This window comes from Pseudomonas sp. Z8(2022) (genome assembly GCF_025837155.1).
Lineage (GTDB): Bacteria > Pseudomonadota > Gammaproteobacteria > Pseudomonadales > Pseudomonadaceae > Aquipseudomonas.
Genome location: NZ_CP107549.1, coordinates 2,876,208 through 2,989,511 on the forward strand (window position 1 = coordinate 2,876,208; position 113,304 = coordinate 2,989,511).

Here is a 113,304-nt window from a genome sequence, read left to right on the forward strand (position 1 = left end):
CGGGGCGGGGGTAACTAATCGCAGAAGGTGCACTGGTTCCAAGAGCAGCCGTTGGTGACCGGCAGAATCAGCGACTGGGCTTCGCTCGGCGGGCGAAACACCGGCTCGATATAGTCGATGGGGAAACGGGCAGACATTCACAACACTCGCAAAGTGAAAGCCCGCACAGTCTATCCGGAGGTGGCGTGACTGCCGAGCCACGCTGCAGCGACTCAGCCACCGATGATCTTCATCACCGTCACGCCACCGGAGAAGGCCAGATCCTGCTTGTCGCCCAATGCCCTGACCAGCAGGCGCTGCAGCGCCGGCAAGGCCTCATGGCGGGGCTTGTCCAGCAGGTCACCGACGAAATGGCGGTTGCTCGACGACAGGCAGCCATGCAACCAGCCCGTGGAGGACAGGCGCAGGCGCGAGCAGGTACGGCAGAACGGCACGCTTTCATTGGCGATCACACCGAAATGCCCCACTCCCGGGATGGCGTAGCGCAGCGCGGTAGCGTCCACCGGAGCATCTGCCTGTACGTACTGATAGCGGCTGGCGATCAGCTCCAGCAACTCGGGCATGCCGATGAACTGCTGTTTGAAGGCACTGGGGTCACGGGCCAGATGCCCCATGCGCATCAGCTCGATGAAGCGCAGTTCGAAACCGCGCTCCAGGCAGTAGTCCAGCAGCGGCAACACCTGATCGAGGTTCTGCCCGCGCAACGGCACCATGTTGACCTTGATCTTCATCCCGGCTTCGCGCGCAGCATCCAGGGCGGGCAGCACGGTAGCCAGATCGCCGCCACGGGCAATCGAGCGAAAGGCCGCGGCATCGAGGGTATCGAGGGAAACGTTGAGGCGGCGGATGCCGCATTCGGCCAGCAGCGGCAACTTGCGCCCGAGCAACTGGCCGTTGGTGGTCAGGCTGATGTCATTGAGACCGAGCTGGCTGACCTGGCGCAGGAAGGACTCCAGGCGCGGACTGACCAACGGTTCACCGCCGGTGATACGCAGGCGCTCGATACCGGCAGCCTCGATCAGATAGGCCACACCGCGCGCCATGGCGTCGGCGGACAACTCATCCTGAGCAGCGACCAGACGCTTGCCGTTCGGCACACAGTAGGTGCAGGCGTAATTGCAGGCGGCGGTCAGACTGACGCGAAGGTTGCGAAAGCGTCTGCCCTGGCGATCAACGATCATGGCGTACTCCGTGAGGGATACCGGGAGTATATCGCCGTATCCGGCCGTGACACATGAATCATCGGCCGGCTGAATGAGCGGGGTCGCATTTGCCGCAAGTCGATGTCGCTGCGGCAACGAACCCGCCCTGGCTCAGTCGCGCTTGCGCTTGTTACCCATGCGCACGCCGATGTCCATGAGGAACTGGAAGAAGCCTTCCTGATCCTCGAGCACATTGCTCCAGAACGGCGAGTGATACAGCGCCACAGCACCGTGCACCAGCGCCCAGGCAGCGCAGTAATGGAAGTACGGCGGCACGTCTTCCAGCTTGCCTTCTGCGATGCGGCCTTTGATCAGCTGGGTCAGGCGCTCGAAGTTGGAAGCACGGATCTTGTGCAGTTGCTCGACCAACTCCGGCACCTGATTGCCCTTGACCACCTTTTCTTCCAGGCGGTCGAACAGGCGGTAGCGCTGCGGGTCGCGCATGCGGAATTCGAAGTAGGCACGTGACAGCGCCTCCTTGTCCCGGTCCACATCGGCCGAATGCAGCAGCTCGTTGAGATCGCGCTCGTAGTCGAGCATCAGGCGCAGATAGATCTCCGCCTTGGACTTGAAGTGTTTGTAGATGGTGCCTTTGCCGATGCCGACGGCATCAGCGATCATCTCGACAGTGACGCTGTCTTCTCCCTGTTCGAGGAAGAGTTTCAGCGCGGTATCGAGAATTTCTTGCTCGCGGCGACGGAATTCGCGGACCTTACGGGGTTCTTTCTGCATAAAGGGACTGCGGGGTCAAAAATCGAAGCCGTCTATTATGCCCAAATGACGCCAAATTGCACGGATCATCCGACCATGTACGTATTTCATGACGAGTTCCCCCTGGAAAAAGGACTGCGCTATCTGAACCATGCGGCAGTCGCCCCCTGGCCAAAACGCAGTGCTGAAGCGGTTCGACGGTTCTCGGAAACGAACGTGACCAGCGGAGCGCGTGACTATCCGGACTGGTTGAAGCTGGAGCGTAGCCTGCGTGAACGCCTGATGCACCTGCTGAACGCACCGAGCACCGGCGATATCGCACTGGTCAAGAACACCTCCGAGGCACTTTCCTTCGTGGCCTTCGGCCTGGACTGGCGTCCGGGCGACCAGGTCATCATCAGCGATGAGGAATTTCCCTCCAATCGTATCGTCTGGCTGGCGCTGGCCGCCCAGGGGGTCGAGGTGGTCGAAGTCAGCCTCAAGGGCGAGGACCCGGAGGCGACGCTACTCGCCGCCTTCACACCACGCACGCGCCTGCTGTCGGTCAGTGCCGTGCAGTTCGCCAGCGGCCTGCGCCTGGATCTGCCGCGCCTCGGTCGCGGTTGCCGTCAGCATGGCGTGCTGTTCTGCATCGACGCCATCCAGCAGCTCGGCGCCCTGCCCTTTGACGTCCAGGCATATGACTGCGACTTCGCCATGGCCGACGGTCACAAGTGGATGCTCGGCCCGGAAGGCCTGGGCGTGTTCTACTGCCGCGCGGGTGTGCGTGATCTGTTGAAGCTGCATGAGTACGGCTGGCACATGCTGGAGCATGCCGGCGACTACACCCGCCAGGACTGGCAACCGGCACGCAGCGCCCGGCGTTTCGAGTGCGGCAGCCCGAACATGCTCGGTGCCTTCGCTCTGGAGGCGAGCCTGTCACTGCTGGAAGAAGTCGGTATGGAAAAAGTCGGCGCACGGGTGGAAGAACGCGTACAGCGTCTGACCGATGGCATTGGCGCCCTGCCCGGCGCGGTGCTCCACAGTCCACTCGATCCGGCACGCCGCGCGGGCATCCTCAACTTCAGCCTGACCGGCTGGGACAACACGGCGCTGTACCAACGCCTGCACGAGGAACAGGTGATCTGCGTGCAGCGCGGGGCAGGTGTTCGCCTGTCGCCTCACTTCTACACCAGCGAACAGGTGATCGAAGAAACCCTGGGACTGCTGACCCAGCTGGCAAAGGGGTGAGGTTCTGGGCTCGACCTGCCGCGAGTCGCGCCCTACCGCCTGGCGACAAGCATGGATGGCCGATTTACAGCGCGCCGTCCTCGCTTGTTTGCCTTGCAGGACAGCTACCCGCAGTACCGGGAGCAGATTCGGCGGACTCAGCAGCGGCCGCGGTATTCCAAATCTGTTTAAAAAACACCCAATTTGGCCTGGACGCTCAGTCAGCATGGCCAATACTGGAACTTACTGGTGCGCGGCATCTCCCCCCAAGTGCCCCGCCAGCCAAGGTACCGTGGACCGCGTACCTTGATTTACTCCTAATGGTCTTGACCCGGATTCATCCCCCAGAATCCGGGTTTTTTTTGCCCGGCAGACCGGCGCTTTCGTGGAGTGGGTTTAGGCCCGTCATGGTCGTGGACTGCTTCTCTGGATCTGGGTGCGACATAACCCACCATGACTGCAACACCTCACATCGCCTGGTGCGCGCGGCGCACCTTACCGCCCACCACGCGTCAGACCACGTAGCCCGGAAGCAATCCGGGAAAGAGTGTCAATGAGGCCCCGGATTGCATCCGGGCTACGTTTTATCGTCAGGCGACGCTGGCCAGCGGGAACAGGCGCTTGAAGTTGTCCGAGGTCTGCTCGGCCAGCGTCTCGTAACTGACGCCGCGCAGCACCGCCAGGTACTCGGCCACCTCCCGCACGTACTGCGGCAGGTTGGGCTTGCCGCGGTGTGGCACGGGGGCCAGGTAAGGCGAATCGGTCTCCACCAGCAGGCGGTCGGCCGGTACCTGGCGGGCAACCTCGCGCAGCGCCTCGGCGTTGCGGAAGGTGACGATGCCGGACAGTGAGATATAGAAGCCGATATCCAGCGCGGCCTTGGCCATCTCCCAGTCCTCGGTGAAGCAGTGCAGAACACCAGCCTGCGGCAATGCCGCTTCGCGCAGCAGCGCAAGGGTATCGGCGCGGGCTTCACGGGTATGCACGATCACCGGTTTGCCGGTAATACGCGCCGCCTCCAGATGCAGACGGAAGGACGCCTGCTGCAGCGCAGCAGACTCCGGCTCGTAGTGGTAATCCAGACCGGTTTCACCAATGGCGACCACCTTCGGATGCTCCAACTCGCCCAGCAGCCAGTCCAGCGCCGGTTCAGCGCCTGGCTCGAGATCCAGCGGATGCACGCCCACCGAACAGTCGACATCCGCGTAGCGCTCAGCCAGGCCCTTGACCGTAGCAGCGTTGTCGGCGCTTACGCCGATACACAGGAAGTGGCCGACGCCGGCGGTACGCGCTGCATCCAAGGCAGCATCCAGCGAACCGCCATGGGCAGCGAGGTCAAGACGATCAAGGTGGCAATGGGAGTCGATCAGCACAGCGGGAGAACTCGGGCAAAGGGAAAGCCCGAATTGTAATCGAAAGCGGCAGCTGCCTGGACGTTGCGAGGGATGAGCAGACCGCGAGAAGAATTGACTCGCGGCCAGGGCATTACATGGTGTGCGTCGGGCGGTCGGACTTCAGCGCGCCGGCCAGATAGGTTTCGATCTTGTTGCGCGCGGTGTTGTCACCGTCGTTGAACTGCACGCCAACGCCAGCCGCGCGGTTGCCCTGGGCACCTTTCGGCGTGATCCACACCACCTTGCCGGCTACCGGAATCTTCTCCGGCTCGTCCATCAGATTGAGCAGCATGAACACTTCATCGCCGAGCTTGTAGCTCTTGTTGGTGGGAATGAAAAGCCCGCCGTTCTTGATGAAAGGCATGTAGGCCGCGTACAGCACGGACTTGTCCTTGATGGTCAGGGACAGAATTCCATTACGGGGGCCCAGATTGGGTGGCAGGCTCATCGGCACATTCCTGGCAGTTATTGCGTAATGCCGGATTCTAGGGCCTGTGCCGGCTCGCGTGCAAACCGCTGGCCAGCATACTGCTAGCAGAATGTGACGCTCTGCCGAATCCGCCGGCGTCCATCAACGGCGATCACTACCGGGCAATGCCGCCCACTGCACCAATAGCGCCTCGAGCAGCAGCACGCGGTTGAGATTGGCCTTGCCGATCACTTTCTGCCGCTGCGCAAGCAGCCATTCCTGAATGGCCAGAACCTTGGCCTGCGCGGTCTTGTCCGCCAGGTACTGCACTACCTTGCGCATATCGGCCTGCCCCAGACCCGCCTCGTCTCTGGTCAGCTGGTAACGCAGCATCAGTTGCGCCCAGTCGCAGAACCAGTCGAACAGCAGATTCAGCGGCAGCGCGTTCCAGCTTTCCGCCAACTGGCTCGGCGAGATCTGCTGCTTGAGCAGCTTCTTCACCCCTTCCACGGCCTGCGCACGCTGCTCACGTACGCCCTGAGCCTGCAAGCGCACGGCGGCCAGTGGCGAGCCTGCGGCGAGCGTCAGCAGATCGCTGCGCTCTTCATCTCCCAGCTCGGGCAGCGCCCGGGCCAGCCAGGCCAGGCTCATCGCCTCGCTCGGCAGCGGACAGGCCTGCTGCACGCACCGGCTCTTGATGGTCGGCAACAAACGACTGGGCTGGTGGCTGATGAGCAACAGCACGGTATTGCCGGACGGCTCTTCCAGACTTTTCAGCAGCGCGTTGGCAGCATTGAGGTTCATCGCCTCGGCCGGTTCCAGCAGCACGACCTTGCGCCCACCGAGCTGAGCGGTCTGCACCACGAAGTCGACCAGCTCGCGCACCTGATCGACCTTGATCGGCTTGTCCGCCTCCTCGGGTTCCAGGACGAAGTTGTCCGGATGAGTACCGGCGGCCAGCAGATGGCAGGATTTGCAGCTACCACAGGCATCCAGTCCGCTCGGACTGAGGCACAACAGGCGCGCCATCAGACGCTCGGCCAGGGCGCGCTTGCCGATCCCCGCCGGGCCGTGCAACAGGTAGGCATGGGCGTGCTGGCTGCGTCCGGCCAGTTGCTGCCAGAGCGATTGCTGCCAGGGATAGACATCAGCCACGGCAGGCCTCCAGCAGGCTCGGCAGCAAGGCATCGATATCGGTCTGAACCTGAGCCAGGGTCTGCCCGGCATCCAGCACGCGGTAGCGTTGCGGTGCCTGCTCGGCACGCTGCAGGTAAGCCTGACGCACCGCGTCGAAGAAGCTGCGGCCTTCCTGCTCGAATCGATCCAGACGCCCGCGAGCAGCGGCGCGCGCCAGGCCCGTCTCAATCGGCAGATCGAAGATCAGCGTCAGGTCGGGGCGCAGCTCACCCTGAACGAACTGCTCCAGCTGCGCGATGCGCTCGATGGGCAGCCCCCGCCCGCCGCCCTGATAGGCGTAGGTGGCATCGGTGAAGCGGTCGCACAGCACCACGCAGCCCCTGGCCAGCGCCGGGCGAATGACCTGCTGCAGATGCTGGGCACGGGCGGCGAAGACCAGAAGCAATTCGGTATCGGCCGCCATCGGCTCGTCACTGGGGTCGAGCAGCAGTTCGCGAATGCGCTCGGCCAGCGGCGTACCTCCGGGCTCTCGGGTCAGCAGCACATCCACGCCATGCTCGCGCAGGCGGTCAGCGAGATACTCGCGGTTGGTGCTTTTGCCGGCGCCTTCGGGGCCTTCCAGGGTAATAAACAGACCGGTCACGGATTGCCCTTATTCGGTTTCGGCCGCCGCGCTTGGCGCGGGGCTGGAGCGGTAGTCGGCACGACGCTTGAGCTGATATTCGCGCACAGCGCGATTGTGCTCGGGCAGGCTTCTGGAGAACACGTGGCTGCCATCGCCTCGCGCGACGAAATACAGAGTGGAGCCATCGAGCGGATTGAGCGCCGCATGAATCGCCTCACGGCCGACCATGGCGATCGGCGTCGGCGGCATGCCGTCGATGGTGTAGGTGTTATAGGGCGTCGGCGTGCGCAGGTCGGCCCGGGTGATTCGGCCGTTGTAGCGCTCACCCATGCCATAGATCACGGTGGGGTCGGTCTGCAGGCGCATGCCCATGCGCAGCCGACGGACGAACACCCCGGCGATCTCGCCGCGCTCCTCGGGCACGCCGGTTTCCTTCTCGATCATCGAGGCCATGATCAGCGCATCGTAGGGTTCGCGATAGGGCAAGCCCTCCGCACGTTTCTGCCACTCTTCGGCCAACACGCTTTCCAGACGCGCATTGGCCTGCTTGAGCAGATCCTCGTCGCTCATGCCACGCACATAACGGTAGGTATCGGGAAAGAAGCGGCCTTCCGGATTCTGCCCGGCCAGCCCCAGACGCTCCATCAACTGGGCATCGGTGAGATCGGCCAGACGCTGCTCCAGGCGCTCCTGACGCGCCAGGGCGGCGCGCACCTGGCGGAAGTTCCAGCCTTCGACCAGCGTCAGGCTGTACTGCACCACTTCGCCGCGCTGCCACAGAGCCAGCATGTCGCGTGCGCTGTGCTCGGGCAGCAGGCGGTACTCACCACTGTGCAGGGCCGGTGCGCGCAGGTTGAAGCGCCAGTAAAGGCGCAACCAGAAGGCATTGTCGATCACGCCCTCCGCTTCGAGGCGATTGAGCAGGCCGCTCGGCGTGGCACCGGACGGCACATCGAGAAGCATTTCTTCAGTGAGATGCAGAGGCTGTTCCAGCGCTCTCTGCTGCTGCCAGGCGGCCCCGACCACCAACAGCGCAGCCAGCAGCACGCCGTACTCGAGCAGCACCAAGATCTTGCGTAGCACCAGTTATTTACTCAGTAGGTCGCAGACGATGGCCTGCAGTTTACGGGTGAGCGGCCCGACCGACCAGTGTCGCTCTTGCAGCGCCCGTACAGGCCAGATGCCGTAAAGGCTGTTGCAGAGAAAGACTTCATCGGCGCCAAGCAGTTCTTCGAAGGAAATATCGCGTAACTCGATGACCAGTCCGAGGCTCCGTGCCTGCTGCAGGATCTCGGCACGCATCACCCCGGCCACGCCGCAGCGCGAGAGATCGGCCGTCACCAGAACGCCTCCGATGACCAGAAACAGGTTGCTGTACACACCCTCGATGACCCGACCACTGCTGTCGCGCATCAGTCCCTCGGCGCACTCGGCGTCCTGCCACTCGGCGCGCGCCAGCACCTGTTCCAGGCGATTGAGATGCTTGAGCCCGGCCAGCAATGGCTGCTCGGCCAGCCGCGTCACGCAGGGGAACAGACGCACCCCCCGCTCGGCATGTGCAACGGGATACTGCGGCAGAGGGGCCGACTGCAGGATACGCAGCGGCTGACAGGGTTGTGGCGGCGCATAACCGCGCTGGCCCTCACCACGGGTGACGATGAGCTTGGCCACGCCCGCGCCCAGTTGCCCGGCAAAGGCCTGCAACTCGCTTTCCATCAGCACAAGATCGAGGGGTATGGACAAGCGCCGGCAGCCTTCAGCCAGGCGCGCCATATGCCGAGCCAGCAGCGGGATACGTCCGCCGCGCACGGCGATGGTCTCAAACAGGCCATCGCCGTATGCCAGGCCACGGTCGCGAACCGACAACTGCTCGCCGGGCGCGCCGTTGACCCAGCTCGGCATCAGCCGTGGTACCGACGGAACAGCAGCGAACCGTTTGTGCCGCCAAAGCCGAAGGAGTTCGACAGGGCGATTTCGATCGGCATGGCCTTGGCCTGATGCGCAACGAAGTCCAGGTCGCAGCCTTCGTCCGGCTCATCCAGGTTGATGGTCGGCGGAGCGACCTGGTCGCGGATCGCCAGCACGGTAAAGATCGCCTCCACGGCACCGGCGGCACCGAGCAGGTGACCGGTCATCGACTTGGTCGAGCTGACTGCGAGCTTGTAGGCGTGATCGCCGAACACGCTCTTTACCGCTGCGGCCTCGGCCAGATCGCCTGCCGGCGTCGAAGTGCCGTGAGCGTTGATGTACTGCACCTGATCGGCGTTGATACCGGCATCGCGCAGGGTCGCCGCCATGCAGCGCGCAGCACCGGCGCCATCCTCGGGTGGCGAAGTCATGTGGAAGGCATCGCCGCTCATGCCGAAGCCAATCAGCTCGGCATAGATGGTGGCACCACGTGCCTTGGCGTGCTCCAGCTCTTCCAGCACCAGGGCGCCGGAGCCATCGGAGAGCACGAAGCCGTCACGGCCCTTGTCCCACGGACGGCTGGCCTTGGTCGGCTCGTCGTTGCGGGTCGACAGCGCGCGCGCCGCACCGAAACCGCCCATGCCCAGACCGCAGGCCGCCATCTCGGCGCCGCCAGCGACCATCACGTCAGCTTCACCATAGGCGATGTTGCGTGCGGCCATGCCGATGCAGTGGGTGCCGGTGGTGCACGCCGTGGCGATGGCGTAGTTCGGTCCCTGCAGCCCCAGATGGATCGACAGGAAGCCGGAAATCATGTTGATGATCGAGCCCGGCACGAAGAACGGCGAAATACGCCGCGGCCCCTGCTCGTGCAGCGATTTGCAGTTGTTCTCGATATTGGTCAGGCCGCCGATGCCGGAGCCCATGGCCACACCGATGCGCTCACGATTGGCATCGGTGATCTCCAACCCGGAATCACGCACGGCCTGGAAGCAGGCGGCGAGACCGTACTGGATGAACAGGTCGAGCTTGCGCGCCTCCTTGGCGGAGAGATATTCCTCGACATTGAAGCCCTTGAGCGACCCGCCAAAACGGGTGGAGTAGGCCGACAGGTCCATATGCTCGATCAGACCGATGCCACTGCGCCCGGCCAAAATGCCCTGCCAGCTGCTCGGCACATCGTTACCCAGCGGCGACAACATGCCCATACCGGTAACCACGACGCGTCTACGCGACACAGCAATCTCCTCTTGTTCTACTCAGGCGCCACATGCGCCTTGCACGTAAAGAAAAGCCGCACGCCTGATGAGGGCAGTGCGGCTTTTCTCGGTCAGAAAGCTGACTGTGACTTATTGCGCGTGGGCAGTCACGTAGTCGATGGCTTCCTGAACGGTGGTGATCTTCTCAGCTTGCTCGTCCGGGATCTCGGTCTCGAATTCTTCCTCGAGAGCCATCACCAGCTCAACGGTGTCAAGAGAGTCGGCACCCAGGTCTTCAACGAAGGAAGCGCTGTTGGTCACTTCCTCTTCCTTGACGCCAAGTTGCTCGGCAACGATTTTCTTGACGCGTTCTTCGATGGTGCTCATACCTTGTTTTCACTCCTATTGGACAAATCCAGGCAGCTGGTAGCGGCCAAGTGTATAGAAAGGGTTTTTAGCATTTCAAGCTGAATGCCGGGGAGCCCCCAGGAACACTTCAACGATCTGTCTATAAACCTGTTGCAGCTTTATAACGGATTTTAGACAGCCACTATGACAGTTTTCTGATGGCTCGCGTCACATTCGAGAGCCTCCGGACCTTCGGAGGCGCCCTTTTTAGCTCATGTACATACCGCCGTTCACCGGAATAGTAGCCCCTGTGACGTAACCTGCGCCATCGGAAGCCAGGAAACCGACGACCTTGGCAATCTCTTCTGCCTGGCCCAGGCGGCCCAGCGGAATCTGCGTCAGCAGCGCCTCGCGCTGCGCTTCCGGCAGCTCGCGGGTCATGTCGGTATCGATGAAACCGGGGGCAACCGAGTTGACAGTGATACCACGGGAACCGACTTCACGCGCCAGCGCGCGGCTGAACCCTTCCAGGCCGGCCTTGGCGGCGGCGTAGTTGGCCTGCCCGGCGTTGCCCATGGCACCGACCACGGAACCGATGTTGATGATCCGACCAAAGCGCGCCTTGGTCATGCCGCGCAGCACACCCTTGGACAGGCGATAGAGGCTGTTCAGGTTGGTGTCGATGACGTCGAACCACTCGTCGTCCTTCATGCGCAGCATGAGGTTGTCACGGGTGATACCGGCGTTGTTGACCAGAATGGCCGGCGCACCGAACTGCTCGGCAATCGCGCCCAGCACGGCCTCGACGGATTCGGCGCTGGTCACGTTCAGCTCCATGCCGGTACCACTGATGCCATGTTCCTTCAGTGTGGCGGCAATACGCTCGGCACCGGATGCCGACGTGGCGGTACCAATGACGGTGGCGCCCTGACGACCCAGCTCCAGAGCGATTGCCTGACCGATACCACGACTGGCGCCGGTGACCAGCGCGACTTTACCTTGCAGACTCATGTTCGTTCTCCTGTCTCAAGCCAACGCAGCACGAGCAGCGGCGAAAGCATCGGGGGTATCCAGATTGTGGGTATTGATGCCTTTGACGCAGCGCTTGTTCAGGGCGCTGAGCACCTTGCCCGGACCGCACTCGACCAGATCGGTCACGCCCTGTTCGGACAGACGCACCATCGACTCGACCCAGCGTACCGGGCTGTACAGCTGCGCCAGCAGATCGGCTTTCAGCGTAGCCAAGTCAGACACCACGGCAGCACTGACGTTCTGCACCAGCGGAATCTGCGGTGCCTGCCAACTCAACGCCTCGACCGACTCGGCAAAACGCTCGGCTGCCGGCTTCATCAGGGCACAGTGCGACGGCACGCTGACCGGCAGTGCCATGGCACGCTTGGCACCACGCGCCTTGCAGGCTTCGATGGCGCGCTCTACGGCTGCAGCGCTACCGGCGATCACCACCTGACCCGGCGCATTGAAGTTCACCGCGCTGACCACGTCACCCTGGGCGGCTTCGGCACAGGCGGCCAGCACATCGGCATCTTCCAGGCCGAGAATGGCAGCCATGCCGCCCTGCCCGGCCGGCACGGCCTGCTGCATCAACTGACCGCGACGCTCCACCAGTTTCACCGCATCGGCAAAGGCGATGCTGCCGGCAGCGACCAGCGCGGAATACTCACCCAGGCTGTGACCGGCAACGAATGCCGGCTTGGCGCCGCCTTCGGCCTGCCACAGACGCCACAGGGCAATGGAGGCAGTGAGGATGGCCGGCTGAGTCTTGTCGGTCTGGTTCAGTTGCTCTTCCGGACCTTGCTGGGTCAGCGCCCAGAGGTCGTAGCCGAGCGCCTGGGAAGCCTCAGCGAAGGTATCGAGCACCAGCTTCTGCTGGGCGCCGTGATCGGCGAGCATGGCCAGGGCTTGCGAGCCCTGACCGGGGAAGACGAATGCGAGGGATGCAGGCATGGATAAGTCCCTTGAGTCGAAAAACCAGCGCCAGGCGAGCCTGGCGCAGCAAACTGACAGTTGGATGACAGGCTGCGTGACGCGGTCACATTCCACCGCAGCCCATACCCTGAAGGGTGCCTCTATAAACGTAGGCGAGGCAGCCAGCGCAAGGCAAAAACAGGCGAAAAAGCGCGGTTTACGCGCTGTAAATGAGCATCTTGAGCCTGTTATTAACGCCGCGATGGCAACGCAGGTAGTTTTTAGTGGCGCCCGGAAACGCGACGAGTCTACAGCAACAGGTCCTCAAGTCGACCATGCAGTCGCTGCGGCAGATTTTCCTGCACCTCGCGCAACGCACAGCGAATGGCGCTCTGAAAACTCTCCTGCCCCGCCGCGCCATGGCTCTTGACCACGATGCCCTGCAGCCCGAGGAAACTCGCACCGTTATGCCGGGCTGGGGCCAGGTCGGCCTTGAGGCGGCGCAGCAGCGGCATCGCCAGGGCGCCAATCGCCTGGGCGAGCAGCCCTTCATTGAACAGCGTCTCGACCCGCCCGGTGATCATCTTCGCCAGGCCTTCGCTGGACTTGAGCAGGATGTTGCCAACGAAGCCGTCACAAACCACCACATCAGCCTCACCGCGATACATCCCGTCGCCCTCTATATAGCCGACGTAATTCAGCCCATGAGCCTGCTGAAGCATATTGGCCGCCAACTTGACCTGCTGGTTACCCTTGATGTCCTCGGTACCGACATTGAGCAAGGCAACTCGGGGCCGGCTGATGCCCAGTGTTTCCGCTGCGACGGCACCCATGATCGCGAACTGATAGAGGTGCTCGGCGCTGCAGTCGACGTTGGCCCCCAGATCCAGCAGATAGCAGTGGCCACGCTCGGTAGGAATCGGACTGACCATGGCCGGCCGGTCGATGCCCGGCAGCGTTTTGAGCAAATAACGCGACAGCGCCATCAACGCACCGGTATTGCCGGCACTGACACAGGCATGCGCCTGCCGCTGACGCACCAGCTCCAGCGCCACGCGCATCGAGGCATCCGGCTTGCCGCGCAGCGCCTGAGCCGGACGTTCGTCCATGGCGATCACTTCACTGGCGTGATGAACCTGCAGGCGCGAGCGATCGACGCCGGGCTGGCGAGCGAGCTGCTCTTCGATAAGGGGAGCTTGGCCGACGAGAGCCAGGTGTAGCGAGGGGAATTCGGCCAGCGCAGAAATGCAGGCCGGAACAATGCAGCGGGGACCGAAGTCCCCACCCATTGCATCAATCGCGATGATCGAGGCGGACAAGGATTACTCGTCAGCGCCCTTGTCGATCACTTTGCGACCGCGGTACACGCCTTCCGGAGAAACGTGGTGGCGCAGGTGAACTTCACCGGTGCTCTTCTCTACGGACAGGGTGCTGGCCTCGAGAGCATCGTGCGAACGACGCATGTCGCGGGCGGAACGGGATTTTTTGTTCTGCTGAACAGCCATAACTCATTAACTCCTAAACGTTTGGGTCACGCTTTAACTGCGCCAATACACTGAACGGGTTGGACCGCGATACCTCGTCCTCGCCCGGCTCGGGCTCATCGAGACCGTCCGGCTGCTGGCAATCACCTGGGGCATGAGCAGGAACGATCGGCAGAGCGAGAAGCAATTCATCCTCGACCAGACCGAGCAGCTCCAATGGCTCCTCACCCACTTCCAGCACGTCGTAGCCCTTCGGCAAGGACTGAGTGTTCGCTCCAACCCGAACCACCGCGTATTCACATTCGCTGCGGATGGGTAGCGCGACCAGCTCCAGACAACGCTGGCAGACCATTTTGACCTCAACCTCGAGCTCACTGCGGATAACCACAGTTTTCTGCTCGTCACGCCCGAAATGAAACTTCGCCTGCACCGTGCCGGCCGTATCGGCAAGCGGGTCGCAGAGACGCAGCAGGCCTGCCAGTTCGAGCTGCCCTTCGAGGGTAGCTTCGCGGTCGGCGAGCTTGCGCGGATCAACGTGAGGTGGAATCGGCCCATTCAACATAGGCGCAGCATTCTAGGGATGCACCCTGCCGCTGTCAAAGGAAATTGAGCCTGTCTTCGCATGACGGCGATCAGTAGAATTTCCCGTCCACCTATATAAAGGAAGAGAAGATGCCAGCCCTGCTGCTCGCCTCCAGCTCCCCCTACCGCCGCGAGCTGCTCGAACGCCTGCAACTGCCCTTTAGCTGGCAGTCGCCCAGCATCGATGAAAGCCGCCGCGAAGGCGAAGCTGCCATCGACTTGGTCAAACGCCTGGCCGAAGAAAAGGCCCGAGCCCTCGCCGCCAGCCATCCCGAACACCTGATCATCGGCTCGGACCAGGTCGCGGTCCTAGGCAACGGCCAGATACTCGGCAAGCCACACGACCTGCCAAGAGCCCAGCAACAACTGCGCGCTGCCAGTGACAGCAGCGTCACCTTCCTGACCGGCCTGGCACTGCTCAACTCCAGCAGCGGCAATTGCCAGGTCGACTGCGTACCTTTCACCGTACACTTCCGCCCGCTGAGCGACGAGCAGATCCTGCGCTATCTGCAGCGCGAACAGCCTTTCGATTGTGCCGGCAGCTTCAAGTCAGAAGGCCTGGGCATCAGCCTGTTCCGCAGCACCGAGGGTGAAGATGCAACCAGCCTGATCGGCCTGCCGCTTATTCGCCTGGTGGACATGCTGCTTAACGAAGGCGTCGAAACTCCTTGAGCCACGACCTATAAAGAAGAAGACCCGCTGAGCGGGCCTTCTTCTTGCAACTCAGCGCAACGCCGGCCCCTGAAAGCCCATCCACAGCGCAATACGATCCGCAACACTGGTACCCAGGCGCTTGGCAAAACGGTCAAACGGCGTGTCACGCTGGGTGAAATCGACCATTTCCTTCTCGCCGATTACCTCTCGCGCCACGTAACTGGTGCTACCCAGCGCATCGACCAACCCAAGCTGCAGCGCCTGTTCGCCGGACCAGACCAGCCCGGAGAACAGCTCGGGATGCTCGTCTGCCTTGAGACGATCACCACGCCCCTTCTTCACACTGTCGATGAACTGACGATGAGTGGTATCGAGCACGGTTTTCCAGAAGCGGGTTTCCTCTTCCTTCTGCGGCTGGAACGGATCGAGGAATGCCTTGTGCTCACCCGAGGTGTAGACGCGACGCTCGACCCCCAGCTTCTCCATGGTCTCGACGAAACCGAAGCTGGCCGCAGTGACTCCGATGGAACCGACCAGACTGGCCTTGTCGGCATATATTTCATCGGCCGCACTGGCAATGTAGTAGGCACCGGAAGCACCCAGATCACTGATCACCGCGTAGACCTTGGTCTGCGGATGCTCGCCGCGCAGGCGACGAATCTCGTCATAGATATAACCGGACTGCACCGGGCTGCCGCCCGGACTGTTGATGCGCAGGATCACACCCTTGGTATTGGCATCTTCAAAAGCCGCACGCAGGCTACCCACCACCTTGTCGGCACTGGCCTCCTCGCGATCAGCGATCATGCCGCGAATTTCGATCAGCGCCGTATGCGCGGTGGTGGTCGAGGCCGACTTCAGGTCGAGCGCCGGCAACACCAGCGCCAGCGCGCCGAACAGATAGATAAACGTCAGCAGCTTGAAAAAAATGCCCCAGCGACGCGAACGACGCTGCTCCTGAACGCTGGACAACAGTGCCTTCTCCAGCAGCTTCCAGCTCTTGGCATCCTCACCCGACGAAGACGATGACTTCCACTCATCCGACATGTTCACTCACCTCTGCAGAACGCCGCGCATGATGACCATCCAGCCATGTGCGCAGCTCATTGAATTGGTTGATCGCCAGGCGCGGCGAGCACTCGCGCAACAGAGACAGAGGCTGCGCACCAAAACCCACCGCCACCGCATCCATCCCGGCATTGCGGGCCATCAGCAGATCGAAGGTCGAATCGCCGACCATCAACGCACGCTCAGGCTGTACCCGGCAATGCGCAAGAATCTCGTGCAACATCAGCGGATCCGGCTTGCTCGCCGTCTCGTCAGCGCAGCGGGTGATATCGAAGTAATCCAGCCATCCCTTGTCGGCCAGTACCCGATGCAGCCCCTTGCGTCCCTTGCCGGTAGCGACAGCCAATTGATAACCCTGCTCGCGGAAGGCTTCGAGCGACTCGCGCACACCCTCGAACAACGGCGACGGCTCGGTTTCCAGCGCAAGATATTGCTCACTGTAGGCACGCCGGATGGCTTCGATACGCGATGACTCGGCGAGTTCCGGATAGAGCGCGCGAATCGCCACCCCCAGCTCCAGCCCGATGATGCCCCGCACCGCAACATCGGTGCAGCGCGGCACGCCCACCACATCAGCGGCGCGATGCATGGCTTCGACGATGCGACCAATGGAGTCCACCAGCGTGCCATCCCAATCGAAGATCAGCAGCTGATAGTCAGGCACTCAGCCGCTCCAGGGTTCTGGCCCACATCTCGTCCACTGGCGCCTCGAGTTTCAGCATCCCGCCATCAGGCAGCGGCACATGCAATTCGTAGGCATGCAGAAACAGACGCTTGCCACCCAGGTCGCGGATTTCCCGGGTGAAGTCGTCATCACCATACTTGGAGTCGCCAGCAATGGAGTGCCCGGCATGCTTGGCGTGCACGCGAATCTGATGGGTACGCCCGGTCACCGGCTTGGCCTCGACCAGAGTGGCGAAATCACCAAAGCGGCGCAGCACGCGGAACAGCGTCAGCGCCTCCTTGCCCTCGCCATCGACCTCGACCATCCGCTCACCGGAACGCAGGTTGCTCTTCTGCAGTGGCGCATTGACCCGCTTCTTGGCTGTCGCCCAGTGGCCGCGCACCAGCGCCATATAGCGCTTGTCGACTCCGTCACCCCGCAGTTGCTCATGCAGATGACGCAGCATGCTGCGCTTCTTGGCGATCATCAGAAGACCGGAAGTATCACGATCCAGGCGATGCACCAGTTCCAGATCCTTGGCGTCGGGGCGCAACTGACGAAAGGCCTCGATCACGCCGTAATTCAGACCACTGCCACCATGCACGGCAATGCCGGCCGGCTTGTTCAGCACGATCAGCGCCTTGTCCTCGTAGACGATGGCAGCTTCCAGCCGCTCGAGCAGCCCCTGCGCCAGCGGCTCGGGCTCATCTCGCTCGGCCAGGCGCAATGGCGGCACACGCACGACATCACCGGCCTGGAGCTTGTATTCGGGCTTGATCCGCCCCTTGTTCACACGCACTTCGCCCTTGCGCAGGATGCGATAGATCAGGGTCTTGGGCACGCCTTTGAGCTGCGCCCGGAGGAAGTTGTCGATGCGTTGGCCGGCGAGTTCCGGTGCAACCTCGATCAGCTGGACGCCGGAGGTTGGAGAGGCAGGAGTAGTCATCGCGCAATCATAACAATTTTTTATGGAATTGAAGCACTTAATCATTGCTGCTATAGTCGCGAACGCCGCCAAAAGCGGCCTGGCTTGCGGATGTTCGCCAAACTTGCCATCCCCTGCCCGCGCAAACCTTTCTGGACGTGAGGCCGTCCGACGGATTCTTCAGGTTAAAGGCCGCAAAGGGTCACGAAGACTTCGGAAATAAAGCCTTGAGTATGATGCGCGATTCGCCCGCCGGGCGGTCGCGGTAACTGACAACCGCTGCGGAATCTGCGCGCGGCACCCGATTTTCAGCGATACGTGTAGGGTGGAGATGTACAACTGTCGGACTGCGTAGCACATCGCTTGATCAAAGACGCCTCATCTCGTCCGCTACCGCCAGTTGATTCCTCTTCCTGACTGAGTGCTTCTGTCACCACAGCAAGCAGGAGACGTCCGTCGCGACCGCAGCCTGATATGGCTGGCCGTCGCTAGACAGTGGAACGATTTACGACCGTTTCTGACGCGCCTGACACCGACCCTGAGAGTCGTGTGTGCCTGACGTGGCTTCCGGTAGCCCCGGAACCCATTGGTACCACATGAAAAGAATGCTAATTAACGCAACTCAGCCCGAAGAGTTGCGTGTTGCCCTGGTAGACGGCCAAAAACTCTACGACCTGGACATCGAGTCCGGCGCCCGCGAACAGAAGAAGGCCAATATCTACAAAGGCCGCATCACCCGCGTTGAACCCAGCCTTGAAGCCGCTTTCGTCGATTTCGGTTCCGAACGCCACGGTTTCCTCCCCCTCAAAGAAATCTCCCGCGAATACTTCTCCAAAGCCCCTGAAGGCGGCCGCATCAACATCAAGGATGTACTCAAGGAAGGCCAGGAAGTCATCGTCCAGGTCGAGAAGGAAGAGCGCGGCAACAAGGGCGCAGCCCTGACCACCTTCATCAGCCTCGCCGGCCGCTACCTTGTTCTGATGCCGAACAACCCGCGTGCAGGTGGCATCTCCCGCCGCATCGAAGGTGAAGAGCGCAACGAACTGCGCGAGGCCCTGAACGGTCTCGACGCTCCGGCCGACATGGGCCTGATCGTGCGCACCGCCGGCCTGGGTCGCTCCAGCGAAGAAATGCAGTGGGACCTCGACTACCTGCTGCAACTGTGGACCGCCATCAAGGAAGCCTCCACCAGCCGCCCTGCCCCCTTCCTGATCTATCAGGAATCCAACGTCATCATCCGCGCCATCCGCGACTACCTGCGCCAGGACATCGGCGAAGTACTGGTCGACAGCGTCGAAGCCCAGGAAGAAGCACTCGCCTTCATTCAGCAGGTGATGCCGCAGTACGCCAGCAAGATCAAGCTGTACGAAGACAGCGTCCCGCTGTTCAACCGCTTCCAGATCGAAAGCCAGATCGAAACCGCCTTCCAGCGTGAAGTGAAACTGCCGTCCGGCGGCTCCATCGTCATCGACCCGACCGAAGCACTGGTTTCCATCGACATCAACTCGGCACGCGCCACCAAGGGCAGCGACATCGAGGAAACCGCCCTGCAGACCAATCTGGAAGCGGCGGAAGAGATCGCCCGCCAGCTGCGTCTGCGTGATATCGGCGGTCTGATCGTCATCGACTTCATCGACATGACTCCGGTCAAGAACCAGCGCGCCGTCGAAGACAAGGTGCGCGAAGCCCTGGCTGCCGACCGTGCCCGTGTACAGGTTGGCCGCATCAGCCGCTTCGGCCTGCTGGAGATGTCCCGTCAGCGCCTGCGCCCGTCCCTGGGCGAGACCAGCGGCATCGTCTGCCCGCGCTGCAACGGCCAGGGCATCATTCGCGACGTCGAATCACTGTCGCTGGCGATCCTGCGCCTGATCGAAGAGGAAGCCCTGAAGGACCGCACCGCCGAAGTACGCGCCCAGGTGCCGATCCCGGTCGCGGCCTTCCTGCTCAACGAAAAACGCAACTCGATCACCAAGATCGAACTGCGCACCCGTGCACGCATCGTGATCCTGCCGAACGATCACCTGGAAACGCCGCATTTCGAAGTGCAGCGTCTGCGTGACGACAGCCCGGAAGCGCTGAGCGGCCAGACCAGCTACGAAATCGCTGCCACCGCCGAAGTCGAAGAAGCCACCGCTCACCCTGCCGCTGCTACGCGCACCCTGGTTCGCCAGGAAGCTGCGATCAAGGCAGCCCCGCGCAGCAGCGCGCCGGTAGCCGCCGAGCCGCAGGCACCGCTGGCCCCGACCAAGGCGCCTGAGCCGAGCCTGTTCAAGGGTCTGGTGAAGTCTCTGGTCAGCCTGTTCGCCGGCAAGGAAGAAGAAGCCCAGCCGGCTGTGCCCGAGAAAAAGAAGAACGAGCGTCAGCCGCGTGAAGAGCGCCGCAATGGTCGTCAGCAAAGCCGTAACCGTGGCGGTCGCCGCGATGACGAGCGCAAGTCCCGCGAAGAGCGTGCCCCGCGTGAAGAGCGCCAGGGTCGTGAACCGCGCGAGGAGCGTCAACCTCGTGAAGAGCGTCAGCCGCGTGAAGAACGTGCCCCGCGCGAAGGTCCGGAAAATCGCCGTGAGCGCAAGCCACGCGAAGAACGCACCCCACGTGAAGAACGTGTGCGCGAGCTGCGCGAGCCGCTGGATGCTGCCGGCAATGAACAGCGCGAAGAGCGCACCGAGCGCCAGCCCCGTGGCGAGCGTCAGGAGCGTCAGCGTCCGCCGCGCGAAGAGCGCCAGCCGCGTGCCGAGCAGGCCGAGGCTCTGCAGGACGAAGCGCTGCCGAACGAAGAGCAGCTGCAGGATGACGAGCAGGACAGCAACGACGGTGAACGTCCGCGCCGCCGCTCCCGTGGTCAGCGTCGTCGCAGCAATCGTCGCGAGCGTCAGCGTGATGCCGACGGCAACCTGATCGAAAGCGCCGAAAACAGCGAAGCCGCGACTAACGAAGCCCAGGCCGCCACCCCGGCTGCCGTAGCAGTTGCAGCCGCAGCAGTTGCCGAAAGCGTCGACAGCAGCGAGACAGTCGCCGGCGAGGCTCCGACTGTCGCAGCGCCGGTCGCTCAGGCTGAAGAGGCCCCTGCCGCCCAGCAGGCCGAGACGCAAACCGAAGCTGCCGCAAGCGAAGTGGTAGAAAGCACTCCGGTCGTGGAGAGCGTGGAGCAAGCACAACCAGCCGTTGTCGCCGAAGCTCCTGTTGCCGTGGAAGCAGCGGCCGCCGAGCCTGCAGTTCAGGCCGAGCCGGTTGCCGAAGCCGTTCAGCAACCTGCCCCGGCAGTGGCCGAGGAAACGCCTGCTCCGGCACCGGTCCCGGCCAACGCTACCGGCCGTGCGCCGAACGACCCACGCGAAGTACGCCGTCGTCAGCGTGAAGCCGAGCGTCTGGCCCGCGAAGCTGCCCAGGCCGCTGCTGCCCCGGTTGCAGAAGCCACTCCGGTGGTGGAAGCAAGCGCTCCGGTAGAGGCCGAAGTCAGCACGGTCGAAACCGCGCCTGCAGCCGAGCCGGTCGTCGAAGCGACTCCGGTGGTCAGCGAGCCAAACGCAAGCGAAGCGGAAGAGCAAGCGCAGCCGGAAGAAGAAGCGCAAGCCGACCAGGAAGAGATCAAACCTCAGGCTTGATCCTTCCGGTGGTACTAAAAAAGGGGATGCCTAGGCATCCCCTTTTTCATGTCCGCGCGGCGTAATCCGCACGCCTCACACCGGATTGCATCCGGCATAGATCAAAGCACGTTGGGTTCGATTTCCAGCGCTACACCAAAGCGCTGCAGGATATCGCTCTGAATACGCTGCGCCAGTTGCAGCAGCTGCGCCCCCGAGGCATTGCCGTAGTTGACCAACACCAGCGCCTGCAGGCGGTGCACGCCGGCATCACCCTCACGCACGCCCTTCCAGCCTGCCCGCTCGATCAGCCAGCCGGCCGCCAGCTTGACCAGACCATCGCCAGCCGGATAACTGACCAGATCGGCATGCTCGGCACGAATGCGCTCGGCCAGTTCGAACGACACCACCGGGTTCTTGAAGAAACTGCCGGCATTACCCAGCTCTGCAGGATTGGGCAGTTTTTCGCTGCGAATGGCGCATATCGCCTGGCTGACATCGCCGGCAGTCGGTACTTCAACGCCCATTTGTGCCAGACGCTGACGTACCGGACCGTAGTCCAGGCGCAGCGAAGCCCGGCGACTCAGGCGAAAACGTACACGCAAGATCAGCCAGCGCCCGGCTTCACGTTTGAACAGGCTGTCACGGTAGGCGAAGGCGCACTCGTCAAGGACGAAGTCACGCAGCTCCCCGGTGTGCCGGTCCAGCGCGGTCAGCCCGGCGAACAGGTCCTTGATCTCCACACCGTAGGCACCGATGTTCTGCATCGGCGCAGCGCCGACGGTACCAGGAATCAGGCTGAGGTTTTCCAGACCATTGAGCCCCTGCGCAAGGCTCCACTGCACGAACGGGTGCCAGGGCTCGCCGGCTTCGGCCTCCACCAGCACCTGACCGCCATCTTCTTCGAGGACGCGAATGCCACGACTGGCCATGCGCAGCACCAGCGCCTCGACATCCCGCGTCAGCAGCAGGTTGCTGCCACCACCAATGACCAGCGGCGGCAAGCCCAGTTGCGCGGCAAGGCTCAATGCCTCGCGCACCTCATCATCGTTATGGGCCTCGACAAAGCGACGGGCGCGCACATCGACGCCGAAGCTGTTGAAGGCCTTGAGCGACACATCGCTCTGCAGATTCAGGCTCACAGGCGCCCCTTGATTTCCAAGAGAAGCGCATCGCTGGCCTGCTCGATCAGATCCAGAACCTGCTCGAAGCCATCTTCGCCGCCGTAGTAAGGATCCGGCACTTCATCCAGCGCCAGACCAAAGCGACGCAGGTACAGATCGAGATCAGCATGCGCATCGGCCGGACGCAACGCCTTGAGGTTGCGCAGGTTGCTCTGATCCATGGCCAGGATCAGGTCGAAACGCCGGAAGTCTGCGACCTCGACCTGGCGCGCGCGCTGCGCGGACAGGTCATAGCCACGGCGCAGGGCGGCCTGACGGGTGCGGCCGTCCGGTGCCTTGCCCACATGCCAGTCGCCGGTGCCGGCGGAATCCACCTGCACGCGATCCTCCAGGCCGGCGGCGCGCAGCTTGTGACGCAGCACGCCTTCGGCGGTGGGCGAACGGCAGATATTGCCCAGGCAAACGAACAGGACCTTCATCATCCCCCCAGCAGGCGGCGCACCCGCTCCAGGTCTTCGGCGGTGTCTACCCCGGCGGCCGGAGCTTCCAGAGCATCAGCGACATGAATGCGTACACCGTTGTACAACGCACGCAGTTGTTCCAGGCATTCGGTGTCTTCCAGCCAGCACGGCCCCCAGGCCACGAAGTCATGCAGAAAGCCGGCGCGGTAAGCGTAGATGCCGATATGCCGGCGGTACGGCACACCCTGCGGCAACACATCTCGGCTCTTGGCAAAGGCATCGCGCGCCCAGGCAAGCGGCGCACGGCTGAATGCCAGGGCCAGACCGTTCTTGTCGGCGACCACCTTGACCACATTGGGATTGAACAGCGCGGTGACGTCCTCGATGGGCTCGGCCAGGGTGGCGATACCCGCCTGCGGATTGGCTGCCAGGTTGGCTGCCACCTGATCGATGATCACCGGCGGGATCAGCGGTTCGTCGCCCTGCACGTTGACCACGATGGCATCGGCCGGCAGGCCGAGCTGGGTGGCCACTTCGGCCAGGCGGTCAGTACCGGAATTGTGATCCTCACGGGTCAGCAGCACCTCGGCGCCGAAGGCCTGGCAGGCATCGACGATGCGCGCATCGTCGGTGGCGATGACTACGCGATCAGCCGAGCTTTTTTGCGCCTGTTCCCAGACGTGCTGCACCATAGGCTTGCCGGCAATGTCCTGCAAAGGCTTGCCCGGCAGGCGGGTGGAGGCGTAGCGGGCGGGGATTACAACGGTAAAGGCTGCACTCATTTACTTGTCCAGACGCTCGTCGGTATTCAGGGTGCGGGCTTCGCTTTCCAGCATCACCGGAATGCCGTCGCGGATCGGGTAGGCCACGCCGGCGCCCTTGCTGATCAGTTCGGTCTTGTCTTCGGAGAGCTGCAGCGGGCCCTTGCAGATCGGGCAGGCGAGAATGTCGAGCAGTTTAAGGTCCATGGCGCAGTCCTTGATGGGGTCCTCAAGACCCCGGTATGAGGCGAGCCAGCTCCTTGTCCAGCCAGTCGACGAAGGCCGGCGCAGGCACGGCTTCGACGGCCAGGTACCACCAGTCGGCGGCGGCGAAGGCCCGGCATTTCACCGCATCCTTTTCCGTCATCAGCAGCGGCAGCGACGGCTCGAAACTGAGCTGGGCGGCATCGTACTGCGCGTGGTCGGCAAAGGGGTGCGGAACCGGTCGCCAGTTTAGCGCTTCGAGGGTATTGAAGAAACGTTGCGGGTTGCCGATCCCGGCGACTGCATGCATGTGCTGGCCAGGAGGAAAATGATCCAGCCCGACGCGCTCGCCACTGGCCAGATTGACCAGCGCGCTCGGCTGCAGGCCAAAGGCATAGCCATCGCTGCGGTCGGCTTCGGCACCGTTGAACAGCACCGCATCCACCTCATTCAGGCGTTCGGCCGGCTCGCGCAGCGGCCCGGCCGGGAGACAGCGACGATTGCCCAGGCCGCGGGCGGCATCAATCAGTACCAGCTCCAGATCGCGCGCCAGACGGTAGTGCTGCAGGCCATCGTCGCAGAGGATCAGGTCCAGAGCCTCTTCAGCCAGCAGCGCACGTACGGCGCGGCTGCGGTCCGGGTCAATCATCAGCGGCACACCCGTGCGCTGCGCGATCAGCAGCGGCTCGTCACCGGCCTGACTTGCGGGCTGATCGGCACGCACGCGCCATGGCAGGCTCGGCGGCGCGGCGCCATAACCGCGGCTGACCACGCCCACCTTGAGCCCACGGGCTCGGCAATGCTCGATCAGAAAGAGGATCAGCGGCGTCTTGCCGGTGCCGCCGACGGTGATGTTGCCCACTACCAGCACCGGCACCGGCGCGCGGTAGATTTCGCTCTGGCCGGCCAGGAAACGCGCACGCTTGCCCTGTACCACGCGGCGATACAACCACTCCAGCGGGCGCAATAGAACCAGCGCCGGATGACCGCGGTACCAGGCCTCGAGCAAGCGATCCGCAGCGCTCACTTAGGGACTTTCCTGTGCTTCCACCGTGGTGATGCGCAGGTGCGAGAAACCCAGCTTGCCGGCAGCGTCCATGGCGGTGATCACCGCCTGGTGTGGCGTCTTGCCGTCGGCGCTGATGATCAGCGGCAAACTGTTGTCGCCGGCGGATTCCTTCTGCAACGCCGCCATCAGATTGCTCAGGTTGCTCTCCAGCAGCGCCTTGCCATTGACCGAGTAGGCGCCATCGACACCGATCAGCACCTCGACCTGCTTCAGCTCGGTCTGCTCCGGCGGCGTGCCGCTGGCTGCCTCGGGCAGATCGACCTTGAGCTGGGTCTCGCGGGTGAAGGTGGTGGTGACCACGAAGAACAGCAACAGGATGAATACCACGTCGATCAACGAGGCCAGGTTGATCTCGACGTTCTCCCGCGGTTTGCGCCGGAATTTCACGCCTTGCCCTCACCCAGGTCGACGTCGCGATCACCCTGGACCATTTCAACCAGTTTGATCGCTTCCTGCTCCATGCCCACCACCAGCTCGTCGACACGGCGCTGCAGGTAGCGATGGAAGAACAGTGCCGGGATCGCCACCATCAGGCCGGCTGCGGTGGTGATCAGGGCCTTGGAGATACCGCCGGCGAGCATCGGCGCATTGGCCATGCCTGCGCCCATGAAGGAGCTGAAGATCTCGATCATGCCCAGCACCGTACCGAGCAGACCAAGCAGCGGCGCGATGCCGGCGATGGTGCCAAGGGCGTTGAGGTAACGCTCCAGATCATGGATCACGCGCGCGGCGGCCTCCTCGATGCACTCCTTCATGATCTCGCGACCATGCTTGGAGTTGGCCAGACCGGCAGCGAGAATCTGCCCCAGCGGCGAATCCTCACGCAGCTCCTTGAGCTTCTGGTTGTTGAGTTTCTTGTCCTTGATCCAGCGCCACACCTGGGCCAGCAGATTGGCCGGGGTGACGCGGGCGGGCCGCAGGGTCCAAAGACGCTCGGCAACGATACCGGCAGCAGCGATGGAACAGAGAATGATCGGCAGCATTATCCAGCCGCCAGCTTTGACCAGTTCCCACACGGTAGAGAATCCCCCTCGAAAAAGTGGCGCCACTCTAGCATAGGGTTAAGCCCTCGCCGACCGCCGCCGTTCTCATTTTTCCCGCCAGAAACGTGGTTCGTGTCGCAACGCCCGCGCTGCGCCATGCTCACCCAGGCGCAGATGCAGGGCACCGTCGCGCGCGGTGTCGTGTACCTCGACACCCGCAGCCCGATAACGCGCCAGCACCTGTGGATGAGGATGGCCGAAGGCATTGTGGCGACTGCGGGTGATCAGCACATTCTGCGCTCCGACTGCATCGATGAACGACTGGCTGGACGAGGTACGACTGCCGTGATGGGGCGCCAGCAGCCACTGCGACGCCAGAGGAAAGTCGGACTGAATCAGGGCCCGCTCGGCCTGTACGTCGATATCGCCGGTCAACAGCAGACGCTCGCCCGCAGCCTCGACCTGCAGAACGCAGGACAGCTGGTTGCCGCTACCGGCGCTCTCCCACTGCCACAACCGGAAGTCCACCTCGTTCCATTGCCAGACCAGCCCCGACTCGCAGGAGTCGGCGCCAAGCTCATCGGCCAGTCGTTGCGGCTCACCGCTGATCACCCTTGAGACAGGCATCCCGGCCTTGATGGCCGCAGCGCCGCCAGCATGATCGTTGTCCGCATGGCTGAGCAGCATCAGGTCGAGCTGCCGCAGGTTAAGCGCCCGCAACGAAGGCAGGACGATACGCTCACCGGTATCGAAGTCACCGAAGCGCGGCCCAGCGTCGTACAACAGGGCGTGCTCCCGGGTGCGTACCAGCACTGCCAGCCCCTGGCCTACATCCAGCACCCAGACATCGGCGCGCCCCTCCTCCATATGCGGTGCAGGCAACAGCAAGGCGGGCAGCATCAGCGCAATACCGGGCAGACGCAGGGGTACCTCGGCTGGCAACAGAAGCAGCTGCGCCCCCAGCGCAGCCAGTAGCCAGGCCCATAGCGGCAGGACGCTCGGCAACCAGGCGGGCAGCCAGTCGGCGATGATGCCGAGCAATTCGAACAGCAGGTGCAATGCCCCACCGGCCAGCCACAACAGCCCCTCACCCAGCACGGGAACAGGCAGCAGCAATGTGCCCAGCAAGGCCAGGGGCACCACAACCAAGCCGACCCAGGGTACGGCGATCAGGTTGGCCAGCGGGCCGCTGCTGCTGACTGGCAGGCCAAGGATCAACATCATCGGCAACAGGCCGATGGCCATGGTCCACTGCGCACGCGTCAGACCGCGCCACCAACCCCAGACGCCGAGCCGACCGCCAAACACCAGAGCCAGAATCGCCACCGCCGAAAACGACAGCCAGAAGCCCGGCTGCAATGACGCCAGCGGCTCCAGCAGCAGAACCACGATCAAGGCCAGCAACAATGGCCACCACGCGCCCAGGTGACGAAAGCGCAGGCGCCACAGCAGGACCAGCGCGACCATCACGCAAGCTCTGCGCACCGGCACCTCGAAGCCTGCCAGCAAGCCGTAGACCAAGGCTCCGCCCAGGGCCAGGACGCAGGCACAAGGCAACCATGGCCAACGCGCCGGCCATGCACCGAGCTTTGCCAGCAATGCCACCAGACCGTAGAGAAAACCGGCCAGCAACCCGATGTGCTGTCCCGAGATGACCATCAGATGCACCGTGCCGGTGTGCTGCAGCAGGCGCCAGTCACGGGTACTCAAACCCGAACCGTCTCCCAGTACCAGCGCGGCGATAGCGCCCTCTCTGTGAAAAGCCGGCACGGCCAGCAACTGCTGGCGCAGACTGTCGCGCCAACTGCCCAGGCCCGTGGCTGGCGCCAGGCGCTTTCCGGATTTGACCGTGCCCGTGGCGCCGATTCGCTGCGCCAGCAGCCAGGCTTCGTAGTCGAAGCTCTGCGGATTGACCAGGCCGTGCGGACGTTTCAGGTTGACCGCCAGACGCCAGCGCTCGCCGCCCTGCACCGCCGGCCCGCCATACCAGGCCACGAGTAACCTTCTCGGCAACTCTGCGCGACGCGAGTGCGCCTCCTCCAGCAGGAAGCGCACCACGCCATCGGATACCTCGGGCAAGCCGACCACCCGCCCCTCCAGCCACAACGTGCGGCCATCGAGCCGAGAATCGAGGCGATCATCCAGCGCCCACTGCGCCGAGTTGCAGGCCCAGGCCAGTCCCAGCAAGAAGAACCCCAGTGGATAGAGGCGCGAGAGCAGCAACGCCAGGCCGGTAAAAGCTGCGATCAGCAACAGCCAGCCTGGCGGCAGGCTGGGTAGAAAGCGCAAAGTGAGCAGGCCCAAGGCCAGAGCCAACATCCCTGTACGCATCGCTCCTCCCTGCTCATCGAGCTCTTGAGCGCCTCCGGCGCTCACCTTCGGTCACAATATGAAAACGCTGGCCAGGCCGAATCCGTGCATAATATCGGCGCTTTTGCATGCCTAGAGACTCTTCATGCCGCGTCGTTTATTCAAGCGCTACATGCCCACCCCCGATAGCATCAAGGGTAACAAGTCCCTGCGCTTTCTCGGCAAGCTGATTCATGATCCCAATCTCTGGCACCTCAACCGCCATTCGGTAGCGCGCAGCATGGCAATCGGCCTGTTCTGGGCGATGATCCCCATGCCGATGCAGATGCTGGCCGCCGCCGCCGTGGCGATTCCGTTGCGCGCCAACCTGCCGATCTCCATTGGCCTGGTCTGGCTGACCAACCCCATCACCATGCCGCCAGTGTTCTACTGCACCTACAAACTGGGAGCATGGATCATGCAGGCGCCGCCGGTGCGCATGCCGCACACCCTGAGCCTGGAATGGATCACGGCAGAGGTTGCGGTACTGTGGAAGCCGCTTTATCTGGGCTCCTTCGTTGCGGGGCTGATCCTCTCCGTACTGGGCTATGTCCTGACCATGCTCTACTGGCGCTGGTGGGTCCAGCGTAGCTGGCGCAAACGTCAGGAAAAGCGCCGTCAGCAGCGGCCCTGATAAGAAAAAGCCGTCGAATACGACGGCTTTTTAATGCTCACTCGTAGCGTAGCGCTTCGGCTGGTTGTACCTGCGCCGCCCGCCAGGATGGGTAGAGCGTGGCGAGGAAACTCAGAATCAATGCCGCCGAACAGATCAGCGCGACATCCAGCCACTGCAGATCCGATGGCAGGCTGCTGATGAAGTACACGTCCGAGCTCAATACCTGCTGCCCGGCGAAGGACTCCAGCCAGGCCACCAGCGCACTGACATTCAGCGCCGCCAGTACGCCGAGCGCCGTGCCGATCAGAGTACCCACCATGCCGATTACCGCCCCCTGAACCATGAAGATGGCCATGATCTGCCGCGGCGTGGCGCCCAGGGTACGCAGGATGGCGATATCGCCGCCCTTGTCGGCGACCACCATGATCAGGGTGGCGATGATGTTGAATGCCGCGACTGCGACGATCAGCAACAGGAGCAGACCGATCATGGTCTTTTCCATCTTCATCGCGCTGAACAGGCTGCCCTGGGTGTGGGTCCAGTCATCGGCGCGGTAATCGGCACCCAGCTCCGCCAACAGGGCCTTGGATACCTGCGGCGCCTGGTACAGGTCCTTGAGCGCCAGACGGATACCCGGCACCGTGCCCTCCGGCAGGCGCTGCATGGTTGCGGCGTCGGCGACGTTGATCAGTGCCAGCGAGCTGTCCAACTCGGCGCCGACCTTGAACACCGCCGCGACGTTCAGGCGCTGCATGCGCGGCGTGACGCCACCCGGAGCGCTGCTCAGCTCGGGAATGATCAGCGTCAGCTTGTCGCCGACCTGCAGACCGAAGCGTCGCGCAGTGATGTCGCCGATGACCACGCCGAACTCACCAGGCTGCAGATCGTTCAGGCTGCCCTGGCGGATGTGCTCGGGCAGGATCGACACCTTGCCCTCCTGCGCCGGATCGATGCCGTGGATCTGGATCGGCTGCATCAGCCCGCGATGCGACAACATGCCTTCCAGTTCGGCGTAGGGCGCAGCCGCCTGCACCTGCGGATTGGCCATGGCCCTGTCTGCCAGAGCACGCCAGTCGGCAACCGGTTCGGCGCCATAGAGCATTGCGTGCGGCACCATGCCGAGAATCCGCGAGCTCATTTCCTTCTGGAAACCGTTCATGACCGACAGCACCACGATCATCGCCAGCACGCCGAGCGCCAGGCCGATCATCGAAGTCAGCGAAATGAAGGAAATGAAGTGATTACGGCGCTTGGCCCGCGTGTAGCGGGCGCCGATGAATATACTCAGCGGACGAAACATCAGATGGCCACCAGCTTGCCGTCCTGCAGGCTGAGCACGCGGTGCATCTGCCGTGCCAGCTGCATGTCGTGGGTCACCACCAGGAACGCGGTATTGGAGTCGCGGCTGAGCTCACGCATCAGTTCCTGAATGCCTTCGGCGGTGTGCTGATCGAGGTTGCCGGTTGGCTCGTCGAGCAGCACCAGGCCCGGGCGGTTGACTAGGGCGCGGGCGATGGCCACACGCTGACGCTCGCCACCGGACAGCTCTGAGGGTTTGTGATTGAGGCGATGACCAAGGCCCACACGCTCGAGCAATGCAGTCGCGCGCTGGCGTGCCTCGGCAATCGGGGTTTTGCCGATCAGCAGCGGCATGCAGGCGTTCTCCAGCGCGGTGAACTCGGCCAGCAGGTGGTGAAACTGATAGACGAAACCCAGCGCCCGGTTACGCAGCAGACCACGGGCGGTCTCGCTAAGTGCCGAGAGCTGCTCGCCAGCCAGCCAGACGCTGCCCTCGCTGGGCGTGTCCAGGCCGCCAAGCATGTTCAGCAGGGTGCTCTTGCCGGAACCGGAGCTGCCGACAATGGCCACGCGCTCGCCGGGGAAGAGCTCCAGCTCGAGGCCGTCGAGCACCACCACCGACTCGGGGCCCTCGTCGTAACGCTTGCTCAGGTTGCGGCAGCTGAGCACGGCATTGTGCTGTTTCATGGCGTTCTGATTCATGGACTCACTCATAGCGCAGGGCCTCGGCGGGCTGGGTGCGGGCGGCGCGCCAGGCCGGATACAGGGTAGCGAAGAAGCTCAGCAGCAACGCCGCGGTACAGACCATGACCACGTCGGCGCTCTGCAGTTGCGAAGGCAGGTAATCGATGAAATAGACATCGGCATTGAGAAACTTGATGCCCAGCAGGCGCTCGATGCCGGCAATCAGGCTGCTGACGTTGAGCGCAGCGAGAATCCCCAGCACGGCACCGATGAAGGTACCGACCACGCCGATCACGGTGCCCTGCACCATGAAGATGGCCATGATCTGCCGCGGCGTGGCGCCGAGGGTGCGCAGAATGGCGATGTCGCCCTTCTTGTCGGTCACCACCATCACCAGAGTGGAGATGATGTTGAATGCCGCCACCGCGACGATCAGCAGCAGCAGCAGGCCGATCATGGTCTTCTCCATGCGGATGGCCTGATACAGGTTGCCGTGGCTGCGGGTCCAGTCGCGGGCAAAGAAGTCGCCGTCGAGCGTCTGGGCGATCTCCCAGGCACTGCGCGGCGCCTGGAACAGATCATCGAATTTCAGGCGCAGCCCCTGAACCTGATCCGGTTTCCAGCGCTGCAGGCGTGCCAGGTCACTGATATTGGCCAGTGCCAGTGCGCCATCGATCTCGCCGGCACCGACATGAAAGATACCGGTCACGGTAAAACGCTTCAGGCGCGGGAACATGCCGGCCGGCGTGACGGTGACCTCGGGGGCGACGAAGGTGACCTTGTCACCGAGTTCCAGGCCGAGCTTGGCCGCCGCCTTGTCGCCGATGACCATGGCGAAATCACCCGACTGCAGGCTGTCGAGGCTGCCCTGCCGGAAGAAGTCATCGATGATCGAGACCTTGCGCTCCTGCTCGGGATCGATGGCATTGATCAGCACCTTCTGCACCTTGCCGTCGTGCGTCAGCAGGCCCTGCATCTGGGTAAAGGGAGCCAGCGCCTCCACCCGCGGATGGCGCTCGACCTGACGCGCCAGTGCCGGCCAGTCACTGACCGGAGTCGGCGACTCGACCGTGGCATGAGGAATCATCCCCAGCACACGGGTGCGCATCTCGTGGTCGAAACCGTTCATGACCGACAGCACCAGGATCATCACCATCACCCCCAGGGTGAGGCCGAGCATGGACGTCAGGGAAATGAATGAAACGAAATGGTTGCGGCGCTTGGCTCGCGTGTAGCGCGTACCGATGAATACGAACAGAGGTCTGAACATGTCGGGGAAGGGTCAGGGGAAAAGGAACGTCCTTGTGGCAGGCACTGGATAGCGGCCTTACACTCAGAACCAGTTCGGCTAGGTGCCGGATCGTCAACGAGTTCTCTGACCACCACTGCAGTCATGGGTTCGCCATGTCGACATACGATGTAGATGATCGCCGGGAATACTATCGTATCGAGGATACGATAGCACTGGAATTCACCCCGTTGTCGGGTGCCGCAGCCCAGTCCGGTGAAGCGCTTCACGATGCGTCGCCGCTGTTCAACCTGCTCAGCGACCTGCACCTGATGGACTTCGAGTCGCAGCATCTGTTGCGTCACATCGGCGAGCGCGACCGGACCCTGGCCAGTTACCTGAAGGTGATCAACAAGCGCATCGATCTGCTGGGTCAGGCGGTGGCGCAGAGTCTGCTGCAGGGCATCGGCGCGCCGCGCCAGGTATCGCTGTCCGAAGGCGGTATCAGCTTCGGCCACACCCAGGCCGTGGCTCCCGGCAGCCACCTGGCGATCAGAATGGTATTGATGCCTCAGGCCCTCGGCCTGCTACTGCGTGCCAAGGTGGTGCACTGCGACGCACGCAACGATGGCCAGTACGAGATCGGTGCCGAGTTCGAAGCGTTGACCGACGCACAGCGCCAACTGCTTGCGCGGCATATCCTGCAGAAACAGGCCCTGGAACGTCGCCAGGCCCGCGAATGAACACTGCCAAGGAATCGCCATGCATCGCCTCGCCCTGCTACTTGCACTACTCGCCCCTGCCCCCCTGTTCGCCGACACCCTGACTATCCCTCTGGGCAGTCAGGGTGCTGATATCGATACTCGCAACCTTCCCCAGAAGGGCCAGTCCAAACGCTCGGTGCTGGAGCGCTTCGGCCTGGCCGATGTGGAACACAAGCCTGTCGGCCAGCCGCCCATCACCCGCTGGGACTACCGCGAGTTCAGCGTCTATTTCGAGTACGATCACGTGGTCAACAGCGTGCGCCACCACCGCCCGCATCACCCCGACACCGCCAAGGAGCAACAGTGACTCTCATCTACGGCCATCGCGGCGCCAAGGGCGAAGCCCCGGAAAACACTCTTGCCAGCTTCCAGCGCTGCCTGGAGCATGGCGTCAATCGTTGCGAGCTGGACTTGCATCTGTCACGCGACGGCGAACTGATGGTGATTCACGACCCGACCCTGAAACGTACCACTAGCATGCGCGGCAAGGTGGTCGAGCACGACGCCGCCGAACTGAACAAGTACGACGCGCGCAAGGGCGGCCCGGGCTGGGTGCACCCCTGCCCCATTCCACGCCTGGAAGAGCTGTTCGAACAGTGTCAATTCGAGCACTGGCAACTGGAAGTGAAAAGCGCCTCGAAGGTGCGTGCTTCACGAACCGTACTGGCCATCGCCGAACTGGCCGAACGTTTCGGCCTGCGTGAGCAGATCACCATCACCTCCAGCTCGCGCGAAGTGCTCAAGGCCGCCCGCGAGCTGACTCCGCAGCTGCAACTGGGCCTGGTCGCCGAGTACGCCTGGCTCGATCCGCTGAAAGTGGCAGCCCACTATGGCTGCCATCTACTGGCGCTGAACTGGACTCTGTGCACCCCGGAACGCCTGCTCAAGGCGCAGAAGCAGGGGCTGCACGTGTCGGTATGGACAGTCAACGAAGCAGCGCTGATGCGCCGTCTGGCCGACTTCGGCGTCGACAGCATCATCACCGACTTCCCCGGCCTGGCGGTGCAGACGCTGCGCGCTTGAGACTCATCGCCCTCTCCCCCTGGCCCCTCTCCCGCAAGCGGGAGAGGGGAGCAAGCCAGAGCAGCTCGCGCCTCGTCCGGATGCAATTCGGGGGATGCAGAAAGAGCCTCCCCGGATTGCATCCGGGCTACGAACACAACGCCCAATAACGAAAAACCGGCCAATGGCCGGTTTTTTCGTTGCTGCCGCCTGAGACGCTAGAAACTCTCCCGATTCGGCCAGCGCCACTCGGAAGCCGCTATCCAGCCTGTCTCCCCGACCGGCTCAGGCCGCCGGCCGGAGCCGCTCAAAAAAGCCGGTTGAGGCCGTCGAACGCCGCCACCCGATAGGCCTCGGCCATGGTCGGGTAGTTGAAGGTGGTGTTGATGAAGTACTTGATGCTGTTGGCTTCGCCCTTCTGGCTCATGATCGCCTGACCGATGTGGACGATCTCCGAAGCCTGATAGCCGAAGCAGTGCACACCCAGCACTTCCAGGGTTTCACGATGGAACAGGATCTTCAGCATGCCCACCGGTTCAACCGAGATCTGCGCGCGGGCCATGCCCTTGAAGAAGGCCTTGCCGACTTCGTAAGGCACCTTGGCCTGGGTCAGCTCGCGCTCGTTCTTGCCGATCGAACTGATCTCCGGAATGGTGTAGATGCCGGTCGGCACGTCATCGACGAAACGCCAGCTGCCGTTGTCGACGATGCTGCCGGCAGCGGAACGGCCCTGGTCGGCCGCGGCACTGGCCAGGCTCGGCCAGCCGATCACGTCACCGGCAGCGTAGATGTTGCTGACCTCGGTGCGGTAGTACTCATCGACCTGAATCTGGCCACGGCTGTTGACCGCGATGCCGATGTTCTCCAGGCCCAGCTGATCGGTATTGCCGGTACGACCGTTACACCACAGCAGCGCATCGGCCTTGATCTTCTTGCCCGACTTCAGGTGCAGAATCACACCGTTTTCCACACCCTCGATGCGCTCGTACTCTTCGTTGTGACGAATCAGCACGTTGTTGTTGCGCAGGTGATAGGACAGCGCATCGGAAATTTCCGAATCGAGGAAACTGAGCAGTTGATCGCGGTTGTCGATCAGATCGACCAGCACGCCCAGACCACTGAAGATCGAGGCATATTCGCAGCCGATGACCCCGGCTCCGTAAATGATCAGACGACGCGGCGTGTGGCCCAGGCTGAGGATGGTGTCGCTATCGTAGATACGCGGATGGCGGAAATCGATATCGGCCGGGCGGTAGGGGCGCGAACCGGTGGCGATGACGATCTGCTTGGCCACCAGCTTTTCCACCACACCATTGAGGCATACCACTTCGACCGTCTGATCGTCCGCGAAGCTGGCGGTACCGAAATAGGTGTCGATGCGGTTGCGCGCGTAGTAGCCGGTGCGTGAGGTGACCTGCTTGGCGATCACCTTCTCCGCGCTTTTCAGCACGTCCGGGAAGGAGAACCAGCGCGGTTCGCCGATCTGGCGAAACATCGGGTTGGTATTGAACTGCATGATCTGCCGCACCGAGTGGCGCAGCGCCTTGGAGGGGATTGTTCCCAGGTGGGTGCAGTTGCCGCCGACCAGCGGACGGTTGTCCACCACGGCCACCTTGCGCCCGGCCTTGGCCGCGTTCATCGCCGCGCCCTCGCCCGCCGGGCCGGAGCCCAGCACCACCACATCGTAGTTGTAGACCGCCATGTTTACTCCTTCAGATCAGGCCGGAGCGCTTGTGGCGCACCCTCGGCAGGGCCGGCAGTGGATTACAGCTGCCGGCTGTCAAAGCTACCACCAGGCTTAGCGCTTGCTCGCGTCGTAGGCCAGGTCGGTGTTCGGCGCTTCGCTCTTGTCGCGATTGACCTCTTCGCACTTCTCACGGCTACCGCCACAGATCGAGCATTCCTTCTCGATGCCCAGGTTGGCGATGCCACCGCAGGAACCGGCGATGGGTTTGCGCCCCATGATCACGCCGACGGCCATCATGCCGACGACCAGGATCATGGACAGAAATACAACCAGAAAAATCATTGCTCATCTCCTGCAGCGAATAGCTGCTCGAATGCGGCCGTGCCCCGTGTGACGAAGCCCTCGCCTTCACGCGTCACGAAAAACGCCGCGATACCGTTGCGCTCGGCGAAGGCCATGCCGGCATCCGGCCCAAGCACCATCAATAGGGTAGACAAGCCATCGGCACGCAAGGTCGATGGATCGGCCACCGTGACAGCTGCCAGTTTGTGATTGACCGGTTTGCCGGTCAGCGGATCAAGCGTGTGCGAGTAGCGCTGGCCGTTCTCTTCGAAGTAGTTGCGGTAGTCGCCAGAGGTGGAAATACCGTAACCATCGAGTTGCAGGATACGCTGAGCCACGCGCTGATCGTCGCGCGGAGCCTCCAGGCCGATGCGCCAGTGGCTGCCATCGGGCTTGAGGCCGGCTGCCTTGAGCTCGCCGGTGGCTTCGACCAGATAACTGCTGACCCCCAGCTCGGCCAGGCGCTCCACGATCCGATCGACAGCGTAGCCGGCAGCGATGCTGTTGAAGTCGACTTCCACGTCGACATCCTTACACAACTGCTCGCCTTCGATCTTCAGGTGCTGCTGACCGACGCGCTGACGCACTTCGGCCAGACGCTCGGCATCCGGCACCGCCTCACCCTGCCCTTTGGGTCCGAAGCCCCAGAGGTCGAGCAACGGCTCCAGCGTCAGGTCGAAATGACCCTCGCTCTCCCGATGCAGGCGATCACCGGCACGCACCAGGTCCAACACGCCCCGGGGCATGGTCTGGCAGGTACCGGCCGGCGCACGGTTGAACTGCTCGATCAGCGAATCATCGCGATAGGTGGACATCTGCAGGTCGATCTCGGCGAGGATCGCCTCGGTCGCGGCCTTGAGTTCGGCTTGCGGCGCGACGCCTTCACTGCGGACGTACTTGATCGAATAGGTGCTGCCCATGGTCGGGCCACCGAACTCTTCGATCCGTTCAGAATGCAAGCAGCCCGTTAGGGCTGCCGCCAGGGCGACAGCGATAACGGGCTGGAGTACAGCAGACCTCATGCGTCAGCCGCCGAAGTCGTCGAGAAGGATGTTCTCCGGCTCGACCCCCAGGTCGGTCAGCATCTTGATCACTGCGGCGTTCATCATGGGTGGGCCGCACATGTAGAACTCGCAATCTTCCGGAGCCGGGTGGTCCTTCAGATAGTTCTCGTACAGCACGTTGTGGATGAAGCCGGTGAGGCCGGTCCAGTTGTCTTCCGGCTGCGGATCGGACAGCGCCAGGTGCCATTCGAAGTTCGGGTTTTCCGCGGCCAGCTGATCGTACTCTTCGTTGTAGAACGACTCGCGCATGGAGCGCGCACCGTACCAGAAGCTGATCTTGCGCTTGGACTTCAGGCGCTTGAGCTGGTCGAAGATATGCGAACGCATCGGCGCCATGCCGGCACCACCACCGATGAAGACCATCTCCGCATCGGTATCCTTGGCGAAGAATTCACCGAAAGGTCCGTACACGGTGATCTTGTCACCCGGCTTGAGGCTGAACACGTAGGAAGACATCTTGCCCGGCGGCAGATCGTCCTTGCCGGGGGGCGGCGAGGCGATACGGATGTTGAACTTCACCAGACCGCGCTCTTCCGGGTAGTTGGCCATGGAATAGGCACGGATCACGGTCTCATCGACCTTGGACACGTACTTCCACTGGTTGAACTTGTCCCAGTCGCCGCGATACTCCTCCTGAATGTCGAAGTCCTTGTAGTACACGGTATGCGGCGGGCATTCCAGCTGGACGTAACCGCCGGCGCGGAAGTCAACGTTCTCGCCTTCCGGCAGCTTGAGGGTCAGCTCCTTGATGAAGGTGGCCACGTTCGGGTTGGACTCGACCGTGCATTCCCACTTCTTCACACCAAAGACTTCTTCCGGCACCTTGATCTTCATGTCCTGCTTGACCGGGGTCTGGCAGGACAGACGCCAACCCTCACGGGCTTCGCGTCGATTGAAGTGGGCTTCTTCAGTAGCCAGCATTTCGCCGCCACCGCTCTGGACGATGCACTTGCACTGCGCGCAAGTGCCACCGCCACCGCAAGCGGAAGACAGGAAGATGTCGTTGGCCGCCAGGGTCTGCAGCAGCTTGCCGCCAGCGGGGACCGTGATGGTCTTCTCGCCGTTGATTTCAATGTTCACGTCACCGGAGGACACCAGCCGGGAGCGCGCCGCCAGGATGACAACGACCAGCGCCAGCACGATGCCGGTGAACATGGCGATGGGCAGAATCAGATCAAAACTCATCGTGTCCCATTCCTTACAGTTGCACGCCGGAGAAGGACATGAAGCCCAGCGACATCAGACCGACGGTGATGAAGGTGATGCCCAGGCCCCGCAGGCCTTCGGGGACATCGCTGTACTTGAGCTTTTCGCGGATGGCAGCCAGCAGCACGATAGCCAGCGCCCAGGAAAAACCCGAACCCACGCCGTAGACCAGACTTTCCGAGAAGTTGTAGTCACGCTCGACCATGAACAGGGTGCCGCCCATGATGGCGCAGTGCACAGTGATCAGCGGCAGGAAGATACCCAGCGCGTTGTAGAGCTTCGGCAGGTACTTGTCCAAGGTCATTTCCATGATCTGCACCACAGCGGCGATCAGGCCGATGTAGGACAGCAGGCCGAGGAACGACAGGTCGACATCCGGCAATCCGGCCCAAGCCAGCGCACCGTCCTTGAGCAGATAGGTGTACAACAGGTTGTTCAGCGGCAGGGTAACCGTCTGCACAACGATCACGGTCAGACCCAGCATCAGCGAGGTTTCGACCTTCTTGGAGATTGCCAGGAAGGTACACATGCCGAGGAAGAACGCCAGCGCCATGTTCTCGACGAACACGGCCCTGACGAACAGGCTGATGTAGTGCTCCATTAGTAGGCCTCCTTATTGGATACCTGTGGTGCCATGCGGTATTCGGGCTTCTCCACCTGCTCCTTCTTGTAGGAACGCAGGGCCCAGATGAACAGGCCGATCAGGAAGAACGCCGACGGAGGCAGCAACAGCAGGCCGTTGGGAACGTAGAAACCGCCATCGTTGACCACCGGAATGATGGTCTGGCCGAACAGCTTGCCGGCACCGAACAGCTCGCGAACGAAGCCCAGGGCGATCAGCATGGCGCTGTAGCCCAGGCCGTTACCGATACCGTCGAGGAACGACATCATCGGCGGATTCTGCATGGCGAACGCTTCGGCACGGCCCATCACGATGCAGTTGGTGATGATCAGGCCGACGAATACCGACAGCTGCTTGGACAGCGAGTAGGCAAAGGCCTTGAGCACCTGATCCACCACGATCACCAGCGAGGCGATGATTACCACCTGCACGATCATGCGGATCGCGCTGGGGATCTGGGTACGGATCATGGAGATGAACAGGTTGGAGAAGCCGGTCACCAGGGTCAGGGCGATGGACATCACCAGCGCGGTGTTCAGGTTCGAGGTCACCGCCAGAGCCGAGCAGATCCCGAGGATCTGCAGGCCGATGGGGTTGTTGTTCAGGATTGGTCCGAACAGGACGCCTTTTACGGTCAGTTTAGACATGGATCAAGCCTCCCCGTCACGCAGCTTGGCCAGGAACGGGCCGAAGCCGTTCTCGCCCAGCCAGAAATGCAGCAGGTTGTTTACACCGTTGCTGGTCAGGGTCGCGCCCGCCAGGGCATCGACCTGATGCACAGCCTTGTCGCTCTGCGGATCGACACCGCCCTTGACAATCTGAACAACCAGCTCGCCGTTGTCGTTGAACACCTGTTTGCCAGGCCACAGGCCAATCCACTTGGGATTGTCGATTTCGCCACCCAGACCCGGCGTCTCACCGTGTTGGTAGAAGCCGAAGCCCTGGACAGTCTTCAGGTCGCTCTTCAGCGCCAAGAAACCATGCATGGTCGACCACAGACCGTAGCCGCGTACCGGCAGCACCACGGTTTCCGGACGGCCACCGCTTTCCACCATGAACACGGTGGAGAAGCGCTCGCGACGCTTGATCGAGGCGATGTCGTCCCGGCCGCTGAGGGTGTCGGACAGCGCCGGATCCTGCGCGGCCGCAGCCGGATCGAAGGTATCGGCATCGTAGGCATCGGTGAAGGTGCCGTTCTGCAGATCCACGACTCGGGCGACGATGCGCTCCTCATAAACGGCGCGCACCTGGTCGCCGGACATGCCCGGCTCCAGCAGGCCCGCAATTCGCAGGATGCTGCGCTGCTTGTCGAGCATGCGGTTTTCCACCTGAGCCGGCTTCAGTGCCACCGCAGCACCGGCCACGAAGACCGAGCAGACCAGGCAGACAAGAACGGCGACCGTCAGGATACGGGCGGTAGATTCGGTTGGTTTAGACATTGCGTGCCTGCCTCCGCTTGATATTGGCCTGAACGACGAAATGGTCGATCAGCGGTGCGCACAGGTTGGCGAACAGGATCGCCAGCATCATCCCTTCGGGGAAGGCGGGGTTGACCACGCGAATCATCACCACCATCAGCCCGATGAGGATACCGAACACCCATTTGCCGGTATTGGTCATGGATGCCGACACCGGATCGGTGGCCATGAAGATCAGGCCGAAGGCGAAGCCGCCGGTGACCATATGCCAGTACCAGGGCATACCGAACATGGCGTTGGTTTCGGAACCGATGACGTTAAACAGCGTGCTCAACGCGATCATGCCAATCATCACGCCAGCGACGATGCGCCACGAAGCTATCTTGGTCAGCAGCAGCAGCGCGCCGCCGATCAGGATGGCCAGGGTACTGGTTTCGCCGATCGAACCGGGCATGAAGCCGAGGAAAGCATCCATCCAGGTCAGGCCACTGGCGACTACGCCATCGATGCCTTGAGCCGCGGCGACACTCAGCGCGGTAGCGCCGGCGTAGCCATCGACAGCAGTCCACACGGCGTCACCCGAGATCTGCGCCGGATAAGCGAAGAACAGGAATGCACGGCCGGTCAGTGCCGGGTTGAGGAAGTTCTTGCCGGTACCGCCGAATACTTCCTTGCCGATAACCACACCGAAACTGATGCCCAGCGCCACCTGCCAGAGCGGAATGCTCGGCGGCAGAATCAGGGCGAACAGCACGGAGGTGACGAAGAAACCTTCGTTGACCTCATGTTTGCGGACGGAGGCGAACAATACCTCCCAGAAACCGCCAACGATGAAGGCCGTCAGGTAGATCGGCAGGAAATAGGCCGCGCCCTGGATGAAGTTGTCCCACAGGCTGCTCGGATCGAAACCTGCCAGCGCACCGATCAGACCAAAGCGCCAGCCGTCCTGAGCCGCCAACAGTTCCGGATTCTGAACAAAGACCTGGTTGGCCTGATAACCAATGTTCCACATACCGAAGAACATCGCCGGGAAGGTGCACAGCCAGACGGTGATCATCATGCGCTTGAGGTCGATGCCATCACGCACGTGAGCGGTGGTCTTGGTCACGCTGCCAGGACGATAGAAGAAGGTGTCCACGGCTTCGTACAAGGCATACCACTTCTCGTACTTGCCGCCCTTCTCGAAGTTGTGCTCGATCTTGTCGAGGAATTCACGCACGCCCATGCTCAACCCTCCTTCTCAATGCTGGTTAGGTTGTCACGCAGGATCGGGCCGTATTCGTACTTGCCCGCGCATACGTAGCTGCACAGCGCCAGATCTTCTTCGTCCAGCTCCAGGCAACCCAGTTGCTGTGCCATGTTGGTGTCGCCGACGATGAGTGAACGCAGCAGTTGCGTGGCCAGGATGTCCAGCGGCATCACTTCTTCGTAGTTGCCGACCGGCACCATCGCGCGCGGGCTGCCATTGGTGGTGGTGGTGAAGTTGAACAGCTTGGTGCGAGCGAGCTTGGAGACAAAGATGTTCAGAACCGAGTGTTTGTTAACGCCGGCACGCAGGTAATGCAGCATTTCGCGCTCGTTGCCCTCGCTCAGGCAGGACACCTGATTGTGATAACGGCCGAGGAAGGCGAAAGCGCCCTGCGCGGTACGACCGCCGAACACCGAGCCGGAAATCACCCGATTGAAGCCGGGCTTGAGTTCGCCGGCGGTGAGTTCCTCCAGGTTGGCGCCCAGACGGGTACGCAGCAGACGCGGCTGCTCGACGACAGGCCCGCCCAACGCGACCACGCGCTCAACGGACAACTGGCCAGTGGTGAACAACTTGCCTACGGCAACTACGTCCTGATAGCCGATCTGCCATACGCTCTTGCTGGCGCTGACCGGATCGAGGAAGTGAATATGAGTGCCTGGCAGACCGGCCGGGTGCGGACCGGCGAAGGCTTCACTCTGCACCTTGGCCAGCTTCTCGCCAGGCAGGTTGGCGCCATCGGCCTTGCACAAAAACACCTTGGCCAGGTTGCCGAGCACCTTCAGACCATTTTCAAAAGCAGCAGCATTTTCACCGATGATCACCGTAGGATCGGCGGCAAGCGGGTGCGTATCGATGGCAGTCACGAAGATCGAATTGGGCACGGCATCGAGCGCCGGAACTTTGCTGAACGGACGCGTCCGCAGAGCGGTCCAAAGACCCGACTGCTGCAGGTTTTCGCGAACCTGCTCGCCACTCAGTGTTTCGAGCTGATCGACGGCGTACTGGGCGAAGGTTTCCTGCTCGTCGCCATCGACATCGATGACCACGGACTGCAGGACACGCTTCTCGCCGCGGTGAATGGCGCTGATCACGCCAGCAGCGGGGGCGGTGTAGCGCACACCGGGTGTCTTCTTGTCGGTAAACAGCACTTGACCGAGCTTGACCCGATCACCGACCTGCACCTCCATCGTCGGCTTCATCCCGTGATAGTCGAAGCCGATGACGGCGACACTACGTACGGGCCTGGCGGCCTCGATACGCTGTGTCGGCGCACCCGTTATGGGCAAGTCGAGCCCATGCTTTAGTTTGATCATAGGTTTGCCTAACCACTGATTTAGAAAGCTTTTTTATAGGACAGGCAGCGCAATCGAAAGTCTAATAGACCTAACCACGCCGATGCGATATGGGCGTGGATGAATGCGCCAAACCTGGGTAAAAAATCTGCTCGATTATAAAGACGCCCCCCGGCACTGACCACCCAAGCACTTGCTTTTTTTGGCTTTTCGGTAACAGGGCGCAACATTCTCGACGCTGATCCGCATCAATGTCTGCGCATAAAAAACGGGAGCCGAGGCTCCCGTTTTTTCACACTACCCGGCTATCAACGCGGAAAAGCCGGCGGGTTGACCCCGGCCATGTCTTCCATCACGCGCACAACCTGGCAGCTGTAGCCGAACTCGTTGTCGTACCAGACGTACAGCACGACACGGTTATCGTTGCAGATAGTGGCTTCGGCATCGACTACGCCAGCATGGCGCGAACCGACGAAGTCGGTGGACACCACCTCCTGCGAGCTGACGAAGTCGATCTGCTTCTGCAGGTCCGAGTGCATGGCCATCTGGCGCAGATACTCGTTGATCTCGTCGCGGCTGGTGGCCTTCTCGAGGTTCAGGTTGAGGATCGCCATCGACACGTTCGGCGTCGGTACGCGAATCGCGTTGCCGGTCAGCTTGCCTTTCAGAACCGGCAGCGCCTTGGCAGCAGCAGTGGCAGCGCCGGTCTCGGTGATGACCATGTTCAGCGCGGCGCTACGACCACGACGACTGCCCTTGTGGAAGTTGTCGATCAGGTTCTGGTCGTTGGTGTAGGAGTGAACGGTCTCGACATGACCGTTGACGATGCCGAACTTGTCATTGACCGCCTTGAGCACCGGCACGATGGCGTTGGTGGTGCAGGAAGCAGCGGAAATGATCTTGTCTTCAGCGGTGATTTCGCTGTGGTTGATGCCATGCACGATGTTCTTCAGCGCGCCCTTGCCGGGAGCGGTGAGCACCACACGATCGACGCCCGGGCACTTGAGATGCTGGCCGAGGCCTTCGGCATCACGCCATTTACCGGTATTGTCGACCAGCAACGCATCCTTGATGCCGTACTGGGTGTAGTCGATCGACGCAGGATCGTTGGAGTAGATGACCTGAATCAGATTGCCGTTGGCAGTGATGGTGTTGTTGGCCTCATCAATGGTGATGGTGCCATTGAACTTGCCATGCACCGAGTCACGACGCAGCAGGCTCGCACGCTTGACCAGATCGTTCTCCGCACCCTTGCGCACGACGATGGCACGCAGGCGCAGGCCGTCGCCACCACCGGTCTTCTCGATCAGGATGCGCGCCAGCAGGCGACCGATGCGGCCGAAGCCATAGAGCACCACGTCAGTGCCTTCACGCGCCGAGCCGTTCTGCTTGCCGACCACATCGGCCAGCTCGTCCTTGACGAACTGCTCGATGCTGCGGCCAGCGCCTTCGGCCTTGAACTTGGCAACCAGCTTGCCCAGATCCACGGAAGCGGCGCCCAGCTTGAGCTCGCTCATGGCCTTGAGCATGGGGAAGGTGTCGTGCACCGACAGCTCGGCATCGCCAACCAGACGGTGACGGGCAAAACGGTGAGCCTTGAGGATGTCAATGACCGAACGGTTGATCAGGCCACGGCCGTAGACCGAGGTCACCACATTGTTGTTGCGATAGAGCTGACCAATCAGCGGAATCATCGCTTCCGCGAGAGCTTCACGATCGATCCATTCACCGAGACACTGGTCGGGCTTCTGAGTCACGGGCAGTACCTTCCACATGTAGGGGCTGAAAAAAGGGGCTACATTATGACGGCGCTCGCGAGCGGGAGCAATGCGTGCCTGTCGTGACTGACATTGACCACCAAGCCCCGCTACAATTCCCGGCCCTTCGTAATGATCGTGAGCCGCCCGTGTCCGTACTGCGTCTTCCGTCTCTGCCGGCCAGCGCCGGCAAACAGCAATGGGGCAATCTGCCCGGCGCCGCCCTCTCCCTGGCGATCGCCGAAGCGGCCAGCAGTGCCGGGCGTTTCACCCTGGTATTGACCGAGGGCAGCCAGAGCGCCGAACGCCTGCAGGAAGAACTGGCCTTCTTCGCCCCGGACCTTCCGGTGCTGCATTTCCCCGACTGGGAAACCCTGCCCTACGACGTGTTCTCACCGCATCAGGACATCATTTCCCAGCGTATCGCCGCGCTATACCGGCTGCCGCAACTGAGCCGCGGCATTCTCGTAGTGCCGATTGCCACCGCCCTACACCGCCTGGCGCCGAAACGTTTCCTGCTGGGCAGCAGCCTGGTACTGGATGTCGGCCAGAAGCTGGACGTCGAGCAGATGCGCACACGCCTGGAGGCCGCCGGCTACCGCTGCGTCGATACGGTGTACGAACACGGCGAGTTCGCCGTACGTGGCGCACTGATCGATCTGTTCCCGATGGGCAGCGAAGTCCCCTACCGCATTGATCTGTTCGACGACGAAATCGAGACCCTGCGTACCTTCGACCCGGAAAACCAGCGCTCGGTGGACAAGGTCGAGTCGATCCGCCTGCTGCCGGCGCGTGAGTTTCCGCTGGAAAAAAAGACCGTTACCGACTTCCGCGGGCGCTTTCGCGAGCGCTTCGACGTGGATTTCCGCCGCTGCCCCATCTATCAGGACCTCTCCTCGGGCATTACGCCGGCCGGCATAGAGTACTACCTGCCGTTGTTCTTCGAGGAAACCGACACCCTGTTCGACTACCTGCCAGGCGACACCCAGGTGTTCTCCCTGCCCGGTATCGAGAAAGCCGCTGAACAGTTCTGGCAGGATGCACGCAACCGCTACGAGGATCGCCGCGTCGACCCCGAGCGGCCACTGCTGCCTCCGGCCGATATCTTCTTGCCGGTAGAGGACTGCTTCGCCCGCCTGAAGAACTGGCCGCGAGTGATGGTCAACCAGGACGACATCGAACCCGGCGTCGGCCAGACCCGCTTCGACGCCCGCGCCCTGCCCGACCTGGCGATCCAGGCCAAGGCTGGCGAGCCACTGGCGGCGCTGCGCCGCTTCATCGAGGAATATCAGGGCCGCGTGCTGTTCTGCGCCGAATCGGCCGGCCGCCGCGAAGTACTGCTGGAACTGCTCGCCCGCCTCAAGCTCAAGCCCAGGGAAGTCGAAGGCTGGCCGGGATTCGTCGCCAGCAGCGAGCGGCTGAACATCTGCATAGCACCGCTGGACGAAGGCCTGCTGCTCGACGACCTCGCGCTGATCCCGGAAAACCCGCTGTTCGGCCAACGCGTGATGCAGCGTCGTCGTCGCGAGAAAGGACGCGACGGCGGCGACAACGTGATCAAGAACCTCACCGAGCTGCGCGAAGGCTCGCCGGTGGTGCACATCGATCACGGCGTCGGCCGCTACCTGGGCCTGGTGACCATGGAATTCGACGGCCAGGCCGCCGAGTTCCTTGCCCTGCAGTACGCCGACGACGCCAAACTCTATGTACCGGTGGCCAGCCTGCACCTGATTGCCCGCTACAGCGGCAGCGACGATGCCCTGGCACCACTGCACCGGCTCGGCTCGGAAGTCTGGCAGAAGGCCAAGCGCAAGGCCGCCGAACAGGTGCGCGACGTCGCTGCCGAGCTGCTCGACATCTATGCCCGCCGCGCCGCCCGCGAAGGCTTCGCCTTCCGTGACCCGGCCGTCGACTACGCCACCTTCAGCGCCGGCTTCCCCTTCGAGGAAACCCCGGATCAGCAGGCAGCCATCGATGCCGTGCGCGCCGACATGCTCGCCGGCAAGCCGATGGATCGCCTGGTCTGCGGCGACGTCGGCTTCGGCAAGACCGAGGTGGCGATGCGCGCGGCCTTCATCGCCGTGCATAGCGGCAAGCAGGTGGCCGTGCTGGTACCCACCACCCTGCTCGCCCAACAGCACTACAACAGCTTCCGCGACCGCTTCGCCGACTGGCCGGTGAAGGTCGAGGTAATGAGCCGCTTCAAGAGCGCCAAGGAAGTCGAAGGTGCGGTGCAGCAGCTGGCCGAAGGCAAGGTGGATATCGTCATCGGTACTCACAAGCTGCTGCAGGAGGATGTGAAGTTCCACAACCTCGGCCTGGTGATCATCGACGAGGAACACCGTTTCGGCGTACGCCAGAAGGAGCAGCTCAAGGCCCTGCGCAGCGAGGTGGACATCCTCACCCTCACCGCGACACCGATCCCGCGCACCCTGAACATGGCCGTGGCCGGCATGCGCGACCTGTCGATCATCGCCACACCACCGGCGCGGCGCCTGTCGGTGCGCACCTTCGTCATGGAGGAGAACAAGCCGACCATCAAGGAGGCGCTGCTGCGCGAGCTGCTGCGCGGCGGCCAGGTGTACTACCTGCACAACGATGTGAAGACCATCGACAAATGCGCCGCCGACCTCGCCGAGCTGGTGCCGGAAGCCCGTATCGGCATCGGCCACGGGCAGATGCGCGAGCGCGAGCTGGAACAGGTGATGAGCGACTTCTACCACAAGCGCTTCAACGTGCTGGTGGCCTCGACCATCATCGAGACCGGCATCGACGTGCCCAGCGCCAACACCATCATCATCGAGCGCGCCGACAAGTTCGGCCTGGCCCAGCTGCACCAGTTGCGCGGCCGCGTCGGCCGCAGTCACCACCAGGCCTACGCCTACCTGCTAACGCCTCCGCGCAAGAGCATGACCGAGGACGCGCAGAAGCGCCTGGAGGCCATCGCCGGCGCGCAGGATCTCGGCGCCGGCTTCATCCTGGCGACGCACGATCTGGAGATCCGCGGCGCCGGCGAACTGCTCGGCGACGGCCAGAGCGGACAGATCCAGGCCGTCGGCTTCACCCTGTACATGGAAATGCTCGAGCGCGCGGTAAAGGCCATCCAGAAAGGCGAGCAACCCAACCTCGACCAGCCGCTGGGCGGCGGCCCGGAGATCAATCTGCGCGTACCGGCGCTGATTCCCGAGGACTACCTGCCCGACGTGCATGCCCGCCTGATCCTCTACAAGCGCATCGCCTCGGCTACCGACGAGGATGGCCTGAAGGAACTGCAGGTGGAGATGATCGACCGCTTCGGTCTGCTGCCGGAGCCGACCAAGCACCTGATGCGCCTGACCCTGCTCAAGTTGCAGGCAGATAAGCTCGGCATCACCAAGGTCGACGTCGGCCCGCAGGGCGGCCGTATCGAATTTGCCGCGGAAACCTGCGTCGACCCGCTGACGCTGATCAAACTGATCCAGGCCCAACCGAAACGCTACAAGTTCGAAGGCGCTACCGCCTTCAAGATCCAGGTTCCCATGGAGCGTGCGGAAGAACGTTTCAACACCCTGGAAGCCCTGTTCGAGCGCCTCGCGCCCACCACATGAAGGACTCTCACATGACGCGCCCATTGCACCTGATCGCCCTGCTGCTCTGCCTGCTCGCCCCAAGCGCCTTCGCCGAACGTCTGTATCAGGTGGAACTGCTGGTATTCCGCCAGGCGGGTGAACCGGTCATCGCGCCGAAGATCGCGCCGGACGACTGGGCAGGCACCGCACTGCCGATTGCCGGCAGCGAGCGCCCTACCCGCCTCGACAATGAAGCCGCCAAGCTCAATCCGGGCAACGGCTATCAGGTTCTACTGCACAAGGCCTGGAGCCAGACGCTGAGCAGCACGCCGAGCCGCGTTGCGATCAGCAGTGGTGATGCCCATCTCGGCCACCATCCGGTCGAAGGCACCCTCGCCTTCACCCAGGATCGTTTTGCCGATCTGGATCTGGAACTGTGGATCAATCACTTCAGCGCCGACGGCCTGCTGGAAAGCAGCGAGCACATGAAGGTCGCCCAGCGCCTCAAGGACAACAGCCTGACCTATCTGGACCATGGCAGCCTGGGAGCACTGGTACGCATCAGCCCGCTTTAAGCAAGCGGGCCCGGGTGAAGGTCTTTCGTCTCAGTCAATCAGCTGTGCAGCCCTGAGCGCAGCTACGGCCGCCGACCAGCGCGGCGCCTGGCGGTAATCGGTACAGGCATGTCCACGTCCGCGCATGCGCTGCAGACGCTCGGCAGACCTGACCTGCAGGCGCTGCAACGCGCTGAGGGCCAGTTCGGCAGAACCACGGTCATTACAAACCAGACCCATGTCGCAGCCGGCCGCGAGCGCCGCTTCAATGCGCTTGCCGGCATCGCCGACCACATGCGCGCCAGCCATGGACAGGTCATCACTGAATATCACCCCGTCGAAACCCAGTTCGCCACGCAGGATGTCCTGCAGCCAGCGACGAGAAAACCCTGCCGGCTGCTCATCGATCTGCGGATAGATGACGTGCGCCGGCATCACCGCATCCAGCTCGCCCGCCAGACGTTTGAATGGCTGCATGTCGCAGGCGCGGATCTCATCAAGGCTGCGCTCGTCAACCGGAATGGCAACGTGGGAGTCCGCCTCTGCCCAGCCGTGACCGGGAAAGTGCTTGCCGGTGGCAGCCATACCGGCCAGATGCATGCCACGGATGAAGGCGCCAGCGAGCATGGCGGCGCGTTGCGGGTCGCCGTCGAAGGCACGACTGCCGACCACGGCACTGCGCTGATGGTCGAGGTCCAGCACCGGAGCGAAGCTCAGATCCAGCCCGACCGCCAGCACTTCGGTCGCCATCAGCCAGCCACAGTGCTCGGCCAGTTCTTCGGCATTGTGGTTATCGGCGATAGCACGCATCGCCGGCAGCCGCAGGAACCCCTGACGCAGGCGCTGCACCCGGCCGCCCTCCTGATCCACCGCCAGCAACAGATCCGGCCGCACCGCACGAATGCTCTGACACAGCTCTCGCACCTGACGCGGCGATTCGATATTGCGGGCAAAAATGATCAGACCGCCCACCTCGGGCTGGCGCAGCATCTGGCGATCCTCGGCGGTCAGCCAGGTACCGGCGATGTCCATCATCAAAGAGCCTTGCATGAACCTGTTCCTTATTTGAAATCCTGATTTGCAGCCGGGTACGGTGCTTCATCGATACGCACCTTGCAGTGAGGCGGCACAAGGTCGAAGAGCGCCAGCATGTCGGCATTGCGCAAGCGAATGCAGCCATGGGACAACGGCTCGCCCATGGGTTCCGTATCCGGCGTGCCGTGCAGATAGATGTAGCGACGGAAGGTGTCGACCTCGCCCATGCGATTGCGCCCCGGCTCGAGACCGCTTAACCAGAGAATGCGGGTGAGAATCCAGTCACGACCGGGAAACTGCGCGTGCAACTGCGGCGACCACACCTCGCCAGTCCAGCGGCGGCCACGCAGCACGGCAGCCAGAGGCAAACCGCCACCAATCTTCGCACGCACCTGATGCAGGCCACACGGCGTGCAACCCGAACCGTTGCGCTCACCCGGCCCGTTGAGCGCGGTGGAGACAGACAGGCTGAGCACCGGCTGCCCGGCACAAAAGCCGTAAAGCCTCTGATCGGCAATGGAGATATGGAGTAGATCGAGATCGGGCATGGGCCGCTAGCTTAGCCGAAGGGAGAAGCCAAGCCCACCTGCGACCAAGTCAAACCTTGGACGCAGTGCTCGGCGTCTTGCTTCGCGGCTTGAGTTGCGCCTCGGCCAAGGCCGGGTCGCTGATGCCGGTTTCCGAACGCATGCCTGCGGCCAGAAACGGCACCATCATGCGCATCACCTGCTCGATCGAGGTATTGACGCCGAAATCGGTCTCGGACATCGCACGCAAGGCCTTGATACCGGACATGCTGAACGCTGCGGCGCCAAGCATGAAGTGCACACGCCAGAACAGTTCCAGCGGCGGAATGCGCGGCGCGGCGTCGTGCACCAGCAGCATGTAGCGACGGAACACCTTGCCGTAGACCTCTTCCAGGTATTTGCGCAGGTGCCCCTGACTCTGGCTGAAAGCCAGGCCCAGCAGACGCATGAAGATGGAAAGGTCGTTACCACTACGCGGTTTCACCGCCAGCGCCTGCTCGACCAGCAGTTCGAGCAGCTCTTCCAGGGAAGCCTGGGTTTCGGACTTGGCCTGACGGCGATCCAGTTCCTTTTCCAGACTGGCGCAGAATGGCCCGAGGAAGCGCGAGAAGACCGCCTGAATAAGCGCCTTCTTGGAACCGAAGTGGTAGTTGACGGCCGCCAGGTTGACCCCTGCCTTGCTGGTAATCAGCCGCAGCGAGGTCTCGGCGAAGCCTTTCTCCGCGAACAGCTGTTCCGCAGCATCGAGAATGCGTTCAACGGTTTCCGACTGAGCCATGAGCTATCACCTGACAAACACTTGTTTGAAACATACGTTTCAGGCAGTCAGATTGTCAAGTCGCGTAAGGCGTCTTTTGGCCGGCGGGTCACAGCTTACAACAAGCAGAGACGCAGACTCACCAGCACGGGTAACAAGCCGGGCGACAGCGCACTACGAAATTGAGCGTTGCCAAGCCCGCCTTACTGTATATAATCCCAGTCACTGTATAAAAAGACAGAGCCCAGCCATGCTGAAACTGACGCCACGCCAAGCCGAGATTCTCGCCTTCATCAAGCGCTGCCTGGAAGACAACGGCTACCCCCCTACCCGCGCGGAAATCGCCCAGGAGCTGGGGTTCAAATCACCCAACGCAGCCGAAGAGCACCTCAAGGCCCTCGCGCGCAAGGGTGCCATCGAGATGACTCCTGGCGCTTCTCGCGGTATCCGCATACCCGGTTTCGAGGCAGGCGCCGCGAACGAGGATGAAGGCCTGCCGGTAATCGGCCGTGTCGCTGCAGGCGCGCCGATCCTCGCCCAGCAGCATGTCGAAGAATCCTGCCAGATCAACCCTTCCTTCTTTCAGCCCAAGGCCGACTACTTGCTACGCGTACGCGGCATGAGCATGAAGGACATCGGCATTTTCGATGGCGACCTGCTCGCCGTACACACCACTCGAGAGGCACGCAACGGCCAGATCGTCGTCGCCCGTATCGATGACGAAGTAACGGTCAAGCGTTTCAAGCGCGAGGGCAACAAGGTCTGGCTGATTGCAGAGAACCCTGAGTTCGCCCCGATCGAAGTGGACCTGGAACACCAGGACCTAGTCATCGAAGGTTTGAGTGTCGGTGTAATCCGCCGCTGAGGAAACGCCATGCAGATGCAGCAGTCGCTCGAGCGTCCACAACTTCCCCTTTTCGACGCCTTTCTTGCCGGTGTCGCAGGCGAGCCCCAGGTTACCGATGACATTGCCCGCCGCGAGGATGATCAGGCATTCAGCGAACTGGCTCTGCGCGGCGCCGCCGGCCATTGCCTGCACCTGCTGGCGCCGATTCTGCGCGAACTGAGCCAGAACCAGGACGCACGCTGGCTGACCCTAGTGGCGCCGCCCGCCAGCCTCACACAAAGCTGGTTGCGTGAAGCCGGACTCAATCGCGAACGCATCCTCCTGCTGCAACCACGGCAAGGGCAAAGCGCTCTGGAGCTCGCCGAGGATGCACTCAAGCTGGGCCGCAGCCATACCGTGATCAGCTGGCTGCACCCGGTCGAGCGCAGCACTCGCCAACGTCTGGCACAGGCTGCCCAGACCGGCGGCGCGCAAAGCCTGAACATCAGCCTGGGCTGAACCATTCCCGCAAATGAAAACGGAGCTCCACTGGAGCCCCGTTTACGTTGTGTGGCAGCGTTTTCAGTGCAGGACGCGCGGCCCTTCTTCCTCGCTGCTGAAATCACCCTCGGCCATACGACCGGCCATCTGCACTCCGACATTGAGCATGGCCTTGGCCACCTCGATGTGCTGCCCCTGCAGAAAAGCCTTGGCATCAGCGGAGAAGTCCAGAGTCACGAGCGCCTCTTCATCCTCTGCACGACGCAGGGCAATACGCCCATCGGGCAGTTCGACGATTTCCAGAAAGGATGTTGGCATGGCTCAGTCTCTGTGCAAAAACACGACATTGTAACAGTCAGCCGGGGTCATCCCCAGCCCACTGGTCCAGTTAAACGCAATCAGCACTCGCTGAGACCTTCACGGAAACGCAGCACCAGAGCCTTGAGTTGCTGGCGCCAGGACTCGATATCGTCGAGGCTCAGCTCGACCGGCTCCGGGCCAATGCTGACGGCCGTGATCAACGGCATCGACGGGTCGACCTTGGCCTTGCGTTCCTCGCGCGGCGGCTGGAACAGCTCAGCATAGGCAGCCAGCAATTGCGCCAGCCAGGTTTCCCGCTGCTGAGCGAGCTCGACCAGTTCAGCCAGCTCCGGGCTGGGCGAACCTTCGAGTACAGCCTGCTGAACGAATGCCTCGACACGCGAAGGCGCAAGGTCGCTCATGCGGTAATAGCCGGCAATCTCGTGGCACAACCCAAGCAGCCCGCCATACAGGTGGAACAGCGCAGCCTCACGCTCGGCTTGCACCAGTGCCTGCACGTTGAACGCGGAGGAGTCTTCTGCCTTGCGCCAGTTCTCCAGAGCAATACCGGCGAAGAAGATTTTCTGATTGGTGCGGGTGTAGATTTCTTTGGCCATTATGGCGACCTCCACAGCAGATCAGGTCATGATACGCGCCTCAGCCAGTAGCCAGAGGCGCATCTCGTCAGCCTTTCAGGGTCTTTCCCGCGAGCTGGAGCCAAGCCTGCAACGAGGCCAGGCCGGGCGCAGCAGATGATGAACAGGCTCTAGCGCTTGTCCTCGACCTTCCATTTACCGCCATCGTAGAACGCACGCCAGCCGGTCGGCTTGCCGTCGACCTCGGACTGCACGTACTGCTCCTTGGTCTTGCGGCTGTAGCGAATCACCGCCGGACGACCGTCCGGATCCTTCTGCGGGGCCTCGCAGAGGAAGTGGTACTTCGGATCGATCTCGTGCTTGTGCGGGACGATTTCCAGCACCAGTGGAGCGCGAGTCTCGCGGTTCTTGGGGAACTGGCTGGCTGCGAGGAACAGCCCGGATGCACCGTCACGCAGTACGTAGGTGTCGTCCACCTTCTCGCACTTGAGCTCGGGCATCTCCACCTTGTCCATCTTCGGTGGCGCCGCCTCACCATTCTTCAGCAGCTTGCGGGTGTTCTTGCAGCTGGGATTCGTACAACCGAAGAACTTGCCGAAACGACCGGTCTTGAGCTGCATCTCGCTGCCGCACTTGTCGCATTCCAGGCTCGGGCCTTCGTAGCCCTTGATACGGTACTGCCCCTGTTCGATCTCGTAGCCCGTACAGTCCGGGTTGTTGCCACAGATGTGCAGTTTGCGGGTTTCATCCAGCAGATAGGCATCCATCGCGGTGGAACAGATCGGACAGCGGTGCTTGCCGAGCAACACGCGGGATTCGGACTCGCCCTCGTCGTCCGCAGCGATCTCGTCGCCCGGTACCAGGTTGATGGTGGCCTTGCAGCGCTCCTTCGGCGGCAGCGCATAGCCGGAGCAACCGAGGAACACGCCGGTGGAGGCGGTACGAATCATCATCGGCCGGCCGCACTCGCGGCACGGAATGTCAGTCAGGGTCGGCTGGTTGGCACGCATGCCGCCCTCGCCTGCTTCGGCAGCTTCGAGCTTCTTCTTGAAGTCGCCATAGAACTCGTCGAGCAGGTTCTTCCACTCGCGCTCACCCTGGGCCACATCGTCGAGATGCTCCTCCATGGTGGCGGTGAAGCTGTAATCCATCAGGTTGGCGAAGCTCTCGTCGAGACGCTCGGTGACGATGTCGCCCATCTTCTCGGCATAGAAGCGGCGGTTGTGCACCGTCACGTAGCCGCGATCCTGAATGGTGGAAATGATCGCAGCGTAGGTCGACGGACGGCCGATGCCGCGTTTTTCCAGCTCCTTGACCAGGCTGGCTTCGGAATAGCGCGCCGGCGGCTTGGTGAAGTGCTGGCTGGGGTCGAGCTGAATCAGCTTGAGGCCCTCGCCTTCCTTCATTTCCGGCAACACGTCGTCCTCACCCGGCTTGCTCTGCTGCGGCAGAACACGGGTATAACCGTCGAACTTGAGGATACGGCCCTTGGCACGCAGTTCGAAATCACCAGCGGCCACGGTGACGCTGGTGGACAGGTACTCGGCTGGCGGCATCTGACAGGCGACGAACTGGCGCCAGATCAGGTCATACAGGCGTTCGGCGTCACGCTCCATCCCCGACAGCTGAGTCGGGCGCAGGTTGACGTCGGACGGACGAATCGCTTCGTGCGCCTCCTGGGCGCCTTCCTTGCTCGAATACAGGTTGGGCTTGCCCGGCAGGTACTTGTCACCGTACTCGCTGCCGATGAAGCCGCGCACCATCTCCACAGCGTCATTGGACAGGTTGGTCGAGTCGGTACGCATATAGGTGATGTAGCCGGCCTCGTAGAGACGCTGGGCCATCATCATGGTCTTCTTCACCCCGAAGCCCAGGCGGTTGCTTGCCGCCTGCTGCAGGGTGGAGGTGATGAAGGGAGCCGACGGCTTGCTGCTGGTCGGACGGTCTTCACGCTTGACCACGCTGTAGCTGGAAGCCTTGAGCTTCTCCAGCGCGGCCATGGCCTGGGCTTCGTTGACCGGCTTGAAGGCAGCACCACCTTCACGCACCACCTCGAAACGCACCTTGGCGTTCTTCGCAGTACCGAGGTCGGCATGCACTTCCCAGTATTCTTCCGGGACGAAGGCACGAATTTCCTTTTCGCGCTCGACCACCAGCTTCACCGCCACCGACTGCACGCGACCGGCAGACAGGCCGCGGGCGATCTTGGCCCACAGCAGCGGCGAGACCATGTAGCCCACCACGCGATCGAGGAAGCGACGCGCCTGCTGGGCATTGACGCGGTTGATGTCCAGCTCGCCGGGCTTGGAGAAGGCTTCCTGAATGGCCTTCTTGGTGATCTCGTTGAACACCACGCGCTTGTAGCGGCTGTCATCGCCGCCGATGGACTCGCGCAGGTGCCAGGCGATGGCTTCCCCTTCGCGGTCCAAGTCGGTTGCGAGATAGATGGTGTCGGCATCCTTGGCCAGGCGACGCAGTTCCTCGATCACCTTTTCCTTGCCGGGCAGGATCTCGTACTTGGCCTTCCAGCCGTGCTCGGGATCGACGCCCATGCGGGCGAACAGCTGACGTTTGGCCTTTTCCTTGGGCGACAGTGCCGGCGCCTCGGCGGCAGCCTTGCCGCGCTTGGCCGGCTCCTTGGTGGCGCTTGCCGAGCCGCTGGTAGGCAGGTCACGGATATGGCCGATGCTCGACTTCACCACGTACTGGCTGCCCAGGTACTTGTTGATGGTCTTGGCCTTGGCCGGGGATTCCACGATGACCAGCGATTTGCCCATGGATCAGAGAATTCCTAAAAATGCGAAATATAGAAGGCAGGGAGCCTTGAGGCCCCGCTATATATAGTGGTGACCAAGCGAAGGTCAAGCGCAGGGGCTGCGCTCTCAGACTTCCGAACCTCCGATAGGGCTGACTTCAGCCTGTATCAAAGCAAAGCGTGGAACCCGCTTGCCGTCCACCTCGATCTCTTCGCAGAACATGCTCAGCGGCCGCACCCACAGGCCAAACTCGCCGTACAGCGCCTGATAGACGACTACGTCTTCCTCGCTCTCGGAATGGCGTGCCACACCGAATACGCGGTACTGCGGGCCTTTGTAATGGCGATAGAGTCCTGGCTGCAACTGCATGAGCGATTCCCGAAATAAAAAGCCGTAAAAAGCAAAACCGGGGCACTGGGCCCCGGTTTCTGTCCATTGACGCTTAAACGCGTTCGAAGACGGTGGTGATGCCTTGGCCAAGGCCCACGCACATGGTGGAGACACCGAAGGTGCCGCCGTTCTGCTTCATGACGTTGAGCAGGGTACCGGAGATACGGGCACCGGAACAACCGAAGGGGTGACCCAGGGCGATCGCGCCGCCGTGCAGGTTGACCTTCTCTTCCATCTTGTCGAGCAGCTTCAGGTCCTTCAGCACAGGCAGGGCCTGGGCCGCGAAGGCTTCGTTGAGCTCGACGAAATCGATGTCGGCCATGGTCAGACCGGCACGCTTGAGCGCCTTCTGAGTGGACGGCACCGGGCCGTAACCCATGATCGCCGGATCCACACCGGCAACGGCCATGGCGCGAACCACGGCCATCGGCTGGATGCCCAGGTCCTGAGCACGCTGGGCGCTCATGACGATCATGCAGGAAGCGCCGTCGGTGATCTGCGAGGAAGTACCTGCAGTCACGGTGCCACCTTTCGGGTTGAATGCCGGCTTCAGCGCAGCCAGGCTCTCGATGGTGGTTTCCGGACGAATGGTTTCGTCGTAGTCGAACATCTTCAGGAAACCGTTCTCGTCGTAGCCCTGCATCGGGATGATCTCATCCTTGAACTTGCCTTCGACGGTAGCCTTGTGCGCCAGACGGTGCGAACGCTCACCGAAGGCGTCCTGCTGCTCACGGCTGATGCCGTGCATCTTGCCCAGCATCTCCGCGGTCAGCCCCATCATGCCGGAAGCCTTGGCGGCGTACAGCGACAGGTGCGGGTTCGGGTCGACGCCGTGCATCATACCGACGTGGCCCATGTGCTCCACACCGCCGACGACGAACACGTCGCCGTTGCCGGTCTGGATTGCCTGCACGGCGGTGTGCAGGGCGCTCATGGACGAACCGCACAGACGGCTGACGGTCTGGCCGGCGCTGGTGTGCGGGATCTGGGTCATCAGCGACGCCATGCGCGCGATGTTCCAGCCCTGCTCCAGGGTCTGGTTGACGCAGCCCCAGATCACGTCCTCGACTTCAGCCGGGTCGATCTTGCTGTTGCGCTCCAGCAGTTTGCTGATCAGGTGCGCGGACATGGTCTCGGCGCGGGTGTTGCGGTGCATGCCGCCCTTGGAACGACCCATCGGGGTACGACCGAAGTCGACGATCACTGCATCTCTAGGATTCAGGCTCATATTTCTACTCTCGCTCTGTTCGCTGCGCGATTAACCGAAGAACTTCTGGCCCTTGGCGGCCATTTCACGAAGCTTGGCGGTCGGGTGGTACAGCGCGCCCAGGTCGGCATATTTGTCAGCCAGGGCGACGAATTCGGCTACACCGATCGAATCGATGTAACGCAGCGCACCACCGCGGAAGGGCGGGAAGCCGATACCGTAGATCAGGCCCATATCGGCCTCGGCTGCAGTGTCGACGATGCCGTCTTCCAGGCAACGAACGGTTTCCAGGCACAGCGGGATCATCAGGGCATTGATGATGTCTTCATCGGTGACTTCACGCTGCTCGTACACGACCGGCGCCAGCACTTCCTGGATAGCGGCATCGGCCACTTTCTTCGGCTTGCCACGCTTGTCGGTCTCGTAGGCATAGAAGCCCCTGCCGTTCTTCTGACCCAGACGATTGGCTTCGTACAGCGCGTCGACAGCGGTCTTGCGCTCTTCCTTCATGCGTTCCGGGAAGCCTTCGGCCATCACGTCGCGGGCATGGTGGGCGGTGTCGATGCCGACAACGTCCATCAGGTAGGCCGGGCCCATGGGCCAGCCGAACTTCTCCATGATCTTGTCGATGCGGACGAAGTCGACACCGGCGCTGACCAGCTTGGCGAAGCCGCCGAAGTACGGGAACAGCACGCGGTTGACCAGGAAGCCGGGGCAGTCGTTGACCACGATCGGGTTCTTGCCCATCTTCTTGGCGTAGGCAACGGTAGTAGCCACAGCCACTTCGCTGGACTTCTCGCCACGGATCACCTCGACCAGCGGCATCATGTGCACCGGGTTGAAGAAGTGCATGCCGACGAAGTTTTCCGGACGCTTCAGCGCCTGGGCCAGGTAGGTGATGGAGATGGTGGACGTGTTGGAAGCGATCACCGCATCTTCACGCACATAACCTTCCACCTCGGCCAGCACGGCGTGCTTGACCTTCGGGTTCTCGACCACGGCTTCGACCACGATGTCGACGTTGCCGAAGTCACCGTAGGACATGGTCGGGCGAATGGCATTCAGCGCCTCGGCCATCTTCGCCGGAGTCATGCGGCCTTTCTCGACGCGCTTGCCAAGCAGCTTGGAGGCCTCGTTCAGCCCCATCTGGATACCCTCTTCGCGGATATCCTTCATCAGGATCGGAGTGCCCTTGGAGGCCGACTGGTAGGCGATACCGCCGCCCATGATGCCGGCGCCGAGCACGGCTGCCAGTTTCACGTCGCGAGCGATTTCGTCGTGGTGCTTGGCCTTCTTCTTCAACTCCTGATCGTTCAGGAACAGGCCGATCAGGCTCTCGGCGACCGAGGTCTTGGCCAGCTTGACGAAGCCGGCGGCCTCGACTTCCAGCGCCTTGTCACGACCGAAGTTGGCAGCCTTCTGAATGGTCTTGATGGCCTCGACCGGAGCCGGGTAGTTCGGACCCGCCTGACCGGCGACGAAACCCTTGGCGGTCTCGAAGCACATCATCTGTTCGATGGCGTTGAGCTTGATCTTTTCCAGCTTGGGCTGGCGCTTGGCCTTGTAATCCAGCTCGCCGGAGATGGCGCGCTTGACCAGATCCAGCGCGGCGTCCTTGAGCTTGGCAGGAGCGACCACGGCATCGACGGCACCGACCTTGAGGGCATCGGCTGCCTTGTTTTCCTTGCCGGAAGCGATCCACTCTACAGCGTTGTCGGTGCCGATCACGCGCGGCAGGCGCACAGTACCGCCGAAGCCCGGGTAGATACCCAGCTTGACTTCCGGCAGACCGATCTTGGCGGTCTCGCTCATTACACGGTAGTCACCGGCCAGGCACATTTCGAAACCGCCGCCCAGGGCGATGCCGTTGATGGCAACCACGGTCGGCACGGCGAGGTCTTCGAAATCACTGAAAATCTTGTTGGCTTCCAGATTGCCGGCCACCAGCTCTTCGTCGGGCAGTTTGAAGTTATCGACGAACTCGGTGATGTCGGCACCGACGATGAACACGTCCTTGCCACTGGTGACAATCACGCCCTTGATCGAACCGTCAGCCTTGATCGCGTCCACGGAGGCGCGCAGCTCGTTGAGGGTAAGACGGTTGAATTTGTTGACGGACTCACCCTTGAGGTCGAAATTCAATTCGACGATGCCGCTCTCAAGAGCCTTAACCGTGATGGCTTTACCTTCGTAAATCATCAACTGATCTCCACGGTATGGAAGCTGAACAGTACACATCGGAGCCAACCGGCAGGCCAGCCCGCGGCACAGCCGTCGAGCATAGCTCCAATCGGTAAGACACACCCACCGACGCGATATTCGGGCTGTAATGGCGCGCCTAACCAGGCAAACGCTCAATTCATACGCCCGTTTGATTTGGGTGTGCACACCTTCAGGGAAAAGCCCGCGCTTGTCAATTGGCCTCTTTTCGTCGTTTTCCCGACGTTTTCCGCAGGCCTGGTCATTCGCGGGCTCCAGCGCTTATCGATAAACCGCATCAATATCACGCCATTGCGCGCCTTTTCCCCGCCCGTTGGCGACATATCCAAGCGCCTAGCCAAACGGTGAAGCTCGGGGTACAGTCGTCTCACCTTCAGGTGGCACAGGGCCATCCGGGAGCAATACAACAACAAATCGAGCCCCATGATGGGCCACACGGAGTCGCCAATGTCGAGCCGCCGTTCGCTTGAATTCCCCCTGAGCGCTCTGCTCGTTTTTCTCTTTACGCTTTTCTTCCCGCCCCTGCTCAGCGCAGCCCCGACCGATGATCTGCTCCGCCTGCACCAGCTGCGCCTGGCTACCCAGAAGAGCCTGGGCGACTTCTATATGTACAACGGCATGGAAGGCGATCAGCGCTACGCCCGCATGATTGGCGAGTCGCTGCAGGAGGGCCAGGCGTACCTGGACGGCCTGGGCGAAATGCCCGGCGAGGCGAGCAAGGCGCTGCGCGGCCAGCTGCAAGCCAACTGGCAGAGTTATCGCAGCGCACTACAGGCGCTGATGGAAGCCATGCGCAGCCAGGGCTATACCGACCTGCAACCGGTTGCCGACCTGGCCGACAACAATCAGCGCCTCATGGCCATCAGCGACGAGCTTTACCAGAAGATTCAGCAGGAAAGCGGTTTCAGCGTGCCGCCGCTGACCCAGAAGAGCCGCGACCAGAGCCTGCTGATGCAGAATATCGCGGTGGACTATGCCTCGCGCAGTGCCTCGGTCGGCACCAGCTTCTTCGGCGGCGGCGAAGAGCGCGGAATCGATGAGCTGGTCGGCGAGTTCGCCAACCAGCTCGGCAGCCTCAGCAGCGCCCAGCAGAACACCCCGCAGATCAGCGCCGCACTGAACTCCATCGAGACCAAATGGCGTTACATCGAGAAATCCCTGCGCAACTACAATGAGAACACCGTACCGTTCCTGATCAGCAAGTATTCCGACAGCATCATCGAGGGTCTGGAAGGCGTTTCCGCACAGTACGCCGCCAATCAACTGTAATTACCCCCTGTTTTCCGGCCTGCCTGGCCAGCCATCGCCCGGTGCTCGCATCGGGCTTTTCTTTGCCCGTTCAGACCAGTCGCCCTATCGCGCACAATGGGGCCATACTTGGGACAGAGCCATTTGCTTCCTTAAGGAGGAGTTCACCATGCCTTACCAGCACATTCTGGTCGCCGTCGATCTGACAGAGGAATGCGACCCCGTAGTGGTTCGCGCGCAGAAGCTGGCCCAGGCCAGCGGTGCCAAGATGTCCCTGGTGCATATCGTCGAGCCGATGGCCATGGCCTTTGGTGGTGACGTGCCGATGGACCTGTCGATGCTGCAGCAACAGCAGTTCGAGCAGGCCCGCGAGCGCCTGGACAGCTTCACCGGCAAGTACCCGGAACTCACCGCCGATCAGCGCCACCTGGCTTATGGCCAACCCCGCCAGGAAATCCACCGCCTGGCCGCAGAGCAGGGTTGCGATCTGATCGTGGTTGGCAGCCATGGCCGCCACGGCCTGGCGCTGCTGCTCGGCTCCACCGCCAATGACGTGCTGCACGGAGCGCCCTGCGATGTGCTCGCCGTGCGTCTGAAGAAGGTGGAAAAAAGCGCCTGATGTGCCAGAGGCCGACAAGGCCTGACGCACCAGAAGACCGCTGACGGGCAAGGGGCGCGCGCGGCGCCCCTGCCATCACTCGAACGAATCGCCCGCGCTCATCACCAGCGGGCGGATCTTCTGCAACTGGGTTTCCAGGGACACCGTCATGCTTGACGACATCGAGAAGAAGGTCAGGAAGGCCTTCAGATTGGAGTCGCCTTCGCAGGTGTCGTGAATACGCTGCCAGAAGGCCTGGTTGACCAGCTTGAGTTGCTGGAAGAGGCGCACCAGCCCCTTAAGTTCCCAGTCAGCCAGACGCCCCTCGCGCATATTGAAATACTGCCGCGCCAGGTACAGCGACACCGCACGCAGGATGAACTCCTGGTTGTTGGCAAACGGCAGATGCTGCTGCGCCATCGGCCTCAGGCGCGCCAGCACCGGGCAGGCGCTGGTGGCCATGATCACCCCAAGCAGCGCACGCAACCCCTCCTCCAAACCGACCTGCTTGGTGTATTCGCGATCAGGCGTGCGCACCCAGACACTGGCCTTCTTGAAAGCCGGCAGGCCACGGAAGTCCTCGATCACCCGATGCAGATCGACTGCAGCCGGGCAATGGCTGAACTGCTCGCGGCTGAGCGGGCAATTGCTGCACTGCTGATGCGCGAGACGGGTCCAGGCAGGCGCCTGTTGCGCTTCGGCGGGGTCGTATTCGCGACTCAGTTCGATCCGATAGCTGAACTGATGATTATCGTCGAGGGTAATGCGGTACTCGATGGCCATTGCCCGTTCGTTCCTTCGTCAGCCTTCCAGCTCTGCCCAGCGCTCGAGCAACTCGTCCATTTCCTTCTGCAGGCTGTCGAGACGCGCCAATACCTCCGTGGTGACCTGCACCGGCTGCTGATAGAAGGCAGGGTCGGATACCTGCTCCTGCACCGCCGCCATTTCCTGCTCCAGGGCGTCGATCTGCCCGGGAATCGCTTCCAGCTCGCGCTGCAGCTTGTAGCTTAATTTCTTCTTCGCCGGCTCGGCGCTCACCTGCGCGGGGGCCGCTGGCGCCGGGGTCGGCGCTTCGACGATGGCCGTGGCCAGCTCGGCCTTGCCGGACTTGCTTTCGCCCACGCCGAGCAGGCGCGGCGAACCGCCCTGGCGCAGCCAGTCCTGATAGCCACCCACGTATTCGCGCACCCTGCCCTCCCCCTCGAACACCAGGGTGCTGGTCACGACGTTATCGAGGAAGGCACGGTCGTGGCTGACCATCAGCACGGTTCCGGGGAAGTTGAGGAGTACTTCTTCGAGCAGTTCCAGGGTTTCTACATCCAGATCGTTGGTCGGTTCGTCCAGCACCAGGAGGTTGGCCGGCTTGCTGAACAACTTGGCGAGCAACAGTCGTGCCCGTTCGCCCCCCGACAGTGCCTTGACCGGTGTGCGGGCCCGTTGTGGGCTGAACAGGAAGTCGCCCAGGTAGCTCAGCACATGGCGGCTCTGGCCATCGATGGTGATGAAGTCGCGACCTTCGGCGACGTTGTCGATCACAGTCTTTTCCGGCTCGAGCTGGTGACGCAATTGGTCGAAATACGCCACTTCCAGTTTGGTGCCGACCTCGATGCTACCGCTGGACGGCTGCAGATCACCGAGCAGGAGCTTGAGCAGCGTGGTCTTGCCGGTACCGTTGGCGCCGAGCAGACCGATGCGGTCGCCGCGCTGCAGGACCATGGAGAAATCCTTGACCAGGAACGGGCCGCCGCCATGCGCGAAACTGACGTTCTCCGCCACCATCACCTGCTTGCCGGACTTGTCCGCGGTCTCCAGCTGGATATTCGCCTTGCCCTGACGTTCGCGGCGCTCGGCACGCTCGGCGCGCATCGCCTTGAGCGCACGCACACGGCCTTCGTTACGGGTACGGCGGGCCTTGATGCCCTGACGAATCCACACCTCCTCCTGGGCCAGGCGCTTGTCGAACAGCGCGTTGGCGGTCTCTTCGGCGGCTAGCTGCTGCTCCTTGTGCACCAGGAAGCTGGCGTAGTCACCGTTCCAGTCGATCAGGCCACCGCGATCCAGCTCGAGGATGCGTGTAGCCAGATTCTGCAGGAAGGAGCGGTCGTGGGTGATGAACAGCACGGCGCCGCCGAAATCCTTGAGGGCCTCTTCCAGCCAGGCGATGGCACCGATATCCAGGTGGTTGGTGGGCTCGTCGAGCAGCAGCAGATCCGGCTCGGACACCAGCGCCTGCGCCAGCAGCACACGACGGCGCCAGCCACCGGAAAGCTCGGCCAGGGTCTTGTCGGCCGGCAACTGCAGGCGGCTGAGGGTGCTGTCGACCAGTTGCTGCAGGCGCCAGCCATCTTTGGCTTCCAGCTCCTGCTGCACATGCATCAGTTGCTCGAGGTCGTCATCGCCGTTGATGTTCTGCGCCAGGTGGTGATAGCGCGCCAGCAGCTCGCCAACCCCGGCCAGCCCCTCGGCGACCACGTCGAACACGGTACGCTCGTCGGCGCGTGGCAGCTCCTGCGGCAACTCGCCGATCTTCAGTCCCGGGGCGCGCCAGATCTCGCCGTCATCCGGCATCTGGTCGCCCTTGACCAGGCGCAGCATGCTCGATTTGCCGGTGCCGTTGCGGCCGATGATGCACACGCGCTCACCCCGCGCGATCTGCCAGGACACTCCGTCGAGCAGGGGCATGGCGCCATAGGCGAGGGATACGTCGGCAAACTTGAGCAGGGTCATGAGCATCTCCAGAAACAGGCGGCGCATTCTACCCGAGTTGCCAGTCGGCTGTTGCCGTTTCCACCGAGCGGGCAGGCGGCGCATCGTCACGCCAGCAGGCGCAGGCGCGCGCTTTTTTGCCGCATGTGTCCGACCCGCCAGGCGGCATTCACCGCGCCCCGCCGAAACGCTAAGCTAGAGGTATGCAACGACACGGATCGTGTTGCCCCATACCTCTGCTTGCCCCCGGAAATGCCATGCGCAGTCGCTTTTTCTCCGTTGTTTCCTGTCTGATCCTTGCCACCACCGGCATCGCCAGCGTCGAAGCCGCCAGCCTCACCCAGCAGCGTCAGTACTACGATGAAGCCAAGCGCGCCCTGGCAAAGGGGGACAGCGGCCCTTACCGCCAGTACGCCAGTGCCCTGCGCGACTACCCGCTGACGCCTTATCTGGCCTATGACGAGCTGACCAATCGCCTCAAATCGGCAAGCAACGCCGAGATCGAGAAATTCCTCGCCGACCATGGCGACCTGCCCCAGGCCAACTGGATGAAGCTGCGCTGGTTGCGCTGGCTGGCCGAACGAGGCGAATGGAAGCCCTTCCTCGACCATTACGACCCGGCACTCAATTTCACCGAACTGGACTGTCTGTACGGCCAATACCTGTTGAGCCATGGCCAGACCGCCGAAGGCAATGCCACTGCCGAGAAGCTCTGGCTGGTCGGCAAATCCCAGCCCAATGCCTGCGACCCGCTTTTCGAGCGCTGGGCCGCCAGCGGCCAACTCACCGAGCAGCGTCGCTGGCAGCGCACCAAGCTGGCCGTGGAAAGCGGCAACTACGGCCTGGCGAACTTCCTGATCAAGGGCATGCCAACGCTCGGCGAGCGCGGCAAGCTGATGGTCGAAGTCGCACAGAAACCGCAACTGCTGAAGAACACAGCGCGCTTCGCTCCCGCCGACGAGGCCATGAGCGATGTGGTCGGCATTGGTCTGCGTCGTCTGGCCCGGCAGGAGCCCGAAGAAGCCCTGGCCCTGCTCGACGGTTACGCCCAACGCATGAAATTTTCCGCCGATGAACAGGTCGCCATCGCCCGCCAGGTCGGTCTGCGCCTGGCACAACGCTTCGACCTGCGCGGCCTGCAGGTCATGGCCAAGTACGATCCGCAACTGCGTGACAACACCGTCAGCGAGTGGCGCGCCCGCCTGCTGCTGCGCCATGGCCGCTGGGAAGAGGCCTATCAGCTGACCCAGAAGATGCCGGCCGAACTGGCCAGTAGCAACCGCTGGCGTTACTGGAACGCGCGCAGCCTGCAACTGGCGCAGCCCAACAGCCAGCAACCGGCAGTGCTGTACCAGGCATTGGCCAAGGAGCGCGATTTCTACGGGTTCATGGCCGCCGATCAGGTCAAGGCGCCCTACTCCCTGAACAACCAGCCACTGGTGCTCGATCCCAAGGTGGTGCAGAAAGTGCGCAACACCGCCGGCATCAAGCGAGCCATGGAGTTTCATGCGCGCGGCCAGATCGTCGACGGCCGTCGCGAGTGGTATCACGTCAGCCGTCTGTTCAGCCGTGACGAACTGGTGGCGCAGGCGCGCCTGGCCTACGAAATGGAATGGTATTTCCCGGCCATCCGCACCATCAGCCAGGCCCAGTACTGGGACGATCTGGACGTGCGCTTCCCCATGGCCCATCGCGACGAACTGGTCCGCGAAGCCAGACGCCGCGACCTGCACTCGAGCTGGGTGTTCGCCATCACCCGCCAGGAAAGCGCCTTCATGGCCGACGCCCGCTCTCACGTCGGTGCCATGGGCCTGATGCAACTGATGCCGGCAACGGCCAAGGAAACCGCGCGCAAGTTCGGCATCCCCCTGGCCTCACCGCAGCAGGCGCTCAACCCGGACCTCAACATCCAGCTCGGCGCTGCCTACCTGAGCCAGGTGTATGGCCAGTTCAACGGCAACCGCATTCTCGCCTCGGCTGCCTACAACGCAGGCCCCGGCCGGGTACGCCAGTGGTTGCGCGGCGCCAACCACCTCAGTTACGACGTCTGGGTGGAGAACATCCCGTTCGACGAAACCCGCCAGTACGTGCAGAACGTGCTGTCCTACTCGGTGATCTACGGCCAGAAGCTGGGCGCGCCGCACCCGCTAGTGGCGTGGAACGAGCGCTTCTTCGACGATCAGTAATGCAAAAGCCCCGGTCAGACAATATCTGACCGGGGCTTTTCATGACGCCCGCCTGCTATTCCAGCACCTGCACCGTCATACCCAGCTGCAATTCGCCGACACCGCGCGGCAGCAGGTTCTGCCCGAAGAACACATCACCGCCGCGCTCACGATAGGTCTTGAGCGTGGCCAGCGGTTCGCGCCGTGCATCGCGCTCACCGGTCTGCGGATCGACGGTGGTAAGGATGCAACGGGCGCAGCCCTTGGCCACTTCGAACTCCAGCTCTCCGATGCGGATGCGCTTCCAGCTGTCTTCGGCGTAAGGCTCGCTGCCGGTGACCACCAGATTGGGGCGGAAACGCAGCATCGAGAGCGGCTGACCGACACGTTGGGACAGATCGTCCAGCGAGGCCTGGCCGATCAGCAGCAGCGGGAAACCATCGGCGAAGGCCACACGGTCACCCGGCTGGGCATAGCCGGTATCGACCTGACGAGCGCGTCCTTCGGGCACCTGCACCAGACGGCAGGCCTTGCCCAGCAGGGCGCTGAGCCATTCGGCAGCCTCGTCGCCGGCATCCGGCACCCGCAGGCTGTCGCGCCAGATGATGACGCCGCGCAGGTCCTGGTCGGGGTCGGGAAGTGCCACGGAAAGATCGTCCTGACCGGGTGCACTCAGGATGAGGCCTCCGCGCGCATCATATACGGCGCTCAACTGACTCATCTGCGGTAGCAGGCGTTGGGTGATGAAACGGCCGTTGTCGGCGTCGACCAGCATCCAGCGCCGATCACCATGCAGCCCGAGGGCGTCGACCGCGCTGCGCTGCAAGGCCTCGCCACGACCGGACTTGAGCGGATAACGGTACAGCCCCGAGAGACTCGGCATGGTTCAGCTTCCTGTCGGCAAAAACGCCGTTATACGAGTTGACGGCGTTGCTCACAAGCTCTGCGGGGCGTAGAGGACTCAGCGAGGTTCGTCCAGCTCAAGGCGCTGACGGATCACATCCACCAGTTTGTCCGGCTGAAATTTGGAGAGGAAGTTGTCGCAGCCGACCTTCTTCACCATGGCCTCGTTGAAGCTGCCGGACAGCGAGGTATGCAGCACCACGTAGAGGTCCTTGAGACGCGGGTCGTGGCGGATTTCACTGGTGAGGCGATAACCATCCATCTCCGGCATCTCGGCATCGGTGAAGACCATCAGCAGCTTGTCGGTCATCACCTCGCCGGTATCGGCCCATTTCTTCAGCAGATTGAGCGCCTTCAGACCGTCACTGGCCATGTGCATACGGATGCCCAGCTGCGACAGGGTATCGCGCAACTGGCTGAGCGCGACGCTGGAGTCGTCCACCAGCAGCACTTCACGACCGCGCGCCTTTTCCAGCAGAGGGTCGGCGAGTTTTTCCGCGGACACTCTGGTACTCATCGGTACGATCTCGGCCAGCACTTTTTCCACGTCGATGACCTCGACGATCTGCTCATCAACCTTGGTGATCGCAGTCAGGTAATGCTGGCGGCCGGCACCGCCGGGCGGTGGCTGGATCGACTCCCAGTTGAGGTTGAGGATGCGATCCACGCTGCCAACCAGAAAGGCCTGCACAGAGCGGTTGTACTCGGTAACGATGATGGTGCTGCGCTCATCCGGCACCAGCGGGCGCATGCCGATGGCCTGTGACAGGTCGATCACCGGCAGGGTCTGGCCACGCAGGTTGACCACGCCACAGACGAAGCGATGACGTTGCGGCATCAGCGTCAGCTTGGGCATCTGCAGGACTTCCTGCACCTTGAACACGTTGATGGCGAACAACTGCCGGCCGGCCAGGCGGAACATGAGAATTTCCAGACGGTTCTCGCCGACCAGTTGCGTGCGTTGATCCACTGAATCGAGAATGCCGGCCATCATGGGCTCCAGGGTATATGGGGGTGAGTCTAGTCTGCCTTATGGGTTATCGGCCGACTGCCGGCAGACTGAAGCACTGCTGGCGTACAGCCATCATGCCTCAGCCCCAGGCGCCTGACCAGTGAGCAACGGCGAATGGTCGGGCAGATGCAGACGCAAGGCGCCGGGTTGTGCGCTGAAGCGCAGACGCTTGCTTTCCATGGGCTCACCGTCGAGGTTCAAATCCAGTCCCTCCAGTGCCTCGACCTCCAGCCAGGGCAGCCGTGCACTGATGGCCACACTCTGCAGGCCGCGCATGCCGCCCGTAAGCAGCGTGCCGAGGGTACTCACCACATCCTGCGCCGCCGGCACGATGCAGACATCCAGCAAGCCATCATCGATGGTCGCATCCGGACAGAGCAGATGCCCGCCGCCGGCCTGACGGCCATTACCAATACCCAGGGCTAGAAATTCGCCCTGCCACTCAAAGTCTGGCCCGTGAAAACGCCCCGCAGCGGCACGCACTTCAGAGAAGCGACTGAGCCCGGTCAACAGATAGGCGGCGCCACCCAGGACTTTCTTGAGATCTTCCGAGGTATTGGCCGTGACATTGGAACCGAAGCCGCCGGTGGCCATATTGAGGAAGGCGCGCTCACCCGCCATGCCCACGTCCACCGCTACCGGCTCCACATCGAGCAGCGTCAGCGCCGCAGCCGGCGTCAGTGGCACACCGGCTGCGTTGGCGAAGTCGTTGGCCGTACCCAGTGGCAACAAGGCCAGGCTGGCCGCCCCCCGCACCTTGATCAACGCCTCGACCACATCGCGCAGGGTACCGTCACCGCCACCGGCGATCAGGGTCGGATAACCCGCCGCCAGCCCTTCACGCACCAGACGTTCGGCATCGCCGCCTTCCCAAGTCAGGCGAACCGCCAGATCCCAGCCACGCTCACGCAGGCCGTTCACGGCCGCCCTCACTTCCTCATTCAACGCCTGCTTGCCATGCAGGATCAGCCATGCCTTGCGTTCGCGCATTGTCGTCTCCTTGAAAATCAACGAATGCCTAATGCGAGGCTTTCGCTCAATAAATCGAATAAACAGATAATTAAACCGCACAAAATGCGCTTTTAAATCGATCCACCCAAATAGATCATGCGCCCATCGCATCTGCACGGGGCTGAACCCGTGCACGACAGGAGGATTGACCATGATCGATGTACGTCCGTTCGAACAACTCGGTGGCGCCAACCACGGCTGGCTGAATGCCCGCCATCACTTTTCCTTCGCCGAATACTACGACGCCGAGCGAATGAACTGGGGGCGCCTGCGCGTCTGGAATGACGACGAGATCGCCCCGCACTCGGGCTTTCCGCCGCATCCGCATCGCGACATGGAGATCATCACCTACGTACGCGAAGGGGCCATCAGCCATGAGGACAACCTGGGCAACAAGGGCCGTACCGAGGCCGGCGACGTGCAGGTGATGAGCGCCGGTACCGGTATCGCTCACAGCGAGTACAACCTGGAGGACGAAACCACCAAGATCTTCCAGATCTGGATTCAGCCGAACCAGGCCGGCCTGCCGCCTTCCTGGGGAGCCAAACCGTTTCCCAAAGGCGACCGTTCGGGTTCCTTCGTCACCCTGGCCAGCGGCTTCGAAGAAGATATTGACGCCCTGCGCATCCGCACCGATGCCAGGCTGGTGGCTGCCACCATCAACGCGGGAGAGAGCGCCGAATACCGCCTACAGCCGGGTCGCAAGGCCTATCTGGTCGGCGCGACCGGGGTATTCAGCGTCAACGGTGTGGCCGCCAAAGCACGTGACGGCGTGGCCGTTGCGGATGTCGAGGTGATCCGCGTCGAAGCACAGGAAGACAGCGAGATCGTACTGGTGGATGTCGCCTGAGGCCAAAGACGTCGCCCTCCGTCTGGAGGGCGATTTTTTGTCGGAGCGTTTTACGCCGGATAACCGGTGATCTTGCGAATGCGCTGGTACAGCGGCTTGAGCTGGCGATACATGCGCTGGTAGACCTGTCCGTAGAGTTGCTCGTAAGTACGCTGTGCAGCCGGGTTGGGCAGGAACACCTGGCCGACCCGGGTCATGGCGGCGATGGCGCTCGGGTAATCGGCATGCAACCCCAGGCCCACCGCGCAGTTGATCGCCGCGCCCAGGCCGCTGGTTTCGTACAGATGCGGTCGCTCGGCGGGCAGGCCGAAGATGTCGGCCGTCAGTTGCATCGCCGCATCGCTCTGCGCGCCCCCGCCAGATACACGCAGGCGCTTGATACGTGTGCCGGAGCGTTTTTCGATACGTTCCCTGCCCTGACACAGGGCGTAGGCCAGGCCTTCGAGAATGGCGCGGTAGAGATGCGCGCGGGTGTGCACATCACCAAAACCGATGATCGAGCCCTTGGCCTCCAGTCCCGGTTCGCGGATGCCCGGCGTCCAGTATGGCTGCAACATCAGCCCCATTGAGCCGGGCGGCACGGCGTTGACCAGTTCGTCGAACAGCGCCTCGGGCGACACACCCAGCGCCTCGGCACGCTGCATCTCACGCAGGCCGAACTCGCGCTTGAACCAGCTGACCATCCAGAAGCCGCGGTAGATCATCACCTCGGTATTGAAGTGATCCGGCAGGGCCGCCGGATAGGGTGGAATCAGGCGAACGGTTTCCAGATAACGACTGCGTGTGGTGTTGATGGTCGCGGTGGTGCCGTACGAAAGGCAGGCAGTGCCGGGCTCCATAGCACCGGAACCCAGCACCTCGCAGGCCTTGTCGGCACCGGCGGCAATCAGCGGCAGGCCCTCGGGAATGCCGGTATGACGGCTGGCCTCGGCGCTGATCTGGCCCAGTCTCTCTCCCGGCCTGAACAGCTCCGGCAGTTGCTCGGGGCGTACGGAAAGTGCCTGCCACTTCCAGTCGCCGGGCGCAGCCCAGCGCAGGCGCTTGTAGTCGAACGGCAGGTAGGCCACGCAACTGCTGGTCGAATCGACGAAGCGACCACACAGACGATGGGTGAGAAACCCCGAAAGCAACAGCACCTTGTGCGTGCGCGCAGCGATGTCCGGCTGATGCTGGGCAACCCAGTTGACCTCGGCCTGACCACGGAAGTGATTCACTGCCTCCTCGGCCCGCGCCAGCTTGAACAGCCAGCCCCACAGGCCCTTGATGCGCCCCTTTACCTCGGCACGACGCTGATCGAGCCAGAGAATCGCCGGACGCAACGGCGCGCCCTGCTCGTCGACATGGATGATGCTGCCGCGCTGGGTTGTCACGGCGACGCCCTTGATCTGACTGCGATCGATGTCCACCTGCTGCCACAGCAACCGGCAGGCCTCGCCGAGGCTGGCCCAGTAGTACTCCGGGTCCTGCTCGGCCCACCCCGGCTCGCTGGAGAAATAGGGGTCGAGTTCGACCTTGCCCTTGGCGAGCAGATTGCCCTTGGTATCGAACAGCAGCGCACGCACGCTCTGGGTGCCGTTGTCGATGCTCAGCAGGTAGCTTGGTTCGCTCAAGGTACGGTCCTTCTTACTTGAAATGGAGCATCCTCCACTCTCCCGCTTGCGGGAGAGGGAGCCGATCGGAGCTGCCGCAAGCTAGTCATCCCCCCTGCGGCAGGCTGTAACAGCGCTGCCACAGCGCCAGGTAATCACCCTCTTCCTGCTGCCAGCGCGCATCACTCCAGCCCAGGCGCGGCTGGCACAGTGCGCGGATACGTGGCAGTTCTGCACGACCGCCTTCAGCCAGCAGCAGGCCGAGGCGCGTGCGGCGTAGCAGCAGATCGTCCAGGTGCAGCACCAGTTCGCCTTCGGCAGCCCAGGCCAGTTCGGTCCACAGGGTATCGGTGCCGGCGACGCAGTCGCCGCCAATCTCCGTAATCAGGCGCAGCACCTCCTTCAGTTGCCGGCCATGGCGGCCAAGCAGGCGGCGTTGCTGCGCCTGGCTCAGGTGCGGCATGGCCGGCGGCGTACCGTCACGAAATACGGCGCAACCACGATCATCCACCGCTTTGCCGACGAATCCCGCACAGGCCCGCAGCACCTCCAGCGCCAGCAAGCGGAAGGTGGTCAGCTTGCCGCCAGCCAGGGTCACGCTACCCGGTTCGATCCACAGCGCATGCTCGCGCTTTTCATCCGAGGGTTTCAGTGCGCTGTCGTCATCGCTCACCACCGGCCTTACGCCCGCCCAGGTCGACAGCACATCGCCACGCCCCACCTGAGCAGCGGGGAACTGCTGGGAACAGGCGGCCAGCAGGTAATCGACTTCTTCGTTGCCGATCGCTGCCTCGGCATCCAGGTCAGCGGTGTGATCCAGATCGGTGGTGCCGATCACCGTTGCCCCCTCCCAGGGGAAAACGAATACCGGCCGGCCATCGCTTGCATGCATGAAGCTGAAGGCATGTGCTACCGGCAGGCGCCAGCCTGGCAGCAGCAGATGACTGCCACGCAGCGGACGGACACGACCATTGCCTGACTGGCGCAGACGGTCGGCCCAGGCACCGGTGGCCTGCGCCACGGCGCGGCTGCGCAGGCGATACTGCCTGCCCGTTTCCACATCCTCGGCGAGCACACCGACCACCCTGCCCGCCTCGCGCAGCAGCTCGACCACGCGCATGCCATTGAGCGCCTCGCCGCCTTCGGCGCGCGCCTCGCCGAGCACGCGCTGCACCAGACGCGCATCGTCGGTCACCGCATCGAAGAAACGCGTTCCCCCCAGCAGGCCATCTTCACGTATGCCCGGTGCCAGGTAACGCAGCTGCTGCAGCGGGTAGAACAGATGATTGCGCTTGCCGGCCAGAGCGTCATACAGACTGAGCAGGCCGCCGAACACCTTCGGCCCGGGAAAACCGCCGCGATAATGCGGCATGACGAAGCTCAACGGCTCCACCAGCCCCGGCGCCTCGCCGAGCAGACGCTGGCGCTCGCGCACCGAGTCGCGAGTCAGCCGTAGCTGGCCCTTGGCGACGTAGCGCAAGCCGCCGTGCACCATCTTCGAGGAGCGGCTGGAGGTGCCCCAGGCGAAGTCGCGCTGTTCCAGCAGCAGGCAGCGCCAGCCACGCCGCGCCGCCTCACGGAGGATACCGGCGCCGCAGATGCCGCCGCCGATTACCAGCAGATCCCAGTCGCGAGCAGCCAGCTCAGGCAGCGCGCGCGTGCGCCAGGCGGCGTTCCAGGGCTCCATGCTCAGTCCTGCAGCAACACGCCGGGAGCCAGGCGCTGATCAGGGTCGAAATGCATGGCAAGACTGCGCAGCGTGGCCATGCCCAGCTCCCCCTTCTCCGCCGCCAGATACGGAGCGTGGTCGCGACCGACACCATGCTGGTGGCTGATGGTGCCGCGGTTTTCTGCGATGGCGCGGCTGGCCGCGGCCTTGAGCCGCCGCCAGCGCAGCATGGCCTCGGTGTAGTCGTTACCGGGACGGAACACGTAGGTGGTGTAGATGCTCGACCCTTCACCATAAACGTGCGACAGGTGAGTGAATACGTGCACTCGCTCGTCATCGCCGGCCAGCTCTTCACGCAGGCTGGCCTCGACCCTGTTCAACAGGTTGTCGACATTCGACCAGTCGGTGGCGGTTTCCAGGGTGTCCACCAGGTAGCCGCGCTCCCACAGGCCATGGCGCAGATAAGGGAAACGGAAACGGTTCTGCTCCCACTTCTTGCCCAGCAGAGTGCCGGTGAACACGCCGCCAAAGCCTTTCAGCAGGCGCCGCGCCTGTTTCAGCGAGGCGGTGTTCTGCGTCCGGCTGCCAGTGACGCCGAAAGTCAGCATGCACTTGCTGTCACGGGCGCCGCGCAGGGCCAGGTATTTCTCCAGCAGGGCGATCTGTTGCGGGTGACCAGCCAGGGCCAGCTGGGTACGGGTTTCGATGGCGTTGGACAGGCGCAGCATGGACAGCGGCACACGCGCCTGGGCCAGGCTGCGAATGGCGCTCAGCGCCTGCTGCCAGTCGGGCAGGAACACCGCATAGAAACGCTCCTGCTCAGCCAGGCGACTGATGCGTACGCGTACTTCGGAGATCACCCCGAAGCGCCCTTCCGAGCCCATTACCAGCTCGCGCAGGTCGGGTCCGGCGGCCGAAGCCGGGAATGTGGGTATGTTCAGAGTTCCTGCGAAGGTTTCCAGCTTGCCGCCGGCAAACAGCTGCTCGATGCGTCCATAGCGCAACGACTGCTGACCACTGGAACGACTGGCGACCCAGCCGCCAAGGGTCGACAACTCCCAGGACTGCGGAAAATGTCCCAGGGTATAGCCGCGCGCGCGCAGCTGGCTTTCCACTTGCGGGCCGTTGGCGCCGGGGCCGAAGGTGGCGATCAGGCTGTCCTCGTCGACTTCCAGCAGGCGCGTCATGCGCTCCAGCGACAGGGTCAGCACCGGGCGCTGACCGGCCTGCGGGTTGATATGGCCGGCCACCGAGGTGCCGCCGCCGTAGGGAATCAGGGTCACGTCATGCTGCTGCGCCCAGGCCAGCAGATCACGAATCTGCTCGGCGCTTTCAGGGCAGGCGACACCATCGGGAAACTGGCCAAAATCGCCCGAGCGCATGGCCAGCCAGTCCGGCAGGCTCTGACCACGGGCGTGACGCACACGCACTTCGGCATCAACGCTGATCAGCGGATGCGGCGACAGGCGCGAGGCCGGCACACGCGCCAGCACAGCCTCCAGGCTGGCATCGGCCAGACGCTGACCAGGCCCTACCAGGTCGGCGAGAAACGCCTCACCATGGGCCGGCAGTTCCACTTCGGTCGCCTCGTCACCCCATCCGTTCCAGCGTCGCATCGCATCCCCCATTCCGATCAGCACTTATGGCTGCCTATACTAGCCAGCCGCCGATTTCCGTCACTGTCGAATCGGGACAGGCACTATCGCCAATCAAGACAGGCATCCCAGAACAAGAATCCATGGATAACCTCGGCTATACCTCCGTTCCCGCCCTGCTCAAGTATCTGCGCCAGGCCGAACAGCTCGGCCTGGACACCGACCGCGCCCTGGCCGCCGCGGGCATCGACGCTCAGGACCTGGCCGACAATGGCAAGCGCATGCCCAGCGAGGTGCATGAGCGCCTGCTGGCGCATCTGATCGAGGTTTCCGGTGATCCCTTATTCGGCCTGCACTCAGCGCGTTTCGTGCAGCCCGGCTCGTGGAGCGTGCTCGGTTACATCGCAATGAACTGCGCCACCCTGGGTGAGGCCATGGGCCGCATCGTGCCGTACGAGAAACTGGTGGGCGACATGGGCACCAGCCGTCTCGAAGCCGCCGAGGATCACGTGCGGCTGATCTGGAGTTGCCGTCATCAGGCGCCGGACGTACGCCGCCATATGGTCGAGAACGTGCTCGCCTCCTGGCTGCTGTACGCCCGCTGGATCGCCGACTCCGAGCATTCGCCGCGCGAAGTGTGGTTCGAGCATGCGCAACCGGCCGACACCGACCTGGCCGAATACCAGCAGCTGTTCGGCTGCCCGGTGCTGTTCGAACAGCCCTGCAACGCCCTGCTGGTGCCGCTGGATTACCTCGGCGTGCCGCTGCGCCAGGCCGATGCCAACCTGCTGCGCACGCTGGAAGAACATGCCCTGACCCTGATGGCCGGGCTGGACGATAACGAGCCACTGCCGCGCCGGGTGAAGAACTCCCTGCGCCTGCTGCTCAAGGACGGCCTGCCACGCAAGGAACGAGTGGCGGAGAAGTTCGACATGACCGTGCGCACCCTGCAGCGCCACCTGCAGCAGGCCGGCACCAGCTATCAGCAGATACTCGACGAACTGCGCCAGGAGCTGGCCGAGCATTACCTGCTGCGCAGCGACCTGGCGATCCAGGACATCGCCTGTTACCTGGGTTTCACCGAATCACGCTCATTCCACCGCAGCTTCAAAAGCTGGACCGGGCAAACGCCGGGCGAGTTTCGCGAAAGCAGGCGCCGGGACAATCCGCTGGGTTAGCGTTCCGGCGAGCGGCGCACTCTGTTACCGGTACGCCTTGGGAGAAGGGGCGGAAACGTCGGCGGCCTGCGCCTCCGGGCAGGCCGCCGATAACGTTCTCAACGCTTGCGCAGAATCACACTGCCGATCGAATAACCGGCACCGAAGGAACTCAGGACACCCAGGCTGCCCGCCGGCAGGTCGTCCTGATACTTGTGCAGGGCGATCACCGAGCCGGCCGAGCTGGTGTTGGCGTATGTGTCGAGAATCACCGGCGCCTCGTGCGGCTCGGCATCGCGCCCCAGCAGCTTGCGGGTGATCAGCAGGTTCATGTTGAGGTTGGCCTGGTGCAGCCAGAAGCGCCGAACCTGAGAAGGCTCCAGCTGGTTTTCCGCCAGATGGGCAGCGATCAGCTCGGCAACCATCGGGCAGACTTCCTTGAACACCTTGCGCCCTTCCTGCACGAACAGCTTGTCGCGGGTGCCGATACCTTCCTCGGCCGCCCGGTTGAGGAAACCGAAGTTGTTGCGGATGTTATTGGAGAACTGCGTCAGCAGCTTGGTACTGACCACATCGAACTGATGGGCAGAGGTGGCCTGATCGGCGCGTTCGAGAATCACCGCGGTGGCGGCGTCACCGAAGATGAAGTGGCTGTCGCGGTCACGGAAGTTGAGGTGGCCGGTGCAGATTTCCGGGTTGACCATGAGAATCGCACGGGCCTGGCCGGTCTGAATCGCAGTAGCTGCAGCCTGAATGCCGAATGTGGCCGAGGAACAGGCCACGTTCATGTCGTAACCCCAGCCCTGAATGCCGAGCGCCGCCTGCACTTCGATGGCCACCGCCGGGTAGGCACGCTGCAGATTCGAGCAGGCGACGATCACCCCGTCGATATCGGCGACGGTCTTGCCGGCACGCTCCAGCGCCTCTTTGGCAGCGCCGACGGCCATCTCGCAGAGGATGCCCCACTCGTCGTTGGAGCGCTCGGGAATGCGCGGCACCATGCGCTGCGGATCGAGGATCCCGTCCTTGTCGATGACGAAGCGGCTCTTGATGCCGGAAGCCTTCTCGATGAAGGCGCTGCTGGACTCGTTCAGCGCCTCGACCTCGCCACGGGCGATGGCGTCGGCATTGTCGGCATTGAACTGCTGCACGTAGGCATTGAAGGATGCCACCAGCTCGTCGTTGGAAATGCTGTTGGCCGGGGTATAGAGGCCGGTACCACTGATCACGACGTTATGCACGCTCATTCCTCTTCTCGGCCACTGGCGGCCTAGGCAGTAGGCCGGCGACGATGGCGCAGGCCAAAAAATCGGGATATGGGCCAAACTCTGACGATGGTTGGCTCCGGGCCACTGAGTGTGCCACAGGGCAATGGGGTTCGTCCTCAGCCCGTGCATGTGTCCAGGCGGACAGAACATGACCCGATATAGCCGCTTGGTCTAAAGTCCTATCTCGACCCACTCATCTGGAGCTTGAATGAACTTTTCCCTGCTCAGCCGCTATGCATTTTTCGTGTTCTGCGTGCTGTTCACCCTGGCCAGCCTGCCCTTCCTCGCTCATGAATGGATATGGCCGGTCACCCTGCTCACCGGTGTGCTCAGCCTGATTGGTATCGGCGACCTGTTGCAGACCCGCCATGCAGTACGCCGCAACTACCCGATCCTGGGCAATATCCGCTATCTGGTCGAAGGCATCCGTCCGGAAATCCGTCAGTACCTGCTCGAAGGCGATGCCGAACAGCTGCCCTTCTCCCGCGCCCAGCGCTCACTGGTCTACGCCCGCGCCAAGAATGAAGGTTCGGACAAACCCTTCGGCACCCTGAGCGATGTCTACCAGAACGGTTTCGAGTTCGTCAGCCACTCGATGCGCCCAGCGCCGCTGACTGATCCATGCAGCTTTCGTGTGGAGATCGGCGGGCCGCAATGTCGCCAGCCGTACTCGGCATCCCTGTTCAACATCTCGGCGATGAGCTTCGGCTCACTCAGTGCCAACGCCATTCGCGCCCTCAACGAAGGGGCGAAACTCGGTGAGTTCTACCATGACACCGGCGAAGGCAGCATCAGCCCCTACCACCGTGAACACGGTGGCGATCTGGTCTGGGAGCTGGGCAGCGGCTACTTCGGCTGCCGCACTTCGGACGGCCGCTTCGACCCCGAGCGGTTCGCAGCTCAGGCAGCCAGCCCGCAGGTGAAGATGATCGAGATCAAGCTCAGCCAGGGCGCCAAGCCGGGCCACGGCGGCATCCTGCCCAAGCACAAGGTCACCGAGGAAATCGCCAACACCCGTGGCGTGCCGATGGGCGAGGACTGCATCTCGCCGTCGCGCCATAGCGCCTTCTCCACACCAACCGAGCTGCTGCAGTTCATTGCCCAATTGCGCGAGCTCTCTGATGGCAAACCGGTGGGCTTCAAGTTCTGCCTGGGCCACCCGTGGGAATTCATGGGCATCGTCAAGGCCATGCTGGAGACCGGCATCCTGCCCGACTTCATCGTCGTCGACGGCAAGGAAGGCGGCACCGGCGCCGCACCACTGGAGTTCACCGATCACCTCGGAGTGCCGCTGCGTGAAGGCCTGCTGTTTGTACACAACACCCTGGTCGGCAGCAACCTGCGCGACAAGATCAAGCTCGGCGCCAGTGGCAAGATCGTCAGTGCCTTCGATATAGCCCGGGTTCTGGCCATCGGCGCCGACTGGGCCAACTCGGCGCGCGGCTTCATGTTCGCCATCGGCTGCATCCAGTCGCAGTCCTGCCACACCAACAAGTGCCCCACCGGCGTCGCTACCCAGGACCCGCTGCGCCAGCGCGCGCTGGTGGTCGAGGACAAGGCCCAGCGCGTCTACAACTTCCATCGCAACACGCTCAAGGCACTGGCCGAGATGCTTGCCGCCGCCGGCCTCGACCACCCGTCGCAAATCGATGCCAAGCATCTGGTGCAGCGCCTGTCGGCCACCGAGATCAAGCTGTTCTCCCAGCAGCATGTGTTCCTCGCGCCGGGGGAGCTGCTCGGTGGCCAGATCGATGGCGAGTTCTATGACCGCATGTGGCGCATGGCCCGCGCCGACAGCTTCGAGCCGGCACCGGCTTGAGTCCGGCGACTCGCCAGATAACTCAGCGCCTGGTCGACTCGCTGCTGCAGCGAACCGGTCAGGCGTGTGAAGCCCAGGCCCCGACACTGCAGCTGCTGCTCGTACCACTGGTTCTGCCGGCGGCGAAAGGTCTCGTCCTGGCGCGTGCCGTCCTGTACGAAAGGAAAGTCATCGGCGCACAAAAACAGATGGTGGTAGTGCCGCTCGGCCAGTTGCTCCAGCTCAACCTCGGCACGGCCGAACAGCTCGCGGCAGTAGAACAAGGTGGTCAGGGGTGTAGTGTCGCAGACCAGATAGCGCCTGCACTGCCCGGCCAGCGCCTGCTCGCGTGCGACCTGGGTGCGGCCGATGCGCAGCAGATCGTCATAGGTGAGTACGCCGCCCTGCTCTTCCCACAGTTCGCGGCCGTATTCCGCGGCATACCGAGTGCCCAATGCCTCGCCCAGCGCCAGGGCGAGGCTGCTCTTGCCCGTGGACTCGCCGCCTAGCAAGGCAATGCGCTCGACGAAATCGCCATAGACCTGCGGCGCCAGGTAGTGATGCAGACCATGGATATCGGCGCGCAGGCGCGTGGCACAGATCGGTACGTGCTGACGCGCCCGATCCACTTCGACATGCGCCACCGGCCGCTGGAAGCGCTCCGCCAGATGCGCGGCGAAACCATCACCATAGGCCTCGCTGGTAAACACCGCATCCACTGGCTGCCCCAGCACGGCGAGGCAGAACGCCGCGACGAATTCGCGCTGCATGGCATCCGCCTCGGACTCGTGCGGCAGATCCGGCAGCCTCAGCCCCGCCAGCTGTTGGGCAGCCACCCATTCGGGCGTCACCACCCAGCTGCGCTGCTCGGGAAAACGCATCCGCAACCAGTTCGTCCGGCGTTCGGGTTCGCAACCCGCCACTTCGGGGTATGACCAACTGAGCAGCACCAGCTGCTCGCACTGGGCCTGAGCCTGCTGGATCAGCCATTCATGACCCAGATGCAACGGCGCGAACTTGCCCACCACCAGGCCGACCGCGAATCGCTTGCTCATATCAGACCATCCGAACCTTCAGTTCGCTGCGCCAGCGGTACAGGCCATACCAGGCATTGCACCAGAACAGCAGGTAGATGAAGGCGGTCAGGTACAGCTCACGCGATGCGAACAGCGGCACCGCGAGGGTGTTGACCAGCAGCCAGCCGTACCAGGTTTCCAGCCTGCGGCGCATCAGCAGTAGCTGCGCCAGTACGCTGAAGGTCAGCACCAGCGAGTCGATGAAGGGCGCGTAGGCATCGGTGAAATGATGCAGCAACGCGCCATAGGCCAGCGCCACCAGCACCGCCACACCAAGCGCGAGGGAAAGTCCCGGCCAGGCTGTGCGGCTGATCGCCATGGGTTCGCCGCCGCGTCCACGCAACCAGCTCCACCAGCCGATCAGACTGGTCAGAATGAAGAAGCCCTGCAGGGTGACGTCCGCATACAACTGCACGCTGAAGAACAGCCAGCCGAACAGCACGCAACCGACCAGCCCGACCGCCCAGGTATGCACTGAGTTGCGCGCCGCCAGCAGCACCGAAACCAGATAGAAAAGGTTGGCGAAGATCTCCAGCGACGACGGCATGCACGCATCCTTATGAACATGGAATCAGCCGCGCAGCCTATCACGTGACGCATGCCACAGCCGTGCATGGCTCACCTGACAAGCGGGCCGAAGCATGCTTTGATAGCCACCTCTAGCATTCCAAAGGACTGGATCGCACCATGCCTCTGCTCGCCGTTCTCGTCATCGCCTGCCAAGTCACCTGCGGCTTGCATGTGGTTCGCAGCGGCCAGGATCGCTACTGGCTGTATCTGATCATCGCCCTGCCAGGTCTCGGCTGCCTGATCTACTTTCTCGGCATCATGCTGCCGGAGCTGCTCGGCAGTCGTCGCGGCCGCCGCACGCTCAACCGCCTGCACGACAGCATCGACCCGCAGCGTCATCTGCGCACCCTGCGTGACGAGCTGGAGATTCGCGACACCCGCGATACCCGCGTCAACCTGGCCGACGAGCTGCTGCGCATGGGGCAGGCCGAAGAAGCGGCTCAGCACTATCAGGCGGCTCTGCGGGGTATCCACAGCGACGCCCCGGACATCCTCCTCGGCCTGGCCAGAGCCCGTTTCGCCCTGGGCGATTTCGCCGGTTGCCAGGCAAGCCTCGACCAACTGATCGCCCAAAATCCCGACTTCCGCTCCACCGACGGTCACCTGCTTTACGCCCGGGCGCTGGAAGGCCAGGGCAACGACCTCAAGGCCGAGGAGGAGTACCGCGCGCTTGGCAGCTACAGCACCAGCCCGGAAGCCAACTACCGCTATGCCCTGCTGCTGCGCCGGCTGGGGCGCCAGCGCGAAGCCATCGAACTGTTGCAGCAGATCCACACCCACGCCCGACGCTCCGCCAGGCATTACCGGGTTCTGCACAAGGAGTGGCTGGACCTGAGTCAGAAGGCGCTGCTCGACCTGCAGCGCAACTGAGCGGCGAACGCCACTATTTGCGTGCATCGCTCACAAAACAGAAACGCCGCGTGCCACTGCGCAAGACTTTGCTCATGGGTCATTGGTTAGCATCGGACGCTGACGAAGGAACTTGCCGGCATCCGCCGGCTGCAGCAGGGATGCAACAAGATGAGCGGCTACGTCCCCAACAACCGCAACGACCGCCCGGCTCCAACGCCGGAACCCTATAACGGCGATTTCCACCGCCAGCCCCCCAGGCCACTGGAAGGTGGCAGCACCCAGACTTCCAGTTGCCTGATCGGGCTGCGTTTCGTCTGGGACAACGGCGAGTGCCTCGGCGCCAATCTGCCCTACAGCCTCTCGCCGGCCGGCGGCAACCCCGTGCGCGGCAGCCTGGACGCCCGAAGCAGTCTGATTCAGACCATTCCCAGCGGCGAGTACGAAGCACAGTTGCTCGCCGACGCTGATATCGATACCGACATCAGCAGTGCCCACGCCGAGCTGCAGACCGTACTGGACGAAATTCTCGCCGCCGAACGCGCAGAGGCGGCACGGTTACAGTCCATTCAGGATCAGCGCAGCGCCTTCTCCAACTACATGCACCGCCGACTCGCGGTGGGCAAAGGTTTCTTCCTCGGCGCCTGGGGGCTGCTCAAGACCGCCAAGGAATTCTCCGACCTGGTCAATCCCTCCACCGCCTTCTCCAATGCCCTACGCAGTGCCTGGCAGGCGCGCGCCAGCGAGGGAGAAACCTGGCTGGCCGCATACAATCGCCAGTTCAGCGCTGAACAGCATCGAGAGCTGGTGGAGGCACTGGGTTTCGACCCGAGCAGCATCACCCGCGAGCAACTGGCCGAAGCCTACGAACTGGCCTGTTTCATCTACGAAGACGCGCCCAGCAAGATCATGCTCGGCCGCTTCGCCATCGACTACGCCAAGGCACAGAACGTCGAGGAGGTCGCCGAGTTCAGCGGCGGCGCACTGTTCGAAATCGTGCTTGCAGCCCTGCTGATCGTCTTCACCGGCGGCGTCGGCCTGGCCGCTCGCGGAGCGGCCTCGGTAAGCTATCTGGACAAGCTTGCACGTCTGGGCAATGCCTTCAGACGACTGGGCGCGGCCTTGAAGCGCGCAAGGATCAGGCGTGGAGGCAGGGCGAGAGGGAGCGGGACTGGGGCACGGACGGTAGAGGTGGAAAGGCCAAAGGCAGTCGAACCGTCAAGAGTCCACCCCGTACCCCCGCCTTATAAAGTAGAAAACTTTATTGCTCCAACGACAGGCAAACAGGTTGTCGCTGCAGTGGATCGCAACGCGATCGTGCCCTTGGACAAAGTTAATATTTATGCACGGGGCAAAGTACCTGACGTAAGGGCAGAACTGCGAGACCTACAACGTCTAAAACAAAGCGATAGAAAGCTATTTGATTCATCGCCCGACAATGCAAAACGCCTGGAACAGCTAAAAAGCCAAAAGCACAATCTAGAGCGGTCACAGGACATGAGCAGGCACTTGGACAATATTGGACTTCCGGACACTCCGGCGAACAATGAAACACTGATAAAACACCTTCTGGATGTCGGAAACAAAGTCACCCCTGAACAGCGCATATGGGTACCCAGCACCCTACAGGGTCCTGACGGAACCTTGAAAGTGGAAAGCACATGGAAAATACTCGACGATCAACGAGCCTATCTCACGACCTTGAAGCTTATCCCAACCTCTCCATGACGAAACCGATGACAACCACCGAGCAAGCCTTGGAAAAAGAGATTACCGAGCTCAGCGACTACGACGCGGCGGCGGAAGCACTGCGCCAACTGAGTCACCTAAACAAGCCCATCGCAGAAGATCTGGCAGCAAATATCCTGTGCAATAACAAGGGTGACGAATACTTCCAGGCATCAGTTTTCGAGACGCTTTACTCAGTCAATCGGCATAAAGGCATCGAATTAATAAAAAAACCACCCATGCCCCTGAACACAGCGACACTGAGCGCCATGATCGAATGCGTCACCGAAGACTCCGGCATTGTGATGGATCACCCTGAAATATTTGAAGCGATAGAATCGTTAAAAGAGAGAATCAGGAACCTGAATTCACAGGATAGCCACCGAATCCAGGACACCATCGAATGGTTTCTGGAAACCTACCCGAATACCTTACCCCCTTTGATTCAATGAATAGGGACGCTCGATTCGCGAAACCTCTTCCCACGCCTCCCGCTCGCCCTTCCAGGCATGCAGCTCGCGCTTCTGCGTTCCCGACCACAGCCAGCCATTGCGCGCGCCGAGCTGCAGACCGTACTGGACGAAATTCTCGCCGCCGAACGCGCAGAGGCGGCGCGGTTACAGTTCATTCAGGATCAGCGCAGCGCCTTCTCCAACTACATGCACCGCCGACTCGCGGTGGGCAAAGGTTTCTTCCTCGGCGCCTGGGGGCTGCTCAAGACCGCCAAGGAATTCTCCGACCTGGTCAATCCCTCCACCGCCTTCTCCAATGCCCTACGCAGTGCCTGGCAGGCGCGCGCCAGCGAGGGAGAAACCTGGCTGGCCGCATACAATCGCCAGTTCAGCGCCGAGCAACATCGCGAACTGGTCGAAGCACTGGGCTTCGACCCGAGCAGCATCACCCGCGAACAATTGGCCGAAGCCTACGAACTGGCCTGCTTCATCTACGAAGACGCGCCCAGCAAGGCCATGCTCGGCCGTTTCGCCGTCGACTACGCCAAGGCGCAGAACATCGAGGAGGTCGCCGAGTTCAGCGGCGGCGCACTGTTCGAAATCGTACTTGCAGCCCTGCTAATCGTCTTCACCGGCGGCGTCGGCCTGGCCGCTCGTGGTGCAGCATCGGTAAGCTATCTGGACAAGCTTGCACGTCTGGGCAATGCCTTCAGACGCCTGGGCGCGGCGCTGAAACGGGCAAGGATCAGACGAGGTGGCAGGGCGAGAGGGAGCGGGACTGGGGCGCGGACGGTTGAGGTGCAACGCCCGAAGAGCATCACTCCATTGACCGTGGATACCCCACCCACAACGCCAAGAAAACCTGTAATCGTAGAGAATGAGATTCTTGGAAAAGAACGGACTGGCAGTGCCAACAAAACAGACCCGACACATAGCTTCAACGACCTGATCGACAACTACGCAGGCGATGCTCAAAAATTTGAGATACCGACCAAGGGCCCTGGTGGCATCACGGCGAGAACGTCAGAACTCTATCAAATAGAAGGCAGCCTGAATGGTAAAGACGGTGTTTTCGAGTGGATCGTCGATCAAGACCGGGTTACTCATAGACGCTTCATTCCCGGTGGAAAAATAACCGGTTTCCCCAATCAGGTCCCCAGATAGCAAGGGATAATCATGAACAAATATCTCGCCGAACTCGCCAAGCTCAACCTGATTGACTGGCCTACCCTTGTAACCGGAATAAACAACAGCTGGATCGATAAAGACGCGATATCGAGTTACGCCTTCGAGCTCCTCCATAGCGGCGAAACCGACGAAGACATAGCGCTTCTGGCCGGGAGCGACTCTCTCAGCGAAGACGAAGTTTCCGAGCTACTGGCAAAATTATGCAAAAAAAACAGTATTAGCGCCCAAGCAACAAAGCCACTTGCCCTCGAAAAATGGCGACTGGCAATACTTTCAGAACTCCAGAACTCCTCACTCACCCCTGACGAAAAACTCGAACGGTTACAGGAGCTCTACGCAGACTTCGGTTACCCAGAGGACATGGCATCTTGCAGCATCTACGCACAAGATGGAACCGACCCCATGGCCGCACTACAAAAGACCATCAACTCTCTTGAGGAGCGACTCACCTCCAATAATAAATGAATTCATTACGCCAAGGACTCCGTCCTTTTCGCCACAACGGCCAACAAACTTCCCGATAGTGAATAAGGGCACAGCAAGAAACCCGTAAATTCATCATGATAGGAATTAAATGGATGGCAGAACACTCTGCGACGAATACGCGAGTACGATTGACGAAAGTGAATGCGGAGCACCAGAAAGACATCATCATCGTCGCCCCGAAGAACCTAATCGTGGTCCAAGATCAGTCCATCTCCTTGCTATACACAGGCCAATGACATGTCGATCTGTAGTGGTCTACTAACCCCAGACACCCATTTAGGGCGAGAATGCTCGCCATACAGAGGTGTTCGATGAGCAGACAACGACGTACCTTCACCCCGACTTTCAAGCGAGAGGCTGCCAGCCTGGTGCTCGACCAAGGCTACAGCTGTCCCGAGGCCGCCAGATCTCTCGATGTAGGTGAGAGCTTATTGCGCCGCTGGGTTACCCAGTTGCAGCTGGAGCGCGGGGGCGTTACGCCCACTGCCAAGGCGCTCACACCGGAGCAGCAGACCATTCAGGAGCTTCAGGCCCGTATCAACCGGCTGGAGCTTGAGAAGAAAATATTAAAGGAGGCCACTGCGCTCTTGATGGCCGAGGAACACGGGCGCAGACGTTGAAGTCGATTCGGCAGTTGGTAAAGCACTACCCTGTTCAACTGTTGTGTTCAGTCTTCGAGCTACCCCGGTCTTGTTATTACGCCCACTTGGCCCGGCGGCGTCATATCGATGTCCGCCGAGTGAACCTACGCAGTCGTGTCAACGAGCTGTTCAACCAAAGTCGTGGCTCAGCGGGCAGTCGCAGTCTGGTTGCCATGCTGCGGGATGAAGGCGTTAACGTCGGGCGTTTCAGAGTCAGAAGATTGATGAAGGAACAAGGACTGATCAGCAAACAGCCCGGTTCTCATGCGTACAAGAAGGCCACGGTCGAGCGCCCCGACATTCCCAATGTGCTTGATCGCAAGTTCACCGTGGCTGCGCCAAACAAGGTCTGGTGTGGCGACATCACGTATATCTGGGCAGAGGGTCGATGGAGCTATCTGGCGGCGGTCTTGGACTTGTACAGCCGCAGAGTGGTGGGTTGGGCGATGTCCGCCAAGCCTGATGCGGAACTGGTCGTCAAAGCGCTCGACAGGGCTTACGAGATGCGTGGCAGACCACAAGGCGTGCTGTTTCACAGCGACCAGGGCAGCCAATATGGCAGCCGGGGTTTCCGCCAACGGCTCTGGCGCTATCGGATGATTCAGAGCATGAGCCGAAGGGGAAATTGTTACGACAATTCGCCCATGGAGCGGCTGTTTCGTAGCCTGAAAACGGAGTGGGTGCCGACAGTGGGTTACATGACGACAGCGTTGGCCGAGCAGGACATCGGCCGCTACCTCATGCAGCGGTACAACTGGATAAGGCCGCATCAGCACAACGGCTTCGTACCGCCGGCGGTTGCGGAAGAAAAACTCAATTCTGTGTCCGGGAATTGTTGACCACTACAATCGACTACCAGTTCTATCTAGTCCCCCTACCGTATACGTCCGTCATGACATCAATTGATTTCAGGACACTGAAGATAGGGAACATGTCGTTCAGGGCGAGATTAGCAACAGCGGCCTGACGGCATGTCTGGTGAAAAACCCAACGCCCGATGAGTTCCGCAGGGATGAATTACAGTTCAGCCCCACCTGCCAGCACATTCTGTCTCCCGACCGGAGCAACTACGAGCAGAGCATGAGCGCTCTGATAGCGACCATCAACCAGTTGGTGCCCGCGGGAAAAGCCTCGGCGCTGTACATGAACAACGAGTTGCTGCCACTCGACAAGCTGGATAACCGGTCGGCATCAGCCCGAACAGTTCCCGACAACCGCGATACCACTGGCGCAGCTCACCACAGCCGGCGTTCGCCGACGTCGGCAACATGCTCCACAGGGCGCCCCTGGGATAAGGCTTCAACCACTGACGTACCTGCATCCCTCGCCATTATCGTCCTGCCGCAGCAGTCGGATATGGCCCCCGGCCTGCTCGAAACGACTGATAGTGACACCGGTTTCCACCTGCATGCCGGCACGTTGCGCAGCATGCAGCAATGCCGTCATCAGTAGGCCCCGGGGATGCCAAGGCCAAAGCTGCCCGACTGCCAGTCGTGATAACACGTGTCGAGGATCGTCCGCCCCTGGCAACTGGTGCCGTGCAGCCGGCTGACCGGAGCGCCCAGTGCGTGCACTCAGCCGGCAGGCCAAGGCGCTGCAATACCGCCAGATCGCACGGCTGCAGCAGGATGCCCGCACCCACTGGCTGCAACTGCCCTACCCGCTCTAGCAGGCGTACCGCGTAGCCCTGGCGGGCCAGAAAAACTGCACTGGCCAGTGCCGGCCGTACCTGCCCCCACTATCGCTATCGGCAATCCGTTCACCCTCAGGCGCCGTGGAATACTAACCGTGTGGCATCACTCTCGGCATGAACCTTCGCACAGCGACACCCTCGTGCTGGAGGGTCAGGGATTGTCCGGGCGGATATCGAAGCCACCCTTGTTCTCACTGACGATGCGCAGGTAATGAACCTCTCCACTTTTTACCGGCACCGCCACTTCACGCAGCAGTCGGCCCATGCCGCACAGGGTGTCGTCCATTCGATCCGGCGTGATACCGACCACGCGGGTGCCCGCCGGCACCTGGAAGGTGGCGACCTCCCCTATGCCGATGCGTGCAGCGACCTTGCGGTCTACTTCGATGGCCACGTAGCAGCCGCCCCCCATCAAGCCGAAGTCGCGATTGACGACGATCTGCGCGCCGTTCTCCTGTGCTTCCTGAAACGCCAGCAGGCGATCTTCCGGTACCGGTTTGACGTGCTCGGGATCACCTCGAAACGACGAACAGCCAGCCAGCAGCATCAGAGGTAGAGCGATGAGGATCGAACGCATGTAGCCCTCCATGGGCAGATGAGTGCCGGCTGAGTATTGGGCCTGGCGCGTCTGCGGGCAAGGTATCAATGGCAGCGATGTTTGCTAGCACAAACATCGATTTCTGTAATGAAAGGCGCGATGTTTTCATCTCTCCCGAACCCAAGCCGCTCACACCGGCGCAACTGATCGGAGACAATCACCATGAAACTCGCAGCAATCACCACCACCCTCATCGCCGCTTTCGCCCCCATGGCTTTCGCCAGCGAAAAAGCACCTGACATCAGCAAGCTGCAAGTGCAGCAATACCAGTACGGTATGCAGCTGGATATCGACCAGGTTCTGAAACGCACCGACAACAGTCACAAGAGCGGCGTAGTACCCAGCGTGCTGGTCTACCGCGACAGCCAGGGTGAAGTGCATGCCGTGCGTTTCATGGAATGGGGTGGGCTGAACAACCAGAACGGTTGAAAGCACACCAATGAAGATGCCCCGACCGATTAAGCAGGCTGGGGCATTGTCGTTTCAGCCCTGCAGACGCTTGGCCAGACGCGCCTGCAGCGCCTCCAGCTCGGCCGGATCGGCCTTGTTGGCCGCGTGAATGCCCAGGCCTTCACCCTCGAAGCGCGGAATCACGTGCATGTGGATATGAAACACCGTCTGACCGGCAGGCGCGCCGTTGAATTGCGCGATCTGCACGCCAGCCGGCTGCAGTTCGTCGACGACAGCCTGGGTAACCTTCTTCACCACAGCCATGACCTTGGCCAGACTGGCATCGTCGATCTCCAGGATATTGCGTGCCGCAGCGCGCTTGGGAATGACCAGGCTGTGGCCCTTGGACTGCGGGAACAGATCGAGGAACGCCAGCACGTCGTCGTCCTCGTAGAGTTTGTAGCAAGGCAGGTCGCCGCGAATGATCTGGGCGAATATGTTCTGGGTATCGTAGGTACCGTGCAGGCTCATGCCGATGGGCTCCGTGCCGGGTGGATGAAAACTCGCACCATACCGCCTGGCTCGCGTACAGGGAACCGGGCAGGATCGCCCGAGTCGATGACTACTAGCAGCCGGATCGATTTCCTGCACATCCGCCACCGTGTTCTGATCACACCTTCTTCGGCCCCATTCGACCTGGAACCCACATGACCGACCTCAGCGCCTTCCCAATCACCCGCAAATGGCCCGCTCAGCATCCCGAACGCCTGCAGCTCTATTCGCTGCCCACGCCCAATGGCGTCAAGGTCTCGATCATGCTGGAGGAAATCGGCCTGCCCTACGAGCCTCATCTGGTCAGCTTCGACAGCAACGACCAGTTCAGCCCCGAGTTCCTCTCGCTGGCGCCGAACAACAAGATTCCCGCCATCCTCGATCCCGACGGGCCGAATGGCCATCCGCTGCCGCTGTTCGAATCCGGGGCGATTCTGATCTATCTGGCAGAGAAGACCGGCCGGCTGCTGTCCAGCGATCCGGCCCGCCGCTACGAAACCCTGCAGTGGCTGATGTGGCAGATGGGCGGCCTGGGGCCGATGTTCGGCCAGCTCGGTTTCTTCCACAAATTCGCCGGAGCCCAGTACGAAGACAAGCGCCCGCGTGATCGCTACGTCGCCGAGTCCGCGCGCCTGCTCGGCGTGCTCGACCAGCACCTGCAGGGACGTGACTGGATCGCCGGCGAGTACAGCATCGCCGACATCGCCGTATTCCCCTGGATTCGCAACCTGATAGGTTTCTACGAGGCCGGCGAGCTGGTGCAGTTCGAGCGTTTCACCAACGTGCGCCGTGTACTCGATGCCTTCCTCGCCCGTCCAGCCGTACAGCGTGGTCTGACCATTCCGTCTCGCGGCTGACGAAACTGGCAGGAGCCGTGCTTGCGGCTCCTGCATGGCCCGACCTATGTCACCCGCTCCTGCTGCTCGGCCGCCTTGCGATCCGCCTGGGTTCCCAGGTACCAGCCGAGCAGGCCCCATAACGCCGCGCTGACAGCGCCCACCAGGGCAACCAGCCAGGCGCCCTGGGCGAGCATGTCCAGCAGGCTCTTGAGCCAGCCACTGACGGCATCACCGGCGCGATAGACCACGGTGTCGATAAAGTTCTTCGCCTTGTATTTGCTCTCGGCATCCAGCGGTGCGAAGAGCATCTCCCGCCCAGGCCGCACGAAGGCGTATTCACCGATACGACGCACGATCATCAATGCAGCCAGCATCGCGAAAGTCGGCATCAACGCCAGGCCGAGGAAACCGACGCATACCAGCAGCGGCACACAGGCCAGCAGCACACGCACGCCCAGACGCCGCGCGATGCGCCCGGTGATGAACACCTGGGCAACCAGCGCCCCGGCCTGCACTACGAAATCGATCACCCCGAACACCCGCACCTGCGCGGCGCGATCCGGGAACAGCTCGGCCACCAGACGGGCCTGCTCGAAGTAGAGAAAGGTGCTGGCCGTGGCCAGGAGGATCACGAAACCGGCGATGCCCAGCAGGTAAGGCGAAGTCAGTACACGCATCAGACCACTGAACGGGTTGCCCGGCACCGGACGCCGCGGGCTTTCCGCCCGCACGGCACCGGCACGCCCCGCACCGCCCTGCTCACGCCAGCGCATCAACACCTGCTTGAGCGACAGCGCCACCGCCAGCAGCACCGCAGCCAGCAGGATCAACCCGCTCTGTCCGAGCACGCCCACCAGCAACGCACTCAGCGCCGGCCCGACCAGACCGCCGACACTGGCGCCGGCGGCGATGAAGGCGAACAGACGCTTGGCCTGTTCACTGTCGAACACGTCGGCCATGAGGCTCCACGCCACCGAAACGACGAACAGGTTGTAGACCGAAATCCACACGTAGAAGCTGCGCGCCAGCCACACGCTTTCATCTGCGCGAAAGAAAAGCAGGGCGAACAGCGCAAGATTCAGGGTGAAGAAGCCGTACACCCAGTCGATGAAATGGATTCGCGGCACGTGCGAGCTCAGCCAGGCGAACAGCGGCACCGCAATCAGCATCACCACGAAGGTGGCGGTGAACAGCCACTGCAGATTCTCCACGCCCGAGACGATGCCCATGGCCTCGCGGATCGGCCGCAGCATGAAGTAGCCCGAGAACAGGCAGAAGAACAAAGCAAAACCGGCCAAAGCCGGCCACAGCTCGTTGCGCTGCGCATTGATGGCCACGGCCACGCGCTGCGCCATCGTTGACGATGACATGGGAGACTCCTTGAAATGGCGCGCCAGCACGGCGCGCCGGTACTCAGCCGTATCTGACACCCGTCAGGCGTTCGGCCACCGACCACAAGCGCTTCGCATCATCGGCGTCCATCGCAGCCTCGGGCACCTTGGCCAGACCCAGTGGGCCGCGCTTCTCCTCTTCGCCGGTAGGGCCATAGTAGCGGCCGCCCTCGGCCTCGGCAGCCGTCGCCGCGAACAGTGAGGACAACGCCCCCTGCGCGGCCGAGTGATAGACCTCGCGATCCTTCGCCCACTGGCGGGCGAACTCGCTTTCAAGCCCTGGCCCGCGCTCGACCAGCTCGGTAACGGCCACGCCAGGATGCGCGGCGACGCTGCGCACGCCCCAGTTGTTGGCCAGGCTGCGTCGCTGCAGCTCGAAGGCCATCATCAGACAGGCCAGCTTCGACTGGGCGTAGGCCGCATAGGGGTCGTAGCTGCGCTCGGACTGCAGGTCGTCGAAATTGATCCGACCACGATTGACCGCGATGCTCGCCAGCGTCACCACGCGCGGATCGGATGACTTGCGCAGCGACGACAGGAGCAAACCGGTCAGGGCGAAATGGCCGAGAAAATTGGTCGCCAGCTGCATCTCGAAACCGTCGCGAGACACGCCGCGCTGCGGCGGCGCCATGATCGCGGCATTGTTGATCAGCACGTCCAACACCTCGCCCTCGGCATTCAGGCGCTGAGCCAGGCTGCGCACCGAGGCCAGATCGGCCAGGTCCAATTGTTCGAAACGCACCTGCGCATCCGGCACCTGGGCACGAATACGTTCGATGCTTTCGGCGCCACGCTGCGCATTACGCGCGGCGATGATCACCCGTGCGCCGGCCCGACTCAGGGCCAGGGCGTCCTCGAAGCCCATACCGCTGGTGCCACCGGTGATCAACATGCGCTTGCCAGCCAGCGAGGGCATGTCGCTCACCTGCCAACCCGACGCGCTGCTGGCCCAGGCGAATGTAGGCACACCGCCCAGCACGCCTTGCAAAGCAAGGCTGCCGCCCACCATGCCAAACAGTTTCAGGGCATCACGACGCGTATGGCCTTGCCCCACAGCATGCTTCTTGTCCATCGGCTAATTCCTCGTGTCCGTTGACTCGATGCGCCAGAGCAGGCGCAGTTACAGGACATAGGGTGCGGGCAGAGAGCGCGTACGATAAGCCGTCCAAAGCCGAACAGCGCATACGCTCAGGCGGACAGTTACCTGGTGTTTCAAAGACGCGAAGCGTAGCCCGGATGAAATCCGGGACCGTTGGTATGCCCTCCCGGATTTCATCCGGGCTACATCGCGGAAGGCGCCCCTTCAGGATTGGCAAACCCGCCACGGCACCGCATTATCGGACGCTTCGCCATTAGCCGGTCGCCGCCATGCGCCAACCGAATCTGTCCGATATCGCCCTGTTCGCTGCCGTGGTCGAAGCGGGTGGCTTTCGTGCGGCAGCGCAACGTCGCGGCATATCGGCCTCATCACTGAGCGATTGCGTACGCCGACTGGAAAGGGAGCTGGGCGTACGCCTGCTCAACCGCACCACGCGCGGCCTGACGCCGACGGAAATCGGCGCGCGCCTGTTGCAGCGCTTGCGCCCGGCGCTGGAGGAAATCAACGCCGCACTCAACGACCTGCAGGAAGATCCGCAGAACCCCGTGGGCTCGCTGCGTCTGCATGTGCCCGGGGTGATCGCCCGCCATATCCTGCCGCCATTGCTCGACGGCTTCCTCGCCCGTTACCCCGGCATCGCGCTGGAGGTGAACATGGACAACGCCTTCATCGACGTCATCGGTGCCGGTTACGACGCCGGTATCCGTTACGAGGAAAGCCTGGCCAAGGACATGATCGCCATCCCCATCGGGCCGCGCCGACAGCGTTTCATGGCAGTCGCCGCACCCGACTATCTGCAGCGCCATGGCACGCCGCAGCATCCCGGCGAGCTGAACGAGCATCGCCTGCTCGGCTACCGTTTCGCCAGCGGCAAGCTGGGCGTCTGGGAATTCGAGCAGGATGGTCGCACCTTGCGCATCGCCCCCGAGGGTCGCCTGGTCAGCTCCTCGCAGGACCTGCTGATTGCCGCAGCCTGCGCCGGCCACGGCATTCTCTACACCTTCGAGGAATACATCGCGACCCAGCTCGCCAGCGGCCAGCTGCAACCCATCCTGCACGACTGGTGGCAACACTTCGAAGGCCCCTATCTGTACTACCACAGCCGGCGCCACGTGCCGGCGCCACTGCGTGCCTTCGTCGACTACGTAAAGGCTCTGAACAGCGCAGACCAGTCATCTTCAAGCCCGAAATAGAGCGGACGCCAATACCCAGCACGGCACTGGGAGATTATAATTCCGCGCTCGCTTCTCCCCCCTTCCAGGTCATTCATGAACACGCCTTCCCCCAGCGCCGCGACGCATCTGTCGCCGGGCGCGATCCTTCTCATTCAACTCGCCCTGGCCCTCGGCGGCTTCGCCATCGGCACCGGCGAGTTCGCCATCATGGGACTGATGCCCAACGTCACCGCCGACCTTGGCGTCAGCGAGCCACAAGTCGGTCATGTGATCAGCGCCTATGCACTCGGCGTAGTGGTCGGTGCGCCGCTGCTGGCCCTGCTCGGTGCGCGTCTGCCACGGCGTATCCTGCTTTTGCTGCTGATGGGCTGCTTCGCCCTCGGCAACTTTGCCAGCGCCCTGGCTCCGAGCTATGAGCCGTTGCTGATCTTCCGCTTCATCGCCGGCCTGCCGCATGGTGCCTACTTCGGCATCGCCATGCTGGTGGCGGCCTCCATGGCGCCGCCGCACAAGCGCGCCAAGGCGGTGAGCCGGGTGCTCGCCGGCCTGACCGTGGCCATTCTGATCGGCAACCCGCTGGCCACCTGGCTCGGCCAGTTCATGAGCTGGCGCTACGCCTTCGCCCTGGTCGGCATCATCGCCATCACCACCATCGCCATGGTGGCGATCTTCCTGCCGGCCGATCCCGACGAAGAACGCAGCAGCCCTATGGGTGAGTTGCGCGCCTTCAACCGCGCACCGATCTGGCTGGCCCTGGGCATCGGTGCCATCGGCTTCGCCGGCATGTTCTGCGTGTTCAGCTACATGGCGCCGACCCTGCTTCACGTCACCCAGGTCGGCCCCGGCTGGATTCCCCTGGCCATGGGCGTGTTCGGCGCCGGCTGCATCGTCGGCAACGGCGCCGGCGGCTGGCTGTTCGACCGCCTGCGCCTGCGCGCCGTAGCCTGGATCCTGGCTTGGAGCACGTTGGTGCTGCTGGTCTTCCCATTCGCCGCACACAGCCTGTGGACCATCCTGCCGTCGATCTTCGCCCTCGGCACCATGATCGCCCTCGGCCCGGCGCTGCAAACCCACCTGATGGACGTCGCCAGCGGCGCACAGACCCTGGCGGCCGCCTCCAACCATGCCGCGTTCAACATCGCCAACGCACTTGGCCCATGGCTCGGCGGCCTGGCCATCAGCGCCGGCATGGGCTGGACGATCACCGGTTACATCGGCGCCGCCACGGCCATCGGCGGCCTGCTTTTGTTCGTCTGGGCGTGGCAGGTGCAACAAAAGAACGTCGCTATCTGAACAGGTGCGTGAGGTGGCTCGGGCAAGGTATCTTCTACCTCCCGAGCCACCAACGAACCCACCTGATGATTGCCCTGCGTTTACGCTTCGCCCTGTCCGCGACCATCCTGCTCACTGCTCTGACCGCCCACGCTCAGGTCGCGGTCGAGGCCCATGCCGGCATGCTGGCGGCGAAGATCTCCGAAGAGATCGTGCCGGGTGATTACGAAAAACTGCTGCAGGGCCTGCGTGCCAATCCGGGTCAGTACCAACGCAAGGTCGTCCTGCTCGACAGCATCGGCGGCAGCACGCCAGAGGCCATCCGCATGGGGCGCCTGCTGCGCGAAACCGGTTTCGAGGCGCTGGTGCCTTCCGGTGGCATGTGCCAGGGCAGTTGCATCTATCTGCTGGCAGCGGGAAAAAAACGCACGATCAACGGCCCGGTCGCTCTGCGCCGCCCTCCCTTCCCTGCAGGCGACTCGGCGCTTGCGCAGGCAGCTCACGGCCGCCAGCCGTTCAGCCCGGCCAGGTACTTTCGCGACATGGGCGTCGATATAGGCCTGGCCGAAGCGATCTACCAGACCGAGCCCGGGCGCTTGCGCCTGCTGAGCCAGGATGACCTTCGCCGTTACCGACTGAAATAGCAAAAGTCTTCGCTCGCGACAGAAGATGCCATGACCGACCTCGATATCTGCGCCGCCCAATACGTCGCCATCGCAGGCGACCTCGATGCCAACCTTGATCGACATCTGCGAGTCATGCGGCTCGCCGCCAGGCACGACATCGAATTCCTGCTGTTCCCCGAGCTGTCTCTGACCGGCTATGAGCTCGCACTGGCCGGCGAACTGGCACTGTCAGCGAACGCGGCACAGCTCGAACCTCTGCGCGAAATGGCCAGGCGCTTACGCATGACCACTCTGATCGGTCTGCCCCTGCTGAGCGATCGAGATGACAGCATCCTGATCGGCTCGCTGCTTTTCGGCGCCGACGGTTCGCAGACGATCTACACCAAGCAGCACCTGCATGCGGGTGAACAACAGGTTTTCAGCGTAGGCACAGGCGGCGCAGCACTGCAAATCGGCGAAGAGCGCATTGCGCTATCGATCTGCGCTGACTTCACCCATGCCAGCCATGTACGGGCTGCAGCCGAGAGTGGCGCAGGAATCTACGCGACCAGTGTGCTGATCAGCGAGAAGGGCTACCCGCACGACAGCGAACTGCTGAGCGGCCATGCTCGTGAGCACTCTCTGGGCGTACTGATGGCCAACCATGGTGGCCCTTCCGGCGCTTGGAACAGTGCCGGGCGCAGCGCGTTCTGGGCTCCAGGCGGACGTTTGGTGGTTAGTGCAGCAGGCACGGGCGATTGCCTGGTAATCGCCCGCCGCCGTCGAGGTGACTGGCAGGGCCACACTGAGGATCTGGCACTGGACGACTGATCAAACTGCGGCCTCTCAGGCCTTGAACGCCTTCACCCGTTCCAGCCAGGCAGGATCGAGTCGCGTCTGCTCGATATCCAGCCCGCGCTGCTCCATCGCCTCACGGTGAGCGTCGATCTCGCGCACCATCTGGCTCAGCTCGCTGGAGTTGCCATCGAGCTGATGCATCTGGGTGACTCCCAGGTGATAGAAACGCAGCAGTTTCATCGCGCTTTCGTCCCCCTGCGTCACCCCCGCCTTGACGTGATGCATGACGTTGGTAACGCGCATCAGGCTGCGCTTGAGCCGCCAACCATAAACGGCCGCCGCCATGAATGGTCGCGGCCAGAGCTGCAGGCGAACCAGGGCGATGGTCAGTACAAGGCCCGCCGCCACACCAAGCAGATTCCATTTGAAATTATCGCCACCGGGCGTGCCGAGCAGCTGCGTGCTCAACGTGGCGCACAGCATCGCCAGCGCGACGAAGATGACCGCGATTATCGCGGTGCTGCGGCGGGTCTGCTGACGGTAATAGGCGGGATCGATGCTTTGAATCTCGAACATGAAGCGACTCTCGAAACGGACGGCGTGGGGGCGTCACCTTACCATCACGAGACGACGGTCGACCCCGTTCGAAGGCCGCTTGCTCCCCCTCAAAACCAATCTCAGGGATACTTGCCCCATCACGAGGGCCGGCACCCACGCTGTTGCCAGGCCAGCGCAACGCCCTGCGCAACGACACGCGACGGATCTGTCGCAGCTGGACAAGCTGACGGGCGTCAGCGGAGATCGTCCTCGATACGCTGCAGCAGGTAATCATAGAAGGGGGTCGAGGTCGCCCGCTGCAAGCTGTCCAACCCTATCACCAGCACGCCGTGCTCACCCCGCGGCGCCAGAGTACCCAGCGCCACCCCATAGTTTTCGTCCGCAGCCGGATCACTGCCATACAGCGGATCACTGGGCGGGAACGGCAAGGCGACATGCGACAGCGAGAACAGTTGGCCCGGATAATCCATGTCCAGCGGCTGACGCTGCACCTGCTGGCTGCCGGCGGGGATGCGCCGAGCTTCGACTGCACGCCCCTGGCCGGGCACCACGCCGACCACTGTCAGGTCGTAGTCACGTTCGGTCGGCGGCAGCAGCCGCTCGAGCAAGCCACTCATGTCCGCGCGCAGCAAGGTGCTGGCCGCACGCGAGCGGTTGATGTCGAAGATGACCAGTTCGCTGCCGTTGGCCGGCAGACGCTCGAACAACTGACGAACCACCGCCGGTGTACTCACGGTGCTGTCGGCCAGCGACTGGAAGGCCAGTACCGGTGGCAGGCGCGAAAGGCGGCCATCGGCATCGGCAGCATCGAAGGCATTCTGTACCTCGCGAGTCAGCTCATAGGTCTGCCGAGCGGCCTGTACCGGGAAGGAGTTGTACTTGAACGGATTGAACTCCGGCAGCACATTCATCCAGGCCGACTTGGCGAACGCCGGCAGTACCGCCGGCAAGGCGGCCAGACCGGCGTATCGGGCATAGCTGGTCACGCCGATCATCGGTGAAATCAGTACCAGACGCTGCGGCATGGCCAGGTGTTCATCATCCAGCGCCGCCAGGCTGTATCGCAAGGCCAGTGCGCCGCCATTGGAATAGCCGACCATATACAGCGGCCCGTCCGGTACCTGGCGCCGCGCTTCGCGTACAGCCAGGCGCGTGGTGGTCAGCCATTGCTCCCATTGCGCGGCGGTGAGCGCCGCAGGCACCGTACCGTGACCGGGCATGCGCGGCACCACGGCGAGCAGCCCCTGCTCGCTCAGGTGCCGAGCGATGTGGCGCAGACTGTAGGGTGAGTCGGTCAGCCCATGCAGCAACACCACCACACCGCGCGCAGAGCCTGGCGGCTGCAGGATGAAGGAGCGGTTCCAGTCGTGAGGCAGATTGCCGGGATAGACCGGACTGTCGCTGGCGTAGCGGCTGTAAGGTGCTCTACCGGAAGCCGTAACCGGCTCGATCAGTTCATGCCGCAGCCGTTCGAACAGGGCTGCTTCGGCAACCACGTAGGCCTGCCAGTCGCCGTCGTCCAACTCGCCGACATCCAGTTCCTGCGGCACCAGGCGGTGCCAGAGTTCCAGCTCGGGCAACGCCGACAGCCCGGCAATACGAATGCCGAGCAAAGCCACCACGATCGACAACAGCACCACCAGCGTCCAGGCCATCACGTTGCGCAAGCGCGGTAAACGCATCAAGCGCCCCCTCGAAATCTCTGGCCGGGAAAAACCGTCCCGGCGTTCGGCTTGGGGACTGTAGTGCAAAGCCCCGATGAGCTCCACCGGGTTTGCCAGGGATATATGTCAAACCGTATATTTGCCCAACCATATATAGAGGCTCGTCCAATGCCCGCCGACCTGTCCCCACCCATGCTGTTCAAATCGCTGGCCGACGAGACCCGCGCCCGCGCCGTGCTGCTGATTGCCGAACAGGGCGAGCTGTGCGTCTGCGAACTGGTCTGTGCGCTGGACGACAGCCAGCCGAAGATCTCCCGCCACCTGGCGCAACTGCGCACCAGCGGCCTGCTGCAGGATCGCCGCCAGGGCCAGTGGGTCTACTACCGCCTGGCGCCGGACCTGCCGCAGTGGGCGCGCGACGTACTGGCCGCCACCCTGGCGGCCAACCGCGACTGGCTGGAGCAGGACAGCCGCCGCCTGGTCAATATGGGCGACCGTCCCACCCGCCTCGCCACCTGCTGCTGAGCACACCGAATGCTGATTGCTGTCGCCATCTTCCTGTTCACCCTGATTTTGGTCATCTGGCAGCCGCGCGGCCTCGGCGTCGGCTGGAGCGCCTCGCTCGGCGCCGTGCTGGCGCTGCTCGCCGGCGTGGTCAGCCTCTCCGACATCCCCACCGTGTGGGACATCGTATGGAACGCCACGGCGACCTTTATCGCGGTCATCATCATCAGCCTGCTGCTGGATGAAGCCGGCTTCTTCGAATGGGCCGCGCTGCACGTTGCGCGTTGGGCGGGCGGCAGCGGCGCACGCCTGTTCGCCTTCAGCATCCTGCTGGGTGCCGCGGTATCAGCGCTGTTCGCCAACGACGGCGCCGCGCTGATCCTCACCCCCATCGTCATCTCCATGCTGCTGGCACTGCGTTTTTCACCGGCCTCGACCCTGGCCTTCGTCATGGCCGCCGGCTTCATCGCCGATACCGCCAGCCTGCCGCTGGTGGTGTCCAATCTGGTCAACATCGTCTCGGCGGACTACTTCGGTATCAGCTTCGGCGCCTACGCCGCTGTGATGGTGCCGGTAAACCTGGTCAGCGTCGCCGCCACCCTGCTGGTGCTGTGGCTGTTCTTCCGCCGCGACATCCCGCTGCGCTACGAGGTGACGGCGCTGCGGGCGCCCAGCCAGGCGATCCGCGACGCCAGTACCTTCAAGGTGGGCTGGGCGGTGCTGCTGGCGCTGCTGGTCGGGCTGTTTGCCCTCGAACCACTGGGTATTCCCATCAGCGCCGTGGCCGCAGCCTGTGCCGCCGTGCTGCTTGCGGTCGCCGCACGTGGCAAGCGCATCGCCACCGGCAAGGTGCTGCGCGAGGCGCCCTGGCAGGTGGTGATCTTCTCCCTCGGCATGTACCTGGTGGTCTACGGCCTGAGCAATGCCGGCCTGACCACCGAGCTGACGCGCCTGCTCGACGCCTTCGCTGCTTACGGTATCTGGGGCGCTGCGCTGGGCACCGGTTTGCTCAGCGCGGTGCTGTCGTCACTGATGAACAACATGCCCAGCGTGCTGATCGGGGCGCTGGCCATCGACGCCAGCCAGGCCAGCGGCGCAGTGCGCGAGGCGATGATCTACGCCAACGTGATCGGCTGCGACCTCGGGCCGAAGATCACCCCCATCGGCAGCCTGGCCACCCTGCTCTGGCTGCACGTGCTGGCGCGCAAGGGCATCCGCGTGACCTGGGGTTACTACTTCAAGGTCGGCATCGTCCTCACCCTGCCGGTGCTGCTGCTCACTCTTTCGGCCCTGGCCCTGCGCCTGAGCCTCTGACCCGGAGCCTTCCCGATGAAAGTGCTGTTCATGTGCACGGCCAACAGTTGCCGCAGCATCCTCTCCGAAGCCATGTTCAACCACCTGGCGCCGAGCGAGCACCAGGCGGTGAGTTCCGGCAGCTTCCCGCGTGGCGAGGTGCTGCCGCGCACCCTGCTGACGCTACGCGAGACCGGCATCGCCACCGAAGGTTTGAGCAGCAAGGGCAACGATGCCTTCGCAGGCTGCCCGCCGGACATCGTCATCACCGTCTGCGACAAGGCAGCCGGCGAAGCCTGCCCGGTTTACTTCGGCCCGGCGCTGAAAGCCCATTGGGGCTTGGCCGATCCGTCCGATGTCAGCGGCAGCGAAGCCGAGATCCGTTCCGCCTTCCACGCCACCCTGGCGAAGATAGAGGCGCGCTGCCGCGCGTTCTTCGCCCTACCCCTGGCCGACCTGAACCGCGAGGCGCTGCAACAGGCGATCACGCGTATTGGCCAACACTGAGGACACGTACATGAACGGCGATCTGCCCAATCTCGATCTCGCCCTGCTGCCTGCCCGGCGCAACGAATCCGCCCCGGCGCCGCGTATCCTGCTGCTGTACGGCTCCACCCGGCCGCGCTCGTTCAGCCGCCTGCTGGTGCAGGAAGCGGCGCACCTGCTGCAGCATCTTGGCTGCGAGACGCGCGTCTTTGACCCGTCCGGGCTGCCCCTGCCGGACGACGCCCCGGTCGAACACCCCAAGGTGCAGGAGTTGCGCGAACTGATGCAGTGGTCCGAAGGCCAGGTGTGGTGCTCACCGGAACGCCACGGCGCCATGTCGGCAGTGTTCAAGGCGCAGATCGACTGGGTGCCGCTGGCCATGGGCGCAGTGCGCCCGACTCAGGGCAAGACCCTGGCGGTGATGCAGGTCTGCGGTGGCTCGCAATCGTTCAACGTGGTCAACCAACTGCGCGTACTCGGCCGCTGGATGCGCATGTTCACCATCCCCAACCAGTCGTCGGTACCCAAGGCCTTTCTCGAATTCGGTGACGACGACCGCATGAAGCCATCGCCCTACTACGACCGCCTGGTGGACGTGACGGAGGAGCTGGTGCGCTTCACCTGGCTGCTGCGTGACCACCCCGAGCTGGTGGATCGCTACTCCGAGCGCAAGGAATCGGCCGAGGCGCTGTCACAGCGGGTCAATCAGCGCAGTATCTGAGCGTCAGGCAGACTCGTACTGACGCCTACAGCAGCTGAAGCCGTCGAGGCCGATCGGTGGAGAGCTCGCCCCGCCGCCGGGGCGAGCGCCGATCATCAACCTTCAACCAGCGTCCACTGCTTGCTCAGGCGCTTGTCCGATACCGCCATCTTCGTGCCCAGTTGCTGGGCGAACAGCGACACGCGGTATTCCTCCAGCATCCAGCGATACAGCGTGAGCTGCGGATCGCGCTTGCCTTCCTGGGCATGCTTGGCTGCGCGCGCCTGGTACTGTTCCCAGTAACCTGTCAGTTCGCCCGTCCACACGCGGTCACGCTGCACCTGAGCGCCCACCTTGTCCAGCCGCTGCTCGATGGCCCTCAGATAACGCGGAATTTCCTTCAACCATTCGCCCGGCGTCTCACGCACGAAGCCGGCATAGACCAGATTGGCCAGCTGCTGCTTGATGTCGTTGAGCGCCATGGCCTGGGCCAGGTCGATCTTGCCCTTGAAGCGCTTTTGCAGGCCATGGTGCAGCTTGAGGATTTCCAGCACCAGGCGGGCGATGCGCTCGGCATGCGCCGTCCAGTCGCCGCGCTTGCGCTCGGCCAGTTGCGCGAGCGCGGCACCATCGCGCGGCAACGTCGCTTCGCCTTCGAGGATGCAGGCATCCAGGCTGGCCAGCAGGATGTCCTCGACCAGCGCCTCGACACGGCCGATATCGCGATACAGCAAGCCCAGCTCGGTCAACCCCGGCAGCTTGCCGCGCAGGAACTTCGCCTGCTCGGCCAGTTGCTGCAACAACAGTCGTTGCAGCGCACGGCGATGCTGGAAGTCGGCCTCGGCCTGGGTCGGGAAGCGCCCCTCCTTGACCACGCCCGCTTCCTCCACCAATGCCGGATAAACCGTCATGGAAAGCCCGGCGATCTTCTGCTGGGCCTTCTCGGCCACCTCGGCGAAGGCCTTGGCCTCCACCGCTTTCGGCTTGTCGCTCTGCTGCGGGATGGCCAATGCGGCCTGGCTGGCCTCGGCGAAACGTGCGGTCAGCTCGGCCAGGTCGCGGCCTTCGCCGAGGAACTTGCCGCGCGCATCGACCACCTCGATGTTCATCTTCAGGTGGCTTTCGATACTTTCAGCGGCTTCCTCCCAGGCCTCATCGGGCACCCGTACACCGGTCATGCGCAGCAGCTCCTGACCGAGCGCCTGCGGCAGCGAGCCCTGGCCAAACACCAGCTTGCCCAACGCCGCGCCGACGAAGTCCGGCACCGGCACGAAATTCTTGCGCAATGCCTTGGGCAGGCCGCGCACCAGCGCCACGCACTTGGCTTCCAGCAGCCCCGGCACCAGCCACTCCAGGCGCTCGGGCTGCAGTTGCGGCAACAGTGGCGCCGGCACACGCAAGGTCACGCCGTCACGTGGGTGGTTGGGCTCGAAGTGATAGAACAGCGGCAGTTGCAGCTCGCCGATGCGCAGGGTGTCCGGGTACTGCGCGGCGGTGACTTCCTTGGCATCGCGGGCCAGGGCGTCTTCCTCTCGCATGATCAGCAGTTGCGCGTTTGCAGCGCTGCCCTTCTTGTACCAACTCTCGAAACTCGCGGCCTGGTAAATGTCCTGCGGGATGCGCGCGTCGTAGTAGCTGAACAGGGTTTCCTCGTCGGCGAGGATGTCACGGCGGCGCGACTTGGCCTCCAGCTCGTCGAGGCGTTCGAGCAACTGGCGGTTGGCGGTCAGGCAACGTGCGCGGCTGTTGATATCACCGCGCACCAGCCCCTCGCGAATGAACATCTCGCGCGCCACCGGCGGGTCGATGGGGCCGTAATGCACCGGGCGGCGACCGACGATGATCATGCCGTAAAGGGTGACCTGCTCGAACGCCACCACCTGCCCGCGCTTCTTCTCCCAGTGCGGCTCCAGATGGTTCTTCTTCACCAGATGCGCAGCCAGCGGTTCGATCCAGTCCGGCTCGATCTTCGCTACCATACGAGCGAACAGCTTGGTGGTTTCCACCAGCTCGGCGGCCATGATCCAGTTGGGCTTCTTGCGCCCGATCACGCTGGACGGGTGAATCCAGAAGCGCCGCTGACGCGCGCCGAGGTAGTCGCCCTCCTCGGTCTTCTGGCCGATCTGGCTGAGCAGGCCGGCGAGAATCGCCTTGTGCACGGCGGCGTAGTTCTTCGCCCGCACCGCTGCCTCGCTGGCCTCGGCCTGCTGACGGGCGATGGCGTTGACGCGGGTGTCCTTGGTCGGCTGCGGCGTGTTCGCCTGCTGCTCGCCCTTCGCCTCCGCACGGTTCTGCCCGCCCTTGCCCATCAATTGCAGATCACGGGCGATCAGCACCAGTTGCCGGTGCGCATCGCGCCATTCGCGCAGACGCATGTAATTGAGGAAGTTCTTCTTGCACCAGGTACGCAGCGGGTTGCTGCCCAGTTCCTGGCGCTTCTCCTCGAAGCCACGCCACAGGTTGATCAGCGCGGCGAAGTCCGAGTCCACATCCTTCCACTGCGCGTGCGCCTGGTCGGCGGCCTGCTGGCGATCCATCGGTCGCTCGCGCGGGTCTTGCACCGACAGTGCGGCGGCGACGATAAGGATTTCCTCCAGGCTGCCCTGCTTGGCGCCTTCCAGCACCATGCGCCCCAGGCGCGGGTCGATGGGCAGGCGCGCCAGTTGCCGGCCAATGGGCGTGAGCTGGCCTTCGCGGTTGACCGCCGACAGCTCCTGCAACAGGTTGAAGCCGTCGCTGATGGCCTTGCCGTCTGGCGGCTCGATAAAGGGGAAGTCTTCGATGCTGCCCAGGCGCAGGTGCAGCATCTGCAGGATCACCGCCGCGAGGTTGGTGCGCAGAATCTCCGGGTCGGTAAATTCGGGGCGGCCGAGAAAATCCTCCTCGCTGTACAGACGAATGCAGATACCCGGCTCGACCCGCCCGCAACGCCCCTTGCGCTGGTTGGCGCTGGCCTGCGACACCGGCTCGATGGGCAGGCGCTGCACCTTGGCGCGGTAGCTGTAGCGGCTGATGCGCGCCGTTCCGCTGTCGATCACATAGCGAATGCCCGGCACGGTCAGCGAGGTTTCCGCAACGTTGGTGGCCAGCACGATCTTGCGCCCGGCCATGGGTGCGAAAATCTTCTGCTGCTCGGCGGGCGTCAGCCGCGCATACAGCGGCAGTACCTCGGTAAAACGCAGGTTGGCCTTGCGCAGCACCTCCGCCGCCTCGCGAATCTCGCGCTCGCCAGGCAGGAACACCAGCACATCGCCGGGGCGCTTGCCTACGCTGCGCTCGTGCTCGGCGATCTCGTCCAGCGCCGCGAGAATGCCCTGATCGATGGACAGGTCATCGAGCAGACGCTCGCCCTCCTCGTCCACCTCCGCCGCCAGCGGGCGATACCAGGTTTCCACCGGATAGGTGCGACCGGACACCTCGATGATCGGCGCATCGTTGAAATGCTTGGAAAAGCGCTCCAGATCGATGGTCGCCGAGGTGATGATCAGCTTCAGATCGGGGCGGCGTGGCAGCAGGGTCTTCAGGTAACCGAGCAGGAAGTCGATGTTGAGGCTGCGCTCGTGCGCCTCGTCGACGATGATGGTGTCGTACTTTTCCAGAAAGCGGTCGTGCTGGGTCTCGGCGAGCAGGATGCCGTCGGTCATCAGCTTGATCAGCGTGCCGTCCTTGCTCTGATCCTCGAACCGCACCTGATAGCCGACCAGCTCGCCCAGCGGCGTGCCGATTTCCTCGGCCACCCGCGTCGCCACACTGCGTGCCGCCAGGCGGCGCGGCTGGGTATGACCGATCAGCCCATGCACACCCCGACCGATCTCCAGACAGATCTTCGGCAACTGCGTGGTCTTGCCCGAACCGGTCTCACCGGCGATCACCACCACCTGACTCTTCTCCAGCGCAGCCTTGATCTCGTCGCGCTTGGCGGCAATCGGCAGCGCATCGTCGTAGCGCATCGTGGGGATGCTGCTACGCCGCGCCGCCACCTTGTCACTGGACGCCTGAAAACGCTCCAGCCACTGCGCCAGCCTGGCCTCGTCAGGGTGCTTCTGCAGCTCATGCAACTGCCGGCGCAAACGATGGCGCTCGGCGATCATGACGTGGTCGAGTTTCTTCTGCAGCGTGGCGAGGTCAGTCATCTGGATCGGGGCAATCAGGGCAAAGGCGGGATTGTCGCAGATTACGGCTTGGGACGGGCAGGCTATCCCGTAGCGGAAGAGCGCGGAATTGAGGCGTAAGGGAGCGGCTGCTTTCGGCCAAAAGCGGGCGTTAAGGTTAGGAAAGTAAATCGGGCCCCATTTGCCTTTTTCCCACAGCCCCACGCTTCCTCGGATATGTAACGACAACTACTCATGCAGGCGAGCTTCCGCTGCTGGCGGAATGCTATGGTGTGTGTGCAAAAGAACCACAAATAGATGCTCTGAAAAGGAGTTCCGCATGAGTCCCAAGCTCTATCTCGTTCTGGTGCTGCTGGCGCTGGGTGCTTACCTTTTCTGGCTGACTCGTGAGCAACTGGCTGCGATGCAGACCAAGAAAAAGGGTGTCGCCTACGGCAAGGCGGTGATGGCCGCCGTTGAAACGCATTACGTTGAGCTGAAAGACAAGTCGGTTTTGCTGGTCGAAGATAAGGGATATCAGGTCGTCGACGACTCGAAGTGGAAAGCTGAGCTCGACAAGTTCATCACTATGGTCGTCCGCCCGAAGGTCGAGGGTTTCATCAGGACCCGGGCCGATCAGGCTGTCTTCCACCAATTCGCCACGACCATGCTTCTCCAACTGTTGGACGGCGATGTGTTCCCCCGTCAGTTCCCTGTCGAAGAGTATGCAGCCGGCGCGATCCAGCCGGCCGGCGAGGCTGAAAAGTTGTTGATCCCGGCCCGCTGGCTTTTCTCGATATTGTTCATCGCCGTAGCGGTCTACACCGCCATCCACCAAGGCTGGCTGGGGGCCTTGCTGATGCTGGTTGCCGGCTTGGTGTTCAACCCGCTGACACACCAGAAAATGGTACAGAAAGCACCGTGGTACGACCGATACAACCTCGGAATTTGGGCGATTCTGGGCATCGTGTTACTTGCCAACATCTCCTACTTCCAGCATGCCCAGGCGGTCTACGACGAGAGCCAGGCCCTCCTTGCCGAACAGCAAAAGCAGCGGGCGATTGAGCGGCAGAGAGTTGCCGAGCAGCGTCGCGTGGATACCGAACAGAAAAGGCTGGCGGTAGAGGCTCAAGCCGCCAATGAGTTCGCGGCGAAGCGCTTAGAGATCCTCGAAAGCCTAAGTCGGGCCATCCAAGAAGAGCGATTTACGGACGCGAAAGCGATCATGGAAAAGTACAGCGCGGTTTCTGATTCTGATCTGGTCGCGCTCAAGGGTGAATACGAACTGAAAAAGGAAGCCTTCGAAGCCAAGGAGGCCGCTGCCAAGGCCGAGCGGAAGCGCCAGGAGAACTACACCACTCGCATCCGAGACTACGCGCTCGACGAATACACTTCGGCACAGTATCCGAAGCTCACGGCCAAATATCGCAGCCGGCTAACGGAGATTAAAAGCTTCCGCCGCACAGCGGCTGAGCGTGTGATTGACAGCGGAAAATGCGACTACGTCGAGAATGTCCAGCTCAGCGACGAAAGCACGCTGCGATCACTCAAGTTCTTCATTGACTGCACCAACGAGAACCGGATCTACCTGACCGAGGCTGAACTTAAGAGCGGCGCCGAGGTGCGTACACAGGCAGAAAACTCTTGGGACGAAGGTGAGGCCATCGTTGCGTGTAGGGACATGACGAAACGGAGCGCGACCATCCCGAGTTCGGTCAACTTCCACAGTTTCACTGGTACCAGTGCAACGACCGCCAAGACCACCGGGAACGTCCAGGTGCTTTTAAACTTTGATGCCAAGAACGTTTTTGGTACGGAGATTGGCTACACGGCGAGGTGCATCTTTGAGCCGCGTAAGCAGGGCAGCATCGAGATTTTCTTACGCGAATAACGCTGAGCGGCGAGTGTGCGAGCATTGCAAATGCGTTCGGGGGTGACGACGCGCCGCAGTTACGAGCGCTGCTGACCGGCCGCTTCTGGCCGATAGCAGCCGCTCCGCACGGCATCAAAAGCCACAACGGCCCCTCCGCAAAGTGGACCACTCATTAAGCCCTTAATTGGATCAATACCTTGATCCTCTTAGTTGTCTTAATTGAGCAGACCTTACCGACTCCCCCCATCCACAAAGGGTACTGCTCTATGACTCGTCTTGATTGGTTTGCGGCTTCACCCGGTGCAGCTAAAGCACTGGGCGGGCTGCATCATTACGTCACCACCGGAACGAACCTGCCGCCTCAACTCATACATCTCGTGTTCTTGCGGGCATCGCAAATCAATGGATGCGCCCACTGCATCGATATCCATTCGCGAGACTTGATCAAGGGAGGTATGTCAGTAGAAAAGCTCGTTCTGGTGCCGGTATGGCATGAGGCCGCGCATCTGTTTTCCGAGCAGGAACGTTCCGCCCTGGCCTGGACGGAAGAAGTGACCCTGGTCAGCGAAACGCATGTTTCCGACGAGGCTTATGCCGCGGCATCGTCCGCATTCAATCCGAAAGACCTGGTCGATCTCACGGCCGCTATCGCAGCCATGAACGCGTTCAACCGCATGGGTGTCAGCTTTCGCTTGAGCCCTGCTGCGAAGGCGTAAACCGGAAGGGGGTGGAGTCGTTCAATCCGCCCCTTCCCAGTTGTTCCCTCTCAGGCCACCGCAGCCGTCACTGCCCTGGAACGCCAGGCAAAACCCAGCACCATCAGCAGCCCCAGCCCGGCCATCGCTGCACCGGCCAGCGAAATCGCCGGGTAGCCCAACCCCGCCTTGATCACCGCGCCGCCCAGCGCTGCGCCAATCGCGTTGCCGAGGTTGAACGCGCCGATATTCACCGCCGAGGCCAGGTTGGGTGCGGCCTTGGCCGCCTCCATCACGCGCATCTGCAGCGGCGGCACGATGGCGAAGCTGGCGATGCCCCAGATCAGGATGGCCACGGCTGCCGGCAGCGGCCAGCGCATCAGTACGGTGAAGGCCAGCAAGACAAGGATCAGCGCACTCAGCGAGAAGATCAGGGTGCGGTCGACGGAGCGATCCGCCGCCTTGCCGCCCCACACATTGCCCAGCGTCAGCCCGATGCCGTACAGCACCAGCATGGCGGTGATGAAGGCGGTGGACGCCTGGGTCTCGCTGCTGAGGATCGGCGCGATATAGGTGAATACGGTGAACATCGCGCTGGAACCGATCACGGTCAGCGCCAGGGCCGCCAGCACCGGGCCACGGCCCAGCACGCGGATTTCCGCCAGCACGCCGTCGCTTTTAGGCAGCGGCACGTTGGGTAGCGCGAACCACAGCGCGAGCATGGCCAATACGCCCAGGCCGGTAATGCCCGCAAAAGCCGTACGCCAACCGAACACCTCACCGAACCAGGTCGCCAGCGGCACGCCACCGATGGTCGCCAATGTCAGGCCCATGAACATCGCCGCCACCGCCCCGGCACGTTTGTCCGGCGCGACCACGCTGGCGGCGACGATGGAGCCGACACCGAAAAAGGCACCGTGATTCAGCGAGGTCACCACTCGCGCGATCAGCAGGCTGTAGTAGTCAGTGGCCAGCACCGACATCAGGTTGCCCAGGGTGAAGATGGCCATCAGCCCGATCAGCAGGTAGCGCCGGGGAATCCGGCCGGTAGTCAGGGTCATCAGTGGCGCGCCAAGCAGTACGCCTAGCGCATAGGCGCTGACCAGCAGACCGGCAGCCGGAATGGAAACACCGAGATCGCTGGCGATGCCCGGCAGCATGCCCATGGGGGCAAACTCGGTGACGCCGATGCCGAAGGCACCGATGGCGAGTGCGACTAGGGGTGGATTGATACGCATGGAAGTCTCCTCATCTATGCCGCGAATGCTAGGATCCAAACGTCGATGGCGGTAGATGGCATTTCTGGCAAACACCTTTGCTTACGGAGCACAAATGGACATAGGAGGTCGATCAGGTGACATGGCGGTGTTCGCCACCGTTGCGGAGCAAGGCAGTCTCTCGGCCGCTGCACGTGCGCTGGGGCTGACACCCTCGGCAGTCAGCCGGATCATCGCGCGCACCGAGCAGCGCCTTGGTACGCGCCTGCTACTGCGCACCACCCGCGCGATCACCTTCACCGCCGAGGGCGAGGCGTACCTGCGTGGCGCGCGGCGCATCCTTGCCGATATGGCGGAGGTCGAAGAAGCCATCGCCGATCAGGGCGTGCCACGGGGCCGCTTGCGCGTGAGTGCTGCGCTCGGCCATGGGCGGATGTCCATGGTGCCGCTGCTGGCGGCCTTCAGCGCGCGCTACCCGAACATCACCGTCGACCTCAGCCTGGGCGACGAAGTGGTCGACATTCTCGGCGGCCAGGCCGACGTGGCCGTGCGCTTCGGCCATCTGCCGGACAGCCCGTTGACCGCCCGCAAGATCGGCGAAACCGGCCAGGTGGTGGTGGCCTCCCCCGATTACCTGCAACGCCATGGCACGCCGCAGCAGCCGGAAGACCTGCTGCAGCACAACTGCCTGCGCTTCAACTTCCGCCGTGCCGAGCCCAACTGGCCATTCATCCGCGATGGCCAGGCGTTCTCGCTCAAGGTCTGCGGCAATATCGAATGCAGCAGTGGCGAGGCGCTGGCGCAGTTCGCCCGTGTCGGCGCCGGTATCGCACGCATCGGCGAGTTCACCGTAGCCGAGGACATCCAGCGCGGCGATCTGGTGCCGCTGCTGCAAGCCTTCAACCCCGGCGACAGGGAACCGATTCATGCGGTGTTCGTCGGCGGCTCGGCGATGCCGGCACGGGTGCGGGTGTTCGTGGATTTCCTGATCGAGCATCACCGGATGTGAGCGGATCAGGAAGTCGGTACTGGACGTTTGTATTCAGCCCAATCCTGATCGCCAAGCTCCCGCGCAGGAACATGGAGTAATTGCCAATCACACACTGCGCTGCTGCACCGACATCGCCAGCAACTTGCCGTGCAATTCATGCAACGCCCGCTGCTCGTCAGCGGTCAATCGTAGCGTCCACACCAAGGAGGAACTGCATGCCAGGCACTCAGTATCGGCCATTCATGGCCGTTTCGCTGCTGTTCACCATAGGTACGCTGATGGGGCTGACCAGCAACCTGGTCAAGCTGGCCAGCAGCAGCGGATGGCAGCCGATGGCCTTTTTGCTGTGGAGCCTTCTCGGTGGTGGTCTGCTGCTGTTGCTGTTCGCCTGGCTGCGAGGGGAACGACCCGGCATGAGCCTGCCTCAGCAACGCTACTACCTGGCCTCCGGCTTGCTCAGTATCGCGGTACCCAACGCCCTGCTGTTCAGCTCCATCGGCCATGTCGGAGCCGGCTTCGCCTCGATGTGCCTGGCCTTCCCGCCACTGATCACCTACCTGCTGGCCCTGGCCCTGCGCATGGAGGGACTCAGCCGCATCCGCCTACTGGGCATCTGCATCGGTCTGGCCGGCAGCCTGCTGCTTGCCCTGGGCAAGCTCAACAGCGGCGACAGCCCGACGCTGTGGGTGCTGGGCGCGCTGAGCGTGCCGGTGTTCCTGGCACTGGGCAATGTCTACCGTGCCCGCTACTGGCCGAGCGGCGCCAGCCCGCTGTCACTGGCTCCCGGGATGTTGCTGGGCGGCGTTCTGTTGCTGGTGCCTACCGCCTTGCTCGGCGTCGACTTCGCGCCGCATCTGGGCAGCACCATGGCGGTTGGCCTGCTGGCAGCGCAGATGCTGTTGTTCGCTGGGGTCTATGCGCTGTTCTTCATATTGCAGAACCTGGCCGGTACCGTGTTTCTCAGCCAGATCGGCTCGGTGGCGGCGATCATCGGTGCAGCCATCGCCATCGGTCTGCTCGGTGAACAGGGCAGCCTGAGCATGCTGCTGGCTGCCCTGTGTATCGTCGGCGGGGTGCTGCTGGTGGCCTGGCGCGGAGCGAAAGACGCGCAGGCCTAGCAGTCAGATCTGGAACTGCCCGACCAGGCGCTGCAGGCGCTCGCCGAGACCATTCAGGTCGCGCGCGGTCTGCGCGCCCTCGACGGCGTCGTTGGCCACGCCATCCACGGCCACGGCGATCTGGTGCACGCTGCGGTTGATCTCCTCAGCCACCGCGGTCTGCTCCTCGGCAGCGCTGGCGATCTGCGCGTTCATCGAGTTGATGGTGCCGATCAACTGGGCGATGGCATCCAGCGAAGCGCCGGCGCGGTTGGCCTGTTCGCGGGTGCTTTCGCCCATCTGGCTGGCGCGCTGCATGGTACCCACCACCTCGCCGGTGGTGGCCTGCAGGCGGTCGATCATGCTCTGGATCTCGCCGGTGCTCTGCTGGGTACGGCTGGCCAGCGCGCGCACCTCGTCGGCGACCACTGCGAATCCGCGACCGGCCTCGCCGGCACGGGCCGCCTCGATGGCGGCGTTGAGCGCCAGCAGGTTGGTCTGCTCGGCGATGGCACGGATTACGTCAAGTACGCTGACGATGCCCTGCACGTCCTGACGCAGGGTCTCCAGCGACTCGCTGCTGCTGCGCACCTCGCCCACCAGGTGGTGAATGGCCTGCACGCTCTGGTCCACCTCGCGCTTGGCCGACTGGCCCTCGACGTCGGTATCGCGCGCCGCCTCGGCCGCGCGCTGGGCGCTCTGCGCCACTTCATGGGCGGCGGCGGACATCTCGTTGATCGCGGTCGCGACCTGGTCGGTCTCGTGGCGCTGCTGCTCCATGGCCTTCTCGGAGCGATGGGCCTGGCTGGCCACCGAGCCGACAAGCTCGGACAGACTGCCGGTGGTTCCGGCCACCTGCTGCACCAGCAGGTGGATCTTCTCGACGAAGCGGTTGAACGAGGCGGACAGCTCGCCGAGTTCGTCACTGCTGGTGATCGGCAGGCGATGGGTCAGGTTGCCGTCGCCGGCGGCCATGTCGTCGAGGTTGGCCTTGATCAGCTGAACCGGACGGGTGATGGAGGCTGCCACCGGCAGCGCCAGCAGGCCCAGCACCACCAGCAAGCCGACTGCCGAGCCGATCATCACCATCAGCAGCTGGTCGACGGTACGCTGGAACTCCTCGCGGGCCAGCTGTACGTCGCGCTCGACGCCGTCGAGGTTGACCGCGGTGCCGAACACCAGGTCCCACTTCGGCAGGTACTTGGAGTAACCGACCTTCGGTACCAGCACCTTGCTGTCGCCGAGCACGAAGCTGTAGTCGGTGTAGTGGGTGTTCTCCACCCCCGCGCGCACCAGTTCACGAATGGCATGGAGGCCGCTGGGGTCGCGGTAGCTGCTGAAGTCCTCGCCGATGCGATCGTCGGTGTTGCCCTGCAGTACCCGGCGGATATTGGTGTCATACCCCCAGAAATAACCATCGACGCCGTAGGACAGGCGCTTGAGCACCTGCACTGCCTGCTCGCGCGCGGCCATGTCGCCTTCGGCGGAGGCTTGATACAACGGGGCGATGGCATTCATCGCGAGTTCCACATACTGCTTGATCTCGGTCTTGCGATCCTGCACCAGCTTGGCGCGGGTCTGCGCCTCCTGCTGGTCGGCGAGGTCGTCGAGCACCACCAGGGCGATGCTGGAGAGAATGAGAGTAAGCAGGCAGATCGGGCCGAGTGCCAGAAGCAGTACTTTGGAACGCAGACGCAGTCGGGCGAGCATGGTCGCGACACCTTGTGACGTTGTTGG

General features: G+C 62.7%; 106 protein-coding genes and 2 pseudogenes (1 of these 108 cut by a window edge). 38 read left to right on the forward strand and 70 right to left on the reverse strand.

Annotated features, from left to right (window positions below; genetic code table 11):
- The 3 genes and pseudogenes from OEG79_RS13680 to OEG79_RS13690 form a co-directional block, all read right to left on the reverse strand.
- Window positions 1-137, reverse strand: a pseudogene (locus tag OEG79_RS13680) (radical SAM protein); it reaches 759 nt to the left of the window's first position.
- Window positions 138-212: 75 nt separating this feature from the next.
- On the reverse strand, window positions 213-1,181 hold the full coding sequence (locus tag OEG79_RS13685; protein WP_264145540.1) for a GTP 3',8-cyclase MoaA: 969 nt from the start codon (window positions 1,179-1,181) through the stop codon (window positions 213-215).
- Between the two features lie 132 nt (window positions 1,182-1,313).
- On the reverse strand, window positions 1,314-1,934 hold the full coding sequence (locus tag OEG79_RS13690) for a TetR/AcrR family transcriptional regulator (protein ID WP_264145541.1): 621 nt from the start codon (window positions 1,932-1,934) through the stop codon (window positions 1,314-1,316).
- A 75-nt stretch (window positions 1,935-2,009) separates the two neighbouring features.
- Here OEG79_RS13690 and OEG79_RS13695 point away from each other — a divergent pair, with 75 nt between their 5' ends.
- Complete coding sequence (locus OEG79_RS13695; protein ID WP_264145542.1) at window positions 2,010-3,143, forward strand: aminotransferase class V-fold PLP-dependent enzyme; 1,134 nt, start codon at window positions 2,010-2,012, stop codon at window positions 3,141-3,143.
- A gap of 569 nt (window positions 3,144-3,712) precedes the next feature.
- Here OEG79_RS13695 and OEG79_RS13700 read toward each other — a convergent pair.
- The 13 genes from OEG79_RS13700 to OEG79_RS13760 form a co-directional block, all read right to left on the reverse strand.
- Entirely contained in the window at window positions 3,713-4,495 is a 783-nt protein-coding gene (locus tag OEG79_RS13700) for a TatD family hydrolase (RefSeq protein WP_264145543.1), read from the reverse strand.
- Between the two features lie 112 nt (window positions 4,496-4,607).
- Complete coding sequence (locus tag OEG79_RS13705) at window positions 4,608-4,964, reverse strand: PilZ domain-containing protein (protein ID WP_003245164.1); 357 nt, start codon at window positions 4,962-4,964, stop codon at window positions 4,608-4,610.
- A gap of 123 nt (window positions 4,965-5,087) precedes the next feature.
- Entirely contained in the window at window positions 5,088-6,080 is a 993-nt protein-coding gene (locus OEG79_RS13710) for a DNA polymerase III subunit delta' (protein ID WP_264145544.1), read from the reverse strand.
- Complete coding sequence (tmk, locus tag OEG79_RS13715) at window positions 6,073-6,705, reverse strand: dTMP kinase (protein ID WP_264145545.1); 633 nt, start codon at window positions 6,703-6,705, stop codon at window positions 6,073-6,075. The genes OEG79_RS13710 and tmk overlap by 8 nt, the downstream gene beginning before the upstream one ends.
- A gap of 9 nt (window positions 6,706-6,714) precedes the next feature.
- Window positions 6,715-7,770 (reverse strand): endolytic transglycosylase MltG, encoded by a 1,056-nt coding sequence (gene mltG, locus OEG79_RS13720; RefSeq protein ID WP_264145546.1) that lies wholly within the window; start codon window positions 7,768-7,770, stop codon window positions 6,715-6,717.
- Window positions 7,771-7,773: 3 nt separating this feature from the next.
- Window positions 7,774-8,589 (reverse strand): aminodeoxychorismate lyase, encoded by an 816-nt coding sequence (gene pabC, locus OEG79_RS13725; protein WP_264145547.1) that lies wholly within the window; start codon window positions 8,587-8,589, stop codon window positions 7,774-7,776.
- The gene (gene fabF / locus OEG79_RS13730) at window positions 8,589-9,833 is read right to left on the reverse strand and encodes a beta-ketoacyl-ACP synthase II (protein WP_264145548.1); all 1,245 of its coding nucleotides are present in this window, start codon (window positions 9,831-9,833) and stop codon (window positions 8,589-8,591) included. The genes pabC and fabF overlap by 1 nt, the downstream gene beginning before the upstream one ends.
- A 111-nt stretch (window positions 9,834-9,944) precedes the next feature.
- Window positions 9,945-10,181 carry an acyl carrier protein gene (gene acpP / locus OEG79_RS13735; RefSeq protein WP_003245177.1) on the reverse strand — a complete coding sequence of 79 codons (237 nt, stop codon included), beginning with the start codon at window positions 10,179-10,181 and terminating at the stop codon, window positions 9,945-9,947.
- A gap of 228 nt (window positions 10,182-10,409) precedes the next feature.
- Window positions 10,410-11,153 carry a 3-oxoacyl-ACP reductase FabG gene (gene fabG / locus OEG79_RS13740; protein ID WP_264145549.1) on the reverse strand — a complete coding sequence of 248 codons (744 nt, stop codon included), beginning with the start codon at window positions 11,151-11,153 and terminating at the stop codon, window positions 10,410-10,412.
- A gap of 15 nt (window positions 11,154-11,168) precedes the next feature.
- The gene (fabD, locus tag OEG79_RS13745) at window positions 11,169-12,107 is read right to left on the reverse strand and encodes an ACP S-malonyltransferase (protein WP_264145550.1); all 939 of its coding nucleotides are present in this window, start codon (window positions 12,105-12,107) and stop codon (window positions 11,169-11,171) included.
- A gap of 269 nt (window positions 12,108-12,376) precedes the next feature.
- Window positions 12,377-13,387 (reverse strand): phosphate acyltransferase PlsX, encoded by a 1,011-nt coding sequence (gene plsX, locus OEG79_RS13750; protein WP_413247508.1) that lies wholly within the window; start codon window positions 13,385-13,387, stop codon window positions 12,377-12,379.
- A gap of 3 nt (window positions 13,388-13,390) precedes the next feature.
- A complete protein-coding gene (gene rpmF / locus OEG79_RS13755) occupies window positions 13,391-13,573 on the reverse strand; it encodes a 50S ribosomal protein L32 (RefSeq protein ID WP_003245185.1) in 183 nt (60 codons plus the stop codon).
- 13 nt (window positions 13,574-13,586) lie between these two features.
- On the reverse strand, window positions 13,587-14,114 hold the full coding sequence (locus OEG79_RS13760; RefSeq protein WP_264145551.1) for a YceD family protein: 528 nt from the start codon (window positions 14,112-14,114) through the stop codon (window positions 13,587-13,589).
- Window positions 14,115-14,224: 110 nt separating this feature from the next.
- Between OEG79_RS13760 and OEG79_RS13765 the strand changes: the two genes are divergently transcribed.
- Complete coding sequence (locus OEG79_RS13765) at window positions 14,225-14,806, forward strand: Maf family protein (RefSeq protein WP_264145552.1); 582 nt, start codon at window positions 14,225-14,227, stop codon at window positions 14,804-14,806.
- Between the two features lie 51 nt (window positions 14,807-14,857).
- Here the strand turns inward: OEG79_RS13765 and sppA are convergent, their stop codons facing one another.
- The 3 genes from sppA to rluC are packed head-to-tail and all read right to left on the reverse strand — an operon-like array spanning window position 14,858 to window position 17,466.
- Window positions 14,858-15,835, reverse strand: a complete 978-nt coding sequence (gene sppA, locus OEG79_RS13770; RefSeq protein WP_264145553.1) for a signal peptide peptidase SppA — start codon at window positions 15,833-15,835, stop codon at window positions 14,858-14,860.
- The gene (locus OEG79_RS13775) at window positions 15,825-16,520 is read right to left on the reverse strand and encodes an HAD-IA family hydrolase (RefSeq protein ID WP_264145554.1); all 696 of its coding nucleotides are present in this window, start codon (window positions 16,518-16,520) and stop codon (window positions 15,825-15,827) included. The genes sppA and OEG79_RS13775 overlap by 11 nt, the downstream gene beginning before the upstream one ends.
- Complete coding sequence (gene rluC / locus OEG79_RS13780; RefSeq protein ID WP_264145555.1) at window positions 16,513-17,466, reverse strand: 23S rRNA pseudouridine(955/2504/2580) synthase RluC; 954 nt, start codon at window positions 17,464-17,466, stop codon at window positions 16,513-16,515. The genes OEG79_RS13775 and rluC overlap by 8 nt, the downstream gene beginning before the upstream one ends.
- A gap of 575 nt (window positions 17,467-18,041) precedes the next feature.
- Between rluC and rne the strand changes: the two genes are divergently transcribed.
- Window positions 18,042-21,047 carry a ribonuclease E gene (gene rne, locus OEG79_RS13785; RefSeq protein ID WP_264145556.1) on the forward strand — a complete coding sequence of 1,002 codons (3,006 nt, stop codon included), beginning with the start codon at window positions 18,042-18,044 and terminating at the stop codon, window positions 21,045-21,047.
- A 101-nt stretch (window positions 21,048-21,148) separates the two neighbouring features.
- Here rne and murB read toward each other — a convergent pair whose 3' ends face one another.
- The 8 genes from murB to OEG79_RS13825 all read right to left on the reverse strand — a co-directional run bounded on the left by murB (window position 21,149) and on the right by OEG79_RS13825 (window position 27,947).
- Window positions 21,149-22,168, reverse strand: a complete 1,020-nt coding sequence (gene murB / locus OEG79_RS13790) for a UDP-N-acetylmuramate dehydrogenase (protein WP_264145557.1) — start codon at window positions 22,166-22,168, stop codon at window positions 21,149-21,151.
- Window positions 22,165-22,629: a low molecular weight protein-tyrosine-phosphatase gene (locus tag OEG79_RS13795; RefSeq protein ID WP_264145558.1), complete on the reverse strand. Its 465-nt coding sequence runs from the start codon at window positions 22,627-22,629 to the stop codon at window positions 22,165-22,167. The genes murB and OEG79_RS13795 overlap by 4 nt, the downstream gene beginning before the upstream one ends.
- Window positions 22,629-23,393 carry a 3-deoxy-manno-octulosonate cytidylyltransferase gene (gene kdsB, locus OEG79_RS13800; protein ID WP_264145559.1) on the reverse strand — a complete coding sequence of 255 codons (765 nt, stop codon included), beginning with the start codon at window positions 23,391-23,393 and terminating at the stop codon, window positions 22,629-22,631. The genes OEG79_RS13795 and kdsB overlap by 1 nt, the downstream gene beginning before the upstream one ends.
- Window positions 23,394-23,579 (reverse strand): Trm112 family protein, encoded by a 186-nt coding sequence (locus OEG79_RS13805; RefSeq protein WP_013714804.1) that lies wholly within the window; start codon window positions 23,577-23,579, stop codon window positions 23,394-23,396.
- A gap of 22 nt (window positions 23,580-23,601) precedes the next feature.
- Window positions 23,602-24,603 carry a tetraacyldisaccharide 4'-kinase gene (lpxK, locus tag OEG79_RS13810; protein ID WP_264145560.1) on the reverse strand — a complete coding sequence of 334 codons (1,002 nt, stop codon included), beginning with the start codon at window positions 24,601-24,603 and terminating at the stop codon, window positions 23,602-23,604.
- Window positions 24,604-25,032 carry an ExbD/TolR family protein gene (locus tag OEG79_RS13815; protein ID WP_264145561.1) on the reverse strand — a complete coding sequence of 143 codons (429 nt, stop codon included), beginning with the start codon at window positions 25,030-25,032 and terminating at the stop codon, window positions 24,604-24,606.
- Window positions 25,029-25,661 (reverse strand): MotA/TolQ/ExbB proton channel family protein, encoded by a 633-nt coding sequence (locus OEG79_RS13820; RefSeq protein WP_264145562.1) that lies wholly within the window; start codon window positions 25,659-25,661, stop codon window positions 25,029-25,031. Before OEG79_RS13820 ends, OEG79_RS13815 begins: the two co-directional genes overlap by 4 nt.
- A gap of 72 nt (window positions 25,662-25,733) precedes the next feature.
- The gene (locus OEG79_RS13825; protein WP_264148722.1) at window positions 25,734-27,947 is read right to left on the reverse strand and encodes a DNA internalization-related competence protein ComEC/Rec2; all 2,214 of its coding nucleotides are present in this window, start codon (window positions 27,945-27,947) and stop codon (window positions 25,734-25,736) included.
- A 136-nt stretch (window positions 27,948-28,083) separates the two neighbouring features.
- Between OEG79_RS13825 and OEG79_RS13830 the strand changes: the two genes are divergently transcribed.
- Window positions 28,084-28,611, forward strand: coding sequence for a DUF2062 domain-containing protein (locus tag OEG79_RS13830; protein WP_264145563.1), 528 nt, complete (start codon window positions 28,084-28,086; stop codon window positions 28,609-28,611).
- 37 nt (window positions 28,612-28,648) lie between these two features.
- Here the strand turns inward: OEG79_RS13830 and OEG79_RS13835 are convergent, their stop codons facing one another.
- The 3 genes from OEG79_RS13835 to OEG79_RS13845 are packed head-to-tail and all read right to left on the reverse strand — an operon-like array spanning window position 28,649 to window position 31,846.
- A complete protein-coding gene (locus OEG79_RS13835) occupies window positions 28,649-29,893 on the reverse strand; it encodes a lipoprotein-releasing ABC transporter permease subunit (RefSeq protein ID WP_264145564.1) in 1,245 nt (414 codons plus the stop codon).
- The gene (lolD, locus tag OEG79_RS13840) at window positions 29,893-30,579 is read right to left on the reverse strand and encodes a lipoprotein-releasing ABC transporter ATP-binding protein LolD (RefSeq protein WP_264148723.1); all 687 of its coding nucleotides are present in this window, start codon (window positions 30,577-30,579) and stop codon (window positions 29,893-29,895) included. Before lolD ends, OEG79_RS13835 begins: the two co-directional genes overlap by 1 nt.
- A gap of 19 nt (window positions 30,580-30,598) precedes the next feature.
- Window positions 30,599-31,846: a lipoprotein-releasing ABC transporter permease subunit gene (locus OEG79_RS13845; protein WP_264145565.1), complete on the reverse strand. Its 1,248-nt coding sequence runs from the start codon at window positions 31,844-31,846 to the stop codon at window positions 30,599-30,601.
- Between the two features lie 134 nt (window positions 31,847-31,980).
- On the opposite strand from OEG79_RS13845, the gene OEG79_RS13850 reads away from it, so the two are divergent.
- The 3 genes from OEG79_RS13850 to OEG79_RS13860 are packed head-to-tail and all read left to right on the forward strand — an operon-like array spanning window position 31,981 to window position 33,591.
- Window positions 31,981-32,547, forward strand: coding sequence for a PilZ domain-containing protein (locus OEG79_RS13850; protein WP_264145566.1), 567 nt, complete (start codon window positions 31,981-31,983; stop codon window positions 32,545-32,547).
- Between the two features lie 19 nt (window positions 32,548-32,566).
- A complete protein-coding gene (locus tag OEG79_RS13855) occupies window positions 32,567-32,875 on the forward strand; it encodes a phosphodiesterase (RefSeq protein WP_264145567.1) in 309 nt (102 codons plus the stop codon).
- Complete coding sequence (locus OEG79_RS13860; protein ID WP_264145568.1) at window positions 32,872-33,591, forward strand: glycerophosphodiester phosphodiesterase; 720 nt, start codon at window positions 32,872-32,874, stop codon at window positions 33,589-33,591. Before OEG79_RS13855 ends, OEG79_RS13860 begins: the two co-directional genes overlap by 4 nt.
- Window positions 33,592-33,877: 286 nt before the next feature.
- On the opposite strand, the gene sthA is transcribed toward OEG79_RS13860, so the two are convergent.
- From sthA to OEG79_RS13910, 10 genes are all read right to left on the reverse strand, one after another.
- On the reverse strand, window positions 33,878-35,272 hold the full coding sequence (sthA, locus tag OEG79_RS13865) for a Si-specific NAD(P)(+) transhydrogenase (protein ID WP_264145569.1): 1,395 nt from the start codon (window positions 35,270-35,272) through the stop codon (window positions 33,878-33,880).
- Window positions 35,273-35,368: 96 nt separating this feature from the next.
- The gene (gene nqrM, locus OEG79_RS13870; RefSeq protein ID WP_264145570.1) at window positions 35,369-35,599 is read right to left on the reverse strand and encodes a (Na+)-NQR maturation NqrM; all 231 of its coding nucleotides are present in this window, start codon (window positions 35,597-35,599) and stop codon (window positions 35,369-35,371) included.
- Window positions 35,596-36,519 carry an FAD:protein FMN transferase gene (locus tag OEG79_RS13875; protein WP_264145571.1) on the reverse strand — a complete coding sequence of 308 codons (924 nt, stop codon included), beginning with the start codon at window positions 36,517-36,519 and terminating at the stop codon, window positions 35,596-35,598. The genes nqrM and OEG79_RS13875 overlap by 4 nt, the downstream gene beginning before the upstream one ends.
- 105 nt (window positions 36,520-36,624) lie before the next feature.
- Complete coding sequence (nqrF, locus tag OEG79_RS13880; protein WP_264145572.1) at window positions 36,625-37,848, reverse strand: NADH:ubiquinone reductase (Na(+)-transporting) subunit F; 1,224 nt, start codon at window positions 37,846-37,848, stop codon at window positions 36,625-36,627.
- A gap of 13 nt (window positions 37,849-37,861) precedes the next feature.
- A complete protein-coding gene (gene nqrE, locus OEG79_RS13885; RefSeq protein WP_264145573.1) occupies window positions 37,862-38,470 on the reverse strand; it encodes an NADH:ubiquinone reductase (Na(+)-transporting) subunit E in 609 nt (202 codons plus the stop codon).
- Window positions 38,470-39,138 (reverse strand): NADH:ubiquinone reductase (Na(+)-transporting) subunit D, encoded by a 669-nt coding sequence (locus tag OEG79_RS13890; protein WP_264145574.1) that lies wholly within the window; start codon window positions 39,136-39,138, stop codon window positions 38,470-38,472. The genes nqrE and OEG79_RS13890 overlap by 1 nt, the downstream gene beginning before the upstream one ends.
- 3 nt (window positions 39,139-39,141) lie before the next feature.
- Window positions 39,142-39,930, reverse strand: coding sequence for a Na(+)-translocating NADH-quinone reductase subunit C (locus OEG79_RS13895; protein WP_264145575.1), 789 nt, complete (start codon window positions 39,928-39,930; stop codon window positions 39,142-39,144).
- Complete coding sequence (locus OEG79_RS13900; protein ID WP_264145576.1) at window positions 39,923-41,134, reverse strand: NADH:ubiquinone reductase (Na(+)-transporting) subunit B; 1,212 nt, start codon at window positions 41,132-41,134, stop codon at window positions 39,923-39,925. Before OEG79_RS13900 ends, OEG79_RS13895 begins: the two co-directional genes overlap by 8 nt.
- 2 nt (window positions 41,135-41,136) lie before the next feature.
- Entirely contained in the window at window positions 41,137-42,474 is a 1,338-nt protein-coding gene (locus tag OEG79_RS13905; RefSeq protein WP_264145577.1) for a Na(+)-translocating NADH-quinone reductase subunit A, read from the reverse strand.
- A gap of 287 nt (window positions 42,475-42,761) precedes the next feature.
- Complete coding sequence (locus OEG79_RS13910; RefSeq protein WP_264145578.1) at window positions 42,762-44,228, reverse strand: glyceraldehyde-3-phosphate dehydrogenase; 1,467 nt, start codon at window positions 44,226-44,228, stop codon at window positions 42,762-42,764.
- A gap of 131 nt (window positions 44,229-44,359) precedes the next feature.
- Between OEG79_RS13910 and mfd the strand changes: the two genes are divergently transcribed.
- Window positions 44,360-47,797 (forward strand): transcription-repair coupling factor, encoded by a 3,438-nt coding sequence (mfd, locus tag OEG79_RS13915; RefSeq protein WP_264145579.1) that lies wholly within the window; start codon window positions 44,360-44,362, stop codon window positions 47,795-47,797.
- An 11-nt stretch (window positions 47,798-47,808) separates the two neighbouring features.
- Complete coding sequence (locus OEG79_RS13920) at window positions 47,809-48,333, forward strand: peptidoglycan binding protein CsiV (RefSeq protein WP_264145580.1); 525 nt, start codon at window positions 47,809-47,811, stop codon at window positions 48,331-48,333.
- Window positions 48,334-48,363: 30 nt separating this feature from the next.
- On the opposite strand, the gene nagZ is transcribed toward OEG79_RS13920, so the two are convergent.
- Genes nagZ through OEG79_RS13935 form a run of 3 tightly spaced genes read right to left on the reverse strand, consistent with a single transcriptional unit; the run spans window position 48,364 to window position 50,652 of the window.
- Window positions 48,364-49,362 carry a beta-N-acetylhexosaminidase gene (gene nagZ / locus OEG79_RS13925; protein ID WP_264145581.1) on the reverse strand — a complete coding sequence of 333 codons (999 nt, stop codon included), beginning with the start codon at window positions 49,360-49,362 and terminating at the stop codon, window positions 48,364-48,366.
- Between the two features lie 11 nt (window positions 49,363-49,373).
- A complete protein-coding gene (locus OEG79_RS13930) occupies window positions 49,374-49,895 on the reverse strand; it encodes a L,D-transpeptidase (protein ID WP_264145582.1) in 522 nt (173 codons plus the stop codon).
- Between the two features lie 49 nt (window positions 49,896-49,944).
- Window positions 49,945-50,652 carry a TetR/AcrR family transcriptional regulator gene (locus OEG79_RS13935; RefSeq protein WP_264145583.1) on the reverse strand — a complete coding sequence of 236 codons (708 nt, stop codon included), beginning with the start codon at window positions 50,650-50,652 and terminating at the stop codon, window positions 49,945-49,947.
- Window positions 50,653-50,881: 229 nt separating this feature from the next.
- Between OEG79_RS13935 and lexA the strand changes: the two genes are divergently transcribed.
- The gene (gene lexA / locus OEG79_RS13940) at window positions 50,882-51,496 is read left to right on the forward strand and encodes a transcriptional repressor LexA (protein WP_264145584.1); all 615 of its coding nucleotides are present in this window, start codon (window positions 50,882-50,884) and stop codon (window positions 51,494-51,496) included.
- A 9-nt stretch (window positions 51,497-51,505) separates the two neighbouring features.
- On the forward strand, window positions 51,506-51,976 hold the full coding sequence (gene sulA, locus OEG79_RS13945) for an SOS-induced cell division inhibitor SulA (protein WP_264145585.1): 471 nt from the start codon (window positions 51,506-51,508) through the stop codon (window positions 51,974-51,976).
- A 63-nt stretch (window positions 51,977-52,039) separates the two neighbouring features.
- Here sulA and OEG79_RS13950 read toward each other — a convergent pair whose 3' ends face one another.
- The 6 genes from OEG79_RS13950 to fadB all read right to left on the reverse strand — a co-directional run bounded on the left by OEG79_RS13950 (window position 52,040) and on the right by fadB (window position 59,406).
- On the reverse strand, window positions 52,040-52,276 hold the full coding sequence (locus OEG79_RS13950) for a hypothetical protein (protein WP_012018126.1): 237 nt from the start codon (window positions 52,274-52,276) through the stop codon (window positions 52,040-52,042).
- Between the two features lie 80 nt (window positions 52,277-52,356).
- The gene (locus tag OEG79_RS13955) at window positions 52,357-52,875 is read right to left on the reverse strand and encodes a DUF6586 family protein (RefSeq protein WP_264145586.1); all 519 of its coding nucleotides are present in this window, start codon (window positions 52,873-52,875) and stop codon (window positions 52,357-52,359) included.
- 149 nt (window positions 52,876-53,024) lie between these two features.
- Window positions 53,025-55,631 carry a type I DNA topoisomerase gene (gene topA / locus OEG79_RS13960; protein ID WP_264145587.1) on the reverse strand — a complete coding sequence of 869 codons (2,607 nt, stop codon included), beginning with the start codon at window positions 55,629-55,631 and terminating at the stop codon, window positions 53,025-53,027.
- A 105-nt stretch (window positions 55,632-55,736) separates the two neighbouring features.
- On the reverse strand, window positions 55,737-55,979 hold the full coding sequence (locus tag OEG79_RS13965) for a DUF1653 domain-containing protein (protein ID WP_264145588.1): 243 nt from the start codon (window positions 55,977-55,979) through the stop codon (window positions 55,737-55,739).
- 73 nt (window positions 55,980-56,052) lie between these two features.
- Window positions 56,053-57,228 (reverse strand): acetyl-CoA C-acyltransferase FadA, encoded by a 1,176-nt coding sequence (fadA, locus tag OEG79_RS13970; protein WP_264145589.1) that lies wholly within the window; start codon window positions 57,226-57,228, stop codon window positions 56,053-56,055.
- Window positions 57,229-57,258: 30 nt separating this feature from the next.
- Complete coding sequence (gene fadB, locus OEG79_RS13975) at window positions 57,259-59,406, reverse strand: fatty acid oxidation complex subunit alpha FadB (protein ID WP_264145590.1); 2,148 nt, start codon at window positions 59,404-59,406, stop codon at window positions 57,259-57,261.
- A gap of 468 nt (window positions 59,407-59,874) precedes the next feature.
- Here fadB and OEG79_RS13980 point away from each other — a divergent pair, with 468 nt between their 5' ends.
- Both OEG79_RS13980 and OEG79_RS13985 read left to right on the forward strand, forming a co-directional pair.
- The gene (locus tag OEG79_RS13980; protein WP_264145591.1) at window positions 59,875-60,696 is read left to right on the forward strand and encodes a hypothetical protein; all 822 of its coding nucleotides are present in this window, start codon (window positions 59,875-59,877) and stop codon (window positions 60,694-60,696) included.
- 148 nt (window positions 60,697-60,844) lie between these two features.
- Complete coding sequence (locus tag OEG79_RS13985) at window positions 60,845-61,294, forward strand: universal stress protein (protein ID WP_264145592.1); 450 nt, start codon at window positions 60,845-60,847, stop codon at window positions 61,292-61,294.
- 75 nt (window positions 61,295-61,369) lie between these two features.
- On the opposite strand, the gene OEG79_RS13990 is transcribed toward OEG79_RS13985, so the two are convergent.
- Both OEG79_RS13990 and OEG79_RS13995 read right to left on the reverse strand, forming a co-directional pair.
- Window positions 61,370-62,056, reverse strand: coding sequence for a DUF6901 family protein (locus OEG79_RS13990; protein ID WP_264145593.1), 687 nt, complete (start codon window positions 62,054-62,056; stop codon window positions 61,370-61,372).
- Between the two features lie 18 nt (window positions 62,057-62,074).
- Window positions 62,075-64,000: an ATP-binding cassette domain-containing protein gene (locus OEG79_RS13995; RefSeq protein ID WP_264145594.1), complete on the reverse strand. Its 1,926-nt coding sequence runs from the start codon at window positions 63,998-64,000 to the stop codon at window positions 62,075-62,077.
- Window positions 64,001-64,236: 236 nt separating this feature from the next.
- Here OEG79_RS13995 and OEG79_RS14000 point away from each other — a divergent pair, with 236 nt between their 5' ends.
- Complete coding sequence (locus OEG79_RS14000) at window positions 64,237-66,165, forward strand: transglycosylase SLT domain-containing protein (protein ID WP_264145595.1); 1,929 nt, start codon at window positions 64,237-64,239, stop codon at window positions 66,163-66,165.
- A 55-nt stretch (window positions 66,166-66,220) separates the two neighbouring features.
- Here the strand turns inward: OEG79_RS14000 and OEG79_RS14005 are convergent, their stop codons facing one another.
- The 3 genes from OEG79_RS14005 to yegS form a co-directional block, all read right to left on the reverse strand.
- Complete coding sequence (locus OEG79_RS14005; RefSeq protein ID WP_264145596.1) at window positions 66,221-67,027, reverse strand: MOSC domain-containing protein; 807 nt, start codon at window positions 67,025-67,027, stop codon at window positions 66,221-66,223.
- A 78-nt stretch (window positions 67,028-67,105) separates the two neighbouring features.
- On the reverse strand, window positions 67,106-68,038 hold the full coding sequence (locus tag OEG79_RS14010) for a chemotaxis protein CheV (protein WP_264145597.1): 933 nt from the start codon (window positions 68,036-68,038) through the stop codon (window positions 67,106-67,108).
- A 93-nt stretch (window positions 68,039-68,131) separates the two neighbouring features.
- A complete protein-coding gene (yegS, locus tag OEG79_RS14015) occupies window positions 68,132-69,049 on the reverse strand; it encodes a lipid kinase YegS (protein ID WP_264145598.1) in 918 nt (305 codons plus the stop codon).
- Between the two features lie 172 nt (window positions 69,050-69,221).
- Here yegS and OEG79_RS14020 point away from each other — a divergent pair, with 172 nt between their 5' ends.
- Window positions 69,222-69,920, forward strand: coding sequence for a pirin family protein (locus tag OEG79_RS14020; protein WP_264145599.1), 699 nt, complete (start codon window positions 69,222-69,224; stop codon window positions 69,918-69,920).
- Between the two features lie 50 nt (window positions 69,921-69,970).
- On the opposite strand, the gene OEG79_RS14025 is transcribed toward OEG79_RS14020, so the two are convergent.
- From OEG79_RS14025 to OEG79_RS14035, 3 genes are all read right to left on the reverse strand, one after another.
- Window positions 69,971-71,530, reverse strand: coding sequence for an FGGY-family carbohydrate kinase (locus OEG79_RS14025; RefSeq protein ID WP_264145600.1), 1,560 nt, complete (start codon window positions 71,528-71,530; stop codon window positions 69,971-69,973).
- Between the two features lie 85 nt (window positions 71,531-71,615).
- The gene (locus tag OEG79_RS14030) at window positions 71,616-73,196 is read right to left on the reverse strand and encodes a glycerol-3-phosphate dehydrogenase/oxidase (RefSeq protein WP_264145601.1); all 1,581 of its coding nucleotides are present in this window, start codon (window positions 73,194-73,196) and stop codon (window positions 71,616-71,618) included.
- A 2-nt stretch (window positions 73,197-73,198) separates the two neighbouring features.
- Complete coding sequence (locus OEG79_RS14035; RefSeq protein WP_264145602.1) at window positions 73,199-74,794, reverse strand: FAD-binding oxidoreductase; 1,596 nt, start codon at window positions 74,792-74,794, stop codon at window positions 73,199-73,201.
- Window positions 74,795-74,916: 122 nt separating this feature from the next.
- Here OEG79_RS14035 and OEG79_RS14040 point away from each other — a divergent pair, with 122 nt between their 5' ends.
- Window positions 74,917-75,951, forward strand: a complete 1,035-nt coding sequence (locus tag OEG79_RS14040; protein ID WP_264145603.1) for an AraC family transcriptional regulator — start codon at window positions 74,917-74,919, stop codon at window positions 75,949-75,951.
- 98 nt (window positions 75,952-76,049) lie between these two features.
- On the opposite strand, the gene OEG79_RS14045 is transcribed toward OEG79_RS14040, so the two are convergent.
- A complete protein-coding gene (locus tag OEG79_RS14045; protein WP_264145604.1) occupies window positions 76,050-77,171 on the reverse strand; it encodes a beta-ketoacyl-ACP synthase III in 1,122 nt (373 codons plus the stop codon).
- A gap of 235 nt (window positions 77,172-77,406) precedes the next feature.
- On the opposite strand from OEG79_RS14045, the gene OEG79_RS14050 reads away from it, so the two are divergent.
- The gene (locus OEG79_RS14050) at window positions 77,407-79,017 is read left to right on the forward strand and encodes an FMN-binding glutamate synthase family protein (RefSeq protein WP_264145605.1); all 1,611 of its coding nucleotides are present in this window, start codon (window positions 77,407-77,409) and stop codon (window positions 79,015-79,017) included.
- Here OEG79_RS14050 and OEG79_RS14055 read toward each other — a convergent pair.
- The gene (locus OEG79_RS14055) at window positions 78,960-80,051 is read right to left on the reverse strand and encodes an AAA family ATPase (RefSeq protein WP_264145606.1); all 1,092 of its coding nucleotides are present in this window, start codon (window positions 80,049-80,051) and stop codon (window positions 78,960-78,962) included. The two genes, OEG79_RS14050 and OEG79_RS14055, sit on opposite strands and share 58 nt — an antisense overlap.
- A gap of 1 nt (window position 80,052) precedes the next feature.
- Window positions 80,053-80,619 (reverse strand): nicotinamide riboside transporter PnuC, encoded by a 567-nt coding sequence (gene pnuC, locus OEG79_RS14060; protein WP_264145607.1) that lies wholly within the window; start codon window positions 80,617-80,619, stop codon window positions 80,053-80,055.
- 140 nt (window positions 80,620-80,759) lie between these two features.
- Between pnuC and OEG79_RS14065 the strand changes: the two genes are divergently transcribed.
- The 7 genes from OEG79_RS14065 to OEG79_RS14095 all read left to right on the forward strand — a co-directional run bounded on the left by OEG79_RS14065 (window position 80,760) and on the right by OEG79_RS14095 (window position 87,438).
- Complete coding sequence (locus OEG79_RS14065) at window positions 80,760-81,512, forward strand: tetratricopeptide repeat protein (RefSeq protein ID WP_264145608.1); 753 nt, start codon at window positions 80,760-80,762, stop codon at window positions 81,510-81,512.
- Between the two features lie 150 nt (window positions 81,513-81,662).
- Complete coding sequence (locus OEG79_RS14070) at window positions 81,663-83,219, forward strand: hypothetical protein (protein WP_264145609.1); 1,557 nt, start codon at window positions 81,663-81,665, stop codon at window positions 83,217-83,219.
- 8 nt (window positions 83,220-83,227) lie between these two features.
- Entirely contained in the window at window positions 83,228-83,671 is a 444-nt protein-coding gene (locus OEG79_RS14075; RefSeq protein WP_264145610.1) for a hypothetical protein, read from the forward strand.
- 57 nt (window positions 83,672-83,728) lie between these two features.
- Complete coding sequence (locus OEG79_RS14080) at window positions 83,729-84,835, forward strand: hypothetical protein (RefSeq protein WP_264145611.1); 1,107 nt, start codon at window positions 83,729-83,731, stop codon at window positions 84,833-84,835.
- Window positions 84,836-84,847: 12 nt separating this feature from the next.
- Window positions 84,848-85,324 (forward strand): DUF2247 family protein, encoded by a 477-nt coding sequence (locus OEG79_RS14085; RefSeq protein ID WP_264145612.1) that lies wholly within the window; start codon window positions 84,848-84,850, stop codon window positions 85,322-85,324.
- Window positions 85,325-85,656: 332 nt separating this feature from the next.
- A protein-coding gene (locus OEG79_RS14090; protein WP_264145293.1) for an IS3 family transposase occupies window positions 85,657-86,825 on the forward strand; the annotation gives its coding sequence in 2 pieces (ribosomal slippage) (window positions 85,657-85,918 and window positions 85,918-86,825; 1,170 coding nt in all).
- A 241-nt stretch (window positions 86,826-87,066) separates the two neighbouring features.
- The gene (locus OEG79_RS14095; RefSeq protein ID WP_264145613.1) at window positions 87,067-87,438 is read left to right on the forward strand and encodes a hypothetical protein; all 372 of its coding nucleotides are present in this window, start codon (window positions 87,067-87,069) and stop codon (window positions 87,436-87,438) included.
- Window positions 87,439-87,830: 392 nt separating this feature from the next.
- Here the strand turns inward: OEG79_RS14095 and OEG79_RS14100 are convergent, their stop codons facing one another.
- Window positions 87,831-88,256: a 3-isopropylmalate dehydratase gene (locus tag OEG79_RS14100; protein WP_264145614.1), complete on the reverse strand. Its 426-nt coding sequence runs from the start codon at window positions 88,254-88,256 to the stop codon at window positions 87,831-87,833.
- Window positions 88,257-88,439: 183 nt separating this feature from the next.
- On the opposite strand from OEG79_RS14100, the gene OEG79_RS14105 reads away from it, so the two are divergent.
- Entirely contained in the window at window positions 88,440-88,706 is a 267-nt protein-coding gene (locus tag OEG79_RS14105; protein WP_264145615.1) for a DUF2790 domain-containing protein, read from the forward strand.
- A gap of 54 nt (window positions 88,707-88,760) precedes the next feature.
- On the opposite strand, the gene OEG79_RS14110 is transcribed toward OEG79_RS14105, so the two are convergent.
- On the reverse strand, window positions 88,761-89,198 hold the full coding sequence (locus OEG79_RS14110) for an HIT family protein (protein ID WP_264145616.1): 438 nt from the start codon (window positions 89,196-89,198) through the stop codon (window positions 88,761-88,763).
- 176 nt (window positions 89,199-89,374) lie between these two features.
- Here OEG79_RS14110 and OEG79_RS14115 point away from each other — a divergent pair, with 176 nt between their 5' ends.
- A complete protein-coding gene (locus tag OEG79_RS14115; protein WP_264145617.1) occupies window positions 89,375-90,076 on the forward strand; it encodes a glutathione S-transferase N-terminal domain-containing protein in 702 nt (233 codons plus the stop codon).
- A 44-nt stretch (window positions 90,077-90,120) separates the two neighbouring features.
- On the opposite strand, the gene OEG79_RS14120 is transcribed toward OEG79_RS14115, so the two are convergent.
- Window positions 90,121-91,428 carry an NTP/NDP exchange transporter gene (locus OEG79_RS14120; protein WP_264145618.1) on the reverse strand — a complete coding sequence of 436 codons (1,308 nt, stop codon included), beginning with the start codon at window positions 91,426-91,428 and terminating at the stop codon, window positions 90,121-90,123.
- 43 nt (window positions 91,429-91,471) lie between these two features.
- Complete coding sequence (locus OEG79_RS14125) at window positions 91,472-92,521, reverse strand: SDR family oxidoreductase (protein ID WP_264145619.1); 1,050 nt, start codon at window positions 92,519-92,521, stop codon at window positions 91,472-91,474.
- Window positions 92,522-92,817: 296 nt separating this feature from the next.
- Here OEG79_RS14125 and OEG79_RS14130 point away from each other — a divergent pair, with 296 nt between their 5' ends.
- From OEG79_RS14130 to OEG79_RS14145, 4 genes are all read left to right on the forward strand, one after another.
- Complete coding sequence (locus OEG79_RS14130; RefSeq protein ID WP_264145620.1) at window positions 92,818-93,741, forward strand: LysR family transcriptional regulator; 924 nt, start codon at window positions 92,818-92,820, stop codon at window positions 93,739-93,741.
- 75 nt (window positions 93,742-93,816) lie between these two features.
- A complete protein-coding gene (locus OEG79_RS14135; protein WP_264145621.1) occupies window positions 93,817-95,016 on the forward strand; it encodes an MFS transporter in 1,200 nt (399 codons plus the stop codon).
- A gap of 65 nt (window positions 95,017-95,081) precedes the next feature.
- Window positions 95,082-95,639, forward strand: coding sequence for a hypothetical protein (locus OEG79_RS14140; protein WP_264145622.1), 558 nt, complete (start codon window positions 95,082-95,084; stop codon window positions 95,637-95,639).
- Between the two features lie 30 nt (window positions 95,640-95,669).
- The gene (locus tag OEG79_RS14145) at window positions 95,670-96,431 is read left to right on the forward strand and encodes a carbon-nitrogen hydrolase family protein (protein ID WP_264145623.1); all 762 of its coding nucleotides are present in this window, start codon (window positions 95,670-95,672) and stop codon (window positions 96,429-96,431) included.
- Window positions 96,432-96,446: 15 nt separating this feature from the next.
- Here OEG79_RS14145 and OEG79_RS14150 read toward each other — a convergent pair whose 3' ends face one another.
- Both OEG79_RS14150 and OEG79_RS14155 read right to left on the reverse strand, forming a co-directional pair.
- Window positions 96,447-96,974, reverse strand: a complete 528-nt coding sequence (locus OEG79_RS14150; protein WP_264145624.1) for a DUF3087 domain-containing protein — start codon at window positions 96,972-96,974, stop codon at window positions 96,447-96,449.
- A 215-nt stretch (window positions 96,975-97,189) separates the two neighbouring features.
- Window positions 97,190-98,638 carry an alpha/beta hydrolase gene (locus tag OEG79_RS14155; RefSeq protein ID WP_264145625.1) on the reverse strand — a complete coding sequence of 483 codons (1,449 nt, stop codon included), beginning with the start codon at window positions 98,636-98,638 and terminating at the stop codon, window positions 97,190-97,192.
- Window positions 98,639-98,788: 150 nt separating this feature from the next.
- Here OEG79_RS14155 and OEG79_RS14160 point away from each other — a divergent pair, with 150 nt between their 5' ends.
- The 4 genes from OEG79_RS14160 to arsH are packed head-to-tail and all read left to right on the forward strand — an operon-like array spanning window position 98,789 to window position 101,624.
- Window positions 98,789-99,145 (forward strand): metalloregulator ArsR/SmtB family transcription factor, encoded by a 357-nt coding sequence (locus OEG79_RS14160; RefSeq protein WP_264145626.1) that lies wholly within the window; start codon window positions 98,789-98,791, stop codon window positions 99,143-99,145.
- A 9-nt stretch (window positions 99,146-99,154) separates the two neighbouring features.
- Complete coding sequence (locus tag OEG79_RS14165; RefSeq protein WP_264145627.1) at window positions 99,155-100,438, forward strand: arsenic transporter; 1,284 nt, start codon at window positions 99,155-99,157, stop codon at window positions 100,436-100,438.
- A gap of 15 nt (window positions 100,439-100,453) precedes the next feature.
- On the forward strand, window positions 100,454-100,924 hold the full coding sequence (locus tag OEG79_RS14170) for an arsenate reductase ArsC (RefSeq protein WP_264145628.1): 471 nt from the start codon (window positions 100,454-100,456) through the stop codon (window positions 100,922-100,924).
- A 10-nt stretch (window positions 100,925-100,934) separates the two neighbouring features.
- Window positions 100,935-101,624: an arsenical resistance protein ArsH gene (gene arsH / locus OEG79_RS14175; protein WP_264145629.1), complete on the forward strand. Its 690-nt coding sequence runs from the start codon at window positions 100,935-100,937 to the stop codon at window positions 101,622-101,624.
- 95 nt (window positions 101,625-101,719) lie between these two features.
- On the opposite strand, the gene hrpA is transcribed toward arsH, so the two are convergent.
- Entirely contained in the window at window positions 101,720-105,736 is a 4,017-nt protein-coding gene (hrpA, locus tag OEG79_RS14180; protein ID WP_264145630.1) for an ATP-dependent RNA helicase HrpA, read from the reverse strand.
- Window positions 105,737-106,034: 298 nt separating this feature from the next.
- Here hrpA and OEG79_RS14185 point away from each other — a divergent pair, with 298 nt between their 5' ends.
- Together OEG79_RS14185 and OEG79_RS14190 are read left to right on the forward strand one after the other, a co-directional pair.
- Entirely contained in the window at window positions 106,035-107,585 is a 1,551-nt protein-coding gene (locus tag OEG79_RS14185; protein WP_264145631.1) for a hypothetical protein, read from the forward strand.
- 248 nt (window positions 107,586-107,833) lie between these two features.
- The gene (locus tag OEG79_RS14190) at window positions 107,834-108,283 is read left to right on the forward strand and encodes a carboxymuconolactone decarboxylase family protein (RefSeq protein WP_264145632.1); all 450 of its coding nucleotides are present in this window, start codon (window positions 107,834-107,836) and stop codon (window positions 108,281-108,283) included.
- A gap of 50 nt (window positions 108,284-108,333) precedes the next feature.
- Here the strand turns inward: OEG79_RS14190 and OEG79_RS14195 are convergent, their stop codons facing one another.
- On the reverse strand, window positions 108,334-109,500 hold the full coding sequence (locus tag OEG79_RS14195) for an MFS transporter (protein ID WP_264145633.1): 1,167 nt from the start codon (window positions 109,498-109,500) through the stop codon (window positions 108,334-108,336).
- A 94-nt stretch (window positions 109,501-109,594) separates the two neighbouring features.
- Here OEG79_RS14195 and OEG79_RS14200 point away from each other — a divergent pair, with 94 nt between their 5' ends.
- Window positions 109,595-110,488: a LysR family transcriptional regulator gene (locus OEG79_RS14200; protein ID WP_264145634.1), complete on the forward strand. Its 894-nt coding sequence runs from the start codon at window positions 109,595-109,597 to the stop codon at window positions 110,486-110,488.
- A gap of 197 nt (window positions 110,489-110,685) precedes the next feature.
- Window positions 110,686-111,588 (forward strand): DMT family transporter, encoded by a 903-nt coding sequence (locus tag OEG79_RS14205; RefSeq protein WP_264145635.1) that lies wholly within the window; start codon window positions 110,686-110,688, stop codon window positions 111,586-111,588.
- Between the two features lie 3 nt (window positions 111,589-111,591).
- Here the strand turns inward: OEG79_RS14205 and OEG79_RS21330 are convergent, their stop codons facing one another.
- Together OEG79_RS21330 and OEG79_RS21335 are read right to left on the reverse strand one after the other, a co-directional pair.
- Entirely contained in the window at window positions 111,592-112,347 is a 756-nt protein-coding gene (locus tag OEG79_RS21330) for a methyl-accepting chemotaxis protein (RefSeq protein ID WP_413247546.1), read from the reverse strand.
- Between the two features lie 150 nt (window positions 112,348-112,497).
- Window positions 112,498-113,277: pseudogene (locus tag OEG79_RS21335) on the reverse strand (cache domain-containing protein); the annotation flags it as partial.
- Between the last annotated feature and the right edge of the window lie 27 nt (window positions 113,278-113,304).

Excerpts from the sequence above, each read along its gene's own strand:
- OEG79_RS13685 (WP_264145540.1), bottom strand. The coding sequence starts at position 1,181 with ATGATCGTTGATCGCCAGGGCAGACGCTTTCGCAACCTTCGCGTCAGT.
- OEG79_RS13690 (WP_264145541.1), bottom strand. The coding sequence starts at position 1,934 with ATGCAGAAAGAACCCCGTAAGGTCCGCGAATTCCGTCGCCGCGAGCAA.
- OEG79_RS13695 (WP_264145542.1), top strand. The coding sequence starts at position 2,010 with ATGTACGTATTTCATGACGAGTTCCCCCTGGAAAAAGGACTGCGCTAT.
- OEG79_RS13705 (WP_003245164.1), bottom strand. The coding sequence starts at position 4,964 with ATGAGCCTGCCACCCAATCTGGGCCCCCGTAATGGAATTCTGTCCCTG.
- pabC (WP_264145547.1), bottom strand. The coding sequence starts at position 8,589 with ATGCCGAGCTGGGTCAACGGCGCGCCCGGCGAGCAGTTGTCGGTTCGC.
- acpP (WP_003245177.1), bottom strand. The coding sequence starts at position 10,181 with ATGAGCACCATCGAAGAACGCGTCAAGAAAATCGTTGCCGAGCAACTT.
- fabG (WP_264145549.1), bottom strand. The coding sequence starts at position 11,153 with ATGAGTCTGCAAGGTAAAGTCGCGCTGGTCACCGGCGCCAGTCGTGGT.
- fabD (WP_264145550.1), bottom strand. The coding sequence starts at position 12,107 with ATGCCTGCATCCCTCGCATTCGTCTTCCCCGGTCAGGGCTCGCAAGCC.
- rpmF (WP_003245185.1), bottom strand. The coding sequence starts at position 13,573 with ATGGCTGTTCAGCAGAACAAAAAATCCCGTTCCGCCCGCGACATGCGT.
- OEG79_RS13760 (WP_264145551.1), bottom strand. The coding sequence starts at position 14,114 with ATGTTGAATGGGCCGATTCCACCTCACGTTGATCCGCGCAAGCTCGCC.
- OEG79_RS13765 (WP_264145552.1), top strand. The coding sequence starts at position 14,225 with ATGCCAGCCCTGCTGCTCGCCTCCAGCTCCCCCTACCGCCGCGAGCTG.
- sppA (WP_264145553.1), bottom strand. The coding sequence starts at position 15,835 with ATGTCGGATGAGTGGAAGTCATCGTCTTCGTCGGGTGAGGATGCCAAG.
- rluC (WP_264145555.1), bottom strand. The coding sequence starts at position 17,466 with ATGACTACTCCTGCCTCTCCAACCTCCGGCGTCCAGCTGATCGAGGTT.
- rne (WP_264145556.1), top strand. The coding sequence starts at position 18,042 with ATGAAAAGAATGCTAATTAACGCAACTCAGCCCGAAGAGTTGCGTGTT.
- OEG79_RS13795 (WP_264145558.1), bottom strand. The coding sequence starts at position 22,629 with ATGAAGGTCCTGTTCGTTTGCCTGGGCAATATCTGCCGTTCGCCCACC.
- kdsB (WP_264145559.1), bottom strand. The coding sequence starts at position 23,393 with ATGAGTGCAGCCTTTACCGTTGTAATCCCCGCCCGCTACGCCTCCACC.
- OEG79_RS13805 (WP_013714804.1), bottom strand. The coding sequence starts at position 23,579 with ATGGACCTTAAACTGCTCGACATTCTCGCCTGCCCGATCTGCAAGGGC.
- OEG79_RS13825 (WP_264148722.1), bottom strand. The coding sequence starts at position 27,947 with ATGTTGGCTCTGGCCTTGGGCCTGCTCACTTTGCGCTTTCTACCCAGC.
- OEG79_RS13830 (WP_264145563.1), top strand. The coding sequence starts at position 28,084 with ATGCCGCGTCGTTTATTCAAGCGCTACATGCCCACCCCCGATAGCATC.
- OEG79_RS13835 (WP_264145564.1), bottom strand. The coding sequence starts at position 29,893 with ATGTTTCGTCCGCTGAGTATATTCATCGGCGCCCGCTACACGCGGGCC.
- lolD (WP_264148723.1), bottom strand. The coding sequence starts at position 30,579 with ATGAAACAGCACAATGCCGTGCTCAGCTGCCGCAACCTGAGCAAGCGT.
- OEG79_RS13845 (WP_264145565.1), bottom strand. The coding sequence starts at position 31,846 with ATGTTCAGACCTCTGTTCGTATTCATCGGTACGCGCTACACGCGAGCC.
- OEG79_RS13850 (WP_264145566.1), top strand. The coding sequence starts at position 31,981 with ATGTCGACATACGATGTAGATGATCGCCGGGAATACTATCGTATCGAG.
- OEG79_RS13855 (WP_264145567.1), top strand. The coding sequence starts at position 32,567 with ATGCATCGCCTCGCCCTGCTACTTGCACTACTCGCCCCTGCCCCCCTG.
- sthA (WP_264145569.1), bottom strand. The coding sequence starts at position 35,272 with ATGGCGGTCTACAACTACGATGTGGTGGTGCTGGGCTCCGGCCCGGCG.
- nqrM (WP_264145570.1), bottom strand. The coding sequence starts at position 35,599 with ATGATTTTTCTGGTTGTATTTCTGTCCATGATCCTGGTCGTCGGCATG.
- OEG79_RS13875 (WP_264145571.1), bottom strand. The coding sequence starts at position 36,519 with ATGGGCAGCACCTATTCGATCAAGTACGTCCGCAGTGAAGGCGTCGCG.
- nqrF (WP_264145572.1), bottom strand. The coding sequence starts at position 37,848 with ATGAGTTTTGATCTGATTCTGCCCATCGCCATGTTCACCGGCATCGTG.
- nqrE (WP_264145573.1), bottom strand. The coding sequence starts at position 38,470 with ATGGAGCACTACATCAGCCTGTTCGTCAGGGCCGTGTTCGTCGAGAAC.
- OEG79_RS13890 (WP_264145574.1), bottom strand. The coding sequence starts at position 39,138 with ATGTCTAAACTGACCGTAAAAGGCGTCCTGTTCGGACCAATCCTGAAC.
- OEG79_RS13895 (WP_264145575.1), bottom strand. The coding sequence starts at position 39,930 with ATGTCTAAACCAACCGAATCTACCGCCCGTATCCTGACGGTCGCCGTT.
- OEG79_RS13900 (WP_264145576.1), bottom strand. The coding sequence starts at position 41,134 with ATGGGCGTGCGTGAATTCCTCGACAAGATCGAGCACAACTTCGAGAAG.
- OEG79_RS13905 (WP_264145577.1), bottom strand. The coding sequence starts at position 42,474 with ATGATCAAACTAAAGCATGGGCTCGACTTGCCCATAACGGGTGCGCCG.
- OEG79_RS13910 (WP_264145578.1), bottom strand. The coding sequence starts at position 44,228 with ATGTGGAAGGTACTGCCCGTGACTCAGAAGCCCGACCAGTGTCTCGGT.
- OEG79_RS13920 (WP_264145580.1), top strand. The coding sequence starts at position 47,809 with ATGACGCGCCCATTGCACCTGATCGCCCTGCTGCTCTGCCTGCTCGCC.
- nagZ (WP_264145581.1), bottom strand. The coding sequence starts at position 49,362 with ATGCAAGGCTCTTTGATGATGGACATCGCCGGTACCTGGCTGACCGCC.
- OEG79_RS13930 (WP_264145582.1), bottom strand. The coding sequence starts at position 49,895 with ATGCCCGATCTCGATCTACTCCATATCTCCATTGCCGATCAGAGGCTT.
- OEG79_RS13935 (WP_264145583.1), bottom strand. The coding sequence starts at position 50,652 with ATGGCTCAGTCGGAAACCGTTGAACGCATTCTCGATGCTGCGGAACAG.
- lexA (WP_264145584.1), top strand. The coding sequence starts at position 50,882 with ATGCTGAAACTGACGCCACGCCAAGCCGAGATTCTCGCCTTCATCAAG.
- sulA (WP_264145585.1), top strand. The coding sequence starts at position 51,506 with ATGCAGATGCAGCAGTCGCTCGAGCGTCCACAACTTCCCCTTTTCGAC.
- OEG79_RS13950 (WP_012018126.1), bottom strand. The coding sequence starts at position 52,276 with ATGCCAACATCCTTTCTGGAAATCGTCGAACTGCCCGATGGGCGTATT.
- OEG79_RS13955 (WP_264145586.1), bottom strand. The coding sequence starts at position 52,875 with ATGGCCAAAGAAATCTACACCCGCACCAATCAGAAAATCTTCTTCGCC.
- topA (WP_264145587.1), bottom strand. The coding sequence starts at position 55,631 with ATGGGCAAATCGCTGGTCATCGTGGAATCCCCGGCCAAGGCCAAGACC.
- OEG79_RS13965 (WP_264145588.1), bottom strand. The coding sequence starts at position 55,979 with ATGCAGTTGCAGCCAGGACTCTATCGCCATTACAAAGGCCCGCAGTAC.
- fadA (WP_264145589.1), bottom strand. The coding sequence starts at position 57,228 with ATGAGCCTGAATCCTAGAGATGCAGTGATCGTCGACTTCGGTCGTACC.
- fadB (WP_264145590.1), bottom strand. The coding sequence starts at position 59,406 with ATGATTTACGAAGGTAAAGCCATCACGGTTAAGGCTCTTGAGAGCGGC.
- OEG79_RS13980 (WP_264145591.1), top strand. The coding sequence starts at position 59,875 with ATGTCGAGCCGCCGTTCGCTTGAATTCCCCCTGAGCGCTCTGCTCGTT.
- OEG79_RS13985 (WP_264145592.1), top strand. The coding sequence starts at position 60,845 with ATGCCTTACCAGCACATTCTGGTCGCCGTCGATCTGACAGAGGAATGC.
- OEG79_RS13990 (WP_264145593.1), bottom strand. The coding sequence starts at position 62,056 with ATGGCCATCGAGTACCGCATTACCCTCGACGATAATCATCAGTTCAGC.
- OEG79_RS13995 (WP_264145594.1), bottom strand. The coding sequence starts at position 64,000 with ATGACCCTGCTCAAGTTTGCCGACGTATCCCTCGCCTATGGCGCCATG.
- OEG79_RS14000 (WP_264145595.1), top strand. The coding sequence starts at position 64,237 with ATGCGCAGTCGCTTTTTCTCCGTTGTTTCCTGTCTGATCCTTGCCACC.
- OEG79_RS14005 (WP_264145596.1), bottom strand. The coding sequence starts at position 67,027 with ATGCCGAGTCTCTCGGGGCTGTACCGTTATCCGCTCAAGTCCGGTCGT.
- OEG79_RS14010 (WP_264145597.1), bottom strand. The coding sequence starts at position 68,038 with ATGGCCGGCATTCTCGATTCAGTGGATCAACGCACGCAACTGGTCGGC.
- yegS (WP_264145598.1), bottom strand. The coding sequence starts at position 69,049 with ATGCGCGAACGCAAGGCATGGCTGATCCTGCATGGCAAGCAGGCGTTG.
- OEG79_RS14020 (WP_264145599.1), top strand. The coding sequence starts at position 69,222 with ATGATCGATGTACGTCCGTTCGAACAACTCGGTGGCGCCAACCACGGC.
- OEG79_RS14030 (WP_264145601.1), bottom strand. The coding sequence starts at position 73,196 with ATGGAGCCCTGGAACGCCGCCTGGCGCACGCGCGCGCTGCCTGAGCTG.
- OEG79_RS14035 (WP_264145602.1), bottom strand. The coding sequence starts at position 74,794 with ATGCGACGCTGGAACGGATGGGGTGACGAGGCGACCGAAGTGGAACTG.
- OEG79_RS14040 (WP_264145603.1), top strand. The coding sequence starts at position 74,917 with ATGGATAACCTCGGCTATACCTCCGTTCCCGCCCTGCTCAAGTATCTG.
- OEG79_RS14050 (WP_264145605.1), top strand. The coding sequence starts at position 77,407 with ATGAACTTTTCCCTGCTCAGCCGCTATGCATTTTTCGTGTTCTGCGTG.
- OEG79_RS14055 (WP_264145606.1), bottom strand. The coding sequence starts at position 80,051 with ATGAGCAAGCGATTCGCGGTCGGCCTGGTGGTGGGCAAGTTCGCGCCG.
- pnuC (WP_264145607.1), bottom strand. The coding sequence starts at position 80,619 with ATGCCGTCGTCGCTGGAGATCTTCGCCAACCTTTTCTATCTGGTTTCG.
- OEG79_RS14065 (WP_264145608.1), top strand. The coding sequence starts at position 80,760 with ATGCCTCTGCTCGCCGTTCTCGTCATCGCCTGCCAAGTCACCTGCGGC.
- OEG79_RS14070 (WP_264145609.1), top strand. The coding sequence starts at position 81,663 with ATGAGCGGCTACGTCCCCAACAACCGCAACGACCGCCCGGCTCCAACG.
- OEG79_RS14075 (WP_264145610.1), top strand. The coding sequence starts at position 83,228 with ATGACAACCACCGAGCAAGCCTTGGAAAAAGAGATTACCGAGCTCAGC.
- OEG79_RS14080 (WP_264145611.1), top strand. The coding sequence starts at position 83,729 with ATGCAGCTCGCGCTTCTGCGTTCCCGACCACAGCCAGCCATTGCGCGC.
- OEG79_RS14085 (WP_264145612.1), top strand. The coding sequence starts at position 84,848 with ATGAACAAATATCTCGCCGAACTCGCCAAGCTCAACCTGATTGACTGG.
- OEG79_RS14095 (WP_264145613.1), top strand. The coding sequence starts at position 87,067 with ATGAGCGCTCTGATAGCGACCATCAACCAGTTGGTGCCCGCGGGAAAA.
- OEG79_RS14100 (WP_264145614.1), bottom strand. The coding sequence starts at position 88,256 with ATGCGTTCGATCCTCATCGCTCTACCTCTGATGCTGCTGGCTGGCTGT.
- OEG79_RS14105 (WP_264145615.1), top strand. The coding sequence starts at position 88,440 with ATGAAACTCGCAGCAATCACCACCACCCTCATCGCCGCTTTCGCCCCC.
- OEG79_RS14110 (WP_264145616.1), bottom strand. The coding sequence starts at position 89,198 with ATGAGCCTGCACGGTACCTACGATACCCAGAACATATTCGCCCAGATC.
- OEG79_RS14115 (WP_264145617.1), top strand. The coding sequence starts at position 89,375 with ATGACCGACCTCAGCGCCTTCCCAATCACCCGCAAATGGCCCGCTCAG.
- OEG79_RS14120 (WP_264145618.1), bottom strand. The coding sequence starts at position 91,428 with ATGTCATCGTCAACGATGGCGCAGCGCGTGGCCGTGGCCATCAATGCG.
- OEG79_RS14125 (WP_264145619.1), bottom strand. The coding sequence starts at position 92,521 with ATGGACAAGAAGCATGCTGTGGGGCAAGGCCATACGCGTCGTGATGCC.
- OEG79_RS14130 (WP_264145620.1), top strand. The coding sequence starts at position 92,818 with ATGCGCCAACCGAATCTGTCCGATATCGCCCTGTTCGCTGCCGTGGTC.
- OEG79_RS14135 (WP_264145621.1), top strand. The coding sequence starts at position 93,817 with ATGAACACGCCTTCCCCCAGCGCCGCGACGCATCTGTCGCCGGGCGCG.
- OEG79_RS14140 (WP_264145622.1), top strand. The coding sequence starts at position 95,082 with ATGATTGCCCTGCGTTTACGCTTCGCCCTGTCCGCGACCATCCTGCTC.
- OEG79_RS14145 (WP_264145623.1), top strand. The coding sequence starts at position 95,670 with ATGACCGACCTCGATATCTGCGCCGCCCAATACGTCGCCATCGCAGGC.
- OEG79_RS14150 (WP_264145624.1), bottom strand. The coding sequence starts at position 96,974 with ATGTTCGAGATTCAAAGCATCGATCCCGCCTATTACCGTCAGCAGACC.
- OEG79_RS14155 (WP_264145625.1), bottom strand. The coding sequence starts at position 98,638 with ATGCGTTTACCGCGCTTGCGCAACGTGATGGCCTGGACGCTGGTGGTG.
- OEG79_RS14160 (WP_264145626.1), top strand. The coding sequence starts at position 98,789 with ATGCCCGCCGACCTGTCCCCACCCATGCTGTTCAAATCGCTGGCCGAC.
- OEG79_RS14165 (WP_264145627.1), top strand. The coding sequence starts at position 99,155 with ATGCTGATTGCTGTCGCCATCTTCCTGTTCACCCTGATTTTGGTCATC.
- OEG79_RS14170 (WP_264145628.1), top strand. The coding sequence starts at position 100,454 with ATGAAAGTGCTGTTCATGTGCACGGCCAACAGTTGCCGCAGCATCCTC.
- arsH (WP_264145629.1), top strand. The coding sequence starts at position 100,935 with ATGAACGGCGATCTGCCCAATCTCGATCTCGCCCTGCTGCCTGCCCGG.
- hrpA (WP_264145630.1), bottom strand. The coding sequence starts at position 105,736 with ATGACTGACCTCGCCACGCTGCAGAAGAAACTCGACCACGTCATGATC.
- OEG79_RS14185 (WP_264145631.1), top strand. The coding sequence starts at position 106,035 with ATGAGTCCCAAGCTCTATCTCGTTCTGGTGCTGCTGGCGCTGGGTGCT.
- OEG79_RS14190 (WP_264145632.1), top strand. The coding sequence starts at position 107,834 with ATGACTCGTCTTGATTGGTTTGCGGCTTCACCCGGTGCAGCTAAAGCA.
- OEG79_RS14195 (WP_264145633.1), bottom strand. The coding sequence starts at position 109,500 with ATGCGTATCAATCCACCCCTAGTCGCACTCGCCATCGGTGCCTTCGGC.
- OEG79_RS14200 (WP_264145634.1), top strand. The coding sequence starts at position 109,595 with ATGGACATAGGAGGTCGATCAGGTGACATGGCGGTGTTCGCCACCGTT.
- OEG79_RS14205 (WP_264145635.1), top strand. The coding sequence starts at position 110,686 with ATGCCAGGCACTCAGTATCGGCCATTCATGGCCGTTTCGCTGCTGTTC.
- OEG79_RS21330 (WP_413247546.1), bottom strand. The coding sequence starts at position 112,347 with ATGGAGCAGCAGCGCCACGAGACCGACCAGGTCGCGACCGCGATCAAC.